Below are 84,681 nucleotides of genomic sequence, written 5' to 3' on the forward strand. Positions count from 1 at the left end.
GCGTCCTCGCACCTGCGCGACGCAACGCGTACTTGAATCAGGAGCATCCCATGAGCACTGAATTTTTCTGGCGTCTGCCGCTGGGCACCGATGGTCCGCAACTGACCACCGACAAACACAATCGTGGCAATCCGGACTATCGACCGGGCAACATCGCACCGGGGCGCTTGCCCAACGGCGAACCGGATGATTTCACTTACATCGACTACATCGCCCAGGTCGCGAAAGCGGCGGAACTGGCCGGGTTCGAAGGTGCCCTGCTGCCCACCGGCCCGGAGCCGTGGATTGCCGCAGCGGCCCTGGCCCGGGAAACCCGCCGGATCAAATTCCTGATCGCCTTCCAGGCCACCTGGACCTTGCCGGCCTATGCCGCGCAACAAGCGGCCATCCTGCAAAACCTCAGTCGCGGCCGCCTGGAGTGGAACATCATCACCGGCGGCAACCCGGCCAGTCAGCGGGCCAACGGTGACTTCCTCGAACACGACCTGCGCTACAAGCGCACCGGCGAATTCCTCGACATCATCCAGGGTCTTTGGCAGAACGAACGTTTCTCCTACGACGGCGATATCTACCAACTGGAGAACGGCGCCCTGCCCCATGGTTTGCAAAACGAACGCAAACCCGGCGTGTATTTCTCCGGTTTTTCCGATGCCGCGCTGGATGTCGCCGCCAAACATGCCGACGTTTACCTGAACTGGGCCGAGCCGATCGACAAGCTCAAGCCGCACATCGAGCGCGTCCGCGAACTGGCGGACAAACAAGGTCGCAGCGTGCGCTTCGGACTGCGCGTCGACCTCTTCGCACGCGAAACCGAAGAGCAGGCCTGGAAAGATCTGCGCCGCCAGTTCGACAAGCTCGAAGGCAAGAGCAGCGTGGTCGCCAAAGGCTTTACCAGCGGTTCCGATTCGGTCGGCGGCGCACGGCAAACGGCTTACCACCAGAACGTCGATCGCTTTGATGACCTGATCATTGGCCCGAACCTGTGGGCCGGTTTCGCCAAGGCCAAACCCGGGCCGACCGTGGGCCTGGTGGGCAGTCACCAGAACATCGCCGAACGCCTGTCGGAATACCGCGACGCCGGTTTCTCGACCTTCATCCTCGCCGGCAATCCGCACCTGGAAGAAGCCCTGCGCATCGGTCAGGAAGTGCTGCCGCTGGTGCACCAGCGCCCTGTCGCCCAACCGCAAACCCACTTGAAGGCCAGCGCCTGAGCGCGGCGGGAGAATCATTGATGACGCAAGCCCTCGACACCCTCTGGTACACCCGCTGCCCGGTCCCGACCGGACTCGGCATCGCCGTGCAAAAAGGCTGGCTGCAAGACACCGTCGGCGCGCTCGGCACCGAGGTTCAATCGCTGCGCGAGTCCACTGACAAAGCGGTTCGCGAATCTCACTTCGATCACACCTTGCGTAACTCGGTACGCCACGGCGGCAACATCCCGGCGATCTGGGCCCGTGCGCAGGGCCGGGAAACCCGGGTCATCGGCCTGTCCTGGGCTGATGAAGTGCAACTGATCCTGACCCGCGCCGACAGCGGCATCAAAACTGTCAAGGACCTCAAGGACCGTCGTTTCGGCCTGCCTGACTGGGCTGGCGCGCAGATCGACTTCACCCGCGCCCAGGCCCTGCGCGGCCTGGAAAACGCCCTGAAACTCGAAGGCCTGCAAGTCGGCGACGTGCAATTGGTGAACTTCCGTTATGACGGCACGTTCAGCGACCCGCAGGTGCAAACCGTCAACGGCACACCGGTCAGCGCGCAGCGGGTCGAGGGACGCAACCTGGAACTGGTGGGCCTGCTGCGCGGTGAGGTCGATGCGATTTTCCTCAAGGGCGCGAGTGCCGCCCGGCAGGCCCACGAGTTCGGCCTGCACACGGTGATCGACACCGGCTCGCACCCGGAACCGCTGATTCGCAGCAACAACGGCACCCCACGCACACTGGCCGTGGACCTGAACCTGCTGGACCAGCATTTCGATGTGGCCACCGGCATTCTTGATTCGGTGCTGCGCGCCGAACAATGGGCGCACACCCATCCGGAAGAAACCCGTCGCTACCTGGCTCGGGAAACCAACAGCAGCGAGTACTGGGTCAGCGCCGCGTATGGCGACGACGCGCACCTGCGCCTGCGCACCGAACTCGACGAACAGGCCATCGCCGCGTTGCAGGATTTCACCCACTTCCTGCATCGCTGGCGCTTCATCCCGAAAAGCTTCGACGTGCGCGACTGGATCGATCCACGGCCGTTGCAAGCGCTGCTGGCAACACCCACCGCACTGGCTGGCTAACCCGCCGGATTTCATGGATTGGAACTGAAGACCCTTATGAGCAAACCACTCGATACCCTTTGGTACACCCACAGCCCGGTGCCCACCGGGCTTGGCATCGCCGTACAGTCCGGACGCCTGGCGGAAGCCTTTCTGCCGTTCGGCACCAATATCCAGTCCTTGCGCGAGTCCAGTGAACGGGAAGTTCGCGAAGCTCATTACGACCATCACCTGAAAAATTCGGTGCGTCACGGCGGCAATATTCCAGCGATCTGGGCCTACGCCAGCGGCGTGCAAACCCGCGTACTGGGGTTGTCCTGGAGCGACGAGGTGCAGTTGATCCTGACCACTGCGGAAAGCGGTGTGAAGAGTATTCGCGACCTGAAGAACCGCCGCTTCGGCCTGCCGAAATGGGCCAACGTGCAGATCGATTTCACTCGCGCCCAGGCCATGCGCGGACTGGAAAACGCCCTCAAGCTTGAAGGCCTGGAGGTGTCCGACGTCGAGCTGGTGGATTACCCCTACGGCGGTACTTACAGCGACGATCAAAAACAGCATGTCTTCGGCTCGGAAGTCAGCCTTGGTGTCACGCGCTTCAGCAAGCGCAATAACGAACTGATCGGACTGCTGCGCGGCGACATCGACGCGATTTTCCTCAAGGGTGCGCACGCCGTGCACCTGGCGAACGAGTTCGGCTTGCAGGTGGTGGTCGATACCGGCTCGCACCCTGACCCGTTGATCCGCTCGAACAACGGTACGCCACGGACCCTGACCGTGGACACGCACCTGCTGCACGAGCATTTCGATGCCAGCGTGAAAATCGTCGACACCGTGCTGCGCACCGAGCAATGGGCGTGGGCCAATCCGGAAGAAACCCGACGCTTTTTGGCGCGGGAACTCAATACCAGCGAGTACTGGGTGGCCGCTGCGTATGGTGAAGATGCGCATCGGCGTTTGCGCACAACCCTGGATGCGCGCTCGATTGAAGCGTTGCAGGATTTCACCGATTTCCTGCATCGCTGGGATTTCATTCCACGCCGGTTCGATGTGCGTGAGTGGATCGATTTCAGCGTGCTGGAAAAGGTGATTGGTTCGACGTCACGATTGGCGGTTTGAGGTTTTTTTCGTTTGTGAGGGCCCCTTCGCGGGCAAGCCTCGCTCCTACAGGGGTTGTGTGTCGTTCAAATTTATTGTGGCCGACACACATCGCCTGTAGGAGCGAGGCTTGCCCGCGAAGGCGTCTCACGATTCCAACCGTTAATCCGCGTGCGCCGCGACCCCGTGTAGGAGCCGGCTTGCTGCGGGCGGCGTTCCGGCGATGGCGTATTCAACATCACCGCATTGCTCGCCCAGCAACACACCCCCGCCCCACTCCTGCTGCTCCAGCAACACCCGCCAAGCAACTTTCTGCTGAATCCCCGACAGGCACTTAGCGCCAGACTGGATCCAACTAACTCACTTATTAAAAATCGCCTTTAACAGCAACTTAAAAAAACTATTTAATCCTTTTATTTCAATGATTTAACAAAACTAAAACCCCTAAAAAACAATCTGGCACGATCTCTGCTCTACCCCTATTAGCGAAACTTTAACGGGGGAGATTCACATGCATAAACTTAATCCAATCACCAAGAGTATCTGGTTAACCTTGCTGCTGTCCGGGGGGACTGTCAGCGAGGGGCTGCTGGCGGCGCAATCCAAGGACGCAGACAGCGACAAGACCACCACGGAGCCTTCACTCAAGACGGTCACCGTCACTGCTCAACACCGGGAAGAAACCCTGCAAGAGGTTCCGGTGGCCGTGTCGGCGGTACAGGGCACCAGCCTGATAGCCGATGGCGTGCGCAATATCGGCGACATCACCACATTCGTTCCCAACGTAGCGGCGAAGAACCCCGACGGTGATGGCCGGCCGCGTTGGTACATTCGCGGCCTCGGCACCGGTGATACGGGCGCGGCCACGGTGTTCCCGGTGGGGATCTACGCCGATGACGTGTACCTGAACGCACCGATTGCCGGTGGCGGGCCGTTGTTCGACCTGGAACGCGTGGAGATTCTGCGCGGTCCGCAAGGCACGCTGTACGGCAAGAACACTACCGCCGGCGCGGTGAACATCATTTCCAAAAAGCCGACTTTCGACACTGACGGTTTCGGCACCATCGGCTTCGGCAGCAAGAACGAACGCATCGTCAGCGGTGCCCTCGGCGGCGCGCTGGTGGATGAAAAACTCGCCGCACGGGTGGCGCTGTATTCCGAAGAGCGCGACGGTTTCCAGAAGAACCTCGTCGACGACAACACCTACGGCGACGTCAACAAGAAAGCCGTACGCCTGCAATTCCTCGCCCAGTTGAACCCTGACCTGGATGCCCTGCTGAAGATCCACAGCCGTGAATTCAAAGGCGATGGCAGCAACGGCTCGCTGGCCGTCGGGCGTTACTACAACGTCGGTTATCAGCGACCCAACGGGCGCGACACCGCGCTGAACGTCAACGAGGATTCCAAGCTTGATCACGACGGCACGTCGCTGACCCTGAACTGGAATTTGGGTGATTACACCCTGACGTCGATCAGCGCTTATGACTACATCCGCGGCCAATCCACCAGCGATGCCGACTACACGCCTTTTGAGGTGAACGGCGCAGCGATTTCCGATAACAAATACACCCAGTACTCGCAAGAAATCCGCCTGGCATCGCCGCAGCAGGAAACCCTGCGCTGGCTCGCCGGTGCGCATTACTTCCACGAAGACCTCGACAGCTCGGCCCAGCGCATCATCACTCCCGGCCCGACACCCAACGGCACCGGCTCGAACCAGACCGGCGGCGCCACCGACTTTCGTGACCTCAACTTCGACCACACCACCGACAGCTATGCGTTGTTCGGCAACCTGACCTACGACTTCACCGACGATTTCAGCGTCACCGGTGGCCTGCGCTGGACCCAGGAAAAGAAAGACATCGACCTCAACCTGACCCAACTGACCCGCACCACGGCCAACGGCCCGCTGGTGCCGCTGGGCGGCGCCGGCACCAACGGCAATCGTCAGGAAGACAAGACCTGGGAAGCCTGGACGTACGACCTGACGCCGGAATACCGGATCAACGACAACGTGCGCGTGTTCTTCCGTTATGCCCACGGTTTCCGCTCCGGCGGATTCAACACTGGGCTGTCGACCAGCCTTGCGCAGCTGACCACGGTTGACCCGGAACAACTCGACGCCTACGAAATCGGCCTCAAGTCCGAGTGGTTCGACCATCGCCTGACGGCCAACGCCAACATTTTCTACTACGACTACTCGGACATTCAGGTGAACCTGCTGACGGTCAACAACGGCGTGTTGACCACCGCGCTGACCAACGGCGCCAAGGGTACGGTCAAGGGCGCCGAGCTGGAGCTCGAAGGCCAGCCGACTGACTACCTGCACTTGCGGGCGGCGGTGTCGTTCCTCGATACCGAATACACCGATTTCAAAAACACTAACCCGACCACAGGCGCCGTCACCGGTGACTACAGCGGCAACAGCTTCGTGCGTTCGCCACGCAACGTGGTGTCGCTCGGTGCCGATTACACCTTCCCGCTGGAAATCGGCGGCAAGCTGGTGGCCGGCGGCGACGTGAGTTTTCGCGACAAGGAATACTTCCTCGCCGATCGCCAGAGCAGCGCCGACAAGACGCTCACCCAACCCCATTACACCCTGGCCAACACCCGCCTGACCTGGTTCAGCCCGGATGAAAAACTCAGCGTCACCGGTTTCGTCAACAACCTCACCGACCGTCGCTACCAGGTCCATGGCCGGCCCAACGGCACCCTCGGTCAGTACGTCATCACCTACGGCGACCCGCGCACCGTCGGCCTGAGCGTGACCAGCCGCTTCTGACGGCCCCTCTGTAGGAGCCGGCTTGCCGGCGATGGGGCCTTCATGCCTTGCATCGGCGGTAAGGACGCCATCGCCAGCAAGCCGGCTCCTACAAAGGATTGTGTTGTTCTCGATTTCCGTGACACCGCTTCCCCCTGTAGGAGCTGGCTTGCCAGCGATGAGGCCTTCAAGCCTTGCGTCGCCAGTGAGGACGCCATCGCCGGCAAGCCGGCTCCTACAAGGATTGTGTTGTTTTCAATTTCCGTGACACCGCTTTCCCTGTAGGAGCTGGCTTGCCGGCGATGAGGGCCTAAAGCCTTGCGTCGCCAGTGAGGACGCTATCGCCGGCAAGCCGGCTCCTACAAAGGATTGTGTTGTTCTCAATTTCCGTGACACCGCTTCCCCTGTAGGAGCTGGCTTGCCGGCGATGAGGGCCTCAAGGCGCGCATCGCTCATGCGGTCGCCATCGCCGGCAAGCCAGCTCCTACAGGGGCTGCGGACCTTTTAAGGACTCTGCTCATGTTCCATCGCACTCCGTTGGCCGGCGCTATTGCGCTGGTCATTGGCAGCCTTGCCGTGCCTGTTTCGGCTGCCGAAACCCAACCCACCGCCAGCGGCGATCACCTGGACACTGTCGTGGTGCTCGGCACCCGGCGCAGTGATGTCACCGCACTGGAAAGCGCCGCGCCGGTAGACGTCTTGACCAGCGAGCAATTGCAGCAGACCGGTGCCAGCGACCTGTCCGGCGCGCTCACGGCCCTGTCGCCTTCGTTCAGCTATCCGCAATCGCCCCAGGGCGCGTTCGCCGGTTCCATCGCTCAGGGCGCCTCGTTGCGTGGCCTGGCCTCCGATCAGGTGCTGGTGCTGGTCAACGGCAAACGCCGCCACACCAGCGCCAACGTCACGCGACAAAGCCTGGTCAACGGTCGTGGCGCCGCTGCGGTCGACCTGAGCCTGATCCCCTTGAGCTCGATCCAGCGCGTCGAAATCCTGCGCGACGGCGCCGCCGCTCAATACGGCTCCGACGCCATCGCCGGGGTGATCAACATCGTGCTCAAGGAAAAGGACGACGGCGGCAACCTCGGTTACCGCTTCGGCGGCTACGACAAGGGTGACGGCATCCAACGCAAGCTCAGCGGCTGGAAAGGTTTCGCCCTGCCCAACGACGGCTTCCTGACCCTGAGTTTCGACGCCGGCAGCCAGGACCCGGCCAGCGACACCAACCCTGACAACCGGATCTTCTACCCCGGTTCCACCAGCATCAACACGCCGCGCGAGCAGAACAACCGCTACCGCACCTGGCGTTGGGGCTCGGGTAATGTCTCGGACCAGTACAACTTCGCCGCCAACAGCGAAGTCGGCATCGGCGACGGTCTGACGGCCTACGGTTTCGCCACCTACTCGCACAAAAACACCGACGCCGAAGGTTTCTTCGACCCGCCCACCACCCTGCGCAACAACTACAGCAGCACCGCATTGCAGCGCTTCCCGGACGGGCGCCTGCCGATCACGCGCTATTCGCTGGAAGACTATGCGCTGACCAGCGGCCTGCGTTACGAAGACGACCTTCTGGGTAAATTTGATTTCGCGGTGAACCATGGCAACAACACCCTGAAGTCCACCGACCGTAACGCGATCAACCCCAGCTGGGGCGCCACCAGCCCGGAAAAAATCTTCACCGGCGAACGGGAGGCCGATCAGACCAACGTGACGCTGGACTGGGTGCGGGATTTCCCCACCGACCTGCTGTTCAAGCCGCTGACACTCTCGGCCGGCCTGGCCTGGCGTCAGGAGAATTACGAGCTGAGCGCCGGCGAAGCGGCAGGCTGGCAGAACGGCCCGTTGTTCAACACCGTCGACCCGGTCACCGGCCGACGCATCCCGGGTTACTACTCGGGCATCACCCAGGTCGATGCGGCTTCACTGGACCGCAACGTGCTGGGTGCCTACATCGACGTCGAAGGGCAGATCACCGAGAAATTCCAGGCCGGCGTCGCGGTGCGCACCGAGCACTATTCGGACTTCGGCGACACCACCAACGGCAAACTGTCGCTGCGTTATGACTTCACCCCGCAGATCGCCGCACGGGCCACAGCCAGCACGGGTTATCGCGCGCCGTCGCTGGTGCAGAGCGGCTTGTCTTCGTTCAGCGTGCAGGTGGTCGAGCAGCCGCCCGGCAGCGGCAACTTCGTCGAAGTGCAACAACGCACATTGCGCGCCGACAGCCCGGAAGCGGCGCTGCTGGGCGGCAAGTCGCTGAAACCGGAAGAGTCCACCAGTTATTCCCTGGGCCTGGTCTGGCGCCCGTTGGCCAACGCGTCGGTGACGCTGGACGCCTACCGGATCGACATCGACAACCGCATCACCCTCTCGGATCAGTTACCGGCGGCGGTGGTGTCGCCGATTTTCGCCGGCACACCCTACGCGAATATCCAGAGCGCGGCCTTCTACACCAACGTTGCCGACACCCGCACCGACGGGATCGAGTTGATGGGTAACTATCAGCTGGACCTGCAGCAATGGGGCCGCCTGAACCTGAGCAGCGGCATCAGCCAGAACAACACGAAAATCACCGCGTTGCGCGATGTCGGCAATATCAAGGGTTCGCAGATTGTCGGCCGTACCACCCAGGGCCTGATCGAGGACGGCACACCGGAAACCAAACTGGTGCTGAGCGCCAACTGGCTGTTTGATGAATGGGGTGTGACCGTGGCTCAGCGTCGTTACGGTGAATGGAAAAGCCTCAACGCCACCAACCCGACCCTGGACCAGACCTACAGCTCGCAATGGGTCACGGACCTGGATGTGTCGTACACCTTCAACAAGGCGCTGAAGCTGTCGGTGGGCGCGATCAACCTGTTCGACACGCACCCGGACAAGGCGGAAGGCGCGCAGTTGTACGGCGTACCGAAATACTCGATCACCAGCCCTGAAGGTGCGCAGGGTGCGTTTTATTACACCAGCGTCAGTTACGAGTTCTGAGGCGGGTGCTGATGGGGTGTTGCTGGGGCAGCAATGGGTGTTGGCATGGCATCAATGTGCGGTGCATAGGCTGACGCCTTCGCGGGCAAGCCTCGCTCCTACAGGTTACGCATTGTCCCTGTAGGAGCGAGGCTTGCCCGCGAAGGCGTCAGTGCGATCAACCACTCTCTGTGCGATGGCACACCTCTTGCGATACCCCTGCGGTACTTCGCCGAAATAAGACCCGCCATGCGTACCCGACGTCTGTTGTTTCCCCTGACCTGGCTCATCTCCCCTGCCGCCCTGCTGTTGCTTTGGGCGGTGGTGGCCGAGGCCGGGATTTTCCCGCGCAACCTGCTCGTCCCGCCCGCTCAGGTGTGGCAGACCTTCGAGGAACTGTCGGCCAGCGGTGAGCTGCTCGACCACTTGCTCAACAGCCTGTCACGACTGGGGCTGGGTTTCGGCATCGGCTCGCTGCTGGGCCTGGCGTTCGGGGTGCTGATGGCGTTGTCGAAGAACGTCGAGATCTACTGCTCGCCGCTGTTCCATACCCTGCGCCAGATCCCCAGCATCGCGCTGATCCCGATGTTTGTGCTGCTGTTCGGCATCGATGAAACCTTCAAGATCATCATCGTCGCCAAGACCGCGTTCTTCCCGGTGGCGCTGGCCGCCAGCGAAGGGGTCAAGGCCATTCCGCGCAGCTACTTCGAAGTCGCCGATGTGTATCGCCTGCGCTGGCCGACGTTTGTCTGCGCCATCGCCCTGCCCGCTGCCGCGCCGCCGATCATCACCGGTTTTCGCATCAGCCTGACCCGCGCCTGGGTGGTGTTGGTGGCCACCGAGTTGCTGGCCGCCGACAGCGGTCTGGGGCAGATGATCGAAATGAGCCGGCAGATGTTGCGCATTGATGTGGTGATGGTCGGGATTGTGGTGACCGGCGTTATCGGTTTCGCCCTGGACTTTACCTTTCGCCAACTGGAACAGCGGCTGTTCCGCTGGCAGACCCGCTAGGAGCCGATGATGATTCGATTGCTTGCCAAATCCCGTGGCCTGCTGCTGCCGCTGTTGTTGATCGGCGGCTGGGAATACCTGTCGCGCCAGGGTGCCGCCGGCGCGTATGCCTTTGTGCCGTTGTCGGCGATCGGCGCGGCGTTGCTCGAACTGTTGGCCAACGGCGAGTTGCTGGTGAACCTGCTGGCCAGCCTGGCCCGCACCAGCACCGGCCTCGCACTGGGGATTTTCTTCGGCGTGCTGCTGGGGGTGCTGATGGCGCTGTCGGCGGTGGCCAATCGGCTGGTCGGGCCGCTGTTTCATTCGATCCGCCAGGTGCCGATGCTCGGCTGGATTCCGTTGATCGCCATGTGGTTTGGCAATGGCGAGTTTTCCAAAGTATTGATCGTCAGTCTCGCGGCGTTCTATCCGATGGTCCTCAACACGTATCAGGGTTTCAGCCATGTAGAGAAGCGCTATCGCGAGGTCGGCCAGGTGCTGGTGCTGAGCCGCTGGCAACGCTTTCGTCATGTGCTGCTGCCGGCGGCGCTGCCGAGCATTGCCACCGGCGTGCTGCATGCGCTGGCGTTTGCCTGGGTCACTGCGGTAGGCAGCGAACTGTTCCTGTCTTCGGGCGCCGGCCTGGGCAACCTGATGATGAACGCCGAAGCCGGCTCACGCATGGAAGTCATCGTCCTCAGCGTGCTGTGTATCGGCCTCTGCGGTTACCTGATGACCCTGCTGTTCACTCTTCTTAGCCGCCATCTGCTGCGCTGGCGCAACATTCGCTGAAAGGCCGATAACCATGAACGCAATTGCCCAACACGCTGTGCCACACAGCACCTCATTACACACCGGTGCGCTGCAGATTCGCGGCCTCAGCAAGGCCTACCGGATCGAAGGCCAGCCTTTGCCGGTGCTGCAGCAGATCAATCTCGACGTTCGTCCCGGTGAGTTCGTCAGCATCGTCGGTGCCAGCGGTTGCGGTAAGTCGACGCTGCTGCGGCTGATCGTCGGGCTGGAGGACGACTATGAAGGCGACATTCTGCTGGATGGCAAACGGGTGGTCGGCACCAGCCTGGAACGCGGGATCGTGTTTCAGGACCATCGGCTGTTTCCGTGGATGACCCTGAACCAGAACATTGCCCTGGCGTTGAAAAACCATCCGTTGTCCAAGGCAGAAAAGGACCGTTTGGTGGCCGAGCACATTGCGCTGGTCAACCTCGAAGGTTTTGAAAACGCCTACCCACACCAGTTGTCCGGCGGCATGGCGCAGCGCGCGGCCATCGCCCGCGCACTGATCAACCAACCGAAAGTGCTGCTGCTCGACGAACCCCTCGGCGCCCTCGACGCCTTGACCCGGGTGCGCCTGCAACATGAGTTGCAACGCATCTGGGTGCAACAGCGCTGCACGGTGATCATGGTCACCCACGACATCGAAGAAGCGCTGTACCTGGGCGACCGGGTCATTGTGATGGACGCCCATCCGGGCCGGATCAAGCAGGAAATCAAGGTCGACCTGCCCCATCCACGGGACCGGGCTTCAACGGTTTTGCAGGGGTACAAGGAACAGCTGCTTGAGGAATTGGTGGGGCATTAAACGCTGGACCTGTAGGAGCCGGCTTGCTGGCGATTGAAACGACGCGGTGTGTCCGATGCGCCGCCATCGCCGGCAAGCCGGCTCCTACAGGGTCAGGGGGCATTTAGAGTCCTCCTGGCAGTTGGCTTTCAAAAGAACCAAAAGGAATTAATAAATACATAAACAGTATTTATCGTTATAAAAATATCCGCGTAGTCTCAGACCATCCCGTCATTCACCACGACAGTGAAGAGCCCTATGAATCCGACCGCCAACATCATCGACTTCGCCAACTACCGCAAACGCAAACAAGCGCAGCAACGGGCACGGGCCATGTGGGAAATGTATGCACGCAATGCTGGCCTGCAGGCCTTTCAGTGGGTTCAGGCTTCGCGTTCGACCGAGACTCGTCAGGCGTGAATACACAAAACCCCTCGCGCTTTCTGGCGAGCGCTCACGAACCCGTGCTGGACCTGAACAACCTCGAATCACTGGAAGAAGACCCGATCTGCGAGCGGGTCGCGCAAAACCTGCAACGCCTGCGGGGCAAGCGTCACCTGTCCCTCGACGCCCTTGCGCGACAATGCGGTGTGAGCCGGGCGATGCTCGCGCAGATCGAATCCGGACGCAGCGTGCCGTCGATCAAAGTGCTGTGCAAGATCGCCAAAGGCTTGAAGGTTTCGGTGGCCGCATTTCTTGAACATCGGGCCTTTGAAGGGGTGGCCGTGTTATCGGCGAGCCAGAGCAAACGCCTGGTCAGCGCCAGCGGCGCCTTTGTCAGCCGTGCGCTGTTCCCGTTTGACGTGGCGCGCCAATCGGAGTTTTACGAACTGCGCCTGAGCCCATTGGGAGAGGACGTCTCCGAGGGCCATGGCCCCGGCGTCCAGGAGAACCTGGTGGTTTCGCAGGGCGTACTGGAAATCAGCGTCAACGACGAACGCTACCTGCTTTCCACCGGCGATTCGATCCTGTTTTACGCCGACCAGCCCCACCGCTATCGCAACCCGGCGGACAGTGAAGCGGTGGCGTATCTGGTGGTGACTTACCCGGAACGCCTCGACTGACAAAACCGGCTTGCGGGTGATGGCGGCTCTGCTGACGCCATCGCCGGCAAGCCGGCTCCTACAGGGTGGGTGGTCAACTCCAACTCATCGAACGACGCAGACATTGTAGGAGCCGGCTTGCCGGCGATGGCGATCTCGAATACGCCTTCGCCGGCAAGCCTGGCTCCTACAGGGTCGTGGTTACCGCTATTTTTTCGGACGACATCAAACTGTAGGAGCCGGCTTGCCGGCGATGGCGATCTCAAGTACGCCTTCGCCGGCAAGCCTGGCTCCTACAGGGTGGGTGGTCAACTCCAACTCATCGAACGACGCAAACATTGTAGGAGCCGGCTTGCCGGCGATGGCGATCTCAAGTACGCCTTCGCCGGCAAGCCTGGCTCCTACAAAAACAGGGCATAAAAAAGCCCGGCCAATCTGCATTGGCCGGACTTTTTAATGGCTGTCGCTCGGGATCAGCAGGTGCAGCACATCATCGGCATGCCATTGCAGCTCATCATCATCGGCATGCTGCAATCGTTCATCATTTTCATCATCAGGGTGCAGCAGTTTTTCATCATGTCCATGTTCATGCCCGCCATCGGCATGATTTTGCACATCATGCCGTCAGCCATCATGGTGCATTCCATCACGCACTTCATCGACGGCATCGGCATGCCCATCATCGGCATTGGCATCATCAGGTTCATCATCGGCATGGCCATGGCCGCCTGGGACATGCACATCATGCTCATGTTGCCGCAGTGCATCATCATCGGCATGCCGCAGTTCATCATCATCTGCATCATTTCTGCGCTGTTCTTGAACATCGCCATGTCCATGCCAGCGGCCGGCATCATTTTGCACATCATGCCGTCGTCCATCATTTCGCACGTCATGGTCGCCATCATCATCGGCATGCCCATCATCGGCATCATCGGCATGTTGGCGTTCATCGGCATTTGCATCTGCATGGCGTTCATCATGGTGTTGTTCCCCAAAGGTTTGAATAGTTGGACGAAGCTGATGGCGCCGATTCTAAGGATTGGACCGGGGGCAACAAGATGACCATCGAACAGCGGAATTTGATGCTGGGGCAGCTTTAACGAGGTGGATGGAACGTCTATTTCTGCCATGACCGCCATTCGGATTTGATTGCAGACACAACCCGATCCACAACGCGGATTTCACGGTTATGGATATGCAGAAGAGGTCTATTTAAATAACCGAAAGAAATAATCGTTCTAACTGAACGAATAATTTTTGAAGCACAGCTTATTTCAGGCAAAAAAAATCCCAGGCAGCTGATGGACGCCTGGGATTTAAAAATGCATAAACCGTGGTGGTGAACGCGGTGCGGATATTACGGAATATTTCACCGTGTAACAAGATATTTTGACTCACCACCTGGTTACTAATCTTTCCAAGTCCTTAAATATCCACACTTTTTTTAAGGTCGAGTGACGAAAAGCAGTCAACTACAAGTACCAGCGATATTCACGCGCATTGATGTCCTGCATAAATGCCAAATGGTCCTGACGCTTGTTTTCGCAGTAGACATTTACAAACTCCGCACCCAATCCCTCACGCAACTGCGCGTTGTGTTGCATGGATTGAACGGCCTCCAGCATCTCCAGCGGGAAGTTGATGCCACTGCTGCGATCTTCATTCAACGGTGCTATCGGTTGACGACCGGTTTCAAGTCCTTGTTCCAACCCGACCAGAATCGCCGCCAACACCAGATACGGGTTGGCATCGGCACCGGCGAGGCGATGTTCGATGCGCAGATTCTTCGCGTCCGACTCAGGAACCCGCAGGCAGGCGTCCCGATCTTCGAAGCCCCAACTGGCACGCGTCGCGACATTCACGGTGCCGCTCAAGCGACGCAGCGCATTGTGGTTCGGCGCGAAGATCGGCATGCAATGCGGCAACAGTTCTAGGCAACCGGCCACGGCATGGCGCAGCGGCTGTTGGTCATTGGCCGCTAAAAGGTTATTGCCCGCCTCGTCGTACAGGCTCACATGAACATGCATGCCGCTGCCGGGGTGTTGCAAGTAAGGCTTGGCCATGAAACTAGCGCGGTAGTTGTGCTTGAGCGCCACGCCACGGGTGCTGCGGCAAAACAGCGCCGCCCAGTCGGCAGCCCGCAGGCCGTCATCCAGGTGACCGAAGTTGATCTCGAACTGCCCCGGGCCCAGTTCGGCAGTAATCACCGTGGTGTCGATGCCTTGCGCCCGCGCCGTCTCGACCATTTCATCGAGCACCGGCGCAAACCGCGACAGCCGCTCGATGTGCATGTTCGGCTGATCGTCCGCATCGTCGGTCAGCGGATCGCGCGCAAACTGCGGCAAGCCGTCACGCAACTGGCGATCGAACAGGTAGAACTCAAGTTCGAAAGCCACCACCGGGAAAATCCCTTTGCCAGCGAGGCGCTCCAGCACTTGCGCCAGCACTTCCCGTGGCTCGAAGACGATCGGTTTTTCAGTGCCGCTGGAGGTGATCAACATCTGCCCCAGCGGCTGTTTTTCCCAGTCGACGATTTTCAGCGTGCCCGGCACCAATCGACGGGGCGCATCCGGGTCGCCGTCGTTGAAACAGTAGTCGCCGATTTTGAAAAGCCCGCCTTGAGTGCCGAGCAATACACAATTCTGCGGCAGCTTGAGCGCGCTGCCGGCGGCGACCTTTTCGAGCATCTCGATCGGATAGCGCTTGCCGTAGAAATGCCCCGGGATGTCCAGGGAAATCAGGTCGACGTAGCGCACATCCGGAAAGCGCTGCCGAAATGCGCGCACTTCAGCAACCAGATCAGAGCAGACAGCATCCATCATGTTGTTCCTTGTTGTTTTTATCAGGTGTAAACCCAGAGCACCCGGGTGAGCTGATCGGTGAGATTGCCGTAGCGGCAATGGGTATGGCTGGCGAGCTGAAAGCTGTCCCCGGCCCCCAGAGTGACCGGTTGATTGTCATCCAGCCAAAGTGTCAGTTGCCCTTCGAGCACGTAACCGCCCTGCTCCGAGCTGTCATCCATGTGCCGGTCACCACTGCTGGCGCCGGGTTCGAGACGGCTTTCGAGCATCGAGAACGTGGCGCGCATTTTCGGCGAGACCAGAATGTCGGTGATGCCGTCGGCGTAATACAGCGTGCGGCGCTCGTCCGGCCGGGTCACCCACGGCAAGGCCATGGGTTTGGGCAGGCTGTAGAAATAGGTGGTCGGCACGCCGAGGGTTTCGCTGATCGCGGTCAAGTCCGCCACGGTCGGACGTGACAATCCACGCTCGACTTGCGAAAGAAAACCGACGGAACGACCGATCTTGTCCGCCAGTTCCTTGAGCGTGTATTTCTTGTGTTTGCGCAGGTCCTGAATCAGGATCGCCAGCGCCGAAATCTCTTCTTGCATGTCCATCTGAAAGCTTCCAGAAAATGTGCGTTTCAAAGGCTGTCGCGCAACCGATACCAGGCCTTGCCGATGGCCTCCAGGGGCGCAGCCATGTATTTGCCGCCGGGGAAGCTGCCGTTGACCAGGCCCTGATACAAGCCCAGCTCGTCTGCCTGACCGAGTATCGCGTCGGACACGGCGCGAGCCCCGGCCAGGGTCGGCAGCACACCGTGGCCCGAATAACCCTGCAGCCAATAGAGATCGCCGCGTCGGCCAATGTCAGGCGTGCGTTTAAGCGTAAGGTCGATATGCCCGCCCCAGGCGAATTCCAGGTCGACGCCCTGGAGCTGAGGAAATACCCGTTGCAGGAACGGCCGGGTCGCGGCAGCGATGTCCTTCGGCATACCGCCCAGGTAGGTGCAACCGCCGCCGAACAGCAAGCGGTTATCCGGTGTACGACGGAAATAATCGAGAACGAACTGATTGTCGGTGACACAGACATTGCTCGGCAGGAGCGCGGTCGCCTGTGCTTGCGAGAGCGGCGCGGTCGCCACCTGATAGGTGCCGACCGGCAACACACAACTTGATAGCTGCGGATCGAGCCGGTCCAGGTAGGCGTTGCACGCCAGCACCAGCACATCGGCCCGGATGCGTCCGCGCTCAGTGGTGACCACGTACCGGCCACCCTCCTCGCGGTAATTCAGCGCCTTGCTTTGTTCATGAATACGACCACCGGCGCGCTCAATGGCCGCCGCCAGGCCAAGTGCCAGTTTCAACGGGTTCAGGTGTCCGCCTTCAGGATCAAACAGGCCCGCCTGGTAGCGCTCGCTGGCGACCCATTGCGGCAACTGCTCACGGGGAATGAATTGCAATCCATCATGGCCCCATTTGTGGCTCGCCTCGTGTTGCCACTCGGTCAGCAGGCTCACCCGTCGCGGCATCACCGATGTCCAGAGGTGGCCGGGCCGATAATCACAATCGAATTCATGCCGGTCGGGCAGCGCGCGCAGTTCCTGCGCAGCCCAGCGCATGCCGTCCCACAAGCGCCGCGCACGCTCATAACCCAGCGCGGCCTCCAGAGGCGGCATATCGCACGACCAACCGAGAATGGCCTGGCCGCCATTACGCCCCGACGCTGCCCAAGCCACTCGACTGGCTTCCAGCAGCGTCACGCGCTTGCCCGCCAGGGCCAGGCGCAATGCCGTGTGCAAACCACTGAAGCCGGCGCCGATGATCAACACTTCGGTGTCGTGCTCGCCCTCCAACGCCGCACGTTCCACCAAGCGATCTGCGCAAGTGTGAGCGTAGTAACTGGCGACATGGCGGGTGGATTGCTGGAACATGCGAGCCTCATGAAATTTTATTATTTAAATTTCATGAAAAAATACACACGTTATTTCACGAACGCAAGAACCTGTAGGAGCGAGCCTGCTCGCGATGGTGTGTCAGTCAACCTTATGTGGCTGACACTCCATCGCGAGCAAGCTCGCTCCTACAGGGATTCAGGTGATTTCCGTTCAGCGACTCAAGCGATCGGGATCAGCGGATCTGCTGCGGCCCATGCGGTTGCACGATCAGCTGCCGGCGGGTAGATCCACACGGTGTTGATCTGCGTCTTCAGGTTCTTGCCTTCCTGTTTCACCAGTTTGACCTGACGGTCCCAGCCCTCGGTGTACACCGCGCCCCAGGCACCCAGGTCCAGGCAGGTGACGTATTTGGGTTGGCTGTACGGCGTCGGGTCCACGCCCAGGATCTGCGCGGCAACGTTATTGCCGGCGTGACGCCCCAATACGATGGCGTGTTGGCAGGTCATCAAGGCGTAGTTGCCGATGTCGTCGGACGCGGCATAAGCCACATCGCCGGTGGCAAAGATATCGTCCTGACCGATGACTTTCAGGTGGCTGTCCACGTGCAGGCGGCCCAGGTGATCGCGTTCGGCAGGGATCTGCTCGGTCAGCGAACTGGCGCGCACGCCGGTGGTCCAGACCACGGTTTTGGCCTCGATACGCTGGCCGTCGCTCAGAGTGACGCCGTTGGCATCGACGGAAAGTACCGAAGCCTTCAAGTGCCATTTCACGCCGGTTTCAATACTGGCCTCTTCGATCGACTTGGCGATTTCAGCCCCCATCGACCCGCCAATTTTCTCGCCACGATCGACAATGATCACCTCGACGTCGGCCTGATCGCCCAAAATGGCACGCAGACGTGCGGTCATCTCGGTCGCCGTTTCAATCCCGGTGAAGCCGCCGCCGGCCACCACCACGGTGTTGCGGGCTTTGCTTTCCGGCAGGCTGGCCAGGGATTTCAGATGGTTTTCCAGGCGCACGGCTTGTTCGATCTGGTCGACATCGAACGCATGTTCAGCCACGCCGGCGGTCGCCGGAATCGCCAGACGGCTGCCGGTGGCCAGAACGAGTTTGTCGTAGCTGCACACCTGTTTCGCACCCGAGGCGTCGACATAACCCACGCGTTTTTGCCCGACGTCGATGGTTTCTGCAGCACCCTTGATGAACTTCACGCCCACCGCATCGAACAGCTCGCCAATCGGCGCGGCCAGTTGGTGCGCGTTCGGTTCATAGAACCGCGGACGCACGCGCAGCTCGGCCTGCGGGGCCAGGACGGTGACTTCTACGTCGTTGTGACCATGAATGTCGAACAGGCGTGTGGCGCTCAAAGCCGTCCACATGCCACCGAAACCTGCGCCGATTACCAGAATGTGCTGTTTCATCTTTAACTCCGTGAGAAGGCCGATCAATGAATTCGTAGAGGTGGTGCGCTTGCCAGTGCCGACCGAACAACTACGACTGTATTGATCCTAGTTAGTTAACGCAATCGGTTTTTTCTGATGGTTGCCATCGAAAGGTTCGATGGCTTGACCGAGAGAGGCTTTACCCATGCACAAGGGGTAATACACAGAGAGATGCGCCGACGGGATTCGTTGCCGGCCTAACCTTCAGCTGCTAACATTTGCGACAAGATTAGTCGGAGATCCAAATGTCTCTTTACAGCGCTGGCGTTGAGTACGGCATTCATTGCCTGATTTTCCTGGTGGGCAATTGCGGCGACACCCGTGAGGCGAGCGTGCGTGACCTCGCAGAACTGCAAGGCGTGCCACTGGACTATCTGGCGAAAATTTTCACCAAACTGGCCAAGGCAAAACTGGTGGTCGCCACTGAAGGCGTGCGCGGCGGATTCAAGCTGGCCCGGCCCTCCGACGAAATCAGCGTGCTCGATATCGTCAATGCCATCGACGGCCAAAAGCTGATTTTCGATTGCCGGGAAATTCGCGGGCGTTGCGCCCTGTTCGAAGGTTCCGCCCCGGACTGGGCGGTGTCAGGCCATTGCTCGGTCCATGCGGTCATGATGACGGCGCAGAAACGCATGGAAGATGCCCTCGCCCAGCAGACCATCCTGGATCTCGCCAGGAAAGTCGGACGAAAGGCGCCCTCGGAGTTCAGTGCTCAGGTTGATAACTGGATGAGTGATCGCCGGGACAAGAAAAGCGCTGCCCCGGCCGCTGACGAGCAGACCATTGTGGTTACCAACATTTGACGCCTTCGCCGGCAAGCCGGCTCCTACAAAGGCACCGTAATCCCCTGTAGGAGCCGGCTTGCCGGCGATGGCTATCTATCAAACACCGCTATAACTCGCGGCCAAGTCCTACAAACAGTCACGAACTGCCTGACGCAGTGCGCCTGACTTGGCCCATGGCGGCCCTTGATACAGCGAAACCCGGCTGCCGTCTTTCGATTTCACGATATCCAGAATTTCGTCGGCCGTGATGATGCTCGGCGCCTTGATCCGGTAGCCATTGGAAATCGGCGTTTGAGTCGTATTGGAAATCTCTTTCTGCCACGCCGGCAATACGCAGGCGGCATACTCCTTCGGCGCCTTCTCACTGTATTTGCTGACATTCGGCTCACCCGGCACCAGCGACGCAGGCAAGGAACACCCCGCCAGTAACGCCACCACGACTCCCGCAATCAACGTCCGCATGACGCCCCCCTATTCAAAAAAAAGGAAATGTAGCGCGTCGTCTTGCAGACATCCATTCATTGAGCCTTTCTCAGCGTTTTTCGGTGTTCTGGCCGGGATGCGCAGCGGGCCGTTCGTTCAGGAAAGTCATCCATCGTTCATACGCTTCGTGCTGCCATTGAGTGACCCGCTCCCATTCCGGGCCGCTGAGTTGATGAGCGGAAATCAGCTTCATCATCTCCGTGGTCGCGGCGTCCAGATCGACCATCAGCTCATGCGCGTGAATCCTGAAGTCATCGGTCGTCGTCATTTGAAATTGCCTCGCCCCGGCGGAAATTCGCCACTTCAATACGACAGCAAATCTTTTCGCTCGCGTGCATCTTCCCGACCAAAGGCAGCATTGGCAGTTCGGACGAACAAAACGCCCTGTCCAGGGAAATGGGACTAAAATTTCGTAGCAGAGGTTTTCTGGAGATCGTCATGTGGCTCAACGAATCTGAAAACGAACTTCGACGTGACCTGCAAAGCGTTGCATCGGACCTGAGGTGGTCGGCGGTCGAGCTTTTGCGCCTGGCAGACCAGTTAAAGCTGTCTGGCAATGATGTCGATGCGCAGGCGGTGCTGAGGCTGTGCGACCTGTTTCAGGGCGACGAACAGCGATTGGCAGGCTATGCCGAAGAAGTGAAAGCCAAGGCCATCAGTCGCAACAAAGCTCACTGAACAGGAGCGCGGCCATGAACAAGCCTTTATATGCGCTGGTTGTCGTACTGGCAGCGCTGGCGGGCTGCAGCACTGAATCACGCCTCTATGGCGACCTCCCGTTGGTCGCCAAAGTCGAGACCGGAATGAGCAAGGATCAGGTCGAGCAAATCGGCGGGCCGCCTCACACCATCACCGAACGCACGGCGGTGCCTGGCACTTGCTATGACTACAAGCTGACGAAAGCCGGCCATCAACAAGCGTACAACGTCAGTTTCGATAACCGGGGCAAGGTCGACCACACGAGCTTCATCACCTGTGCGGAATGGAGCCGCCTGCAAACAAAAGCCAGGGAGTCTTCCCATAGCACCGGCGGCGGTGGCGGCGGTTACTGAGCCAAAATGAAAAGCCCCGGAAAAAACCGGGGCTAGAAGCGTTTTACTTGACCGTCGTCTGGTTGCTCGCCGGCCTTTTGGCCCGGGATTTGTAACCGGGAAGTGCCGCGGCAAAGGCCAGTGCCTCTTCCCGGCTGGCAAAAGCGCCCAGTTGGTCACCTTGGGTGCACACCCGCCATGGGCCATTGCTCACGCTAAGTACGTCATAACCGTTCATGTGCATCTTATTCAGCATCGGAACGCTCATAAGTCACCTCCATTTTCGGTACTGATGTCCAGGATTGACCTGCCTACCTTACACCCGCCCTTTGCCGAGGTGCCGACCAGACGTCGCGACAGTATTCCGCCATTCGGTTGCACTTTCAGCCCCTGTGAGACCTCTAACCAGCCAAGAGGCCCGTGCAGCCTTGGGCGGCCTGAATATTGCATTTTTATTACTGATTTATGACAGCAAGCACTCAGGTAACACATGAAAGTACGCGCAACCGTCATTTGTGAGCAGGACCGGCACGTTCTCCTGGTGCGCAAGCCAAGGTGTCGCTGGACGTTGCCCGGCGGAAAGGTCGAGCCCGGAGAAACCGCGGCAGGCGCCGCCATGCGCGAACTTCAGGAAGAGACCGGGCTTGGGGTCGACGACATGCTGTACCTGATGCAACTGGAAACGGGTGGCACCCGACACCACGTTTACGAGGCGTCGGTACTCAACTCGTCTGAAGCCCGGCCGCAAAACGAAATTTTCGATTGCCTGTGGTATCCGCTGGACGCCGTGCAGAACCTGAACACCAGCGACGCCACGCTGCGAATCGTCAGAGCGTTTCAGCGTCGCCTGTAAGGTGGATCAGGCCTTGGCCACTGCCGTTGCCGCCTTGTCGATAAACGCCGCCACTTCGACCGGCATCGAGGCAAGGGAGGCGTGACTGGCGTGCAACGTCAGGATCTCTTTGGCGTTCAACCGCCCCGCCATCCACTGCTGGTTTTGCGGCGCGATCATCCGGTCGTCGGTCGACACCTGATACCACGACGGTTTGCTCTTCCACGCCACCGTATTGATCGCATCGCCAAACGTGCCGGCCAAGGGGGCTTTTTGGGTGATGCCCATCACCAGTCCTTCGGTTGCGGGCAGGTCCTGGCAGAAGCTTTCGTGGTAACGCTCCGGTCTGACCCACAAATAACCATCACTGTCGGGCGCCAGGTTTGCGGCGGCAGCGGGTGGATGCCGTTGAGTGATGGCGCCGGGACTTTCACCCGCGTCCGGCGCGAACGCGGCGATGTACACCAGACCCACGACATTCGCTTGATCGCCGGCCTCAGTGATGACCGCACCGCCATAGGAATGCCCCACCAACAGCACCGGCCCCGCCTCTTGCGCGACCATTTTGCGAGTGCGCTCGGCATCATCGGCCAACGACGTGAGCGGCATCTCGACCGCGCGGATGCGGGTGTAGCCCTTTTTCAGCAGTTCGGCGATAACCTTGTTCCAGTGGGCGGCACCGCCCCAAAAACCATGGACCAGCACGATCGTGGGTTTTTCACTCATCACGTTGACTCCGTTTGATGGGGTTGTTGGCGAACGCTGTCAGCCCTGGTCGCCACCACCCACCGGCATGATCATGCCGGTGATATAGGACGCTTCGTCGCTGGCCAGAAACAGAATAGCGCCTGCCTGCTCATCCAGCGTGCCATAGCGCTTCATCAAACTGCTGTCGAGCGTCTGGTCGACGATCTGCTGGTACCACACTTTTTCTTCGGCGCTCTGTTCGGCGCTGTTGCGCGGAATCACTCGCGGCGGCGCTTCAGTGCCACCGGGCGCCGTGGCATTGACCCGCACGCCACGACCGGCGGTTTCGAACGCCAGGCACGCGGTCAGCGCATTCACCCCGCCCTTCGCCGCACCGTACGGCACACGGTTGATGCTGCGCGTGGCGATGGACGAGACGTTGACGATGGCGCCGCTGCCCTGCTCCAGCATGAACGGCAGCGCGGCATGGCAGCACCATAACGTCGGGAACAGCGAACGGCGGACTTCGGCCTCGATCTGCTCGGCTTCGTAGTGTTCGAACGGTTTGGCCCAGATCGTCCCGCCGACATTGTTGATGAGGATGTCGAGACGACCGAAGCGCTCGACGGCGGTTTGCATCACACGGTTGCATTCGCCGTATTGCTCAAGATCGGCGGTCAGCGCGAGCACCTGGCTGTCCTTCCCCAATTGCTGCTGCACTTCAAACACCAGCTCGGAGCGGTCGACCAGAATCAAGCGCGCCCCTTCCGCCGCCATGCGCTCGGCAACACGCCGGCCGATGCCTTGGGCGGCACCGGTGATCAACGCGACTTTTTCGTGAAATCTGTTCATGTGTACCTCGTGACGACGGATGCGAATCTACCCTGTGGGAGCGAGACCGGCTTGCCGGCGATGATCGTTAACGATTACGCGTGCTTTCTGAATAGACGCGGCGTCCTGGAGACCATCGCCGGCAAGCCGGTCTCGCTCCCACATTGGTTTTGTGTCGCGACTTATGCCGCGCTGGCAGCGAATTTTTCGTAGTAGAAATTCACCGGCGCAATGCCTTGCTCGCGAATGTACTGGCTGACCGCCTCGACCATCGGCGGCGGGCCGCACAGGTAGACATCGACGTCGCCCTCGTTCAAGTGTTTGGGCTCGATGTGCTGGGTCACGTAGCCCTTGAGCGGGTGCAGGCTGTCGGGGCTGGCGACGCAGGCGCTGAAGCTGAAATTCGGGATTCGCGCGGCGAAGGCTTCCAGCCGATCCATTTCCACCAGGTCGAAATCGTTGGTCACGCCGTAGATCAAATGCAGCGGATGTTCACTGCCCTGCTCGGCGATTTTTTCCAGCATCGCGGTGAATGGCGCAAGCCCCGTACCACCGGCCAGCAGCAACAACGGCCGACGGATGTCGCGCAGATAAAAACTGCCCAGCGGCCCGGCCAGGCTCATGCTGTCGCCGGCCTTTGCCATACCGGTGAGGAAGCTGCTCATCAAACCACCAGGCACATTGCGAATCAGGAAACTGACCTCGCCGTCGCGCTGCAACGAGCTGAACGAATAAGCGCGGGTCTGCTCGCTGCCGGGAACCCCGAGGTTCACGTACTGCCCCGGCAGGAACGCCAGTTTGCTCAGCGCATCGCCCTTGATCGACAACGCGATGGTGCTGTCGGACAACTGGCGCACGGCGCTGATGGTCGCTTCAAAACTGGCCTGCTGGGTGCGGCAGACTTCCGAGGAGGCCGGCACCCGCACCACGCAATCGCTCTGGGCGCGCATCTGGCAGGTCAGGACAAAACCCTGTTCGGCTTCCTCCGCCGTGAGCGCGTCCTCGATGTATTCCTCGCCCAGGTCGTAACTGCCAACCTCGGCGAAACACTTGCACGTGCCACAGGCGCCGTCGCGGCAATCCAGCGGAATGTTGATGCCTTGGCGGTACGCGGCGTCGGCCACGGTTTCGCCGGCATTGGCGTCGATGAAACGGGTGACGCCGTCTTCAAAATTGAATGCGATGGAATGAGTCATGACGGCCGCCTCACAGGTGGTAAACATCGATGACCTGGCGAACGTAGTCGTTCTTCAGGATCACTTTCTTGGCCTTGATCAGCGGGTTTTCGCCGCGCATATCGAGGGTGTAGAAACTGCTGCCGAAATAGCTGTCGACGGTCTTGTAGCGAAAGCTCAAGGTGTGCCAGTTGAAGCGCACCTTGCACAGGCCGTCCGCCTGCTCCAGCAGCTCGATGTTGCTGATGTTGTGCGAGGTGCGGGTGTCCGGCACGGTGGCGCTGGAACGCTCGGTCTTGATGCGGAAGATGCGGTCTTCCAGACCCGTGCGGTTGCCGTACCAGATCAGCGAGATTTCCCGTTGCGGGTCTTCAGTCAGTTCGTCGTTGTCGTCCCAGGACGGCATCCAGAACGTCGCATCCGTGGCGTACAACTCCAGCCATTCGTCCCATAGCCGATCATCGAGGTAACGCGCTTCGCGGTAGAGGAAGTCGCGCACGGTTTCATAGGTGATGGTCATTACACGGTCTCCACGGCAATCAGCTTCGATTGCTCGGCAGCCAGGGCCTTGAGCATGGTTTGCTGCCAATACTTGTGCTGCAACACGAACAGGCCTTCGTCCTCGGTGCGCACACCGCTGAGCAACGGATGCAGGTCAATTTCCTTCGCCGCCTCATCGGCGCCTTCGACCCAGTGCTCGGCGCCACGGGACATGTCGTTCCAGGCGGTCACGCTGCCCTGGTAACCGGTCTGGCAGGAGCGAAACTCTTCCAGATCGTCCGGGGTGGCCATGCCGCTGACGTTGAAGAAATCCTCGTACTGACGAATCCGGCTCGAACGGGCGTGATCGCTTTCGCCTTTGGGGGCGATGCAGTAAATGGTGATTTCCGTACGGTTGACCGAAATCGGCCGGGCGATGCGGATCTGCGAGCTGAACTGGTCCATCAGGTACACGTTCGGGTACAGGCACAGGTTGCGCGAGTTTTCGATCATCCAGTCGGCGCGGGCCTTGCCGAAGTCCTTGGCCAGCTCATCGCGACGTTCGTACAGCGGACGGTCCTCAGGGTTGGCCCAACGGGTCCAGAGCAGCATGTGGCCTTTGTCGAACGAGTAGAAACCACCGCCCTGCTTGGCCCAGCTGCCAGCGCTCATGGTCGGGTTGGTGTCGCCGGCCTCGCGCTGTTTGCGCTGGTTCTGGGTGGCGGCATAGTTCCAGTGCACCGAGCTGACGTGGTAACCGTCGGCGCCGTTTTCGGCGGTGAGTTTCCAGTTGCCTTCGTAGATGTAGCTGGACGAACCGCGCAGCACTTCCAGGCCGTCGGCGGACTGGTCGACGATCATGTCGATGATCTTCGCCGACTCGCCCAAATGCTCAACCAGCGGCACCACATCAGCCTTGAGGCTGCCGAACAGGAAGCCGCGATAGGATTCGAAACGGGCGACTTTGGTCAGGTCGTGGGAGCCTTCACAGTTGAAGCTCGACGGGTAGCCGGCCGCTGCCGGGTCTTTGACTTTCAGCAGTTTGCCGGAGTTGTTGAAGGTCCAGCCATGGAACGGGCAGGTGTACGAGCTTTTGTTGCCGGACTTGTGTCGGCAAAGCATCGCGCCACGGTGACTGCAGGCGTTGATGAAGGCATTGAGCTCACCGTCCTTGTTGCGCGCGATGAAGATCGACTGGCGCCCCATGGTGGTGGTGTAGAAATCGTTTTTGTTGGGGATCTGGCTTTCGTGCGCCAGGTACAGCCAGTTGCCTTCGAAGATGTGTTCCATCTCAAGGTCGAACAGCCGTGGGTCGGTGAACATCTCGCGCTTGCAGCGGTAGATGCCTTGTTCTGGATCGTCCTCAAGCAGGGATTGAAGATATTCGGGTCGCAGGGTCATGGCCGCCGCCTCCATTGTTATTGTTCAGGCAAGGCTCATGCTAGGACGGGGCAATGGGGTGGACTATCCGCTGGGTGCAGACCTTTATCCGTTTAGTGCAAAGACCGATGTAGGAGCCGGCTTGCCGGCGATCGACGCAACGCGGTGTGCCAGACACACCACCATTCTGTAGGAGCCGGCTTGCTGGCGATTCAGGCGATGCGGCGTGTCAGATAGACCGCGTCGTTTGAATCGCCAGCAAGCCGGCTCCTACAGTTCGTGGTGTACCTGCGATCACTCGCGGCGTTTGAGGGTGTCCGACGGTAACTCGCCGAACTGTTTGCGGTAGTTGTCGGAGAATCGCCCCAAATGCAGAAATCCATAATCCATCGCCACTTCCGTAACGTTACGCACATTACAGGTCGGGTCGCTCAAACAGGCATTGATACGCTCCAGACGTTTCTGCCGGATGTAGTTTTTCGGCGTAGTGCCGGCGTTGCGTTCGAACAAGCCATACAGTGAACGCAGACTCATCCGCGCCTGACGCGCCAGTTCTTCACTGTCGATGTCCTGCTTGAGGTGGCGTGCGATGTAGTCGGCAATCACCTCGAACGTGGCCGTCTGTGAGCCGAGGTTGATTCGGCTGACGTTGGTCTGCATCAGGCTGAGCATCTTGCTGACGATGATCTGTGCGTAATGCTCCTGCACTTTGGGAATCTGCTCGGTGGCCTCGGCCTCCTGGCAAATCATCGCCAGCAGCCCGACAAACCCTTCCAGTTCATTGAGCTGGTAACGGTTCTCCAGAAACCGCACGCCCTGCCCCGGATAGCGCCAGCGCTGCTCGTCGCACACGGACTCAAGCAACGTCGTGGGAACTTTGAGGATGAATTTTTCGCAATCGTCAGAGTACGTCAGGTCCACCGGATCGTCGGGATTGATCAGCAGCAACTCGCCAGGCGCGAAGTAATGTTCCTGACCGTGCCCGCGCCACAGGCAGTTGCCACGCAGCAACACTTGCAGGTGATAGATGCTTTCCAGTGCGCCCGAGGTGACCCGCACGCTGCCGCCATAGCTGATGCGGCACAGGTCGAGGCTGGCAAACTTGCGATGATTGAGACTGGCCAGGGGTTGCCCGGCGCGCGGCATCAGGATGCAATGATTACCGACATGCTGATTGACATAGCCCGACACCGCGTACGGGTCGGCATGGTCGAATACGGAGCTGCGCTGACTCAACAGTTGCGCTTGCATCATCGGGTCACTCTCGTTGTTTTTATGGGGTGCGACGGGGCATTCTAAGGCAGTGCTTGCGGCGGTGTGTCAGTTGATCGACATGTGGAATATTCTGGCCCTTTCGCGAGCAAGCCCGCTCCCACATTTTGACCGTAGTCCCACTGAAGAAACACGGTCGAATGTGGGAGCGAGCCTGCTCGCGAAAGCGGTGTGTCAGTCATCACCAAGCTGGAATCAGTCCTCCAGAGCGCGAACCCGCTCGTGACGCTGCTGCTCTTGCGGCTGGGCGGACGATTGCAAGGTGAAATCGAATTCGATCTCGGCAAAACGACCGCTGACGCCATGCGCCGCTGCGCGTTGTTGATCATCGCTGAAGGTGATTTTCGCGATCAGCTCGTCACGGGTGGCGTAGGCGAAATCGTCGTGCAGGTATTGATCGCCGTCGAGGTTGATCTGGGTGGTCAGGTGACGATGATCCGCCGCCGAGATGAAGAAGTGCACGTGCGCCGGACGCTGGCCGTGACGGCCCAGTTGATCGAGCAGTTGCTGAGTCGGACCGTCCGGCGGGCAGCCGTAACCCGACGGCACGATGCTGCGGAAGCGGTAGCGACCTTCGGCGTCGGTGACGATGCGGCGACGCAGGTTGAATTCGGATTGCGTGGTATCGAAGTACGAATAAGTGCCGCCGGTATTGGCGTGCCAGACATCCACAATCGCACCGGCCAACGGTTCGCCGGCGGTATTGAACACACGGCCCTGCATGAACAGCGTCACACCCGGATCGACGCCATCATCGAGACGCGCTTCACCTTGGGACAACGGCGCACCGGCCACGTACAGCGGGCCTTCGATGGTGCGCGGCGTGCCGCCAGCCTTGCCGGCCTGTTCGTCTTCGGCGTCCATCAGCAGGTCGAGGTAGTGTTCCAGGCCCAACCCGGCCACCACCAGTCCAGCCTCCTGGCGCGCACCCAGCACGTTGAGGTAGTTAACGGCTTTCCAGAACTCTTCCGGGGTCACGGCGAGGTCTTCGATGATGTTCACCGAATCACGCAGGATGCGGTAGATCAGGGCTTTGGTGCGCGGATTGCCGGCATCGTTGTGCAGGCCGCTGGCCTCTTCGAGAAACTTCTGGGCTTTGGCAGTGTGGGAAATTTTTACGTTCATTTTATGGGTTCCTCATCTTGTAATTATTAGCGTGGCGAACTGAACAGGCCAGGTTCAGCGGTCATCCTCGCGGATGGAAGAAGGATGCCGGCACATCGCGGTGACTTCGATCGCCATGTACGGGTACAGCGGCAATTGCATGAGCAAGTCGTGCAGCTCTTGAACGCTGTCGACATCGAACACGCTGTAATTGGCATAGAGCCCGGCAATGCGCCACAGGTGACGCCACTTGCCTTGATCCTGCAGACGCTGCGCCAGGGCTTTTTCGTCAGCCTTGAGCTGCGCGGCGCGTTCGGGGTTCATATCGACCGGCAAATTCACGGTCATCTTTACGTGGAACAGCATAATGCTCTCCTCAGGCTTGATGAATGGCAGTGGATGTCTTGTCGCGACGGAAAAACGCCAGGCGTTCTTCATCGAGGTTCAGGCCCAGCCCAGGGGTTTTCGGCACGTGCAGCTCGAAATCGCGATAGACCAGCGGCTCGCTGAGAATGTCTTCGGTCAACAGCAGCGGGCCGAACAGCTCGGTGTCCCACGCCAGTTTGTTCAGCGTGATGAAGGCATGGGCCGACGCCATGGTGCCCAGACCACCTTCAAGCATGGTGCCGCCGTACAGGCCGATGCCCGCCGCTTCGGCAATCGCGGCGGTCCGCAGCACGGCGCGTGGGCCGCCGTTCTTGGCAATCTTCAGGGCGAACACTGAAGCCGCGCCTTCACGGGCCAGGTTGAACGCATCTTCCACGCACTCGATGGATTCGTCGGCCATGATTGGCGCCGGGCTGATGGCGTTCAGGCGCGCCATGCCCGAGCGGTTATTGCGCGAGATCGGCTGCTCGATCAGGTCGATGCCGTTGCTGCCGAGAATCCGGCAGGCGCGCAACGCGACGGCTTCATCCCAGGCCTGATTGACATCAACCCGCACGCTGGCGCGATCGCCGAGGGCTTTCTTGATCGCGATGACGTGGGCCAGATCGCGATTGACTTCGCCGGCACCGATTTTCAGTTTGAAGATGCGATGGCGGCGCAGGTCGAGCATTTTTTCCGCTTCGGCGATGTCCTTGTCGGTGTCACCGCTGGCCAGGGTCCAGGCCACTGGCAGCGCATCCCGAACGCGGCCGCCCAGCAGTTCGCTGACCGGCAGGCCGAGGCGCTTGCCCTGGGCATCGAGCAACGCGGTTTCGATACCTGACTTGGCGAAGGTGTTGCCACGGATGCTGCGCTCCAGGCGCAACATCGCAGCGTTGACGTTGGCGCTGTCCTGACCCAGCAGCAGCGGCGCGAAGTGCCGGTCGATGTTGGTCTTGATGCTGTCCGGGCTTTCATTGCCATACGCCAGGCCACCAATGGTGGTGGATTCGCCAATGCCTTCAATGCCATCGGCGCAGCGCACGCGAATGATCACCAGCGTCTGGTTCTGCATGGTGTGCATCGCCAGCTTGTGCGGGCGGATGGTCGGCAGATCGACGATGATCGTCTCGATCGATTCAATGGCAGTTGCAAGCATGTCGATACCCGTCAGGTTCTTAAAGTTCTGGAACCGATTCTGGTACGGCTTTTTTCGGGAAGCCAATATAGAATTGGTCTGACTTGATACCTTTAAGGTATGCAAACTGCTTTACGGAGGCCTCATGGAACTGCGTCACCTGCGGTATTTTCAGGTGTTGGCTCAAACCCTCAACTTCACCCGCGCCGCCGAACTGCTGCACATTGCCCAACCGCCACTGAGCCGACAGATTCAGCAACTGGAGGATGAACTCGGGGTGTTGCTGCTGGATCGCGGGCGGCCGCTGAAGCTGACCGACGCCGGGCGGTTTTTCCATGAGCACAGCACTGCCCTGCTGGAGCAACTGGGCAAGGTCTGCGACAACACGCGACGCATCGGCCTGGGGGAAAAAACCTGGCTGGGGATTGGTTTTGCGCCGTCGACACTCTATGGCGTGCTGCCGGAACTGATTCGCCGCTTGCGCAGCGGCGAGCCTCTGGAGCTGGAACTGGGGCTCTCGGAAATGACCACGCTGCAACAGGTGCAGGCGCTCAAGGCCGGTCGGATCGATATCGGTTTCGGCCGCATCCGCATCGACGACCCGGCCATCATCCAGACGGTGTTGACCGAAGACCGGCTGGTCGCCGCCCTGCCCGCCGGTCATCCGCTACTGGCCGGGCCGATCAGCCTGCGCGAACTGGCAAAGGAACCTTTCGTGCTGTACCCCGGCAACCCGCGCCCCAGCTACGCCGACCATGTGATCGGGCTGTTCGAGTCCTATGGCGTGAGCATTCACGTGGCGCAGTGGACCAACGAACTGCAAACCGCCATCGGCCTGGTGGGCGCAGGAATCGGCGTCACCCTGGTGCCGGCCTCGGTGCAATTGCTGCACCGCGACGACATCGGCTTCACGCCGCTGCTGGAAGACAACGCGACCTCGCCGATCATCCTCAGCCGACGCGTGGGCGACGTGTCGCCTGGGTTGAATCATTGCTTGCGGATGATTGATGAGTTATCGCCGCAACAGCTGAACGCTTTGTAGGAGCCCGGCTTGCTGGCGATGGCGCCCGCGAGATCGCCATCGCCGGCAAGCCGGCTCCTACAGATCGTGGGTGTGTTCGAGATTGAGGATTTACGCAAAACCTGTAGGAGCCCGGCTTTCTGGCGATGGCGCCCGCGAGATCGCCATCGCCGGCAAGCCGGCTCCTACAGATCGTGGGTGTGTTCGAGATTGAGGATTTACGCAAAACCTGTAGGAGCCCGGCTTGCTGGCGATGGCGCCCGCGAGATCGCCATCGCCAGCAAGCCGGCTCCTACAGATTGTGGGGGTGTTCGGAATTGAGGATTTACGCAAAACCTGTAGGAGCCCGGCTTGCTGGCGATGGCGTCCGTGAGATTGCCATCGCCGGCAAGCCGGCTCCTACAGATTGTGGGGGTGTTCGGGATTGAGGGTTTACGCAAAACCTGTAGGAGCCCGGCTTGCCGGCGATGGCGTCCGTGAGATCGCCTTCGCCAGCAAGCCGGCTCCTACAGATCGTGGATGTGTTCGGGATTGAGGGGTTACGCAAAACCTGTAGGAGCCCGGCTTGCCGGCGATGGCGCCCGTGAGATTGCCATCGCTGGCAAGCCGGACTCCTACAGGTTTTGCGGTTATTCCTCAGCCGGCAAACGCGCGGCGACCGGCGCGCATTTCGGTGTGAAATTCGCCAATCAGGTTTGAAATAGCACGAGCGCTGCTCAGTTGCGCGGGTGACACGCCGGTGATCAGCAGATCAATCCTGCCGGTGGAGCGCTCGAAAACCTTGATCCGTAGCGACCCGTCAGGATTCACCGTGCAGGCGCAGGAAAGCGGTTGAAAACCGGACTCCACAATGCGGCAAAGTTCTGGAACTGAAACCATAAAGGGTGTCTCGGGTGGCGGTTGATCGGATTGACCCTTTGAGAATAGATGGGCCTACCAAGCCTGCTCGGGCGAATACTTGGGACAAATGTTATTTGTGTCTCAATTCGGAAAACTTTAGGTGCCGGTTAAGAGCAAAGCATTCAAGGTGTCAGCATGACAAATTTCAAAAGCTTCATTTTTACCTTCAGGTTCAACAAGCAGGCCATTACCTCACTTACGCTTGAAACGCAGGTCGAAAAAGCTGCCGAGTTTTTGCGTCAGGTGGGTGCAATCAGTCCGCTTCTGGCCAACTGGTATTTGCAAGGGAAAAGCCTGAAAGACTCGCTTTCAACTAACGTCAGTAACAACACTCAAGCGCTGATCGACAAAGTTAAGCGCGCTCATGATCCTGACCTTCCCGACCTGACCGAATTTTCGGTCTGGAATGCCATCCAGGATCCGCTTGAGGGCGGAGTCGCCTTTCATTACAGCGCGCACAACCTCGATTCAGTGTCAGCCATGTCCTTCGAGGACGCTGGTGCTTTGTTGATGAAGCTTGCGCACCCGGAAGAGACATTCACAAAAATTATCAATCTGGCCGTGAATATCTGGCCAGAAATTGACTGGGTCACCGTGGTACCGGCCAACTATTTCAGAAAAGGTCGTGTTTTCAAGGACCGACAGACAATTGGATGGATTGGCTTTTGCCCGCAACCGTTGAAACAGGAAGACTTCCCTCAGGCACACAAACTGGTTCCCGTGCCCGACAGGGGGACCATTATCGTCAGCTGTCCTGAAGTCATGAATGAGCAAAACCTCGACCACTTCGGACAGGTTGGGGATATTGATACCAAACTGGTAGAGCTTGGTTATTTGCCGTTGTTTATGAACTGAATCGTGCACATGTGAACGACAGCGATCATCTGCAGGAGCCGGCTTGCCGGCGAAGGGCCCGTGAGTCTTGCGTTTTGATCACTGCGCATCCGCTCCCCAGATCCAGTTCCAGACCCCCGGCAATTTCACCGGTTGCGCACTGTCGCGAACGGTGCGCGCCATGGCCGCCCGTTGCAGTTCAGCCTGATCATCGTAAAACGGCTTCTGCGCCGTTTTCACGCCGGTCGCCTGCGCACTGTCGAGAAGGATTTGCAGGTATTCGCGGGCATGTCGGGCGGTGTAGCGATTGAGGTCGTGGAAGGTCACCACCACCGGGATCACCCCATCCACCGTCGGCAACTCACCCATTGCGATGCGCTCACGCACCTCTGACATCTGCCGCAACATGCTGGACCGGCGTCGGGGGCTGGCGTTGAAACCCCAGATCTTGCCGTCGTTGGCGCTCAGGTCGGTCAGCAACACGTGCATGCCGTGCTTTTGATAAGCGGCGAAAACCCGTTTGTCGTAGTTCCAGAACGGCGGCCGTACCAGGGTCGGCGGCGCACCGGTGATGGCGGCGATGTCGGCACTGCCTTTGGTCAATGACTGTTCCAGTTCTTCCGGGCTCAGAGAACGGTGATTGGTGTGCCAGTGGGTGGCCGTGTGGAAACCGAGAATCTGCCCGTCCGCATGTTCGCGGCGCATGACCTCTCGGCCGATGTCGCTGTCGCCCGCCCGTGGCGCACCGGTCTGCACGAAGAACACCGCTTTGAGGTTCGGCTGCACCGGGTTGGTGGCGAGACTGTCGAGGATTGTCATCGTCGGGTTCCAGAAACTCGACGCGCTGGGACCGTCGTCGAACGTCAGCAGAAACCGGATCGGTGCTTGCGCGTGCAGACGCTGTTCGGTTTGCGGCGTCATTTCGATGGGAGCAGCGATGCAACCCGCCAGCCCGACGGCAATGGCGAGTGCGCTGAGAATCTTGAACAGCTGTTTCATGTTGTGCCTTGAGCCGGACCGTTAAGCCCGCACAGTTGTGCGGGCGCGGTTTGGATCAGGGTACACAGTGTTTGGTTCCGGTGCTGCCCGGCATTGTCAGTTACTGGGTAAACGCCTGCTCGAACGAGTTGTCGATAATCGGCGCGGTCGCCAGCGCCGTCGGCAGTGCTTTGACCTTGAACAGAAAATCCGCCGTGCTTTGCAGGTCCTTCGCGGCCTGTGCATCCACCGGGCCGACGGTCATATGGGCCTGACGCAACCAGTGACGTGAGACGTTCTGGTCAAGATTGGCCTTCTTCGCCCACAGATCGGCATATTCGTCGGTGTGATTGTCGACCCAGGCCCGTGCCTTTTTCAGGCGAACCAGGAAGTCGGCGATGGCTTCGCGCTTGCTGTCGATTGACGGCGTCGAAGCGGCGATGGCGCTGAGGCCTGGCATGAGGTTCTTGGCGGTAAGAATCGGTCGCGCGCCGGAGAACAGAATCTGTTGGGAAATGTAGGGTTCCCAGACCGGGAAGGCATCAATGCTGCCCTGAGGCAGCGCGGCGGCGGCATCGATCGGCATCAGCTTGATGAAGTCGACGTAGTCCTCCGGCAGGTCAGCTTGTTGCAAGGCACGCAGGGTCAATTGCTGGCTCCAGGCGCCGGGCCAGTAGGCAACTTTCTTGCCCTTGAGATCGGCGATGGTCTTGACCGGCGAGTCCTTGGGCACCAGCAAGGCGATGGTGTCCGGGTTCTGCCGCGAGACGCCGATCAGCTTGACCGGCGCCTGCTTTGCAGCGAGGAACAGGAAGCCTGAATCGCCCAGAAAACCCACGTCCAGCGCCCCGGTGTTCAACGCTTCGGCCAGCGGTGCAGCGGCCTGAAAATGCTTCCAGTCAACGGTGTAAGGCGCCCCATCCAGCACCCCCGAAGCCTCCACCGAAGCGCGCACGTTGTAGTAATTCTGATCACCGACATGCAGGACAACGGGCTCAGCGGCGTAGGCCATTGGCGCAGCAAACAACGCACTGGTCAGCAAACTGCGAACGAATCTGGACAGGTTCATCGAGGGCTCCTTGAGAGTGAATGGCATAGACCATAACGCTCTTACAGGACGCTTTTTAAATTCGATTTACGCATAAGCTCATGACTGTCAGTCAACACTGTTCACCCGGCAACAGTGAGCCGACAGACTGTTTTCCCTGCAACACCCTTCTGCTTCATTCCTCGCCTCAACGCCTTGAAAACGCCTGATATCCAAGACATGGCACAGAGCCTGCAATATTCCTTTTACGCAGGAAGCATTTATAAAAAATGAATTTTTCGACATAAGAAACCCAACGCCTTGTCCGGAGCCGATCCCATGAAGTCCACCTTCCGCTTTCCCAAAGTCAGGTATCTGCTCAGCGCCTGCGCCCTGGCCTTGAGCCTGCAACCCGTCGCGCAGGCCGCTGAAACACCGCCGGCCGAAGTGCATCTGGATTACGCCTACTACTCGCCAGTGAGTTTGGTGCTTAAACACTTTGGATTTCTGGAAAAAGCCCTGCCGCAGACCAAAGTCAGTTGGGTGCTGAGTCAGGGCAGCAACCGCTCGCTGGAGTACCTCAACAGCGGCGGCGTTGATTTCGCCTCCTCCGCCAGCCTCGCCGCCGTGCTCAGTCGCGCCAATGGCAGCCCGATCAAATCGGTTTACGTCTACAGCCGCGCCGAATGGACCGCATTGGTGGTGCGCAAGGATTCGCCCTACCAGACCGTCGCCGACCTGAAAGGCAAGAAGATCGCCGCCACCAAAGGCACCGACCCGTACCTGTTCACCCTGCGCAGCCTGCAACAGGCCGGTCTGAGCAAGGACGATGTGGAACTGGTGCACTTGCAGCACCCGGATGGCCGCACGGCCCTGGAAAAAGGCGACGTCGACGCCTGGGCCGGCCTCGATCCGCACATGGCCGCCAGCCAGGTCCAGGCCGGTTCGCGCCTGTTGTATCGCAACACCAACTTCAACAGTTATGGCGTAGTCAGCGTTACTGACACTTATGCGAAAGAGCACCCGCAGACCATCGAAACCGTACTGAAGGCGTACGAAAAGGCCCGCGACTGGGCGGTAAAAAACCCTGACGAACTGGCGAAACTGCTCGCTACCGAATCCGGTCTGCCGCTGGAAGTGGCCAAGCTGCAACTGTCCCGCACTGACCTGAGCAGCCCGCAACTGACCGCCAGGGATGTGATCGCCTCCAAGGCCGCCGCGCCGATTCTGGTGTCCGAAGAACTGGTGCGTCGTGGGGTGAATGTCGATCAGGTCATCGATCAGTTGATCGACACCGGCTTCAAGGAAACCGTGGCCCGTCAGTAAATAACCGCCAACGGGGCACAAGGAATCCGCGCCAGTCGCGGATTCGTCGTGACCGGAGAATCTCATGACCAGCAAAAGCAAAGACCTGCCCCTCGAACTGCCGACGCCACGTCGTGCCGCTCTTTCCTTGAACAATGCCTGGCGTTTGCGCCTCAAGGGTCTGGCGTTGCCGGTGCTGATCCTCCTGGTGCTGGAATTTGTCGTACGCATCGGCTGGTTGCCGTCCTACCAAATGCCGGCGCCCAGCGAAATCGCCCTGACCTTGAGAGACCTCGCCGAAGGCGCGCTGTGGAAACACATCAGCGCCAGCCTGTTGCGCGTGTTGCTCGGTTTCGCCATCGGCACCGGTCTGGCACTGGTGTTTGCCGCCTGGGTCGGTTTGAGCCGCGAAGCCGAAGCCTGGCTTGAGCCGACCTTCGCCGGCCTGCGTTCGATTCCGAGCCTGGCCTGGGTGCCCTTGTTGCTGCTGTGGCTGGGCATCGACGAAACCTCGAAAATCGTCCTGATTGCCATCGGCGCGTTCTTCCCGGTGTACCTCAACGGCGTCGCGGCGATCCGCGACATCGACCGCAAACTGGTGGAAGTCGGGCAGATGTATGGCTTCGGTCGCACACGGCTGGTCCGGCGGATTCTGCTACCCGCCGCCCTGCCCGGCCTGTTTACCGGGTTGCGCAGCGGCATGAGCCTGGCGTGGATGTTTCTGGTGGCCGCCGAGTTGATCGCCGCGACCAAAGGGTTGGGTTATCTGCTCAGTGACGGGCGCGAGACGTCCCGTCCGGACATCGTGCTCGCGGCAATCATTGTGCTGGCGCTGCTGGGCAAACTCAGCGATGGAATCCTCGCTGGTCTGGAGAAACGCTTCCTGGCGTGGCGCGACACGTTCAACGGCCAAAGCACAGAGGATTGAGCCATGACCGATTACCTGCTGGACATTCGCGTCGAGCGCAAAACTTTCGCCACAACCACCGTGCTCAGGGATATCCACCTGCAATTGCAGCCCCGGGAAACCGTCAGCCTGCTGGGCCCCAGCGGGTGCGGAAAAAGCACGTTATTGCGGATCGTTGCCGGTCTGGAAAAGGACTTTCAGGGTGAACTGAATCGCAGCGTCGGTGAGGTTGCGTTCGTGTTTCAGGAGCCTCGATTGATGCCCTGGCTGACGGTCGAGCAAAACATCGGCTTCAGCGCCGACAACCGATATGACAAGGCCTGGGTCGCACAACTGATCGATGAAGTCGGCCTCAGCGGGTTCGCTCAAGCGCTACCCAAGGCGCTTTCCGGCGGCATGGCGCAGCGGGTCGCCATTGCTCGCGGCCTCTACTCACGGCCCGATGTGCTGTTGCTCGACGAACCGTTCAGCGCGGTGGACGCCTTCACCCGGATGAAACTGCAAGATCTGTTGCTGCAACTGGCCGAGCGTCACGCCATCGCCCTGCTGCTGGTGACCCACGATGTCGATGAAGCGCTGTACCTCAGCGACCGCGTCCTGGTCATGGACAATCGCCCCAGCAGCATTCGCCAGGAACTGGCGGTGCAACTGCCCCATCCGCGTGATCGGCGCGATCCGCAGCTGGCGCAATTGAAGGCCCTGTCGTTGACCGAACTGCAACGGGCGCACGTCATTTGAATCGCCCAGCGTTCCCCGATCCGTAGGAGCCAGGCTTGCTGGCGAAGGCGTCCGTAAGATCGCCATCGCCAGCAAGCCGGCTCCTACAGGGTTCGTGTGAATCCCCGATCCCGAACACCCTGACGATCCGTAGGAGCCAGGCTTGCCGGCGAAGGCGTCCGTAAGATCGCCATCGCCAGAAAGCCGGCTCCTACAGGGTTCGCGTGAATCCCCAATCCCGAACATCCTGACGATCCGTAGGAGCCAGGCTTGCCGGCGAAGGCGTCTGTAAGATCTCCATCGCCGGCAAGCCGGCTCCTACAGGGTTCGTGTGAATCCCCGATCCCGAACATCCTGACGATCCGTAGGAGCCAGGCTTGCCGGCGAAGGCGTCCGTAAGATCGCCATCGCCAGCAAGCCGGCTCCTACAGGGTTCGCGTGAATCCCCAATCCCGAACATCCCCGCGATCCGTAGGAGCCAGCTTGCTGGCGATGGCGCCCGTAAAATCGCCATCGCCAGCAAGCCGGCTCCTACAGGGTTCGTGTGAATCCCCGATCCCGAACATCCTGACGATCCGTAGGAGCCAGGCTTGCCGGCGAAGGCGTCCGTAAGATCGCCATCGCCGGCAAGCCGGGCTCCTACAGGTGAAGCGTCTAAGCTGAAGGTTCCAGTCGGAGGTTTCTTTCGATGTGCGGAAGACTCTCGCAATATCGGGGCATTCATGACTTCGTGGCGGTGTTGAGTATTCCCGACGCGCTGATCAACCATGTCGGCGATGAACCGCTAGCCAGATACAACGCCGCACCGACGAATCAACTCGCGTTGTTTCATCGGCAAAGCAATGGGCTCCAGGCCGACAAGGTGCGCTGGGGATGGCGGCCGCATTGGGCGAAGGATCGTGCGGCGCCGATCAATGCACGGGTGGAGAAAGTCGCCCATGGTCCGTTCTTCCGCGCAATCTGGCCGCACCGCGCGATTGTGCCGATCGACAACTGGTTCGAATGGGTCGATACGCCGGACTCAACGAGACAGCCATGGCTCATCCGGCGGCAGGACCGCGATCCGATTTTCTGTGCCGCGATTGGCCGGTTTCCCACAGATGGCGAGGAACCGAGAGACGACAACGGTTTCGTGATCATTACCGCGGACAGCGCCGGTGGCATGCTCGACATTCACGACCGGCGGCCGGTGGTGTTGTCGCCGGAACTGGCACGGGAATGGCTCGATCCCGCCACGCCCCCGGAACGCGCCGAACAGATGGCCTTGTATCAAGGCGAAGGCAGCGAAGTTTTCGAGTGGTACAAGGTTGGCAAGGCTGTAGGCAACGTGAGGAATCAAGACGCGTCGCTGATTGACGAGAGTGCATGAACTTATCAATACCAACAGCCTGACGGCAGCCAATAACTGTTAGTTATGCAGACCAATAACTTAAACGTTACACAGACTGTTTCACCCAAGTAACACTTACTGATAGAGGACGCTTTGCTGCATCAACCGCTTGTCCGACAATTTGATCGTCATACATACATTTAGAATAACTACGGATAGCATGCGCGCCGCATTTCCATTGGCATCGCCCAGTTGACCAAAGAGTCAACAACTAAGGAAATCCCAACTACAACAAGCCTTGCAGAGAATTAAATGCGCGACGATTTTGCAATCAATCAAGTCGTTGGTCTGGAGTGCGTTTATCTTTCGACGACAGAGCACTATCGGCTGGACTGTTTCATCGAGCAATACATAAAGACCCGTAACCTGCTATCGGTTCCGGGGATTGACGGCACCTTGCGTTCAACGCTCATACACTATCCCGGCAAGCCGCCGGTCATGGTCAACGAAGTGAACGCATGGATCGACAAGACCCTGGGCTATCGGGCCTCACATCCCGACGAATTGCAGCTCGACGACGCTTGAAACGATACGCAGGCCTACGTTTGGCAAAAGAACTGAACGAACCCGTCGTCGCCGCACTCTGAACGGTAGAGGCTCACTGAGCCTCCTCCTTTTTCAGCAGTCCTATTTCTGCATCACACTTTCACCGCAGATCTCTCTGAATTTTTATTCGACGACTAAGCCACTGACCTGGCTGGCTCCACGAGAGATAGATGAGTGAACTCATTCCCTATGCCGTGCATTACTTATTCGACGGTGTGCGACAGCACTTTTTCAAGATGGCTGTGCATTTTTCCGATGTCGAAGCGATTCATTCGGCGTCTGCGCATGCTTACCCTGAATCCGGCCGCAAGATCGCCGAACACGCCACCCTCGAAGCGGCACGGATCAAAGCACAGCAATTGGGCATTACCCAGATTCGCTGGAACGTGTCGATCTGATTGACTGGCAAAAAAAAGCCCCGCGCATTGGCGGGGCTTTGTTGTATGCGCAGATCGGTCAGAGCGCCTGCTAAAACTTTCGATCAGGTTCTGACAGTTCCTTCCCGTCGTCGGGATGCTTCCAGTCAGGCGTCGAACGTTTCTGCCGCTCGATCTCTTCTTCCGTCGGTTCATCCATGTCTTCATCTTCCGGATCCGGACGCTTTTGTTCAGTTGCCATGCTCACCTCTCTCCCTAAGGGATCAGTCATCAACTTTAAGCGTAGAACAGTTTCGCGCTCCCGGCTCAGAGCCACCAGCGCAGCAAAAAGAAAAAGCCCATGCTCAACAACATGCTGAGCAAGGTGTTGCGGGTGTACAGCACCAGCCCCACCGCCACCAGCGAACTGATCAGGTACGGGTTGTCCCATTGCAGGTTCAGCTGTTTATCCGGCATGAACACAATCGGGCCGCAGATGGCGGTCAACATGCCCGGCACCGCAAAGCCGAGGAATTGCCGGGCGTTGCTGCTCAGGCGCAGCGGCAGCCGCGGCTCGAGAAATACATAACGGTTAAGGAACACCAGAATCCCCATACCGACAATCACCGCCCAGACCATCATGTGCGTCCACCGTAGAATTTGTTGCAGATGAAGCCCGCCGTCATGCCCGCTAACCCCGACAACACCAGCGCCGAGCCCCATTGCCAGTAACTGAACAACACCGAGCAAAACAGCGAAACCGCCACGCAGACCACGGTCGGTACGTTGCGCACCACCGGGGTGATCAGGGCAATGAAGGTCGCGGCGATGGAGAAATCCAGGCCCAGATGTTCCAGGCCGGGAATGCTACTGCCCAGCACAATGCCGGCCAGCGTGAAGAGGTTCCAGGCGATGTAAAACGTCAGGCCGACGCCCAGGGCATACCAGCGGTTGAATTGCTGTTTGTCATGCTGGCTGGTCAGGGCGAACAGCTCGTCGGTGAGCAAAAAGCCCAGCCCCGCACGCCAGCGACCCGGCAGTGGGGAAATTACCGAGCGCATGCTCATGCCGTAGAGCAAATGCTGCGACGTCAGCAATAACGTGGTCAGCAGAATTGAAAAGATTCCGGCACCGCCCTTGAGCATGCCGATGGCCACCAATTGCGCCGCCCCGGCAAACACGATGCTCGACAACCCCTGGCCTTGCAGCGGCGTGAGGTTGGCTTCGATGGCCATGGAGCCGGCCAGCAATCCCCACGGCGCGGTCGCCAGGGACAACGGCATGATCGCCGCGGCGCCGCGAAGAAAGGCGCTGCGCGGCATGAGTGAGTGAGTCATAACGCTCTACAAACAGGAAAAGACGCCTGACTGTGCCAGCAGCCGCGCCCGATGGCTTGAACAATCTTGCGCACTTGTACCGATTTTGGTGATTGACAAAATTCCCGCCGACTCTTAAAACTGAGCGCCTCATTCAGGGTGTAAGCAAACATGTCCGCAACCTTCAACCTCAACATTGACGCCATTGGCTTGATTGCCAAGGCGCAAGGTTGCGTTGCGCACGCCCTCAAATCGAAGAAACAGTCGCTCATGTGACCGGGGCGCGCTGTCCCGTCAGATGAGCTGACAGGACATTGAGCGCGACGGGCACCCTCCCCTGCTTACTTCCTTCTACGCTTCTGACGGTGACGAAATCGGTCAACTTTCAGGAGTAAGTGCATGTCATCGTTTCAAGGTATCTGGGTTCCGCTCGTTACGCCGTTTCAACACGGTGCGATCGATTTCGTCGGGTTGCGCCGGCTCGTCAGCCATTTGCTGGACAAAGGCGTCGATGGCCTGGTGGTCTGCGGCACTACCGCTGAAGCGGCGGCACTGAGCAAACATGAACAACTGGCGGTGCTGGATGCCGTGCTTGAGTTAGTGCCTGCGGATCAGGTGGTCATGGGGCTCGCCGGCAACAACCTGACCGAACTGCTGCAATTGCAGAGCGAAATCCTCAAGCGGCCACTGGCCGGGTTGCTGGTGCCGCCGCCGTACTACATTCGCCCGTCCCAGGCGGGCCTTGAAGCGTTTTTCAAAACGGTTGCCGATGCGTCCACTGTGCCGATCATTCTGTACGACATCCCGTATCGCACCGGCATCGCCTTCGAACAGGCGACGTTGCTCAACATTGTCGCCCACGAGCGAATCGTCGCGATCAAGGATTGCGGCGGCAATCAGGCCAACACTCTGGCGCTGCTGACCAGCGGCAAGGTCGACGTGTTGTGCGGCGAAGACAACCAGATATTCAGCGCCCTGTGCCTCGGCGCCAAAGGGGCGATTGCCGCCTCGGCGCATGTGCATCCGGAGTTGTTCGTGACGCTGTATCAACAGATCCGCGACCAGCGGTTGGCGGAAGGACGGGCGACTTTTTTCCGGTTGTTGCCGCTGATTCAAAGCCTGTTCATTGAACCCAATCCTGCCCCGGTGAAAACCGCACTGGCCCTTGAAGGCTTGATCGGCGACGAACTGCGCGCGCCGATGCAACGCAGCAGTGAGGCCATGGTGCTGCGTCTGAAGGCCGTGCTCGCCGGGCTGGGCAGCAAACAATAGATAGAGCGCCGACGCCCCGCCCGAGTACCATGGAGTGATTCGCATCACGCGTCAGGGAGTCGCCATGCTTTACCGGATCGCCGCCGATGGGCTGGTGCTGTTTCATCTGTTGTTCATTCTGTTCGTGCTGTTCGGCGGGCTGCTGGTGCTCAAATGGCGCCACCTGGCCTGGTGGCACCTGCCGGCTGCAACGTGGGGGATTGCGGTCGAAGTGTTCCACCTGACCTGCCCGCTGACACAGTGGGAAAACCTCATGCGCAGCGCGGCCGGGCAGACCGGCTATGGCGGTGGTTTCATCGAGCATTATGTGTGGCCGGTGATTTACCCGGTCGGGTTGACCCCGAGTATCCAGCTGGGACTCGGCGGCGTGGTGCTGGTGATCAACGTGTTGGTCTACGTTCGGGTGTTCAGGCAGCGAAAGTCACGCCGGACGTCCACCCTTTCAAATACCACACGATCCCTGTAGGAGCCGGCTTGCTGGCGATGGCGGCCTCAAATTCAATGTAGTGTTCGAGGGCCTCATCGCCAGCAAGCCGGCTCCTACAGGGGTTGGGATTGGCCGATAAATTTCAAACAGCCCGCGATTTTGTAGGAGCCGGCTTGCCGGCGATGGCGGCCTCAAATTCAACGCAGCGTTCGAGGGCCTCTTCGCGGGCAAGCCTCGCTCCTACAGGGGTTGGGGTTGGGGTTGGGGTTGGCCTATACATTTCAGGTGGCCGCGATTTTGTTTTCGTTGCTCCAGACATTCATTTCCAGGCCGTTCGTTCGAGGATTCAGAACATGTTGTCGATTGAAGACCTGGCGTTGCTGGAGGCCATTCGGGAAACCGGTAGCCTGTCGCGCGCGGCGGTGCACCTGGGCAAGGCGCCATCGACCGTGTCGTATGCGGCGCGGCAACTGGAAGAGCGTTTCGACGCCTTGCTCTTCGATCGTCGCCGTTACCGCTTGCAGCTCACCCCGGCCGGGGAATTGCTGGTGAACGAGGCGGCGCGGCTGATGCAGGACGTCTCGCGCCTGACCCAACGGGTGCAGCAAGTGGCCAATGGTTGGGAGAGCCGCCTGTGGATCGTCACCGACGAACTGCTGGAGTTCGAAACCCTGATCCCGGTGATTCACGAGTTCGATGCGCTGGAATCCGGCGTACCGTTGCGCATCACCCAGGAAGTGCTCAAAGGTGTCTGGGAAGCCCTGCGCGAAGGCCGGGCGGACCTGATCATCGGCGCCACCAACGAACCGCCGGCCATCCCTTCCTTGCGCTGGATGCAGTTGGGGGAAATGGAATGGGTGTTTGCGGTCTCACCGAAGCACCCGCTGGCCAAGGCCAAGGAACCGATCTCTCGGGCAACGGTGACGCAACACCGGGCGATTGTCGTGGCCGACTCCTCCAGAGTCACCGAAGGCAGCACTTATGGCGTCTCCGGCGGACAACCCGTGCTCGCCGTGCCGACCATGCGCGCCAAAATCCTCGCCCAGTGCGACGGCCTGGGCGTGGGGTGGCTGCCCAAACATCGGGTCGGCTCGCTACTGAAAAACGGCACGCTGGTCGAAAAACAGATGGCCGACCCGCGCGAGCCGAACATTCTGTATGCCGGCTGGCGTGGCGACCATGACGGTCGCGCCCTGGGTTGGTGGCTGGAAAAACTCAAGCAATCGTACCTGGCGACCCAACTGGTTCAGGGCAGCGGTGGGTTTGTTTGAGTTCAGTTGGCAATGACGCTCATGTTCCTGCCGCTGGCCTTGGCCACGTAAAGCGCCTTGTCCGCAGCGCCGACGAGGTCGTTCGGCTGGGCCTGTGATGCCGGATCGTAAGCGGCGACGCCGATACTGACCGTCACCATGCCCTCTGCGCCTTCACGGTGGGGAATACCGGCCTGCAACACCGCACGACGGATTTTTTCCGCCACCAGAAACGCCCCCACATAGTCAGTCCCCGGCAGCACCGCCGCAAACTCTTCACCGCCGTAGCGCGCAGCCAGATCCCCGGGCCGCTTGATGTTGTCGGTGATGATCGCGCTGATGTTGCGCAAACATTCGTCGCCGGCCACATGACCGTAGTGGTCGTTGAACAGTTTGAAGTGATCGACATCGATCATCAGCAGCGCGAGGCCGTTCAGGCTGCGCCGGGCGCGGCCCATTTCCGAGTGGATGAACAGGTCGAACTGACGCCGGTTGGACAGCCCCGTCAGCGCGTCTTCCAGGGCCAGCAATTCCAGGCCACGATTGACCTCGAGCAGTTTGTCCTGAGCGTCCAGCAGTTGGTTCTGAATGCGGTTCTGCTGCTTCATCAGATTGATCAGGCGAAAACCCAGTACACCGACAAAACCCAGCAAAAGCGTAACGATGCCAGCACTGAGCATGGATTCCTCACGCCAGCCGGCCAGGACTTCCTCCTTGTCGAGCGCGGCGAAAACAACCAGCGGATACCCCTCGACCCGGCGAAACCCCACCACCCGCACAACGCCATCCACCATGGATTTGAATGTTGCCGTCCCTGAACTCCCCGAGGGCAACAACTGCTTGAACAGCGGGCTGTTGGCGAGGCTGGTGCCGATATCCGCTTCGTTGAACGGCCGGCGAACGATGATGGTGGCATCGTCGGCGATCAGGTTGATTACGCCGTTGCGGCCCATGTCGATGCTGTCGTACAGGAACAGGAAATGATTGAGATAAATCGTCGCCAGCGCCACACCGGCAAAACTCCCATCGGCATGATTGATCCGGCGCGACACCGTCATGATCCATTCGCCGCTGGAGCGGCTTTTGATCGACGGGCCGATATGAGGCCCACGGTCGGGATGATTGCGATGGAAGATGAAATATTCACGGTCGGCATTGTTGGCATCGGTCAGGGCGGCGCCGTTGGAATTGGCAATCCAGCGCCCCGTTTCGTCATAGACGAACAGGCCATGCAACTGACTCAACTCACTGCGCTGGGCGCTGAGCAAGCGCTCCAGATGTGGCAGCCCGGCCGGGTCGAAGCCGTCGCTTTCGAGGCGTTCCACCAACGTAAACAGCAGCGTATCGGCCTGCTTGATCGTCGCCTGCGCTTGCGAGGCCAGGGTCTGCGCAAGGTTGGACATCGCCACTTCCTTGTCATGCAGATGGTACTGGCGCGAACTCCACGCTTCCCAGATCACGATGACAATCATGGACAGGCACACTGCAACAAGCAGTACCACCGCGGAGCGTACCTTGATCCTGGCACCGGCCTGTTCGGTGACCAAAGGCACGCTGTGGCGCAATTGTTCAATTCGATCTTTGACAGACGGGTTACCCATGACGCTCCCTGAATCCTTATGAATGGCGACTGATCCCGTTCGCCTTTTTATTATCAATGTGCCTTGATCCTGTACCGGTTAGCGTGACGTCTGTTTCACGGCCTCAAGCCACGCCGGGTTCAATTGCGTCTGTTCGGTCTCGATGCCCAGCGCTTCCATTCGTGCCTTGTGCAGGTCCATTTCACGTATCAATTGGCTGTGATCACTGGAGTTACCGTCCAGTTGGTGCATCTGGCTCAGCCCCAGGTGATAAAAACGCAGCAGCTTCATGGCACTCGGATCACCCGCGTCCACCGCCACCGTCACCTGGTGCATAACGTTGGTGATGCTCATCAGGCTGCGTTTGAGCTGCCAGCCGTAGACCGCCGGCGCCATCCACTCCTGGGTCCAGAATTTGCCGCGCATCAGCGCCGCCATCAACAGCACCGCGACAAACACGCCGCCCACGTTGAAGCGTAGATTGTCGCCCCCCGGTTCGCCGAACATTGCCACCGCCGCGGTGGACAAAACCATCGCCAGGGCGAGGAAAACCAGGGCGATGATGATCGTGCTGCGGCGCGTCTGGCTTCGATAGATTTCTGGGTTCTGTGGCTGGATTTCAAACATCGCGACGGGATTCCTCAGGCGGCGTGAGCAAAAAGACTGCGGGGCATTATCGCCTCTGCGAGGGATTTAGCTATGCTGGGGCTCCTTTTCATCTTTTCATCGTCAAAGGGGAACATGGCGATACTGCGCAGTTCGTGCCATCTTCTTTCGTGGATACATACTATTCGGATGTCATGCGTCCTCGGCGGGTGACATCGTTTTAAGGATCATTGAATGTCCCAACGACAAGTAATCAACGCTTCGGTCAGCCCCAAAGGCAGCCTGGAAACCCTCTCTCAACGTGAAGTACAGCAACTGAGCGAAGCCGGATCCGGCAGCACCTATACCCTCTTCCGCCAGTGCGCCCTGGCCATTCTGAATACCGGCGCCCATGTCGATAACGCCAAGACCATCCTCGAAGCCTACAAGGACTTCGAAATCCGCATTCACCAACAAGACCGCGGTGTACGCCTGGAACTGCTGAACGCCCCGGCCGACGCATTCGTCGATGGCGAAATGATCGCCAGTACCCGGGAAATGCTGTTCAGCGCCCTGCGCGACATCGTCTACACCGAAAACGAACTCGACAGCCAGCGCATCGACCTGAGCAATTCCCAGGGCATCAGCGACTACGTGTTCCACCTGCTGCGCAACGCCCGCACCCTGCGCCCCGGCGTCGAGCCGAAGATCGTAGTGTGCTGGGGTGGCCACTCGATCAACACCGAAGAATACAAATACACCAAGAAAGTCGGCCACGAGCTGGGCCTGCGCAGCCTCGACATCTGCACCGGTTGCGGCCCCGGCGTGATGAAAGGCCCGATGAAAGGCGCGACCATCGCCCATGCCAAACAACGCATTCACGGTGGCCGTTACCTCGGCTTGACCGAGCCCGGCATCATCGCCGCCGAAGCGCCGAACCCGATCGTCAATGAGCTGGTGATTCTGCCGGACATCGAGAAACGCCTGGAAGCGTTCGTGCGTGTCGGCCATGGCATCATCATTTTTCCTGGCGGCGCGGGCACGGCTGAAGAGTTCCTGTACCTGCTCGGCATCCTGATGCACCCGGACAACAAGGGCCTGCCCTTCCCGGTCATCCTCACCGGGCCGAAACACGCGGCGCCGTATCTGGAACAACTGGACGCGTTCGTCGGCGCCACCCTGGGTGACGCAGCGAAGCAGCATTACGAGATCATCATCGACGACCCGGCTGAAGTCGCGCGGCAGATGACTGCTGGTCTTAAAGCGGTGAAACAGTTCCGCCGCGAGCGCAACGACGCGTTCCATTTCAACTGGCTGCTGAAGATCGACGAGGGCTTCCAGCGCCCGTTCGACCCGACCCACGAAAACATGGCCAACCTGAAACTCAGCCGCAGCCTGCCGGCCCATGAACTGGCCGCCAACCTGCGTCGCGCGTTCTCCGGCATCGTCGCCGGCAACGTCAAGGACAAGGGCATCCGCCTGATCGAAGAACACGGGCCGTACCAGATCCGTGGCGATGCGGCGGTGATGCAGCCGCTGGATCAGTTGCTCAAGGCGTTCGTGGCCCAGCACCGGATGAAACTGCCGGGCGGCGCGGCGTATGTGCCGTGTTATCGCGTGGTTGCATAACCAAACCCTGTAGGAGCCAGCTTGCTGGCGATGAGGCCCTCGAACCGTGCATCGTTCATCCGGCCGCCATCGCCGGCAAGCCGGCTCCTACAGTTCCGCGTCGTATGAAAATCTACCGACACCCACGATTCCCGTAGGAGCCAGCTTGCTGGCGATGAGGCCCTCGAGCCGTGCATCGCTCATCCGGCCGCCATCGCCGGCAAGCCGGCTCCTACAGTTTGGTTTCGTGTGAAAAACTACCGACACCCACAATTCCCGTAGGAGCCAGCTTGCTGGCGATCAGCCCCTCGAACCGTGCATCGTTCATCCGGCCGCCATCGCCGGCAAGCCGGCTCCTACAGTTTGGTGTCGTGTGAAAAACTACCGACACCCACGATTCCTGTAGGAGCCAGCTTGCTGGCGATGAGGCCCTCGAGCCGTGCATCGCTCATCCGGCCGCCATCGCCGGCAAGCCGGCTCCTACAGTTTGGTGTCGTATGAAAATCTACCGACACCCACGATTCCCGTAGGAGCCAGCTTGCTGGCGATGAGGCCCTCGAGCCGTGCATCGCTCATCCGGGCGCCATCGCCGGCAAGCCGGCTCCTACAGTTTGGTGTCGTGTGAAAAACTACCGACACCCACAATTCCCGTAGGAGCCGGCTTGCTGGCGATGAGGCCCTCGAACCGTGCATCGCTCATCCGGCCGCCATCGCCGGCAAGCCGGCTCCTACAGTTTGGTGTCGTATGAAAATCTACCGACACCCACGATTCCTGTAGGAGCCAGCTTGCTGGCGATGAGGCCCTCGAGCCGTGCATCGTTCATCCGGCCGCCATCGCCGGCAAGCCGGCTCCTACAGTTTGGTGTCGTGTGAAAAACTACCGACACCCACGATTCCTGTAGGAGCCGGCTTGCTGGCGATGGGGCCCTAAAGCCTTGCGCAGCGCATCAAACTACAGGTTATCCGCGTCGATCACAGCCTTGGCAAAGGCTTGCGGATCTTCCTGCGGCAAGTTGTGGCCGATGCCGCCGCTGATGAGGCGGTATTCGTATTTGCCGGTAAAACGCTTGGCGTAATCCTCGGCGGCCGGATGCGGCGCGCCGTTGGCATCGCCTTCCATGGTGATGGTCGGCACCGTAATCACCGGGGCCTTGGCCAGTTGCTGTTCCAGCGCTTCATACTGGGGTTCGCCCTGCACCATGCCCAACCGCCAGCGATAGTTGAAAATCGTGATAGCGACGTGATCCGGGTTGTCCAGGGCCGCCGCACTGCGGTCGAACGTTGCGTCGTCGAAGCGCCATTTTGGCGATGCCAGCTCCCAGATCAACTTGGCGAAGTCGTGACGATTCTTTTCGTAGCCGGCCTGACCGCGCTCGGTTGCAAAATAGAACTGGTACCACCATTGCAACTCGGCCTTGGGCGGCAACGGGTTCTTGCCCGCAGCCTGATTGCCGATCAGATAACCGCTGACGGCGACCAGCGCCTCGACCCGCTCCGGCCAAAGTGCGGCAACGATGTCCGCCGAGCGCGCGCCCCAGTCGTAGCCACCCAGCACCGCTTTCTTGATCTTCAGTGCATCCATGAAGTCGATGACATCACTGGCCAACGCCGCTGGCTGGCCGTTGCGAACAGTCTTGTCGGACAGGAAATGCGTGTCACCGTAGCCCCGTGCGTACGGGATCAACACCCGGTAACCCTTGGCCGCCAACAACGGCGCCACTTCGCTATAACTGTGAATGTCGTACGGCCAGCCGTGCAGAAGTATCACCACCGGCCCATCGGCGGGGCCGACTTCGGCGTACGCCACACTCAGCAACCCGGCATTGACATGCTTGAGCGGGCCGAACGTGTCCGCCTTGAGGGTCGCTGCACTCGCCACCACGGGCTCGGCAGTCGCGGCTTGCGCACTGGCAGCCCCGAGAGCACCGAGTTGCATCAGCGCGAACGCGAGGACCGAGGGGCCAAGGAAACGGCGACGACGCGAGGCGGAAGTACTGCTCAACACATTGATCTTCATGGTGATATCCCTGCAAGTCATTGATCGGGTGTTTGGACGAAATGAATCAGCCATCGCGGGGCGCTGAGCAAACGGTGCGTTGCTCGACATCGACTGCGATGAGCGTAGTGGAAAGATCAGCCGCCCTGATTCGCGCAGTCTGCGAATTTGCTGTACCCGGCGACTTTCTGTGCGCCATTGGAGTCGAGGTAGGTCAGGCGGGCATCGACAATGCCGCAGGTGCCGCCGCCGTTGTCGACGATGGAAACAACCTTCTTGATATCCAGGTGCGTGCCGTACGCCGTGGTCTGCGCCGGGGCTTGAACATCGGCATGGGCCGAAAATGCGGCAACGTTCAGGACGGCGAAGAAGCTGGCGGCAATCAGTTTTTTCCAGTTCATGATGAATTCCTCAGGGTTGCAATGGGCAATGGTTGCGAGGCAAACCGTGTTGTCTCGATGGAGCCCATTTAATCGACCCGAGGTATCTGCCATGTGTCTTAGAACCCGCGGTATTAAGGCGTAAGGTGTCAAACAGGGCAGCGGATACACTGTGATACAAAGCCTGTGGGCAGGTGCACCGTGGCTGCCTAGAATGCGCAACGTGCGAATAACAAGAGGGTTGAGCAATGGAACATGTAAACCACATTCTGATCGTCGACGACGACCGGGAGATTCGCGAGCTGGTCGGCAATTACCTGAAGAAGAACGGCCTGCGCACCACGGTGGTTGCCGACGGCCGGCAGATGCGCAGTTTTCTGGAAGCCAATCAGGTGGACCTGATCGTGCTGGACATCATGATGCCCGGCGATGACGGCCTGGTGCTGTGCCGTGAGTTGCGCTCGGGTAAACATAAAGCGACGCCGATCCTGATGCTCACCGCACGCAACGACGAAACCGATCGCATCCTTGGCCTGGAAATGGGCGCCGACGACTACCTGACCAAACCCTTCGCCGCCCGCGAGTTGCTGGCGCGGATCAACGCCGTATTGCGCCGTACGCGAATGCTGCCGCCCAACCTGCTGATCACCGAAAGTGGCCGACTGTTGGGTTTCGGCCGCTGGCGCCTCGACACGACTGCCCGCCATCTACTCGACGAAGACAACACGATGGTCGCCCTCAGTGGTGCCGAGTACCGCTTGTTGCGCGTATTCCTCGATCACCCGCAACGGGTACTCAGCCGCGACCAGTTGCTCAACCTGACCCAGGGACGCGATGCCGACCTGTTCGATCGTTCAATCGATTTGCTGGTGAGCCGTTTGCGCCAACGCTTGATGGATGACTCGCGCGAGTCGACCTACATCAAGACCGTGCGCAGCGAAGGCTATGTGTTCTCCTACCCGGTGGAAATGCTCGGCGCAGAATCATGAAGCGTGCCTGGCGCTGAACACGACCGCCCTTCACATCCGAAGGGTTTTGTATCCGTCTGTATAAGAACCCGCAACAGATACGCAGACAGCGATTTCGCCGGGTTCGAGCACACATCACCGATACACCCGGGCGTTTAACTGTGATCACCGGATAGCAGCAGCTACCGACCCACTCAAACTAAACGCACGGAGAATCACCATGATCAATTTCTCGAAAGTTTCTTCCCTGGCACTCGGTCTGGCACTGGTCGGTGGTCTCGGCCTGTCGAATCTGGCCTCGGCCAGCACCGTGAGCGCGGTGTCCCACGGCCAGATCCAGCAGCTGCTGGTGGAAGGTGGCTCGGATCGGCTGCAACAGAACCGCGTGGCTGAAGGCGGTGCCGATCGCCTGCAAGAGCTGCGCGAACGTGTCGCCGAAGGTGGCGCCGATCGTTTGCAAGAGCTGCGTGAACGTGTTGCTGAAGGGGGTGCCGATCGCCTGCAGGAACTGCGTGAACGTGTCGCCCTGATCAGCCCGGACAACGCCGTACGCGGCGGCGTGATCGTGGCGGAAAACCGCGCAGAGTTCGGTTCGAAATATCAGCGGTATTGATCGCGATCTACATCGCAACAAAGATCCCCTGTGGGAGTGATACCCATAAATCCTCAGGTCTGACGCAAAAGCCCGCTCAATTGCGCGGGACAGTGACTGCACGCTCGTACTAAGCTTTGCGCCACATTCGATCAAGGACGATTCATGAAGCGCATCGCCGTTTGCCTGCTGTCTCTTTTGACGTTCACTGCGGTCGCGGCAGACCTGAACATGCTGACTGACAACCACCCGCCCCTGCATTTCCAGCAGGGTAATCAGCTGGTGGGGTTTGGCGTGGACGTGGTGCAGGCACTGGCCGACATGGCTGGCGACCAGGTGCACTTTCAGCAAGTCCCGCTACTGCGCGCCTTGCACGTGGCCAGCACCGAGCCCGCCACGGGGGTGTTCACCGTGTTGCGCACTGCCGAGCGTGATGGCCAGTATCAGTGGGTCGGTCCGCTGATGGAGGTGGAAACCGCTCTGTATTCCACTGAAAGCACCCGGCAGCCGGTGCGCAGTCTGCTGGAGGCCGGTCATCAGGGCCGCATTGCCGTTCCGCGAAAATGGCTGGTCTACAGCTACTTGCAGAAGCAGGATGTGAACAATCTGTACGGCGTGGAAACCCCCGAACAAATGATGCGCCTGGCCCGTCTGGGTCGCGCGGAGTTCGTGGTGGCCGATACCCTTTCCGTCGCCACCATGGCCCGTGAAGAAGGAGTGCCACCCGAGCAGTTGCACTACCAGATACCGCTGATGAAGGAAGCCACGTATATCGCTTTTTCGCCGTTGACCGACCCGCGTCAGATTGCGCGCTGGCAACAGGCGCTGAACACGATGCGCCAGGACGGGCGCCTGGAACAGCTCAAGCAGCGCTGGCTGGCAGACCGCACACCACGCTGACGGCGTGGATCAACGTTCTCGATAAAGACTATGCGTCAGGGTGTTTTTTCATCGTGATGCTCCAGGACTACTGTGGGCCCATCTTCTTCCCACAGTTCTGGAGCAACATCATGAAAAGCATTATTGGTCTTGGTTTCGTCCTTTCGGTTCTTGGTGCTACATCGGCCATCGCTGCCCCGCATGCTACGTTGCCAGTGGTGGCGGCGGCGAAGGTCAGTCAGCCGGCTAAGTTGAATGTGAATACGGTTGGTGTTGATCGTAAAGACACTCAGGCGAGTACGTTGTATGTCGCTGAAAACCGTCCTGAGTTTGGGTCCAAGTATCAGCGTTATTGATTGGCTGGTTTGTGCGGCTTTGAATAGGAAACCCCGAGAGGATTTGGTCTTTTCGGGGTTTCTTTGTTTGGGGGCATATCCGTTTTTTTTGTGATGGCTGATATTGGTTCCGCCCTTACGGCGGGTCACTTGGAGAAGCGCCAAGTAACCAAGGGCTCTTGCCCCTTTCGTTCGGTGCCTCGCCTAGGCTCGGCATGCCCTCGCTCCGGTCCTGCTCCGTGGGCCCGCCGCCATCGGCCATCCCTGGCCGGGGGCGGCTAACCCGGCATCCATGCCGGGTTGCCCACTGCGCAGAACCTGCGCTCGGCCTCTCGAGGGGGCGCTCAGATCAAAAGCTGAAGGCGAGCTAACGCTCGGCCTGATGAGTGGTGAAAATCAAAAGCACACGCGATCCCCTGTAGGAGCGAGGCTTGCCCGCGAAAAACGACCGGACAACGCGTTCATCCAGACAGCCCGCGTTATCGTTGACGTCCATCGCCAGCAAGCTGGCTCCTACAGGGGAATGCGTACGATCAAAGAGACGGGGCGGGCCGCCTCGATTTGGCATTTGATCTTTTGGTGGCCCACTAATTTCGGACACTTACGCATTCCCCTGTAGGAGCCGCCCGCAGCAAGCCGGCTCCTACAGGAAATCGCGTTTGCTTTTGACTTTCACCACTCATCAGGCCGAGCGTTAGCTCGCCTTCAGCTTTTGATCTGGCTTTTGCGGTACACGCCCCCTCGAGAGGCCGAGCGCAGGTTCTGCGTAGTGGGCAACCCGGCATGGATGCCGGGTTAGCCGCCCCCGGCCAGGGATGGCCGATGGCGGCGGGCCCACGGAGCAGGACCGGAGCGAGGGCATGGCGAGCATTAGCGAGCCACCGAACGAAAGGGGCAAGAGCCCTTTGGTTACTTTGGGGCTTTTCCAAAGTGACTCGCCGTAAGGGCGAAACCAATACCAGCCATCACAAAAAAACGGATATACCCCCAACCTAACCCCCAACCAAGCGCAAAGCCAAAGCCTTGGCCTGACTAGCCACGTCAGTCACCGCCGTACTCTCCCACCACATCCCCCGCAACGGCGGCCCCATGGCAAACAGTCGACTCGCAACCTGCCCATCACCACCCAGCACCGCGCCATCAACCGCCGCCGCAATCCCCAGCGCCAACGGCCCCGGCCGCACCAACCCTCGGGCCAACAGCTGCTGCGGCAACGGTCGCGCCACCCGTCGCCAGTCGTACTCGATGCCACTGGAATTGATCAACGCCGCGCCACTGACGACAACCGTTTGCGCTTCACCACGTCGACGAATACAGATACTGACACCGCCCGAAGCCGGCTCCAGCCCTTTGAACGAAGCCGCCTGAATCCGCAACCGCCCTTCCCCGTGCAATCGTGCAACCAACTCGGCACTCAACGGCGGCGACCGGTGATGATGACTTTCCCACCACGGCCGCACATGCCGCACAAACTGCCGACGCTGCCCATCCGTCGCCTGACTCCACAACCGTCCTATATGCGCCCGCACCGTATCCAGTGGCGCCTGCCAATCGACACCCTGCTCAATGGCATCCCGGCAATGCCGACGCAGTGCTCGCACCAACTGTCGCGGCGTACGAATACTGTGATCCTCGGCAAGAAAATCCACCCACGCCGGTGGTTGTCGACGCACGTGCGGCAGCAAGCCATGCCGGGAAAACACTTCAATCGGCCCGCGATGCCCGGCCTGTTCCAGCGACACCACGGCATCGACCATGGTCAGGCCCGAACCGATGATCAACACTGTCGATTGCGGATCCAGCTCACGCATCGCGGCAACATCCCAGGGATCAAGCGCCGCAGCGTTCAAGCCACTGGACTCGGTCTGTGGCGTGCGCGCAGCCGGAAACATCCCGGTCGCCAGCACCGCATAAGCACCCTGCAACCGCTGGCCGTCACTCAAGCTCAACCGCACCGAATCATCCAGCGTCTGCAAGTCCACCACCTCGGCCCGCACATGCTCGACCGTCGAGCCATTCAACGCGCCCAGCGCTTGCGCTTCGGCCAACCGTTGCTGCACGTACAACCCGAAAATCCCCCGGGGCGGAAATAGCTCGCTGACCGGCACATGCTGCTCATCGGACTCCGGCCAGCCACCACCGGCGATGTACTCGGTCAGCCATTGCGTCAGGTCGTCGGCGTTGTCCGGGTCGACGCTCATGCGCGCCGCGTTGCCGTTGAGCGTATGGCCCAACTCGACCGCGCTGTAGGCCTCGCCCCGTCCAAGTTCTGCCCGGGGCTCGATCACCAGCAACGAGCGTTTGCCGGGCAGGCGCAACAACTGCGCCGCCAGCATCGCGCCGCTGAGGCCACCGCCGACGATCAGGATGTCCGCGTGGCGGATGGCGTCGGTCGCCTGTCCGCGTTGGGTTTCAGTCATGGCGTTCTCACTGCTCAGTGTTTACCTAAATAAAAGTCATGCAGATCGCCCCGCGCCAACAGCGCCTCGCTGCTGCCGGACAACACCACCCGGCCGGTGTCGAGGACATAGGCCTGTGAAGCGTACTTGAGCGCCACATTAATGTTTTGCTCGGCAATCAGAAAGCTCACCTGCTCGTCGCGATTGAGCTGGGCGACGATCTCGAAAATCTCCTGGACGATAATAGGCGCCAAACCCATGGAAGGTTCATCAAGCAGTACCAAAGTAGGACGTGTCATCAACGCCCGGCCGATAGCGACCATCTGCTGCTCGCCACCGGACGTCAGTCCGGCCTGGGTCTTGCGCTTGGTTTTCAGGCGCGGGAACCAGGCGTAAATCCGCTCCAGGTCCCGGGCCAGCTCCTGGCGGTTCAAGCCGCGCACGAAGCCGCCACTGCGCAAATTGTCTTCGACCGTCAACTGCGGGAACACGTGGCGACCTTCCAGCACGTGCACCATTCCTTGGCGCACGCGCAGACTGGGATCGACACCCGCCGTATCGTGGCCGAGAAACTCGATCGTGCCGCGACTGACTTGCGCCCGCTCGGCCCGCACCAGCCCGGAAATCGCCTTCAGCGTGGTGCTTTTTCCCGCGCCGTTGGCACCGAGCAACGCGACGATGCCGCCCTTGGGCACCGTCAGCGAAACCCCGGCCACGGCCAGGATCGCCCCGTCGTAGATCACCTCGATGTCATTGACTCGCAACAGGTTGTTGGCGGCAATGTCGCTGGCGGCTTGGCTCATGGTTTATTCATCCCCGGTGCAAGTGCGTGGCGTCAGGTTTTTTTCCTTGGCGAACGCGGCGGATTTTTCATCGATCAAAGGTCGCAACAAGGCGCGGTCGGCGGCGATCCACTCGCTGATCAGCGTCCAGTTCGCGCCGTCCCACTGCTGAACCCGCGCCGAACCGCCGCCTTCGTGATCCTTGCAGGACAATTTGAGGTTTTGCATCAGGCCGAAATAACCCATGTCCTTGAGCCGCGCATCGTCGATGTTCAGGTGTTCCAGCCCCCAGCGACCTTCTTCGCCGTTCAACGGACGCTTGCCGAATTTGCCTTGCGCAGTACGGATCGCTTCCACCATGACAGCGGCATTCACCAGCCCGGAGTTGTAGTAGACGCTGCCGAAATTTTTCAGGTCCTTGAGGTCGCTCTTGCCCTTGTCGAGGATGAATTGCTTGAGGCGTTTGTGGATCTCGAAATCAGCGCCAGCGGGGTATGGCGTCAGCGCCAGATAACCCTTCGCGGCGGCGCCTGCGGGCAACACGTCTTCGCTGGAACTGGCCCAGATGTCACCGACGATGTGGTCCACCGGGAAGCCGAAACGCGCGGCGGTCTTCACCGCGACCGGCGTCGACACGCCCCATGTACGCAGGAACACCCAGTCCGGGTTGACCTGGCGAATCTGCCGCCATTGCGCCGACTGCTCGTTACCAGGATCGGCCACCGGAATCTGGATGTTCTCGAAGCCGTATTTCTCCGCCAACAGTTTCAGCGGGCCGAGGGTTTCCCGGCCATAAGCGGAGTCGTGATAGACCGTGGCAATCTTCTTGCCCTTGAGTTTGTCGAAACCGCCCTCGCGCTGAGCGATGTAATTGATCAGGCTCGACGCCTCGCTGTAGAAGGTCAGCATCACCGGGAAGTTGTACGGGAACACCGTGCCGTCGGTGGCTTCGGTGCGCCCGTAGCCGAGGGTGATCAGCGGGATCTTGTCGACTTCCGCGCGCTCGCTCAGCGCATAGGCCGCCGGTGCGCCGTTGGGTGAATAGATCGCCACCGGCGCGCCATCCAGGCCTTTCTTGAAGCGCTCATAGCACTCGATGCCCTTCTCCGCCGTCCACTCGGTTTCGCATTCCTGCCACACCAGTTTGACGCCGTTGATTCCGCCTTCCACATCGTTGATGTAGTTCAGGTAATCGAGCATCCCGGCCCACACCTGCACGCCGCTGGAGGCGTAGGCACCGACGCGATAGGTGGCCAACGGGAAGAATTGCTGGTCCGCCGAGGCCTGGACCACCGGCACTGCACTGCTGAAAACGGCCAGCGTCAAAGCGGCGCCGACCAACGAACGTTTCAAGGATGCACGCATGTTGTCTCTCTATCTAATAATGGAAAGGATTCAGAAGCGCAGCGGCCAGTGACTCAGCCGTTCACGAAGGTTGCCCAACAGGCGGATCAGGCCCTCCGGTTCCTTGATCAGGAACAGGATGATCAGCACGCCGAAGATGATTTTTTGCAGGTTCTGCAACTGCCCGGCGTCCACCGAACCACCGAACAAAGCTTGCCCGGCGTGGCTGAGCAGGATCGGCAACAGGCTGATGAACGCCGCACCGACGAAGTTGCCGGCGATGCTGCCCATGCCGCCGATAATGATGATGAACAGGATCTGGAACGACCGGTTGATATCGAAACTGCTGGCGCTGGCGGTGCCCAGGTAGGCGAAGGCCCACAGCGCGCCGGTGATGCCGAGGTAGAACGAACTGACGGCGAACGCCAGGTGTTTGTAGCGCACCACCGGAATGCCGATTACCGCTGCGGCGGTGTCCATGTCGCGGATCGCCATCCAGTTGCGGCCGATCTGGCTTTTCACCAGGTTCACCGCCACCCAGGTCAGCAACAATACGGTGGTCAGGGTCAGCAGATAGCGACCGAGCGGAGTGTTCAGGTCGTGGCCGAACAGCGCCAGTTTCGGTGCGGAAATGGTCCCGGACGAACCGTAGTTGTAGAACCAGGGGAATTTGACGAACAGCCACTCCAGGAAAAACTGCGCCGCCAGCGTGGTGACCATCAGGTAAAAGCCTTTGATCCGCGAACTCGGCAGGCCGAAAACAAAACCCACCACCGCGCTGATCAACCCGCCGCCGAGCAACGCGACGGGCAAGCCCAGTTCAGGCAAACGCAGCAAAAACCCATACGTGGCAAACGCCCCGACCGCCATGAACCCGGCGGCGCCGACCGAGGTCTGGCCGGTGTATCCGGTGAGCAGATTCAGGCCGAGGCCGGCCAGGGACAGCACCAGAAACGGGATCAGGATTGCGTTCAACCAATAGTCGTTGCCGGTCAGCGGCACGACCACGAAGGCGATCAATAACAGGCCAAGCAGTCCAAACGGGATACGACGCTGGATCAACACCGACGGCGCGGTTTCGCGGGCAAGGGAAATGGTCATGGGTTCAGACTCGCTCGATGGCGCGCTCGCCGAACAGGCCGGCGGGACGGATGTACAGGAAGGCCAGGGCCAGGACATAGGCGAACCACGGGGTGATGCCGCCGCCGATCAACGGACCGACGTAGACCTCGGCGAGGTTCTCCGCCGCGCCGACAATCAGCCCGCCGACAATCGCCCCGCCAATCGAAGTGAAGCCGCCGATGATCAAGACCGGCAGAGCCTTGAGCACCACCAGCGACAAGGAAAACTGCACGCCTTGGCGTGCGCCCCAGAGCAAACCCGCGACTAATCCAACAATGCCCGCGACGGCCCAGACGATCTGCCAGATCCGGTTTAGGTTGATGCCAATCGACAACGCGGCGGTGGTGTCATCCGCCACCGCCCGCAACGACACGCCGATGCGGGTCTTGTTGAACAGCAACGCCAACACCGTCACCAGCAAAATGGCCGCCGCCGCGGCGATCAAGTCGAACTGGCTGACCATCATCCCGCCGATGAACACCGGCACGTCGTCTATCCCTAAGTCCAGCGCCCGCACTTGCGAGCCCATCAAGCCTTGTGCCAGGCCTTCGATGATGAAGGACAGCCCAAGCGTGGCCATGAACAAGGTGATCTGCGAGCGGTTGACCAATGGCCGCAGCACCAGCCGTTCGATCAGCAACGCGCCGATGATCATCACCACCACGGTCAGCAACAGCGCCAGGGCAAACGGCACGCCCTGATCGTGCAGGCTGACGAAGGTCAGCGCGGCGAACAACAGCATCGCGCCCTGGGCAAAATTGAACACGCCGCTGGCCTTGTAGATCAGCACGAAGCCGATGGCGACCAGCGAATACATGGTCCCGGCGAGCAAGCCGCCGAGCAGGGTTTCGAAGAAAAATGTCATCAGTGCACCACTCCCAGATACGCCGCGATCACTTCGGGATCGGCCTGCACTTCGGCCGGCGTGCCGTCACCGACCTTGCGCCCGTAATCGAGGACCACGACGTGGTCGGACAGGCCCATGACCACGCTCATGTCGTGCTCGATCAACACCACCGTGGTGCCAAGGTCGCGGTTGATGTCGGCGATGAAACGGGCCATTTCCTGTTTCTCTTCGGCGTTCATTCCGGCCATCGGCTCATCCAGCAGCAACAGGCGCGGGCCGGCGATCAAGGCGCGGCCGAGCTCTACGCGTTTTTGCAGGCCGTAGGACAGATTGCCCACCGGCACATCGCGATGCGCCTGCAGCTCAAGGAATTCGAGAATGCCCTGGGCTTGCTGGCGGAAGGCTTCGGCCTCGCGGCGTGCTCGCGGCAGGTTGAGTGCCTGTTCGATGAAGCTGCTGCGCAAGTGCCGCGACAGGCCGGTGAGGATGTTGTCGATCACGCTCATTTTCTTGAACAACGCGTTGTTCTGGAACGTGCGGCCAATGCCTCGACGCGCAGCGGTCAACGGGTCGATGCGTTTGAACGGCTGTTGCTCGAAGACAATCGAACCGGCGTCGAAGCGGTACACGCCGTTCAGCACGTTGAGCAGCGAACTCTTGCCCGCGCCGTTGGGGCCGATCAGCGCGCAGATCTCGCCCCGACGCACGTCGAAGGACAGCTCGTTGATCGCTTTCACGCCTTTGAAGGACAGGGAAATGCCGCTGACTTGCAGGATGGAATCGGTCGAAGTCATGCGATGTCCTGTTTGAATTCAGTGAGCCAGGTTGGCGCGGCTTTCACCTCAGGCGTGCGCGTGGCCTGCCAGATGTAATGCAGGTTGTGAAAACCGAGCAGTCGCCGAACGCGGTTCTTGATCAGGCGTTGCAGGCCTTTTTCCGGGTGAGCGATGGCCCACTCGCAAAGACGTCTACGCCAGGTGCCTTGCGCGGCGAGGCGACTGTCGATTTCCTCGGCCAGCAGTTGCAGGCGTTCGGCCGACAGCAGCAGCCCCGAAGGCGCCACCTCACGCCGGTCGCGACTGGCACTGCCGGGGCTTTCCGGGAAAGCCAGGGATTGGCCGCTGCTCAGCCATTGCTCAAGCAACACCGTCAGGCCGGCTTGCCATTGCGTGCCCTCTTCGCTCCACAGTTGCGCGTTCTGGCGCCAACGGTTGAGGCGCTGCGGAGTGTCGACCGGGCCAAGCAGGTCGTTGAAGTTGAGCAGCGTTTGGCCCTGATTGAGCCACAGTTGCCGGGTCTGCCGGCCTTGAACGAAGGCGTGCGTGGGCCCGCTGCGCCAGAGGGTTTTGTGCAGGGACTCGGGGTCGAGGTTGTCCGGCAGGGTCAGCAACTGCCCGCCGATGTGTTGTGCGGCCAGGGCCAGCAGCAACAGATTCGGTTCGAACGCACCGCTGAGCGCCAGGCGTGAATCTTCGGTAAAACCTTGCTGGCGCAAGCCGTCGGCCAAGCGCTCGACATCGCGCAGGGCATCGATCCAGCGCCAGACAAACCACTGGCCATGGCGCTTGTGACGCAGCGCCGGCTGCAACGGACTGACCTGCGCCCAGTGGCGCAATTGCTCCAGCGCCGTGGGCAGCTCGACCCGCCACTCGGCGGTGTCCGCAAAGGGCGGACGTTTGAGTTCATGCACGCTCATGGGTTGACCTCCTGTTCATGGGCAAAAGCGTGCGGTGGTCCGCTGGGCCAAAATCTCTAAATCACCACCATCCCCTGTAGGAGCCGGCTCGCCGGCGATGGCGGCGAGACAGCCGACATCAATGCTGGATGTACCGGCCTCTTCGCGGGCAAGCCTCGCTCCTACAGGGTTTTGTGTTGTCTGCAAATATCATCCACAACACGAATCCTGTAGGAGCCGGCTTGCTGGCGATAGCGGCGTGACAGCCGACATCAATGCTGGATGTGCCGGCCCCTTCGCGAGCAGGCTCGCTCCCACAGGTTTCGTGTCGCCAGTGATATTTGTGCATGACACAAAACCCTGTAGGAGCCGGCTTGCTGGCGATGGCGGCGTGACAGCCGACATCAATGCTGGATGTACCGGCCTCTTCGCGGGCAAGCCTCGCTCCTACAGGGTTTTGTGTCGTCCACGGAAATCACCGGCAACACGAATCCTGTAGGAGCCGGCTTGCCGGCGATGGCGGCGTGACAGCCGACATCAATGCTGGATGTACCGGCCTCTTCGCGGGCAAGCCACGCTCCTACAGGTTTCGTGTCGCCAGTGATATTTGTGCATGACACAAAACCCTGTAGGAGCCGGCTTGCTGGCGATGGCGGCGTGACAGCCGACATCAATGCTGGATGTACCGGCCTCTTCGCGGGCAAGCCACGCTCCTACAGGGTTTTGTGTCGTCCACGGAAATCACCGGCAACACGAATCCTGTAGGAGCCGGCTTGCTGCGGGCGGCGTTCCGACGATGGCGTCTAGGCAGACACCACTTTCTTCCCCTGCTGCCGCAACCCCGCCAAATCCCGATACCCCGCGCCCGGATGTATCTCCGGCAACCGCGCGCCCTCCCCGAACAACTTCTCGCGCAAGGTCCCCGGTGCGTACTCGGTCTTGTAGACCCCACGCTTCTGCAACTCCGGCACCAGCAGTTCCACGGCGTCGATAAAGGTTTCGTGCGTCAGCGCATAGGCCAGGTTGAAGCCGTCCACATCGGTCTCTTCAACCCACTCCTGCAAAAGATCGGCAACCGTCTCGGGGCTGCCGACAAACAGCGGACCAAACCCGCCAATCCCGACCCAGTCCGCCAGTTCGTTGGGCGTCCAGACCTTGTTCGGATCGGCCGTGGAGAACGCTTCCACCGCCGATTGGATGGCGTTGGTGTGCACATGCTTGAGCGGTTCATCCGGTTTGAACTGACTGAAATCGATCCCGGTCCAGCCCGAAATCAATGCCATCGCACCTTCATAGCTGACCCAGGTTTTGTATTCCTCGAACTTGGCTTTAGCCTTGGCATCGGTCTCACCGAGGATCACCGTTTGCAGGTTGAAGATCAGGATCTTCGACGGATCACGCCCAGCCTCGGCGGCGCGACGACGAATGTCGGCCACGGTCTTTTTCAGCAGCACTTTCGACGGCGCTGCCACAAACACGCATTCGGCATGTTCAGCGGCGAACTGCTTGCCACGACTCGATGCGCCGGCCTGGTACAGCACGGGCGTGCGTTGCGGTGACGGTTCGCAGAGGTGAATGCCCGGCACCTGGAAGTGTTTGCCGACGTGCTGGATCTCATGGATTTTGCTCGGATCACTGAAAATCCGACGCTCACGATCCCGCAGGATCGCGCCCTCCTCCCAACTGCCTTCCCAGAGTTTGTAGCAAACCTCCAGGTACTCTTCGGCGAAGTCGTAGCGGGCGTCGTGTTCAGTCTGGTTTTTCTGCCCGAGGTTCTTCGCGCCACTCTCCAGGTACGAGGTGACGATGTTCCAGCCGGCGCGGCCCTTGGTCAGGTGATCGAGGGTCGACAGGCGTCGGGCGAACGGATACGGGTGCTCAAACGACAGCGACGCAGTCAGGCCGAAACCCAGATGTTCGGTGACCAGCGCCATCGGCGGAATCAGTTGCAGCGGATCGTTGACCGGCACCTGCGCCGCCTGACGGATCGCCGCATCACCGTTGCCGTTGTAGACGTCGTAGATGCCGAGCACGTCGGCGATGAACAATCCGTCGAACTTGCCGCGCTCGAGGATTTTCGCCAGATCGGTCCAGTATTCGAGGTCTTTGTACTGCCACGAACGGTCCCGTGGGTGCGCCCATAAACCGGGCGACTGGTGACCGACGCAGTTCATGTCGAAAGCGTTGAGGCGGATTTCACGAGGCATCAGGCAATACTCCTGAAAACCGCGCTGATGAAATAAGGATAAAGCCGGGGGTGGCAGAGGTGATCGACATGATATTAAGGCTCCAGATGGATATAGGAGTCTTAATGCACAAGTCAGGCCAATAGAGATGAGGCGCGTGGTTTCGATACTTTGAGAAGTATCGACGTGAGATATTGATCTATTCAACAACACAAACTGTTTTAGTACTGTTTGTGGGGCAACACCTATAATTAGAAGCGCTCAAATCTTCAGCGAAAAAAAGAGCACTCATTGTTATGGCTTTTAGAATCTCAATAAGGAATAAGTGGCATCACCGCACCTTCAGACTCAGTTCTTCCAGACTCTGTCCTGCGGGTGCAAACGAAAATGACGGGGTTGGGGAGGCCCTGAGTGTTCCATGCAAGCTGAGCGCTAAGCCCTTCACCATCTCTCAGAGCTATTTTGTGGGCAAAAGTAATGAGCGCGCTGTCTTTAACGTATTGCAAATAAATTTCATTTCCAGACCTAATCTCGCTGTTAAAAGATTCAGTCGTGGTAGCCACGTAGACCTTCTCTTCCCGCAAGGCCACTACTTTAGGTGCATCCAGATATCCCGCCATTTCGCAATCCTCTTAAAATCATCAACAATGGTTTCCCACAGCTCTTGGCTGAAGTTCTCCGCTGTTCAGCGCACCCATTGCACTGGATCATGATTTAAGGCCCATGACAAATAACTGTCTACTGTCAAAAGTAACAGGCATGCAGGGATATTGGACGGACGGTAATTTGCAGTCAGATCAAAATGCGGTGCAAAAACTTCAACGCGACAACGCCTGTCGTTGCGACAGGCGTGAGGTCGATAAGCAGCAGAAAACTGCTGAACTCATCAGGGGTCATCCGTGAATTAGGCAAACTTCGCCGGATGTATGCCATTCAGTCGAAAATTGCCAATAAGGTGAAGCTTCCAGCGCAACGGATCCTGCAGAGATCCAGGCAACACAGTGCGCTGCCCAGTCAGTTCGAATTCAGCATCGCTAACCGCGCTCAGCGCCTCTGCACTGGCAAGATGAGACTCGGCAATGGCGACGCTGACCTCAGTGGCATCTTCATGGCTATTCAAAAACTCCTCCGCACGCTCTAGCAGCGCGGCGGCAACTTCGATGCGGATGTGCACATCGCCGAAACGGCTGATGACAAACGGATCGTTCGTGGTTTTGCTCTGCTGACGAACGAAGCGCAGGGTCGCATCGAGCAAACTGCGGGCGTTGTGCAAGTCGTGCTGACTTTTGGCCAGGGGTTGTCCGGCAGCAATCGGTTGGGTCAAGGCATTCATGATGGACTCCTCAGTTCCAGGCGTGGCGCGCAGGCTTGACGCCGTTGAGCAGGTAGTTGCCGATCAGGTGGTATTTCCAGCGGGCCGGGTCGTGCAGCGTGTGGGTGCGGGCGTTGCGCCAGTGGCGGTCGAGATTGTGCTTGCCGAGCACCGAGCGGGTCCCGGCCAGTTCGAAAAGTTTGCTGCTGGCGAGCAGCGCGATTTCGGCAGACAGGACTTTGGCCTGGGCGACCACCACCGAGGCGTGGGCCACCGTGTCTTCATTGGGATTGAGCAACGCCGCGTCGATGGCTTGCCCGGCTTTCTTGAGGATCGCTTCGGTGCCGTGGACCCGCCATTCGAGATCGCCGATGGCGGCGATGCTGAACGGGTCCTGCCAACCGTGATCCTGTCCGCTGTCGATCCATGGCCGGGATTCACGGGCATAGCGCTTGGTTTCTTCCAGCGCGCCGACGGCGATGCCGGTGTCCACTGCGGCTTGAATGATCTGTGAAATCGGGCCGTCCGCAGTGGGTTCGTCAAACGCTTTGTGAGCAGGGATCACCGCACTCAACGGCACCTTAACCGCATTCAACGTGACGCCACCGCTGGCGGTGGTGCGCTGGCCAAAACCGTCCCAACTGTCGATCACGGTCAGGCCGGGATTGTCGCGCTCGATGAACGCGATGAACGCCTGGTTCTGCTCGTTGACCGCCACCGCCGGGACGATGTGCGCAAACAGCGCGCCGGTGCAGTAGAACTTCTCGCCGTCGATCTGCGCGGAGTCTTTGTCGAAACGAATGCGGGTTTCGAAGGCCCCGGCGTTTTTGCTTTTGGACTCGGAGAAAGCGTTGCCGAAGCGGTAACCCTGCAAGACTTTGCCGAAGTAGTAACGCTTCTGCTCTTCGCTGGCGGTTTGCAGCAGGATGTCGAGCACGCCGAGGTGGTTTTGCGGGATCTGGCCGAGGGAAGAGTCGGCGGCGGAAATGATCTTGATCACTTCGGCGACGGTCACGTAGGAAACGCCGGCGCCACCGTATGCCTTGGGAACGGTGATGCCCCAGAGGCCGCTGGCGGAAAACTCGTCGAGTTCGGCGACCGGCAAGCGGCGCTCGCGATCACGTACGCTGGCCTCGACGGCGAAGCGTGCAGCGAGTTTGTGAGCGACGGCGATTGCCTCGGCATCCGAATGGATGACGTGGACGGTGCGAGGGGGTTGGGCTGAGATTGTCATTACGCGACTCCAGCGTCAGGTGAATACCCAAACACCTCTACAGAAGTCGTGCCAATATTTTGAATCCTTATTAATCAGTACGTTACCGACAAAACTTAAATGACTTAACTAAATGAAGCGAGACAATCTGTGGATTTACTGTTGCTCGACAAACACTTCTGACAGCAAAACGCTCGCCCCTTTCATAGAGGTCGAGCGCTTTGTTATTCCACTCAATCAAGAACGCAAGATCTCGTAATTTATTGAATCAGAGAGGTCTCCGGTCGCGTCATGCCAGATGATGTATTTGAACTGTTTGTTCGGCCCTACATGATCAAGCAAAGTACTTTTTGGTACTTTTACTTGATAATAACCATCGGTCGGCACGCCGAGCTTCAGCAGATACTCCTGACGCTCAATAAATACGCTGACATCTTCACGGGGAAAATTATTGTCGGGCTCAGGAATGAGGGCCGTAGCGCCATCCGCCGGAACATCTGTAAGTTTAATCACCCCACCTACAGCTTCTTTCATTTGGAGCGCTGGTAATAAAGCCATTTATCCAACTCCGTTCAGTGGACGGTCGGGCAAACCCTACCCGGCAGTCAGGGCAAGTCACGAGTACAACGTACTGAACGATATTTAAAGAACAATCACCCCGCCCGCCTACTGTCATAAATAACAGGTAGCGCATCATTTCAGATGAGCGGTATCCGAAATCAGATCACCACATTTCGCACAAATCGCGTCGCCACGTCCCCATCGTTGCGATAGGAATGAGGCTGGTTGCTGGCGAACATGAAAAACTCCCCCGCGCCGATGTTATGTGGCGTGTCGCGCACCATCAGCGTCAGGCAACCTTCGAACACGTAGATCTGTTCGCTCCAACCTTCTGCATCCGGTTGCGACGGATAAATCTCCCCCGGTTGCAGGCACCACTCCCACTGTTCCACTTCGCGGGTGGCGGTGGCTTTGGACAACAACACGGCTTTGCTGCCCGGAATCACCCCGGCCCAGGCCACTTCATTGATGCGGCTCGGGTCGCGGGCGTCCGGCGCCTGGATCAGGTCGCTGAAGGCCACATCCAGCGCTTCGGCCACGCGGTCGAGGGTGGTCAGGCTGACGTTCTTCTCGCCGGCCTCGATGGCCACCAGCATCCGGCGGCTGACCCCGGACTTCTCGGCGAGCGCGGTCTGGCTCATGTCGGCGGCGTGGCGCAGGCGCCGAACGTTCAGGCTGACGTGCTGAAGGACCGAAGCCCGCTGCGTTGAATCTTTGTGCACTATATTGCTCACTTGTCGGAGTTGGGCAGTATACTGCGCAACATTCGGCGCATTGTGCGTCGCCCTCAGGTAGCGCGCAAGGTCATGACGTCGTTGAATTCCTCCCTGGCTTCTTCCCGCAAATTCAGCAAGGCCGAGTGCGTGCTGGTGTTGATCACCATGGTCTGGGGCGGGACCTTCTTGCTGGTGCAGCACGCGATGACCGTCAGCGGCCCGATGTTCTTCGTCGGCCTGCGCTTTGCCGCAGCCGCGTGCATCGTCGCCCTGTTCTCCTGGCGTCATCTGCGGGAAATGACCCTGTTCGAACTCAAGGCCGGCGCCTTTATCGGCGTGGCGATCATGCTCGGTTACGGTTTGCAGACCGTCGGGTTGCAGAGCATTCCAAGCAGTCAGTCGGCCTTTATTACCGCGCTGTACGTACCCTTCGTGCCGTTGCTGCAATGGCTGGTGCTGGGGCGGCGTCCGGGGTTGATGCCGAGCATCGGGATCATGCTGGCGTTTACCGGGTTGATGTTGCTGTCAGGGCCCGCGGGTGCATCGTTCAATTTCAGTCCGGGTGAAATCGCCACGCTGATCAGCGCCATCGCGATTGCCGCGGAGATTATTCTGATCAGCACCTACGCGGGCCAGGTCGATGTGCGCCGGGTGACAGTGGTGCAATTGGCGACCACCTCGGTGTTGTCGTTCTTGCTGGTGGTGCCGACTCAGGAAGTCATTCCTGACTTTTCATGGTTTTTGCTGTGCAGCGCGCTGGGCCTCGGTGCGGCGAGTGCGGCGATTCAGGTGGCGATGAACTGGGCGCAGAAGAGCGTTTCTCCGACGCGGGCGACGTTGATCTATGCCGGTGAACCGGTCTGGGCCGGGATCGTTGGGCGAATCGCCGGGGAGCGGTTGCCGGCGATTGCGTTGGTGGGCGCGGGGTTGATTGTGGCGGCAGTGATTGTGAGTGAGTTGAAGACCAAGGGTAAGGCTGCTGCGGTCGAGGAAGAGTTGGAGCAGGAAACTCAGGGGTAAGTCTCAAGATTTGAAGCGCCTGATAAATCGTCTTCACCCCTTGCGACCACATCGACCTTCACCGCTTTGCCGTACAACCCGACATCCCGCTGCTCGACGCTGCGGAACATGCCAAACATATGATCGGCACCGCGCTCACGGGGACAGGCCTCTATTGACGGCATGCACGCCGCTCAAGCGGGAGGTGACACATGAACCTGCACATACCGAAGACCAACAATGATTGCGATATTCCGGTGTTGCTGGTCGCCATGTACACATCCCTCCTGTAGGAGCCGGCTTGCCAGCGATGGACGTCAACGATAACGCGGGCTGTCTGAATGAATGCGTTGTCCGGACGTTTTTCGCGGGCAAGCCTCGCTCCTACAGGGAATCCCATACGCTTTTGATTTCCACCACTCATCAGGCCGAGCGTTAGCTCGCCTTCAGCTTTTGATCTGAGCGCCCCCTCGAGAGGCCGAGCGCAGGTTCTGCGCAGTGGGCAACCCGGCATGGATGCCGGGTTAGCCGTCCCCGGCCAGGGATGGCCGATGGCGGCGCGCCCACGGAGCAGGACCGGAGCGAGGGCATGCCGAGCATTAGCGAGGCACCGAACGAAAGGGGCAAGAGCCCTTGGTTACTTGGGGCTTTTCCAAGTGACTCGCCGTAAGGGCGAAACCATAAGTGGCCGTCACCGCAGCAATGGATATGTACACCATCAAAGAAACACGCCGGCCATTAGGACGCCATCGTCGGAACGCCGCCCGCAGCAAGCCGGCTCCTACAAGGGATCGGATGTATCCGCAAAACCTCGCCTTAACCTGTGGGAGCAAGCCGGCTCACAAAGGGTCCAGCCCCGCTGAACACAGCCCCCTGAAACAATGTGAATCAGGCTTTTTCCGTCTACCTTGTAGGATTCTGCCACAGCTTGCCGTTTGGTGATCCGGGGACTGGCACGTATGATGCTTCACAAACTTCCGCAGATTAGAAGCCTATGTCCCTGATAGTTCTACTGCTTCTGCCCTTTGTCGGCAGCTGTCTGGCAGCCGTGCTGCCGCACAACGCGCGTAACACTGAATCTTTGTTGGCTGGCGTCGTTGCCCTCATAGGCACCGTCCAGGTCGCACTCCTGTACCCGCAGATCGCCGATGGTGGCGTCATTCGCGAAGAGTTTTTCTGGCTACCCAGCCTCGGCCTGAACTTCGTTCTGCGCATGGACGGGTTTGCCTGGCTGTTCTCGATGCTGGTGCTGGGCATCGGCACGCTGGTGTCGTTGTATGCCCGCTATTACATGTCGCCGGATGACCCGGTGCCGCGGTTCTTCGCGTTTTTCCTGGCGTTCATGGGCGCCATGCTCGGCCTGGTGATTTCCGGCAACCTGATCCAGATCGTGTTTTTCTGGGAGCTGACCAGCCTCTTTTCATTCCTGTTGATCGGCTATTGGCACCACCGCGCCGATGCGCGACGCGGCGCTTACATGGCGCTGATGGTCACCGGCGCGGGCGGTTTGTGCCTGCTGGCGGGGGTCATGCTGCTTGGCCATGTGGTCGGCAGCTATGACCTGGATAAGGTCCTGGCCGCCGGCGATCTGATTCGCGCACATGCCCTCTACCCTCTTCTGCTTCCCCTGATTCTGATCGGCGCCCTGAGTAAAAGCGCGCAATTCCCCTTCCACTTCTGGCTGCCACACGCGATGGCGGCGCCGACACCGGTCTCTGCGTATTTGCACTCGGCGACCATGGTCAAGGCTGGGGTGTTTCTGCTGGCGCGGCTGTGGCCGTCGTTGTCCGGCAGTGAGGAATGGTTCTACATCGTCAGCGGCGCCGGTGCCTGCACCCTGTTACTCGGCGCGTACTGCGCGATGTTCCAGAACGACCTCAAAGGCCTGCTCGCGTACTCGACCATCAGCCACCTCGGCCTGATCACCCTGCTGCTGGGCCTGAACAGTCCGCTGGCTGCCGTGGCCGCCGTGTTTCACATCCTCAACCACGCCACCTTCAAGGCGTCGCTGTTCATGGCCGCCGGGATCATTGACCACGAAAGCGGCACCCGCGACATTCGCAAACTCAGCGGCCTGATCAAACTGATTCCGTTCACCGCGACGTTGGCCATGGTCGCCAGTGCCTCGATGGCGGGCGTGCCGTTGCTCAACGGTTTCCTGTCGAAAGAGATGTTCTTCGCCGAAACGGTATTCATCAACGCGACCGCCTGGATCGAGTTGACCCTGCCCATCGTCGCGACCATCGCCGGCACGTTCAGCGTCGCCTATTCACTGCGCTTCACGGTTGATGTGTTCTTCGGCCCGACCGCCACCGACCTGCCGCACACCCCGCACGAACCGCCACGCTGGATGCGTGCACCGGTGGAATTGCTGGTGTTCACCTGCCTGATCGTGGGGATTTTCCCGGCACAAGTGGTCGGCTCGTTACTGGCTGCCGCTGCCCTGCCCGTCGTTGGCGGCACCTTGCCTGAATACAGCCTGGCGATCTGGCACGGCTGGAACGCGCCGATGATCATGAGCCTGGTCGCCATGTCCGGCGGCATCGTGCTCTACCTGCTGCTGCGCAACCAGTTCAAGCACGGGCGTTTCAAATACCCGCCGGTCATTGGCCTGTTCAACGGCAAGCGTCTGTTCGAGCGCAGCCTGGTGATCATGATGCGCCTGGCCCGTCGCCTGGAGCGGCGGATCAGCACCAGACGCCTGCAAACCCAGCTGTTCCTGATGGTGCTCGCCGCCGTGCTGGCCGGGTTGATCCCGATGCTGCACAGCAGCCTGAGCTGGGGTGACCGGCCGAAGATTCCGGGCTCGATCGTGTTCGTGACCTTGTGGCTGCTGGCGATTGCCTGTGCCCTCGGCGCGGCGTGGCAAGCCAAGTATCACCGGCTCGCGGCCCTGACCATGGTCAGCGTCTGTGGGCTGATGACCTGCGTCACCTTCGTCTGGTTCTCCGCGCCCGATCTGGCGCTGACGCAACTGGTGGTTGAAGTGGTGACCACGGTGCTGATCCTGCTGGGCCTGCGCTGGTTGCCGCGACGGATCGAAGAGGTCTCGCCGCTGCCGAGCAGCCTGCGCAAGGCACGCATCCGGCGTCTGCGCGACTTGCTGCTGTCGATCGCTGTCGGCGGCGGCATGGCGTTGCTGTCGTACGCAATGCTGACGCGCCAGACGCCCAACGATATTTCCTCGTTCTACCTCAGCCGAGCCCTGCCGGAAGGTGGCGGCAGCAACGTGGTCAACGTGATGCTGGTGGACTTCCGTGGCTTCGATACCCTCGGCGAAATCACCGTGCTGGTGGCTGTGGCGCTGACCGTGTTCGCGCTGTTGCGACGCTTCCGCCCGCCGAAAGAAAGCCTGCAACTGCCGGCGCAACAACGCTTGCTCGCGCCCGACGTGGTCACCGATCTGGTCAACCCACGTCACGCCAGCGACACCGCGCTCGGTTTCATGATGGTCCCGGCGGTGCTGGTGCGCATGCTGTTGCCGATTGCGTTCGTGGTCTCGATCTACCTGTTCATGCGCGGCCACAACCAGCCGGGCGGCGGGTTTGTCGCGGGGCTGGTGATGTCGGTGGCGTTCATCCTGCAATACATGGTCGCCGGCACGCAGTGGGTCGAGGCACAAATGAGCCTGCGACCACTGCGCTGGATGGGCACCGGTTTGCTGTTCGCCACGGTCACCGGGCTCGGGGCGATGGCGGTCGGCTATCCGTTCCTGACCACCCACACCTGGCATGCCGAACTGCCGGTATTGGGCGACATTCACATCGCCAGCGCACTGTTCTTCGACATCGGCGTGTACTCGGTGGTGGTCGGCTCGACGCTGTTGATCCTCACCGCCCTCGGCCACCAATCGGTACGCGGCCATAAAACCGCTGCCCAGCCCAGATCCGTCGCCACGAAAGGAGCCGTCTGATGGAAGAAGTCATCGCAATCGCCATCGGCGTACTGGCCGCGTCCGGTGTATGGCTGGTGCTACGGCCACGGACGTTCCAGGTGGTCATGGGCCTGTGCCTGCTGTCGTACGGCGTCAATCTGTTCATCTTCAGCATGGGCAGTCTGTTCATCGGCAAAGAGCCGAACATCAAGGACGGCGTGCCGCAAGATCTGTTGCATTACACCGACCCGCTGCCACAAGCGCTGGTGCTGACCGCCATCGTGATCAGCTTCGCCATGACCGCGCTGTTTCTCGTCGTGCTGCTGGCTTCGCGTGGTTTGACCGGCACCGACCATGTGGATGGCCGGGAGCCTAAAGAATGAATGCGATGACGCACCTGATCGCCGCACCGATTCTGTTGCCGCTGCTGACCGCCGCCATCATGCTGATGCTGGGCGAGAAGCACCGCCCGCTGAAGGCTAAAATCAACCTGCTCTCCAGCCTCTTGGGGCTGGGCATCGCCGTGCTGTTGCTGCAATGGACGCAAACCACTGATGTGCCCGGCTCCATCGGCGTCTACCTGCCGGGCAACTGGCAAGTACCGTTCGGGATCGTGCTGGTGGTCGATCGCCTGTCCGCGCTGATGCTGGTACTGACCGGGATCATCGGCGTCAGCGCCCTGCTGTTCGCGATGGCCCGATGGGACGGCGCCGGTTCCAGTTTCCACGCGCTGTTCCAGATCCAGATGATGGGTTTGTATGGCGCGTTCCTGACGGCGGACCTGTTCAACCTGTTCGTGTTTTTCGAGGTGCTGCTGGCGGCATCTTACGGCCTGATGCTCCACGGTTCGGGCCGGGCGCGGGTGTCGTCGGGGTTGCATTACATCTCGATCAATCTGCTGGCCTCTTCGCTGTTCCTGATTGGCGCGGCGCTGATCTACGGCGTCACCGGCACCCTGAACATGGCTGACCTGGCGCTGAAAATCCCGCTGGTGCCGGAAGCCGATCGCGGCTTGCTGCATGCCGGCGCGGCGATTCTCGCCGTGGCGTTCCTGGCCAAGGCCGGGATGTGGCCGCTGAATTTCTGGCTGGTGCCGGCCTATTCCTCGGCCAGCGCGCCGGTGGCGGCGATGTTCGCGATCATGACCAAGGTCGGCGTCTACACCTTGCTGCGCCTGTGGACCTTGCTGTTCTCCGGCCAGGCCGGCGCGTCGGCGTATTTTGGCGGCGACTGGCTGATCTACGGCGGCATGGCAACCATCGTCTGCGCCGCCGTGGCGATCCTCGCCGCGCAACGTCTGGAGCGCATGGCCAGCCTGAGCATTCTGGTGTCGGCGGGCATTCTGCTGTCGGCCATCGGTTTCGCCCAGCCGAACCTGATCGGCGCGGCGCTGTTCTATCTCGTCAGCTCGACCCTGGCGTTGAGCGCGTTGTTCCTGCTGGCCGAGTTGATCGAACGTTCGCGCTCGGCCAATGAAATGCCGTTGTTCGATGACGCCGACCTGATTGCGCGGCCGATGGAATCCCTGCAACCGCCCAAAGGCATCAACCTCGACGATGAACAGAAAGCCGTGGTCGGCCAGGTGATTCCATGGACCATGGCGTTTCTCGGCTTGAGTTTCATCGCTTGCGCGTTGCTGATCATCGGCATGCCGCCGCTGTCCGGCTTTATCGGCAAACTCGGTTTACTGCACGCCCTGCTCAACCCGCTGGGCCTGGGCAATGGCGCGGATGAACCGGTGTCGAACGCCGCGTGGGGTTTGTTGGCGTTGCTGATTCTCTCCGGGCTGGCGTCGTTGATTGCCTTCTCGCGCCTGGGCATCCAGCGTTTCTGGACGCCTGAAGAACGGCCATCACCCTTGCTGCGACGGCTCGAATGCGTGCCGATCATCGCGCTGTTGGGCCTGAGCATTCTGCTGACCTTCAAGGCCGAGCCGTTGCTGAGTTACACCCAGGCCGCCGCGCAGGCGTTGAATAACCCCCAGCAGTACGTGATGGCGGTGCTTGGGACTCGCGCAGTTCCAAGCCCGGAAGCCAAAGCCGCACTCGCGGAGGTGCAACCATGAAGCGTCTGTTTCCTGCACCTTGGTTGTCGCTGGCGCTGTGGTTGTTGTGGCTGGTGCTGAACCTGTCGATAAGCCCCGGCAATCTGCTACTGGGCGCCGTGCTCGGATTTTGCGCGCCGTTGATGATGCGCAAGTTGCGCCCCCTGCCGATCCGCATTCGGCGTCCCGGCGTGATTCTGCGTTTGTTCTTGATCGTCGGTCGCGACGTGCTGGTCTCCAACCTTGCTGTGGCCTGGGGTGTCTTGAACGCCGGTCGACGCCCGCCGCGCTCGCGGTTCATCAAGGTGCCGCTGGATTTGCGCGACGCCAACGGCCTGGCGGCACTGGCGATGATCTGCACGGTGGTGCCCGGTACGGTCTGGTCCGAACTGGCGCTGGACCGCAGCATTTTGTTGCTGCACGTCTTCGATCTGGATGACGAAGCGCTGTTCATCGAGCATTTCAAGGTGACTTACGAACGCCCGTTGATGGAGATTTTCGAATGAGCCCGTTGCTGTCGAATGCGGTTCTGCTGAGCCTGTTCATTTTTTCGCTGGCGATGGTCCTGACCCTGATCCGCCTGTTCAAAGGGCCGTCGGCGCAGGACCGGGTTCTGGCGCTGGATTACCTGTACATCATCGCGATGCTGATGATGCTGACACTGGGTATTCGTTATGCCAGTGACACGTACTTCGAAGCGGCGCTGCTGATCGCGCTGTTCGGCTTCGTCGGCTCGTTTGCCCTGGCGAAATTCCTGCTGCGTGGCGAGGTGATCGAATGAACGCTGAACTGTCTCTGTGGGTGGAAATCCCGGTGGCGATCCTGCTGGTACTCAGCAGTGTTTTTGCGCTGATCGGGGCGATCGGGCTGGTGCGGATGAAGGATTACTTCCAGCGCATGCACCCGCCGGCGCTGGCCTCGACATTGGGTGCGTGGTGCGTGGCGCTGGGGTCGATCATCTACTTTTCGGCGCTCAAGTCCGGGCCGGTGCTGCATGCCTGGCTGATCCCGATCCTGTTGGCAATCACGGTGCCGGTGACCACGCTGCTGCTGGCGCGGGCGGCGTTGTTCCGCAAGCGTATGGCGGGGGATGATGTGCCGGCCGAGGTGAGTAGTCGGCGGACTGAGAGTGGGAGTTAAATCCGGGGATTTGTGTTGATTGTTCGGGCCTCATCGCCAGCAAGCCGGCTCCTACAAGGGGTTTGTGTTCACCTGTAGGAGCCGGCTTGCCGGCGATGCTTTTCAAATCCACGCGACGACCAACAACCCCGCCCCCAACACCACACACAACGGCGAATACACCCACGTATCCAGCCGGGCAAATTCCGATCCCTTGACCTGCTTGAAAAACCCCACCAGGTTCGAATCGCCGATCGCCCGGGCGAACATCAGCATGGCGATTGCGCTGATCACCCATTGCAGCGATTGATGGGACACCGCCGGCACCCACCAGCCAACGCGCAAACACACCAGCGCTGCAATCAGCAGCAAACCGAAAGCCACCAGCAACGTCAACCACCCCGAGGGCTTGAACGCAGGCTGCGATCTCGCGCTGCCCTCCACCGGCACCTGCGGCACGGCCGCCACGGCAGCCCACTGGCCACCCAACGCCCAGTAGACATGGATCAGGCTGATCACCGCGAAGATCGTAACCAGCCCTTGAGCCAACACAAACGTCATGTCGAGGATCCTAGAAAAGTATTTAACAGAATCATCCTAGTCGGCATTTTTAGAAGTGCGCGAATGATCAACGATGTTAAAGTGCCGCCCCATGAAACTCGCCCGAACCGATCGCTCACTCATTGCATGGATGCTTTATTGCTGCGTCCTGTTCAATGTGTTCGCCTGCAGCATCGGTCACGGGCAAATGGTCGGGGCGCAGCTCAACGGCCTCGGTGGCCAGTTCTGTACGGTTGACCCGCGCACTCAGGCACCTGCGTCCTCAAACACGTCCGAAGAGCAACTGCCGACCCTGTCGAAAGCCTTCGGCTGCCCGTTGTGCTCCACCGGCGGCATGGGCCCGGCGCTCAATTCCAGCCTGACCCTGGCGATCCTCCCGCAAACACACAGCCCACCCTTGGCGGTCGTCGCCAACGCTGACCTCCCTGCCCGCTTCACCTGGCCTTCGGCCAACCCCCGCGCCCCGCCGTTCGCCTGAATCCTTCGCCATTCAATCAGCTCACTTCGCCAACGCGAGGCGTTCGCCTGTGCGCTGTTTCCTAGCAAGCATTCAGGATTCATCGATGAAAACCATTCCTTTGCTGGCCAGCCTGATCGGCTGCCTGTCCGTTAACGCCTGGGCACAATCCACAGTGGACCTCGCACCAATCACCATTGATGGCGAAGCCATCGCCGAGCCGGGTCTGAGCCTGGACCAATCCAGCGGCATGGCCTCGCGACTGGGACTGAGCGTGCGTGAAACCCCGGCGTCGGTGGCGATTGCCAACCGCAACGACATCGAACGCCACGGCGCGCAGAACTTCCAGGACGCCGCCAACACCTTGCCCGGTGTGAATGCCAGTGCGCCGCCGGGTTTCGGCGGGTTCGTTTCCTACCGTGGTTTCACCAGCAGCCAGATCACCCAGATGTTCAATGGCGTGAACGTCTCCGGCGGCCTTGCCCGGCCCGTGGATGCGTGGATCTATGATCGGGTGGAGCTGGTGGGCGGCCCATCATCGCTGATCAATGGCGCCGGCTCCGTGGGCGGTTCGTTGAACTACGTGACCAAACTGGCGACCCGTGAAGAGCAAGCGGTCGAAGGCCGGGTCAGCTACGGCAGTTACGACACCACCGAGACCGCGTTCGGCCTTAATCACGCGCTCAGTGAAGCCGGTGCGGATGTGCAGCATTACGCGCGGCTGGATGTCAGCCACAACACCGGCAACGGCTACATTGATCGCCAGGAGCGCGATGCGTGGAGCGTGGCGTTTTCGCTGCTCAGTGACCTGACGCCAAACCTGTCCCACACCCTGGCCCTGGAATATCAGGATGAACACGAAGACAGTCCGTACTGGGGCACGCCGGTGCTGAATCCCAAGGCCGGTGAACTGAAGATCGACAAGCACAACCGCTTCAACAACTACAACGTCGAGGACGGCCGTTACGAGCAGCGTACGATCTGGGTGCGCTCGATCATCGATTACCGGATCAACGACAGCACCACCCTGCGCAACACGCTTTATCACCTCGACAGTCAGCGCGATTACCGCAACCTGGAAACCTATCAGTACAGCGCCAACAACCGCGCGGTGAACCGTTCCACGGCGTATCAGGTGCGCCATCAGGGCGAGCAGAACGGCAACCAGTTCGAACTGCGTCACGACAACACGTTGTTTGGCCTGGACACCACCTGGTCCGGCGGTTTCGAGTACAAGGTCAACCAGACCACCAATTCGCCGCTGAACGTCAAAGGCGCGAGCACGGTCGACCCGAACAACTTTCAGCCGGGGCATTTCTACGACATCCCGGGCACCCGGCCGGGGTTTGTCAGCGACAAGACCAACGAAGTCACCACCAAGGCACTGTTCGCCGAGAACCGCCTGGCGCTGACCGATAAATTGTCGTTACTGACCGGGCTGCGTTACGACGACATCGATCTGGACGTGACCAACCACCGGGAAGTGACCGCCAGCAATCCACGTCATCTCAAACGTAGCTGGGAACCTGTGACTGGTCGCGTCGGCCTGACCTATCAGTTCATCCCTGACGCCAACGTCTATGTGCAATACAGCACCGCCGCCGAACAACCCAACGGCACGCAGGATTTTGATGTCTCGACCGGCAAGCAATGGGAAGTCGGCAGCAAATTCGACTACCTGGACGGTCGCGGTTCGGCGACGCTGGCGGCGTACACGATTGAGCGCAAAGACTTCGCGGTGACCGATCCGCTGGACCCGACGCTAAGCATTCCAGTGGGCCAGCAGACGTCCAAAGGCATCGAGCTGGCCAGTTCGTTGCGGATCACCGACAAGCTGTTGGCCGAAGGTAACTTTGCCTGGGTTGACGCTCAGTACGACGAGTTCACCGAGAAGAATGCTGCGGGTGTGGTGGTTTCACGCAAGGGCAACACACCGACCAACGTGCCGGACCGGGTCGGCAATCTGTGGCTGACCTATGACTTTGCGCCGCAATGGCAAGGAGGTGTCGATGCGCGGTACGTCGCCTCGGTGTTTGCCGACAGCGCCAACACGATGACCGTGCCGTCTTACACGCTTTACGGCACGTTTCTCAGCTACAAGGTCGATCGGCGCACCACCGTCACTGGTCGGGTACGCAACCTGACCAACGAGGTGTATGCCGAGTTTGCGCACGTGTCGCCGGCGTATTACCTGGGTACACCGCGGACCTTTGAGCTGGCCGTGCAAACCCGGTTTTAGTGCTCGATCCACACTCCCTGTAGGAGCCGGCTTGCCGGCGATGAGGCCCGAGCGTTCGGCATCGATTTCGAGGCCACCATCGCCAGCAAGCTGGCTCCTACAAGGGGTGTTGTGGCAGGCCTGAATAAGGTGAACAACACGACCCACTGTAGGAGCCGGCTTGCCGGCGATGAGGCCCGAGCGTTCGGCATCGAATTGGAGGCCGCCATCGCCAGCAAGCTGGCTCCTACAAGGGGTGTTGTGGCAGGCCTGAATAAGGTGAACAACACGACCCACTGTAGGAGCCGGCTTGCCGGCGATGAGGCCCGAGCGTTCGGCATCGATTTCGAGGTCGCCATCGCCAGCAAGCCGGCTCCTACAAGGGATGTTGTGGCTAGCCTGAATAAGGTGAACAACACGACCCACTGTAGGAGCCGGCTTGCCGGCGATGAGGCCCGAGCGTTCGGCATCGAATTGGAGGCCGCCATCGCCAGCAAGCTGGCTCCTACAGTCCGGTGATATCAGCGGCACCCATCATTTCAACTCGGCGGAGACTTTATCCGCCACATCCTTCGGCAGCCACGCCTGCCACACATCCGGGTGCGCCTTCATGAACGCCTCCGCCGCCTGGCGCGGTGGAGTGTGTTTCTCGCTCATATCAGCCAGCGCCTTGTTCAACGGGCCGATGGGGAAATCGACCTTGCTGAAGAACTCGGCAATCTGCGGATATTGTTTCTGGAACGGTGTGGACACCCCAATCGACAGCTTCGAGGGCAGTGAGCGCGTCGGTTTCGGATTGGGGTTGTCGGCGTCGGTCAGGGTTTTCCAGGCTTCGGCATCGAACGGCGGTTCTTCCAGCTGAACCAGTTTGAAGCGCCCGAGCAAGGGCGTAGGCGACCAGTAATAGAACAGGACCGGCTTGCCACGACGGATCGACGAACTGATTTCCGCATCCAGCGCCGCCCCGGAGCCGCTGCGAAAGTTCACATAGCTGTCGTTCAAGCCATAGGCCGTGAGCTTCTGCTTGTTGACCACCTCCGAGGTCCAGCCGATCGGGCTGTTGAGGAAGCGCCCCTTGCCCGGGCTTTCCGGGTCACTGAAAACGTCCTTGTATTTCGGCAGGTCACTGACACTGCGCAAGCCGGGGGCCAGCGGCTTGATACCCTTGGCCGGATCGCCCTTGATCACGTATTCGGGCACCCACCAGCCTTCGGTGGCGCCCTTCACCGTATCGCCAAGACTCGCGACTTTGCCTTCGGCTTCAGCCTTGACCCAGACCGGGCTGCGACCGGCCCATTCTTCGCCAATGACCTGAATGTCATTGTTGGCCAGGGCGGTTTCCAGGGTGATGGTCGTTCCCGGCAAGGTATCGGTCTGCAGCCCGTAGCCCTTCTCGACAATGATCCGCAGGATATCGGTGATCAGACTGCCGCTTTCCCAGTTCAGGTCGGCGAAGTGGATCGGCGCCTGGGCGGCGAATACCGGAATGGGTGAACCCAGACCGAAAGCGACCAGAACAGTGGCCAGCAACCGTCGAAATCCGTTCATGCTTTTGCACCTCGTGCTGTTCACAGCAATAGCAGGATGGCCTGATAAAGACCGCAAGCCTCAAAATACTCAGTCAACTGACTGTAGTAGAGGTTCCTGCTTTCGAGGGGCGAGGATTATTTTTCGGAAATTTCCTGCAAGCGCGCCAGCTCTCTTCTGACCATGCTGGCGTATTCCGCCGGGCGTAACGTGTAGATCTGCGACGCCACCCACCCCAGCCAGGCCCCTTGCAGGATGGCCTTCTGTTCGAACAGTCGCTGGGCCTCCACCTGGGCGCTGGCCTGGTTCTGTATGTGAAAATCGGCGCGGGTCAGGGGCATTACTCGCTGGCCTTGAAGGTTACCAGTTCACCCTTGCGCCACTTGGCGGCCTTGGCCGTCACGGCTTTCAGGGTTTTGGTCAGGCCTTCCTGCAATTGTTGGTGGGCGGCAAATACCATCACCACGCTGTGACCTTCCTTGAACACGATCCCGTGACCGTCGGCGGTGGTCACGAACGCGTAATCGCCCAGGCCATACACCGTCAGTTTGATTTCGCGGAACTTGATGTCTAGCTTGCCGCCTTCGCGACTGGGCAAAACCGAAGCGCTGAAATGATCGCCGACTTTAAGTTTCAGGCCTGGCTTGTCGTCCACCACCAGTGCTGATTCGGTGTCGATCTCGGCAATGTAAATGCCTTCAGCGTTCTGTTCGGTGATGTAAACAAAACGTGACTGGAACTGCTTGACCAGCTTTGCGCGCAAATCACCCAGCACGAACAAAGCATGCATATCGAGATTACTTACTGCCAAGGAAACATCCCCACATCTGAAAATGATGCCGCACGCCTGCAAACAGCGCACAGCAGAAAAAAGCGGCAATGCCGAAGGTGTCGCCAAATGACCCGTGTTGAAATCCTGAAACGAGCAGAGGGCTCATTCATCGCGAGGCGTAAGAAGACTAATGGAAAGTCACTCGCGTCGTCTTGCCTGGAGTTCGTCAGAGGTTGAAGGAAAAAGCCCTTCTGACTGCCAGAAAAAACGGATTACCAACCTTAGGGAAAAAACTCTTTAAAAAAAGCACTTTTCCGACATATCGCCGGCAAAAAATTGCTTTAGATAACCATCAATCGCCCACCAGTGACGGTGATTCTAGAGCAGCGATGCTCTTCGAGACTACCCAAAACGATGTACACACGTCGGCAAAATAACGAAAAGGACTTCATATGTGCACCCTGACACACTTCGCCCGTCCCCTCGCGCCTTACTCAAGCAACCCGTCGACGCTCTACGCGGCGGGGTTTCAACACCCTGAACTTGACCCTGAAACGCTTGCCACACCGCGTTTTCAGGTTGTTCTGGCCGGTAATGCGTTCTTCCACATCAAAGAAATTTCCACTGGCCATGTCAGGGGTTTCCGCAGCGACCACAACGAAGCATGCGCGCTCGCCCGCCAGCTCGAATTACATCGCTAAGCGCTACGCTCAGTCCCTTCTTATAGACGTTTCGTCATGCCGACGACTTAACTCAGCCGTCGGCAGGCAACTACTGCCATACTGCCGAACCAATGAAACCCGTTCCCAAGTCGGACGGCGTTCAACACAACAGGATATTTCCAGGGGAAGGCTGCTACGTGACGGAATTTGATATCGGTGAATTTTTTATCCGGGGCGAAGCCAGAGAAGTCGAAGGCGAATTCCAGGCGGTTATTGTCATGCGCGCCAAACCGCCGCTGACCGCGGTGACGTATCACCAGGTCGAGAAGGATCGTTGGTTCAAAACCTCGGACGTCGCCGAAATCGCCGCAAAGGAAGCCGCCAAGGCACTGAAGCTTGCGGTCGATGCAGGGGCATTGAAAGCCTGAAATGGGGGGGTGGGCAAGTCCGGGAGCCGGCGCCGGGTAGCGCGATTTTCATGACCGCCAGCGCGCTGTATCAGGCCAGAACGGGCCTCGCCGACAAGGTCGGCACCTCGGCCCGAGAGGTGTCAGCGGCGTGCCAACCTTGCACAGGTTGCACGCCGTCATAACGACAATCGATCAGATCAGCTTGCGCTTGACCGCTTCATCCAGCGTGCTTTGGGTCAAGTGCTTGAGCAACACGTCCCCTCGTTCATTGAACGGCGCCCCGACAATCAGCAGAATCTGCAACCAGGTGCGAGTGCTCTCCTGCTTGACGATTTTGCCCAGCACGTTGCCTTCCTGATCCTTGAACACCGTTTCCAGCGTGAAGGTATTGCTGTACGTAGTCGGGATCACGAAAAACGTGAATCCCGTCAGCCAGGCACTGGCGATATTGCCTTGTTCGTTGTTGGTCAACGTACTCGTGACGTACAAGTTCGAGTCAACTTTGTCCGTGGTCACGCTTTTGAACTGTCCGGATTCCTTGAAGGTTTCCAGCATGTTCTTTTCCACCAGCGCCGCATTGTCCCCGGCGCCCGACAGTTCGCCGTTGAACTTCTGCTGAATGGTCACGTGCAGATAAGCACTGGGCTTGTCTTGCCGGGCCTGGGCCGGTGGCCACTGATCCACCGGTGGCAAGTTGTGCTGGGAGTAGGAAATGCAGCCCGTCAGGGCGCTGCTGGCCATCAACAGCAAAACCAAAAGGTACTTATTCATGTGCAGCCAATTCCTTTGACAGTGGACGCAGTTGAGGGGTGGCACCGGCCAGCAATTGAGCGATCAATTCGCGCAGCTGAGTACCGCCCAGGCGGGGATTGAGATAATCGGCATTCCACATGCCGACATTCTTGTCGAGCTTCACCTTCTCGACCGACCTGGCCAGTTGCTTGCCCTGACGGTCTTCGATGATCAGTTCACCCGCGAGGTCGTATTTGTCGACGTAAATCGGACCGTCGACCCAGATCCAGAGGGTCAAGGTCAACAGCGCACCTGGAAGGTAAGCCGGGTGCATGGTGCGTTTGCCTGCCAGCGAGGTCAGGTTGAACTTGAGCACCACGTCGTCCTCACCGGCCTTGGCCGGGAACGCCACGATTCGCTTGAAGTAATCGCTTTTGTCGACATAGACGCTGATCTGCTCGGTCAACTGTTGGCTGCCGGCGACACGCACCTTGTCGTCCAGATCGGGGGCGGAAATCACGACGTCGCTGATCTCGGCACTACGATCAAGGGTGGATGGCGCGGGGTTCAAGGGTTCGCCAATGGGGCCCAGCGGTGTGAACGACACACAACCAGTCAGCGACAGGCCAAGCGCGATGGCCATCAGATAAACAAGACGCTTCACTGCTTACATCCTTTTCATACGGGATCGGGGACGCGTCGACTCGAAAGAAAATCGCGCAAGGGATGGGCAATTCAGCACTGAAAGGCGGAAATCCTGGGGAGCGAGTGTCGCCTACATCCTTGTTCGAACTCTTTGAATGGCGGCTCTGTGACGCCAAAAACGCGACAGCATCGTAATCGTTGAGGCCCCGACAGACAATAGCCCATTGCCATCATTGTGGCGATTCCGGAGAAAGCTGCTAAACCCCTATCGAACTCTTGGTGCGCGGCTCCCTCAGATGCAATGACACTGCACTGCCGATTCCACACTCGATGCGACTGAATGACCTCAAGGAGATGCAGATGGATTCACCTACACACGACTTGAAAGGCTTGTTCGACCAACTCGGCCTGGACTCCAGCGAGAAGGCCATCGACGACTTCATCGCCAGGCATTCGCCTATGCCCTTTGATAAAAAGCTCATTGATGCTGAGTTCTGGACGCCGCAGCAGGCCGGTTTCCTGAAAGAACAATTGCGTGAGGACGCTGATTGGTCACGGGTGGTTGATGACCTGAATCTGCGTATGCATCAGGTTCACTAGTCAATGCAGGCTGTCGGGGGCTTCGGCGCTTAATTGGGCCAACCAGGCAGCCTTGCACTCCTCCGCTTCATCGCGACGGGAGAATGCCGTCCCCCGGCGTTCGCCGTTCAGCAGCACGACCCAGCAGACGCTCTGCCCCTGCGCCCGTAAGCTGGCGGGCACACCGCTGCCGATCATGACGGCGACATCGACTTTGCTTTGCATGCTGACCTCTTTGACTTCATTAGCAACCTAACTATGAAGGTATGGTAATGAGTTCATGTGTGAGGAAACAGCGACTGTGTTGCATAGATTAGTTGCTGGAATCGCAATAATGGTGGGGTTGGGGGGCATATCCGTTGCTGCGGTGATGGCGGC

General features: G+C 59.8%; 91 protein-coding genes. 43 read left to right on the forward strand and 48 right to left on the reverse strand.

Annotated elements, in window-relative coordinates:
* Window positions 1-50: 50 nt before the first annotated feature.
* The 10 genes from J4E42_RS22800 (at window position 51) to J4E42_RS22845 (ending at window position 12,713) form a co-directional block, all read left to right on the forward strand.
* Window positions 51-1,211 carry an LLM class flavin-dependent oxidoreductase gene (locus J4E42_RS22800; RefSeq protein WP_192417597.1) on the forward strand — a complete coding sequence of 387 codons (1,161 nt, stop codon included), beginning with the start codon at window positions 51-53 and terminating at the stop codon, window positions 1,209-1,211.
* A 20-nt stretch (window positions 1,212-1,231) separates the two neighbouring features.
* Entirely contained in the window at window positions 1,232-2,284 is a 1,053-nt protein-coding gene (locus J4E42_RS22805) for an ABC transporter substrate-binding protein (RefSeq protein ID WP_008029138.1), read from the forward strand.
* A gap of 36 nt (window positions 2,285-2,320) precedes the next feature.
* Window positions 2,321-3,379 carry an ABC transporter substrate-binding protein gene (locus J4E42_RS22810; RefSeq protein WP_207286230.1) on the forward strand — a complete coding sequence of 353 codons (1,059 nt, stop codon included), beginning with the start codon at window positions 2,321-2,323 and terminating at the stop codon, window positions 3,377-3,379.
* A gap of 490 nt (window positions 3,380-3,869) precedes the next feature.
* The gene (locus J4E42_RS22815) at window positions 3,870-6,140 is read left to right on the forward strand and encodes a TonB-dependent receptor (RefSeq protein ID WP_008042562.1); all 2,271 of its coding nucleotides are present in this window, start codon (window positions 3,870-3,872) and stop codon (window positions 6,138-6,140) included.
* 498 nt (window positions 6,141-6,638) lie between these two features.
* Entirely contained in the window at window positions 6,639-9,101 is a 2,463-nt protein-coding gene (locus tag J4E42_RS22820) for a TonB-dependent siderophore receptor (protein WP_207286231.1), read from the forward strand.
* Between the two features lie 228 nt (window positions 9,102-9,329).
* The gene (locus J4E42_RS22825; RefSeq protein ID WP_207286232.1) at window positions 9,330-10,091 is read left to right on the forward strand and encodes an ABC transporter permease; all 762 of its coding nucleotides are present in this window, start codon (window positions 9,330-9,332) and stop codon (window positions 10,089-10,091) included.
* Between the two features lie 9 nt (window positions 10,092-10,100).
* A complete protein-coding gene (locus J4E42_RS22830) occupies window positions 10,101-10,862 on the forward strand; it encodes an ABC transporter permease (RefSeq protein ID WP_207286233.1) in 762 nt (253 codons plus the stop codon).
* A 13-nt stretch (window positions 10,863-10,875) separates the two neighbouring features.
* Window positions 10,876-11,670: an ABC transporter ATP-binding protein gene (locus J4E42_RS22835; protein ID WP_207286234.1), complete on the forward strand. Its 795-nt coding sequence runs from the start codon at window positions 10,876-10,878 to the stop codon at window positions 11,668-11,670.
* 237 nt (window positions 11,671-11,907) lie between these two features.
* A complete protein-coding gene (locus J4E42_RS22840) occupies window positions 11,908-12,069 on the forward strand; it encodes a hypothetical protein (RefSeq protein ID WP_207286235.1) in 162 nt (53 codons plus the stop codon).
* Window positions 12,070-12,122: 53 nt separating this feature from the next.
* Window positions 12,123-12,713, forward strand: coding sequence for a helix-turn-helix domain-containing protein (locus J4E42_RS22845; RefSeq protein ID WP_162130711.1), 591 nt, complete (start codon window positions 12,123-12,125; stop codon window positions 12,711-12,713).
* 204 nt (window positions 12,714-12,917) lie between these two features.
* Here the strand turns inward: J4E42_RS22845 and J4E42_RS22850 are convergent, their stop codons facing one another.
* The 6 genes from J4E42_RS22850 to J4E42_RS22875 form a co-directional block, all read right to left on the reverse strand.
* Window positions 12,918-13,133 (reverse strand): hypothetical protein, encoded by a 216-nt coding sequence (locus J4E42_RS22850; protein WP_207286236.1) that lies wholly within the window; start codon window positions 13,131-13,133, stop codon window positions 12,918-12,920.
* Window positions 13,134-13,165: 32 nt separating this feature from the next.
* Complete coding sequence (locus J4E42_RS22855; RefSeq protein ID WP_207286237.1) at window positions 13,166-13,675, reverse strand: hypothetical protein; 510 nt, start codon at window positions 13,673-13,675, stop codon at window positions 13,166-13,168.
* Window positions 13,676-14,167: 492 nt separating this feature from the next.
* Complete coding sequence (locus J4E42_RS22860; RefSeq protein WP_207286238.1) at window positions 14,168-15,514, reverse strand: glutamine synthetase family protein; 1,347 nt, start codon at window positions 15,512-15,514, stop codon at window positions 14,168-14,170.
* 23 nt (window positions 15,515-15,537) lie between these two features.
* The gene (locus tag J4E42_RS22865) at window positions 15,538-16,092 is read right to left on the reverse strand and encodes a helix-turn-helix domain-containing protein (RefSeq protein WP_008044846.1); all 555 of its coding nucleotides are present in this window, start codon (window positions 16,090-16,092) and stop codon (window positions 15,538-15,540) included.
* A 26-nt stretch (window positions 16,093-16,118) separates the two neighbouring features.
* The gene (locus J4E42_RS22870; RefSeq protein ID WP_207286239.1) at window positions 16,119-17,408 is read right to left on the reverse strand and encodes an FAD-binding oxidoreductase; all 1,290 of its coding nucleotides are present in this window, start codon (window positions 17,406-17,408) and stop codon (window positions 16,119-16,121) included.
* A 182-nt stretch (window positions 17,409-17,590) separates the two neighbouring features.
* Window positions 17,591-18,793: an NAD(P)/FAD-dependent oxidoreductase gene (locus J4E42_RS22875; RefSeq protein WP_207286240.1), complete on the reverse strand. Its 1,203-nt coding sequence runs from the start codon at window positions 18,791-18,793 to the stop codon at window positions 17,591-17,593.
* A 266-nt stretch (window positions 18,794-19,059) separates the two neighbouring features.
* On the opposite strand from J4E42_RS22875, the gene J4E42_RS22880 reads away from it, so the two are divergent.
* Entirely contained in the window at window positions 19,060-19,617 is a 558-nt protein-coding gene (locus J4E42_RS22880) for an Rrf2 family transcriptional regulator (RefSeq protein ID WP_192229247.1), read from the forward strand.
* Window positions 19,618-19,725: 108 nt separating this feature from the next.
* Here J4E42_RS22880 and J4E42_RS22885 read toward each other — a convergent pair whose 3' ends face one another.
* Both J4E42_RS22885 and J4E42_RS22890 read right to left on the reverse strand, forming a co-directional pair.
* On the reverse strand, window positions 19,726-20,061 hold the full coding sequence (locus J4E42_RS22885) for a hypothetical protein (RefSeq protein WP_008044852.1): 336 nt from the start codon (window positions 20,059-20,061) through the stop codon (window positions 19,726-19,728).
* A gap of 70 nt (window positions 20,062-20,131) precedes the next feature.
* Window positions 20,132-20,350: a hypothetical protein gene (locus J4E42_RS22890; protein WP_207286241.1), complete on the reverse strand. Its 219-nt coding sequence runs from the start codon at window positions 20,348-20,350 to the stop codon at window positions 20,132-20,134.
* Window positions 20,351-20,520: 170 nt separating this feature from the next.
* Between J4E42_RS22890 and J4E42_RS22895 the strand changes: the two genes are divergently transcribed.
* Both J4E42_RS22895 and osmE read left to right on the forward strand, forming a co-directional pair.
* Window positions 20,521-20,760, forward strand: a complete 240-nt coding sequence (locus J4E42_RS22895; protein ID WP_008029106.1) for a hypothetical protein — start codon at window positions 20,521-20,523, stop codon at window positions 20,758-20,760.
* 14 nt (window positions 20,761-20,774) lie between these two features.
* Entirely contained in the window at window positions 20,775-21,134 is a 360-nt protein-coding gene (gene osmE, locus J4E42_RS22900; RefSeq protein ID WP_207286242.1) for an osmotically-inducible lipoprotein OsmE, read from the forward strand.
* Between the two features lie 43 nt (window positions 21,135-21,177).
* Here osmE and J4E42_RS22905 read toward each other — a convergent pair whose 3' ends face one another.
* Window positions 21,178-21,381 (reverse strand): hypothetical protein, encoded by a 204-nt coding sequence (locus J4E42_RS22905; protein WP_008029102.1) that lies wholly within the window; start codon window positions 21,379-21,381, stop codon window positions 21,178-21,180.
* A 222-nt stretch (window positions 21,382-21,603) separates the two neighbouring features.
* Between J4E42_RS22905 and J4E42_RS22910 the strand changes: the two genes are divergently transcribed.
* Window positions 21,604-21,966: an NUDIX hydrolase gene (locus J4E42_RS22910; RefSeq protein ID WP_008029100.1), complete on the forward strand. Its 363-nt coding sequence runs from the start codon at window positions 21,604-21,606 to the stop codon at window positions 21,964-21,966.
* Between the two features lie 6 nt (window positions 21,967-21,972).
* Here J4E42_RS22910 and J4E42_RS22915 read toward each other — a convergent pair whose 3' ends face one another.
* The 9 genes from J4E42_RS22915 to J4E42_RS22955 all read right to left on the reverse strand — a co-directional run bounded on the left by J4E42_RS22915 (window position 21,973) and on the right by J4E42_RS22955 (window position 30,399).
* Entirely contained in the window at window positions 21,973-22,671 is a 699-nt protein-coding gene (locus J4E42_RS22915; RefSeq protein ID WP_207286243.1) for an alpha/beta hydrolase, read from the reverse strand.
* Between the two features lie 39 nt (window positions 22,672-22,710).
* Entirely contained in the window at window positions 22,711-23,484 is a 774-nt protein-coding gene (locus tag J4E42_RS22920) for a 1,6-dihydroxycyclohexa-2,4-diene-1-carboxylate dehydrogenase (RefSeq protein ID WP_008029096.1), read from the reverse strand.
* A 161-nt stretch (window positions 23,485-23,645) separates the two neighbouring features.
* Entirely contained in the window at window positions 23,646-24,659 is a 1,014-nt protein-coding gene (gene benC, locus J4E42_RS22925; RefSeq protein WP_207286244.1) for a benzoate 1,2-dioxygenase electron transfer component BenC, read from the reverse strand.
* 10 nt (window positions 24,660-24,669) lie between these two features.
* The gene (gene benB / locus J4E42_RS22930) at window positions 24,670-25,158 is read right to left on the reverse strand and encodes a benzoate 1,2-dioxygenase small subunit (RefSeq protein ID WP_008044859.1); all 489 of its coding nucleotides are present in this window, start codon (window positions 25,156-25,158) and stop codon (window positions 24,670-24,672) included.
* Window positions 25,158-26,519, reverse strand: coding sequence for a benzoate 1,2-dioxygenase large subunit (gene benA / locus J4E42_RS22935; protein WP_207286245.1), 1,362 nt, complete (start codon window positions 26,517-26,519; stop codon window positions 25,158-25,160). Before benA ends, benB begins: the two co-directional genes overlap by 1 nt.
* Before the next feature lie 273 nt (window positions 26,520-26,792).
* Window positions 26,793-27,752, reverse strand: coding sequence for an AraC family transcriptional regulator (locus tag J4E42_RS22940; protein ID WP_008044866.1), 960 nt, complete (start codon window positions 27,750-27,752; stop codon window positions 26,793-26,795).
* 213 nt (window positions 27,753-27,965) lie between these two features.
* Window positions 27,966-28,895 carry a catechol 1,2-dioxygenase gene (gene catA / locus J4E42_RS22945; RefSeq protein ID WP_192417572.1) on the reverse strand — a complete coding sequence of 310 codons (930 nt, stop codon included), beginning with the start codon at window positions 28,893-28,895 and terminating at the stop codon, window positions 27,966-27,968.
* A gap of 54 nt (window positions 28,896-28,949) precedes the next feature.
* Entirely contained in the window at window positions 28,950-29,240 is a 291-nt protein-coding gene (catC, locus tag J4E42_RS22950; protein WP_008029082.1) for a muconolactone Delta-isomerase, read from the reverse strand.
* A 10-nt stretch (window positions 29,241-29,250) separates the two neighbouring features.
* Window positions 29,251-30,399, reverse strand: a complete 1,149-nt coding sequence (locus J4E42_RS22955) for a muconate cycloisomerase family protein (protein ID WP_207286246.1) — start codon at window positions 30,397-30,399, stop codon at window positions 29,251-29,253.
* 124 nt (window positions 30,400-30,523) lie between these two features.
* Between J4E42_RS22955 and J4E42_RS22960 the strand changes: the two genes are divergently transcribed.
* Complete coding sequence (locus tag J4E42_RS22960; protein ID WP_008029078.1) at window positions 30,524-31,420, forward strand: LysR family transcriptional regulator; 897 nt, start codon at window positions 30,524-30,526, stop codon at window positions 31,418-31,420.
* A 615-nt stretch (window positions 31,421-32,035) separates the two neighbouring features.
* Here J4E42_RS22960 and J4E42_RS22965 read toward each other — a convergent pair.
* On the reverse strand, window positions 32,036-32,278 hold the full coding sequence (locus J4E42_RS22965; protein WP_008043245.1) for a DUF1652 domain-containing protein: 243 nt from the start codon (window positions 32,276-32,278) through the stop codon (window positions 32,036-32,038).
* A gap of 156 nt (window positions 32,279-32,434) precedes the next feature.
* On the opposite strand from J4E42_RS22965, the gene J4E42_RS22970 reads away from it, so the two are divergent.
* Entirely contained in the window at window positions 32,435-33,154 is a 720-nt protein-coding gene (locus tag J4E42_RS22970; RefSeq protein WP_008043243.1) for an Imm52 family immunity protein, read from the forward strand.
* Window positions 33,155-33,232: 78 nt separating this feature from the next.
* Here the strand turns inward: J4E42_RS22970 and J4E42_RS22975 are convergent, their stop codons facing one another.
* Complete coding sequence (locus J4E42_RS22975) at window positions 33,233-34,132, reverse strand: polysaccharide deacetylase family protein (RefSeq protein ID WP_207286247.1); 900 nt, start codon at window positions 34,130-34,132, stop codon at window positions 33,233-33,235.
* A gap of 100 nt (window positions 34,133-34,232) precedes the next feature.
* Window positions 34,233-35,123: an ABC transporter substrate-binding protein gene (locus J4E42_RS22980; protein ID WP_404943260.1), complete on the reverse strand. Its 891-nt coding sequence runs from the start codon at window positions 35,121-35,123 to the stop codon at window positions 34,233-34,235.
* A gap of 354 nt (window positions 35,124-35,477) precedes the next feature.
* Here J4E42_RS22980 and J4E42_RS22985 point away from each other — a divergent pair, with 354 nt between their 5' ends.
* The 6 genes from J4E42_RS22985 (at window position 35,478) to J4E42_RS23010 (ending at window position 40,401) form a co-directional block, all read left to right on the forward strand.
* Window positions 35,478-36,464: an aliphatic sulfonate ABC transporter substrate-binding protein gene (locus J4E42_RS22985; RefSeq protein ID WP_008043239.1), complete on the forward strand. Its 987-nt coding sequence runs from the start codon at window positions 35,478-35,480 to the stop codon at window positions 36,462-36,464.
* A 64-nt stretch (window positions 36,465-36,528) separates the two neighbouring features.
* Window positions 36,529-37,371, forward strand: a complete 843-nt coding sequence (locus J4E42_RS22990; RefSeq protein WP_207286248.1) for an ABC transporter permease — start codon at window positions 36,529-36,531, stop codon at window positions 37,369-37,371.
* Between the two features lie 3 nt (window positions 37,372-37,374).
* A complete protein-coding gene (locus J4E42_RS22995) occupies window positions 37,375-38,088 on the forward strand; it encodes an ABC transporter ATP-binding protein (protein ID WP_207286249.1) in 714 nt (237 codons plus the stop codon).
* A 667-nt stretch (window positions 38,089-38,755) separates the two neighbouring features.
* Entirely contained in the window at window positions 38,756-39,436 is a 681-nt protein-coding gene (locus J4E42_RS23000; protein WP_207286250.1) for an SOS response-associated peptidase, read from the forward strand.
* A 273-nt stretch (window positions 39,437-39,709) separates the two neighbouring features.
* Window positions 39,710-39,982: a hypothetical protein gene (locus J4E42_RS23005; protein ID WP_008043235.1), complete on the forward strand. Its 273-nt coding sequence runs from the start codon at window positions 39,710-39,712 to the stop codon at window positions 39,980-39,982.
* Between the two features lie 191 nt (window positions 39,983-40,173).
* Window positions 40,174-40,401 carry a DUF6555 family protein gene (locus tag J4E42_RS23010; protein ID WP_008043230.1) on the forward strand — a complete coding sequence of 76 codons (228 nt, stop codon included), beginning with the start codon at window positions 40,174-40,176 and terminating at the stop codon, window positions 40,399-40,401.
* Between the two features lie 70 nt (window positions 40,402-40,471).
* On the opposite strand, the gene J4E42_RS23015 is transcribed toward J4E42_RS23010, so the two are convergent.
* From J4E42_RS23015 to J4E42_RS23025, 3 genes are all read right to left on the reverse strand, one after another.
* Complete coding sequence (locus J4E42_RS23015; RefSeq protein ID WP_008043229.1) at window positions 40,472-40,621, reverse strand: hypothetical protein; 150 nt, start codon at window positions 40,619-40,621, stop codon at window positions 40,472-40,474.
* A gap of 65 nt (window positions 40,622-40,686) precedes the next feature.
* Window positions 40,687-40,998, reverse strand: coding sequence for an AzlD domain-containing protein (locus J4E42_RS23020; protein WP_167362959.1), 312 nt, complete (start codon window positions 40,996-40,998; stop codon window positions 40,687-40,689).
* On the reverse strand, window positions 40,998-41,696 hold the full coding sequence (locus tag J4E42_RS23025) for an AzlC family ABC transporter permease (RefSeq protein WP_032828797.1): 699 nt from the start codon (window positions 41,694-41,696) through the stop codon (window positions 40,998-41,000). The genes J4E42_RS23020 and J4E42_RS23025 overlap by 1 nt, the downstream gene beginning before the upstream one ends.
* Before the next feature lie 378 nt (window positions 41,697-42,074).
* On the opposite strand from J4E42_RS23025, the gene dapA reads away from it, so the two are divergent.
* The 3 genes from dapA (at window position 42,075) to J4E42_RS23040 (ending at window position 44,645) form a co-directional block, all read left to right on the forward strand.
* Entirely contained in the window at window positions 42,075-42,947 is an 873-nt protein-coding gene (gene dapA / locus J4E42_RS23030) for a 4-hydroxy-tetrahydrodipicolinate synthase (RefSeq protein WP_207286251.1), read from the forward strand.
* Between the two features lie 64 nt (window positions 42,948-43,011).
* The gene (locus J4E42_RS23035; RefSeq protein WP_207286252.1) at window positions 43,012-43,413 is read left to right on the forward strand and encodes a DUF2784 domain-containing protein; all 402 of its coding nucleotides are present in this window, start codon (window positions 43,012-43,014) and stop codon (window positions 43,411-43,413) included.
* 314 nt (window positions 43,414-43,727) lie between these two features.
* The gene (locus J4E42_RS23040; RefSeq protein ID WP_008043223.1) at window positions 43,728-44,645 is read left to right on the forward strand and encodes a LysR family transcriptional regulator; all 918 of its coding nucleotides are present in this window, start codon (window positions 43,728-43,730) and stop codon (window positions 44,643-44,645) included.
* Between the two features lie 2 nt (window positions 44,646-44,647).
* Here J4E42_RS23040 and J4E42_RS23045 read toward each other — a convergent pair whose 3' ends face one another.
* Complete coding sequence (locus J4E42_RS23045; protein WP_207286253.1) at window positions 44,648-46,225, reverse strand: sensor domain-containing diguanylate cyclase; 1,578 nt, start codon at window positions 46,223-46,225, stop codon at window positions 44,648-44,650.
* 78 nt (window positions 46,226-46,303) lie between these two features.
* A complete protein-coding gene (locus J4E42_RS23050) occupies window positions 46,304-46,831 on the reverse strand; it encodes a DUF3087 domain-containing protein (protein WP_207286254.1) in 528 nt (175 codons plus the stop codon).
* Between the two features lie 213 nt (window positions 46,832-47,044).
* Here J4E42_RS23050 and ppnN point away from each other — a divergent pair, with 213 nt between their 5' ends.
* Complete coding sequence (ppnN, locus tag J4E42_RS23055; RefSeq protein ID WP_008034560.1) at window positions 47,045-48,418, forward strand: nucleotide 5'-monophosphate nucleosidase PpnN; 1,374 nt, start codon at window positions 47,045-47,047, stop codon at window positions 48,416-48,418.
* A 931-nt stretch (window positions 48,419-49,349) separates the two neighbouring features.
* On the opposite strand, the gene J4E42_RS23060 is transcribed toward ppnN, so the two are convergent.
* Window positions 49,350-50,414, reverse strand: a complete 1,065-nt coding sequence (locus J4E42_RS23060) for an alpha/beta fold hydrolase (protein ID WP_008043220.1) — start codon at window positions 50,412-50,414, stop codon at window positions 49,350-49,352.
* Between the two features lie 116 nt (window positions 50,415-50,530).
* Window positions 50,531-50,794, reverse strand: coding sequence for a DUF2790 domain-containing protein (locus J4E42_RS23065; RefSeq protein ID WP_008043219.1), 264 nt, complete (start codon window positions 50,792-50,794; stop codon window positions 50,531-50,533).
* 227 nt (window positions 50,795-51,021) lie between these two features.
* On the opposite strand from J4E42_RS23065, the gene J4E42_RS23070 reads away from it, so the two are divergent.
* The 4 genes from J4E42_RS23070 (at window position 51,022) to J4E42_RS23085 (ending at window position 53,568) form a co-directional block, all read left to right on the forward strand.
* Complete coding sequence (locus J4E42_RS23070) at window positions 51,022-51,762, forward strand: response regulator (RefSeq protein WP_008033593.1); 741 nt, start codon at window positions 51,022-51,024, stop codon at window positions 51,760-51,762.
* A 199-nt stretch (window positions 51,763-51,961) separates the two neighbouring features.
* Entirely contained in the window at window positions 51,962-52,354 is a 393-nt protein-coding gene (locus tag J4E42_RS23075; RefSeq protein ID WP_008043215.1) for a hypothetical protein, read from the forward strand.
* Window positions 52,355-52,498: 144 nt separating this feature from the next.
* On the forward strand, window positions 52,499-53,233 hold the full coding sequence (locus tag J4E42_RS23080; RefSeq protein WP_008043213.1) for an ABC transporter substrate-binding protein: 735 nt from the start codon (window positions 52,499-52,501) through the stop codon (window positions 53,231-53,233).
* Between the two features lie 110 nt (window positions 53,234-53,343).
* Complete coding sequence (locus J4E42_RS23085; RefSeq protein ID WP_207286255.1) at window positions 53,344-53,568, forward strand: hypothetical protein; 225 nt, start codon at window positions 53,344-53,346, stop codon at window positions 53,566-53,568.
* Between the two features lie 971 nt (window positions 53,569-54,539).
* On the opposite strand, the gene J4E42_RS23090 is transcribed toward J4E42_RS23085, so the two are convergent.
* From J4E42_RS23090 to J4E42_RS23150, 13 genes are all read right to left on the reverse strand, one after another.
* Window positions 54,540-55,967, reverse strand: coding sequence for an FAD/NAD(P)-binding protein (locus J4E42_RS23090; protein WP_207286256.1), 1,428 nt, complete (start codon window positions 55,965-55,967; stop codon window positions 54,540-54,542).
* Between the two features lie 14 nt (window positions 55,968-55,981).
* Window positions 55,982-56,749: an ABC transporter ATP-binding protein gene (locus J4E42_RS23095; protein ID WP_207286257.1), complete on the reverse strand. Its 768-nt coding sequence runs from the start codon at window positions 56,747-56,749 to the stop codon at window positions 55,982-55,984.
* 3 nt (window positions 56,750-56,752) lie between these two features.
* Complete coding sequence (locus J4E42_RS23100) at window positions 56,753-58,093, reverse strand: ABC transporter substrate-binding protein (RefSeq protein ID WP_008043197.1); 1,341 nt, start codon at window positions 58,091-58,093, stop codon at window positions 56,753-56,755.
* Window positions 58,094-58,123: 30 nt separating this feature from the next.
* The gene (locus tag J4E42_RS23105; RefSeq protein ID WP_207286258.1) at window positions 58,124-59,173 is read right to left on the reverse strand and encodes a branched-chain amino acid ABC transporter permease; all 1,050 of its coding nucleotides are present in this window, start codon (window positions 59,171-59,173) and stop codon (window positions 58,124-58,126) included.
* Window positions 59,174-59,177: 4 nt separating this feature from the next.
* Complete coding sequence (locus J4E42_RS23110) at window positions 59,178-60,059, reverse strand: branched-chain amino acid ABC transporter permease (RefSeq protein ID WP_207286259.1); 882 nt, start codon at window positions 60,057-60,059, stop codon at window positions 59,178-59,180.
* A complete protein-coding gene (locus J4E42_RS23115) occupies window positions 60,059-60,835 on the reverse strand; it encodes an ABC transporter ATP-binding protein (protein ID WP_192417544.1) in 777 nt (258 codons plus the stop codon). The genes J4E42_RS23110 and J4E42_RS23115 overlap by 1 nt, the downstream gene beginning before the upstream one ends.
* Window positions 60,832-61,737 (reverse strand): AMP-binding protein, encoded by a 906-nt coding sequence (locus J4E42_RS23120; protein ID WP_008043192.1) that lies wholly within the window; start codon window positions 61,735-61,737, stop codon window positions 60,832-60,834. The genes J4E42_RS23115 and J4E42_RS23120 overlap by 4 nt, the downstream gene beginning before the upstream one ends.
* Window positions 61,738-62,519: 782 nt before the next feature.
* On the reverse strand, window positions 62,520-63,923 hold the full coding sequence (locus J4E42_RS23125; protein WP_207286260.1) for an LLM class flavin-dependent oxidoreductase: 1,404 nt from the start codon (window positions 63,921-63,923) through the stop codon (window positions 62,520-62,522).
* Between the two features lie 290 nt (window positions 63,924-64,213).
* Window positions 64,214-64,522: a hypothetical protein gene (locus J4E42_RS23130; protein ID WP_207286261.1), complete on the reverse strand. Its 309-nt coding sequence runs from the start codon at window positions 64,520-64,522 to the stop codon at window positions 64,214-64,216.
* 284 nt (window positions 64,523-64,806) lie between these two features.
* On the reverse strand, window positions 64,807-65,235 hold the full coding sequence (locus J4E42_RS23135; RefSeq protein ID WP_207286262.1) for an acyl-CoA dehydrogenase: 429 nt from the start codon (window positions 65,233-65,235) through the stop codon (window positions 64,807-64,809).
* 10 nt (window positions 65,236-65,245) lie between these two features.
* Window positions 65,246-66,448 (reverse strand): SfnB family sulfur acquisition oxidoreductase, encoded by a 1,203-nt coding sequence (locus tag J4E42_RS23140; RefSeq protein ID WP_207286263.1) that lies wholly within the window; start codon window positions 66,446-66,448, stop codon window positions 65,246-65,248.
* A 216-nt stretch (window positions 66,449-66,664) separates the two neighbouring features.
* The gene (locus J4E42_RS23145; protein WP_008043182.1) at window positions 66,665-66,985 is read right to left on the reverse strand and encodes a hypothetical protein; all 321 of its coding nucleotides are present in this window, start codon (window positions 66,983-66,985) and stop codon (window positions 66,665-66,667) included.
* 161 nt (window positions 66,986-67,146) lie between these two features.
* Complete coding sequence (locus J4E42_RS23150) at window positions 67,147-67,710, reverse strand: helix-turn-helix domain-containing protein (protein WP_008043180.1); 564 nt, start codon at window positions 67,708-67,710, stop codon at window positions 67,147-67,149.
* Here J4E42_RS23150 and J4E42_RS23155 point away from each other — a divergent pair.
* From J4E42_RS23155 to J4E42_RS23185, 7 genes are all read left to right on the forward strand, one after another.
* On the forward strand, window positions 67,705-68,724 hold the full coding sequence (locus J4E42_RS23155) for a DMT family transporter (protein ID WP_207286264.1): 1,020 nt from the start codon (window positions 67,705-67,707) through the stop codon (window positions 68,722-68,724). The two genes, J4E42_RS23150 and J4E42_RS23155, sit on opposite strands and share 6 nt — an antisense overlap.
* 973 nt (window positions 68,725-69,697) lie before the next feature.
* Window positions 69,698-72,616, forward strand: coding sequence for a monovalent cation/H+ antiporter subunit A (locus J4E42_RS23160; RefSeq protein WP_008043759.1), 2,919 nt, complete (start codon window positions 69,698-69,700; stop codon window positions 72,614-72,616).
* Window positions 72,616-72,960 carry a Na+/H+ antiporter subunit C gene (locus J4E42_RS23165; RefSeq protein ID WP_008029186.1) on the forward strand — a complete coding sequence of 115 codons (345 nt, stop codon included), beginning with the start codon at window positions 72,616-72,618 and terminating at the stop codon, window positions 72,958-72,960. Before J4E42_RS23160 ends, J4E42_RS23165 begins: the two co-directional genes overlap by 1 nt.
* Window positions 72,957-74,642, forward strand: a complete 1,686-nt coding sequence (locus J4E42_RS23170; protein WP_207286265.1) for a monovalent cation/H+ antiporter subunit D — start codon at window positions 72,957-72,959, stop codon at window positions 74,640-74,642. The genes J4E42_RS23165 and J4E42_RS23170 overlap by 4 nt, the downstream gene beginning before the upstream one ends.
* Window positions 74,639-75,127, forward strand: a complete 489-nt coding sequence (locus J4E42_RS23175; protein ID WP_207286266.1) for a Na+/H+ antiporter subunit E — start codon at window positions 74,639-74,641, stop codon at window positions 75,125-75,127. The genes J4E42_RS23170 and J4E42_RS23175 overlap by 4 nt, the downstream gene beginning before the upstream one ends.
* Window positions 75,124-75,402 (forward strand): K+/H+ antiporter subunit F, encoded by a 279-nt coding sequence (locus J4E42_RS23180; protein ID WP_008029179.1) that lies wholly within the window; start codon window positions 75,124-75,126, stop codon window positions 75,400-75,402. Before J4E42_RS23175 ends, J4E42_RS23180 begins: the two co-directional genes overlap by 4 nt.
* Window positions 75,399-75,761 (forward strand): Na+/H+ antiporter subunit G, encoded by a 363-nt coding sequence (locus J4E42_RS23185; RefSeq protein WP_008029177.1) that lies wholly within the window; start codon window positions 75,399-75,401, stop codon window positions 75,759-75,761. The genes J4E42_RS23180 and J4E42_RS23185 overlap by 4 nt, the downstream gene beginning before the upstream one ends.
* A gap of 102 nt (window positions 75,762-75,863) precedes the next feature.
* On the opposite strand, the gene J4E42_RS23190 is transcribed toward J4E42_RS23185, so the two are convergent.
* On the reverse strand, window positions 75,864-76,301 hold the full coding sequence (locus J4E42_RS23190) for a DUF3995 domain-containing protein (protein ID WP_192417531.1): 438 nt from the start codon (window positions 76,299-76,301) through the stop codon (window positions 75,864-75,866).
* Window positions 76,302-76,392: 91 nt separating this feature from the next.
* Here J4E42_RS23190 and J4E42_RS23195 point away from each other — a divergent pair, with 91 nt between their 5' ends.
* From J4E42_RS23195 to J4E42_RS23205, 3 genes are all read left to right on the forward strand, one after another.
* Complete coding sequence (locus J4E42_RS23195; protein ID WP_008029173.1) at window positions 76,393-76,779, forward strand: DUF2946 domain-containing protein; 387 nt, start codon at window positions 76,393-76,395, stop codon at window positions 76,777-76,779.
* Between the two features lie 85 nt (window positions 76,780-76,864).
* Window positions 76,865-78,997 (forward strand): TonB-dependent siderophore receptor, encoded by a 2,133-nt coding sequence (locus tag J4E42_RS23200; RefSeq protein WP_207286267.1) that lies wholly within the window; start codon window positions 76,865-76,867, stop codon window positions 78,995-78,997.
* A gap of 129 nt (window positions 78,998-79,126) precedes the next feature.
* On the forward strand, window positions 79,127-79,495 hold the full coding sequence (locus J4E42_RS23205) for a hypothetical protein (protein WP_207286268.1): 369 nt from the start codon (window positions 79,127-79,129) through the stop codon (window positions 79,493-79,495).
* 15 nt (window positions 79,496-79,510) lie between these two features.
* Here the strand turns inward: J4E42_RS23205 and J4E42_RS23210 are convergent, their stop codons facing one another.
* The 3 genes from J4E42_RS23210 to J4E42_RS23220 all read right to left on the reverse strand — a co-directional run bounded on the left by J4E42_RS23210 (window position 79,511) and on the right by J4E42_RS23220 (window position 81,314).
* Window positions 79,511-80,524, reverse strand: coding sequence for an ABC transporter substrate-binding protein (locus J4E42_RS23210; RefSeq protein WP_207286269.1), 1,014 nt, complete (start codon window positions 80,522-80,524; stop codon window positions 79,511-79,513).
* Between the two features lie 116 nt (window positions 80,525-80,640).
* Window positions 80,641-80,844 (reverse strand): hypothetical protein, encoded by a 204-nt coding sequence (locus tag J4E42_RS23215; protein WP_008035846.1) that lies wholly within the window; start codon window positions 80,842-80,844, stop codon window positions 80,641-80,643.
* Window positions 80,844-81,314: a hypothetical protein gene (locus J4E42_RS23220; RefSeq protein ID WP_008035847.1), complete on the reverse strand. Its 471-nt coding sequence runs from the start codon at window positions 81,312-81,314 to the stop codon at window positions 80,844-80,846. The genes J4E42_RS23215 and J4E42_RS23220 overlap by 1 nt, the downstream gene beginning before the upstream one ends.
* 413 nt (window positions 81,315-81,727) lie before the next feature.
* On the opposite strand from J4E42_RS23220, the gene J4E42_RS23225 reads away from it, so the two are divergent.
* Together J4E42_RS23225 and J4E42_RS23230 are read left to right on the forward strand one after the other, a co-directional pair.
* On the forward strand, window positions 81,728-81,976 hold the full coding sequence (locus tag J4E42_RS23225) for a hypothetical protein (RefSeq protein ID WP_192496340.1): 249 nt from the start codon (window positions 81,728-81,730) through the stop codon (window positions 81,974-81,976).
* A 158-nt stretch (window positions 81,977-82,134) separates the two neighbouring features.
* Entirely contained in the window at window positions 82,135-82,365 is a 231-nt protein-coding gene (locus tag J4E42_RS23230; protein WP_207286271.1) for a hypothetical protein, read from the forward strand.
* A 174-nt stretch (window positions 82,366-82,539) separates the two neighbouring features.
* On the opposite strand, the gene J4E42_RS23235 is transcribed toward J4E42_RS23230, so the two are convergent.
* Together J4E42_RS23235 and J4E42_RS23240 are read right to left on the reverse strand one after the other, a co-directional pair.
* Window positions 82,540-83,118, reverse strand: a complete 579-nt coding sequence (locus J4E42_RS23235) for a hypothetical protein (protein WP_008044092.1) — start codon at window positions 83,116-83,118, stop codon at window positions 82,540-82,542.
* The gene (locus J4E42_RS23240; RefSeq protein ID WP_192417525.1) at window positions 83,111-83,743 is read right to left on the reverse strand and encodes a hypothetical protein; all 633 of its coding nucleotides are present in this window, start codon (window positions 83,741-83,743) and stop codon (window positions 83,111-83,113) included. The genes J4E42_RS23235 and J4E42_RS23240 overlap by 8 nt, the downstream gene beginning before the upstream one ends.
* Before the next feature lie 341 nt (window positions 83,744-84,084).
* On the opposite strand from J4E42_RS23240, the gene J4E42_RS23245 reads away from it, so the two are divergent.
* Window positions 84,085-84,324, forward strand: a complete 240-nt coding sequence (locus tag J4E42_RS23245; protein ID WP_207286270.1) for a DUF2789 domain-containing protein — start codon at window positions 84,085-84,087, stop codon at window positions 84,322-84,324.
* On the opposite strand, the gene J4E42_RS23250 is transcribed toward J4E42_RS23245, so the two are convergent.
* A complete protein-coding gene (locus J4E42_RS23250) occupies window positions 84,325-84,528 on the reverse strand; it encodes a hypothetical protein (protein ID WP_008035852.1) in 204 nt (67 codons plus the stop codon).
* Window positions 84,529-84,681 lie beyond the last annotated feature (153 nt).

The sequence above is a fragment of the Pseudomonas sp. FW300-N2A2 genome, assembly GCF_017351735.1.
Taxonomy (GTDB): domain Bacteria; phylum Pseudomonadota; class Gammaproteobacteria; order Pseudomonadales; family Pseudomonadaceae; genus Aquipseudomonas; species Aquipseudomonas migulae.

Coding starts and splice junctions, on each gene's coding strand:
- J4E42_RS23195 (WP_008029173.1), top strand. CDS start 76,393: ATGAAACTCGCCCGAACCGATCGCTCACTCATTGCATGGATGCTTTAT.
- J4E42_RS23125 (WP_207286260.1), bottom strand. CDS start 63,923: ATGCCTCGTGAAATCCGCCTCAACGCTTTCGACATGAACTGCGTCGGT.
- J4E42_RS23015 (WP_008043229.1), bottom strand. CDS start 40,621: ATGGCAACTGAACAAAAGCGTCCGGATCCGGAAGATGAAGACATGGAT.
- J4E42_RS23040 (WP_008043223.1), top strand. CDS start 43,728: ATGTTGTCGATTGAAGACCTGGCGTTGCTGGAGGCCATTCGGGAAACC.
- J4E42_RS22835 (WP_207286234.1), top strand. CDS start 10,876: ATGAACGCAATTGCCCAACACGCTGTGCCACACAGCACCTCATTACAC.
- J4E42_RS23095 (WP_207286257.1), bottom strand. CDS start 56,749: ATGAGCCAAGCCGCCAGCGACATTGCCGCCAACAACCTGTTGCGAGTC.
- J4E42_RS23120 (WP_008043192.1), bottom strand. CDS start 61,737: ATGAGCGTGCATGAACTCAAACGTCCGCCCTTTGCGGACACCGCCGAG.
- J4E42_RS23160 (WP_008043759.1), top strand. CDS start 69,698: ATGTCCCTGATAGTTCTACTGCTTCTGCCCTTTGTCGGCAGCTGTCTG.
- J4E42_RS23185 (WP_008029177.1), top strand. CDS start 75,399: ATGAACGCTGAACTGTCTCTGTGGGTGGAAATCCCGGTGGCGATCCTG.
- J4E42_RS23235 (WP_008044092.1), bottom strand. CDS start 83,118: ATGAATAAGTACCTTTTGGTTTTGCTGTTGATGGCCAGCAGCGCCCTG.
- J4E42_RS22800 (WP_192417597.1), top strand. CDS start 51: ATGAGCACTGAATTTTTCTGGCGTCTGCCGCTGGGCACCGATGGTCCG.
- J4E42_RS22825 (WP_207286232.1), top strand. CDS start 9,330: ATGCGTACCCGACGTCTGTTGTTTCCCCTGACCTGGCTCATCTCCCCT.
- catA (WP_192417572.1), bottom strand. CDS start 28,895: ATGAACGTAAAAATTTCCCACACTGCCAAAGCCCAGAAGTTTCTCGAA.
- J4E42_RS23110 (WP_207286259.1), bottom strand. CDS start 60,059: ATGACATTTTTCTTCGAAACCCTGCTCGGCGGCTTGCTCGCCGGGACC.
- benB (WP_008044859.1), bottom strand. CDS start 25,158: ATGACCATCACCTATGAAACCGTGCGCGACTTCCTCTACCGCGAAGCG.
- J4E42_RS23065 (WP_008043219.1), bottom strand. CDS start 50,794: ATGAACTGGAAAAAACTGATTGCCGCCAGCTTCTTCGCCGTCCTGAAC.
- J4E42_RS23105 (WP_207286258.1), bottom strand. CDS start 59,173: ATGACCATTTCCCTTGCCCGCGAAACCGCGCCGTCGGTGTTGATCCAG.
- J4E42_RS22970 (WP_008043243.1), top strand. CDS start 32,435: ATGACAAATTTCAAAAGCTTCATTTTTACCTTCAGGTTCAACAAGCAG.
- J4E42_RS22805 (WP_008029138.1), top strand. CDS start 1,232: ATGACGCAAGCCCTCGACACCCTCTGGTACACCCGCTGCCCGGTCCCG.
- J4E42_RS22875 (WP_207286240.1), bottom strand. CDS start 18,793: ATGAAACAGCACATTCTGGTAATCGGCGCAGGTTTCGGTGGCATGTGG.
- dapA (WP_207286251.1), top strand. CDS start 42,075: ATGTCATCGTTTCAAGGTATCTGGGTTCCGCTCGTTACGCCGTTTCAA.
- J4E42_RS22830 (WP_207286233.1), top strand. CDS start 10,101: ATGATTCGATTGCTTGCCAAATCCCGTGGCCTGCTGCTGCCGCTGTTG.
- J4E42_RS23100 (WP_008043197.1), bottom strand. CDS start 58,093: ATGCGTGCATCCTTGAAACGTTCGTTGGTCGGCGCCGCTTTGACGCTG.
- J4E42_RS23135 (WP_207286262.1), bottom strand. CDS start 65,235: ATGAATGCCTTGACCCAACCGATTGCTGCCGGACAACCCCTGGCCAAA.
- J4E42_RS22990 (WP_207286248.1), top strand. CDS start 36,529: ATGACCAGCAAAAGCAAAGACCTGCCCCTCGAACTGCCGACGCCACGT.
- J4E42_RS22815 (WP_008042562.1), top strand. CDS start 3,870: ATGCATAAACTTAATCCAATCACCAAGAGTATCTGGTTAACCTTGCTG.
- J4E42_RS22865 (WP_008044846.1), bottom strand. CDS start 16,092: ATGGACATGCAAGAAGAGATTTCGGCGCTGGCGATCCTGATTCAGGAC.
- J4E42_RS22980 (WP_404943260.1), bottom strand. CDS start 35,123: ATGGCCTACGCCGCTGAGCCCGTTGTCCTGCATGTCGGTGATCAGAAT.
- J4E42_RS23045 (WP_207286253.1), bottom strand. CDS start 46,225: ATGGGTAACCCGTCTGTCAAAGATCGAATTGAACAATTGCGCCACAGC.
- J4E42_RS22850 (WP_207286236.1), bottom strand. CDS start 13,133: ATGCAGATTGGCCGGGCTTTTTTATGCCCTGTTTTTGTAGGAGCCAGG.
- J4E42_RS22910 (WP_008029100.1), top strand. CDS start 21,604: ATGAAAGTACGCGCAACCGTCATTTGTGAGCAGGACCGGCACGTTCTC.
- J4E42_RS23010 (WP_008043230.1), top strand. CDS start 40,174: ATGAGTGAACTCATTCCCTATGCCGTGCATTACTTATTCGACGGTGTG.
- J4E42_RS23165 (WP_008029186.1), top strand. CDS start 72,616: ATGGAAGAAGTCATCGCAATCGCCATCGGCGTACTGGCCGCGTCCGGT.
- J4E42_RS22810 (WP_207286230.1), top strand. CDS start 2,321: ATGAGCAAACCACTCGATACCCTTTGGTACACCCACAGCCCGGTGCCC.
- J4E42_RS23175 (WP_207286266.1), top strand. CDS start 74,639: ATGAAGCGTCTGTTTCCTGCACCTTGGTTGTCGCTGGCGCTGTGGTTG.
- J4E42_RS22995 (WP_207286249.1), top strand. CDS start 37,375: ATGACCGATTACCTGCTGGACATTCGCGTCGAGCGCAAAACTTTCGCC.
- J4E42_RS23050 (WP_207286254.1), bottom strand. CDS start 46,831: ATGTTTGAAATCCAGCCACAGAACCCAGAAATCTATCGAAGCCAGACG.
- J4E42_RS23130 (WP_207286261.1), bottom strand. CDS start 64,522: ATGGCGGGATATCTGGATGCACCTAAAGTAGTGGCCTTGCGGGAAGAG.
- J4E42_RS23215 (WP_008035846.1), bottom strand. CDS start 80,844: ATGCCCCTGACCCGCGCCGATTTTCACATACAGAACCAGGCCAGCGCC.
- J4E42_RS22895 (WP_008029106.1), top strand. CDS start 20,521: ATGTGGCTCAACGAATCTGAAAACGAACTTCGACGTGACCTGCAAAGC.
- J4E42_RS22890 (WP_207286241.1), bottom strand. CDS start 20,350: ATGACGACGACCGATGACTTCAGGATTCACGCGCATGAGCTGATGGTC.
- J4E42_RS22940 (WP_008044866.1), bottom strand. CDS start 27,752: ATGATGCAAGCGCAACTGTTGAGTCAGCGCAGCTCCGTATTCGACCAT.
- benA (WP_207286245.1), bottom strand. CDS start 26,519: ATGACCCTGCGACCCGAATATCTTCAATCCCTGCTTGAGGACGATCCA.
- J4E42_RS22840 (WP_207286235.1), top strand. CDS start 11,908: ATGAATCCGACCGCCAACATCATCGACTTCGCCAACTACCGCAAACGC.
- J4E42_RS22915 (WP_207286243.1), bottom strand. CDS start 22,671: ATGAGTGAAAAACCCACGATCGTGCTGGTCCATGGTTTTTGGGGCGGT.
- J4E42_RS23005 (WP_008043235.1), top strand. CDS start 39,710: ATGCGCGACGATTTTGCAATCAATCAAGTCGTTGGTCTGGAGTGCGTT.
- J4E42_RS23145 (WP_008043182.1), bottom strand. CDS start 66,985: ATGGCTTTATTACCAGCGCTCCAAATGAAAGAAGCTGTAGGTGGGGTG.
- J4E42_RS23025 (WP_032828797.1), bottom strand. CDS start 41,696: ATGACTCACTCACTCATGCCGCGCAGCGCCTTTCTTCGCGGCGCCGCG.
- J4E42_RS23210 (WP_207286269.1), bottom strand. CDS start 80,524: ATGAACGGATTTCGACGGTTGCTGGCCACTGTTCTGGTCGCTTTCGGT.
- J4E42_RS23180 (WP_008029179.1), top strand. CDS start 75,124: ATGAGCCCGTTGCTGTCGAATGCGGTTCTGCTGAGCCTGTTCATTTTT.
- J4E42_RS22920 (WP_008029096.1), bottom strand. CDS start 23,484: ATGAACAGATTTCACGAAAAAGTCGCGTTGATCACCGGTGCCGCCCAA.
- J4E42_RS23250 (WP_008035852.1), bottom strand. CDS start 84,528: ATGCAAAGCAAAGTCGATGTCGCCGTCATGATCGGCAGCGGTGTGCCC.
- J4E42_RS23060 (WP_008043220.1), bottom strand. CDS start 50,414: ATGAAGATCAATGTGTTGAGCAGTACTTCCGCCTCGCGTCGTCGCCGT.
- J4E42_RS22955 (WP_207286246.1), bottom strand. CDS start 30,399: ATGCTTGCAACTGCCATTGAATCGATCGAGACGATCATCGTCGATCTG.
- J4E42_RS22855 (WP_207286237.1), bottom strand. CDS start 13,675: ATGATGAACGCCATGCAGATGCAAATGCCGATGAACGCCAACATGCCG.
- J4E42_RS22820 (WP_207286231.1), top strand. CDS start 6,639: ATGTTCCATCGCACTCCGTTGGCCGGCGCTATTGCGCTGGTCATTGGC.
- J4E42_RS23075 (WP_008043215.1), top strand. CDS start 51,962: ATGATCAATTTCTCGAAAGTTTCTTCCCTGGCACTCGGTCTGGCACTG.
- J4E42_RS22985 (WP_008043239.1), top strand. CDS start 35,478: ATGAAGTCCACCTTCCGCTTTCCCAAAGTCAGGTATCTGCTCAGCGCC.
- J4E42_RS23190 (WP_192417531.1), bottom strand. CDS start 76,301: ATGACGTTTGTGTTGGCTCAAGGGCTGGTTACGATCTTCGCGGTGATC.
- J4E42_RS23200 (WP_207286267.1), top strand. CDS start 76,865: ATGAAAACCATTCCTTTGCTGGCCAGCCTGATCGGCTGCCTGTCCGTT.
- J4E42_RS23090 (WP_207286256.1), bottom strand. CDS start 55,967: ATGACTGAAACCCAACGCGGACAGGCGACCGACGCCATCCGCCACGCG.
- catC (WP_008029082.1), bottom strand. CDS start 29,240: ATGCTGTTCCACGTAAAGATGACCGTGAATTTGCCGGTCGATATGAAC.
- J4E42_RS23170 (WP_207286265.1), top strand. CDS start 72,957: ATGAATGCGATGACGCACCTGATCGCCGCACCGATTCTGTTGCCGCTG.
- J4E42_RS22885 (WP_008044852.1), bottom strand. CDS start 20,061: ATGCGGACGTTGATTGCGGGAGTCGTGGTGGCGTTACTGGCGGGGTGT.
- J4E42_RS22860 (WP_207286238.1), bottom strand. CDS start 15,514: ATGGATGCTGTCTGCTCTGATCTGGTTGCTGAAGTGCGCGCATTTCGG.
- J4E42_RS22975 (WP_207286247.1), bottom strand. CDS start 34,132: ATGAAACAGCTGTTCAAGATTCTCAGCGCACTCGCCATTGCCGTCGGG.
- J4E42_RS23225 (WP_192496340.1), top strand. CDS start 81,728: ATGTGCACCCTGACACACTTCGCCCGTCCCCTCGCGCCTTACTCAAGC.
- J4E42_RS23085 (WP_207286255.1), top strand. CDS start 53,344: ATGAAAAGCATTATTGGTCTTGGTTTCGTCCTTTCGGTTCTTGGTGCT.
- J4E42_RS23115 (WP_192417544.1), bottom strand. CDS start 60,835: ATGACTTCGACCGATTCCATCCTGCAAGTCAGCGGCATTTCCCTGTCC.
- J4E42_RS23080 (WP_008043213.1), top strand. CDS start 52,499: ATGAAGCGCATCGCCGTTTGCCTGCTGTCTCTTTTGACGTTCACTGCG.
- J4E42_RS22870 (WP_207286239.1), bottom strand. CDS start 17,408: ATGTTCCAGCAATCCACCCGCCATGTCGCCAGTTACTACGCTCACACT.
- J4E42_RS23035 (WP_207286252.1), top strand. CDS start 43,012: ATGCTTTACCGGATCGCCGCCGATGGGCTGGTGCTGTTTCATCTGTTG.
- J4E42_RS22880 (WP_192229247.1), top strand. CDS start 19,060: ATGTCTCTTTACAGCGCTGGCGTTGAGTACGGCATTCATTGCCTGATT.
- J4E42_RS23000 (WP_207286250.1), top strand. CDS start 38,756: ATGTGCGGAAGACTCTCGCAATATCGGGGCATTCATGACTTCGTGGCG.
- J4E42_RS23140 (WP_207286263.1), bottom strand. CDS start 66,448: ATGACAATCTCAGCCCAACCCCCTCGCACCGTCCACGTCATCCATTCG.
- ppnN (WP_008034560.1), top strand. CDS start 47,045: ATGTCCCAACGACAAGTAATCAACGCTTCGGTCAGCCCCAAAGGCAGC.
- J4E42_RS23020 (WP_167362959.1), bottom strand. CDS start 40,998: ATGGTCTGGGCGGTGATTGTCGGTATGGGGATTCTGGTGTTCCTTAAC.
- J4E42_RS23245 (WP_207286270.1), top strand. CDS start 84,085: ATGGATTCACCTACACACGACTTGAAAGGCTTGTTCGACCAACTCGGC.
- J4E42_RS22965 (WP_008043245.1), bottom strand. CDS start 32,278: ATGGTTTCAGTTCCAGAACTTTGCCGCATTGTGGAGTCCGGTTTTCAA.
- benC (WP_207286244.1), bottom strand. CDS start 24,659: ATGACTCATTCCATCGCATTCAATTTTGAAGACGGCGTCACCCGTTTC.
- osmE (WP_207286242.1), top strand. CDS start 20,775: ATGAACAAGCCTTTATATGCGCTGGTTGTCGTACTGGCAGCGCTGGCG.
- J4E42_RS23070 (WP_008033593.1), top strand. CDS start 51,022: ATGGAACATGTAAACCACATTCTGATCGTCGACGACGACCGGGAGATT.
- J4E42_RS22905 (WP_008029102.1), bottom strand. CDS start 21,381: ATGAGCGTTCCGATGCTGAATAAGATGCACATGAACGGTTATGACGTA.
- J4E42_RS22960 (WP_008029078.1), top strand. CDS start 30,524: ATGGAACTGCGTCACCTGCGGTATTTTCAGGTGTTGGCTCAAACCCTC.